Genomic DNA, 89,338 nt, shown 5'->3' on the forward strand with positions numbered 1-89,338 from the left:
AGCATTCCTCCCGCGGGAGGAATGCTTTATTAACCAAAACGCATCGCACTATTATTTTTGTCCGTAAAATTTTCTTATATATTCCGGCTTATAGTCATCTGACAAATGATTATCTCTAAAGTAGAGATAATCATTCTTAACATTCCATTCAAATTTATAATCTTTGACTTCCAGGGAATCTTTCAAAATGGATATCCTGTTGAAAGCATCAATCTCAAAGATCTTATACCTTCTATTGTCGATCTTTTGCGAATATTTTTTCTTCTCTAATTTAACATTTACTTTTAACTCCTCGTTTGCATAGTACAAATCATCCCCCTTCCGGTACAATTTCCCTATGTCACTTTTAGCAATGATATCCTTTGTTGAAGAAGTACTTTTCAGGTTATCATGTTTACCATATTTAATTCCATATATCTCTATTGTAATTCTCTCTTTATGTAAATCGTAATAAATCTCCCAGGGAAAGCTTTTTCCTACATAGATCTCATCCGGTGGAATAAATGGTGATGAAAAAGCCATGATTAATATTAATAAACCGGTCATATTAATTTTGCTTTATTGAGTTAAATATTGTGAAAAATAAATGGGCCTAAAACCAACTGACCTTAAAAACATTTGCGCATGGAGAATAAAAGGATGTATGCCAAGTGCTGGAACTCCAGATATTGTCAATGCCCGTGCTGTGTGATTGACACAACTACTAAAATATAAATTATATCTCACCCCGCCATACCAGGTAAAAAGCGGCAAATGCAATAAACAGCCACGGTGTTACCGGGTAACCCCATACCTTATACGGCCGTTGCCGGTCGGGCATTTTTCTTCTCAATAGGATAATACCAACTGCGCCCAGTAAATACGCTGCCCAGGTAACGAAAGTGAACATATCTGCCAGCATATCGAACGAACCGCTTATAATAAGAAAAGCAGCCCATATGCCGTGCAGCCACAAAGCATTACCCGGTGTATGAAAACGGGTGTGGGTTTTACCGGTCCAGGGAATAAACAATCCATCTTTTCCCATTGCATATGTTACACGTGCCGTAGCCATTGCATTACCATTGATGGCGCCAAAGTGCATATAACGATAAGAGCGGCCACAATGGCGCCGCTGGTTTTTCCGAGGGCTACCGCAATGGCATCTGAAGCCACCAATGGTGATGCAGCCATTTTATCAACCGGCAGCGCGTATAAATAAGCCTGGTTTACCAGCAGGTACACTATTATGCAGGTAAATACACCGGTTACGAGACTGCGAAAAATATTCTTTTGCGGATGGCGTATTTCCCCACCGAGAAACGTGATATTGATCCACCCGTCATACGCCATAAAAGCGCCTGTCAATGCGGCAACCAGCCCACCCGCCAGGGAGAACCCCTGTTTAGGATGTGTGGATGGGTTAATAAAATTAGCCGCTGTTCCATTGCCCGAATAAAATATGCCTGCTATCAACAGAGCCACCACCACCATCTTTATCACCGTTGATACCAGTTGCAGCGAACTGCCAGCCCGCACACTAAGATAATTTACCAACGTAAGGCCCAGCACCAGTACGATCGCCATCAGCTTTACTCCTGCATTGGCTAACGGGTACAGATTCCCTAAAAAAGGAATATGCCACACGACAGACCGTTCAATAGCAGCATCGAACCGCGGCATATGCACAAAAAAATCAGCATACTGAGCGCATACAAATTGAGAATTCAAGTGTATAGGTAGAATAAACGAAGTGAAGTAAGAGGTAAGAAACCAGTTAACAGGTTAACGAGTCAACAGCCCTTTTCCTCAGGCGTTCTTCAACAATTCAGCAATAATTCTATGAAAATGATGCGTGCCCTGTTCTCTCGTCACCGAATACCGGCCGTGGTTATAGAACCGCGACCGTATTCCTTTCTGCACAGTCTCCACCACTTCTTCATCTTCCATCTCTACCTGGTTCAGATCGGAACCGGCGCCGCGGTTAAATAATTCCTCCTTCCATACGTACGTCAGGAACGACACTTTACACTGCTGTTGCGAAACCGGTTTTACTATATTGATGCTTAATCCCCAGGGATAAAAATTGAACATCATGTTGGGAAAAACGAAAAAATAATAAGCAGCCACAGGTTTGCCGTAATCGGGTGAGGTAACTGGCAGTTCAAATACATCTTCCCCGTCTTTGGCAATGCCCAGCTGCAGGTTGCTGTACGGGAACAATTCTGTTACATAATTACCGAAATCGAGCACCGCATTTAAACCGGCATGTATAAACGGAATATGAAAACCTTCGAGGTAGTTTTCACAATACAGGGCCCAATGCGCCTGCACCAGGTAATCTTTCGACAATTCGGGCCTGAAAACAAATTCCTGCAATGGCAACCACCCAACCCGCTCCATCATTTGCTGTAAATAAAGTTGTGGCGATGATGCTCCCTGCAGCGAAATAAATATCAGCGGCCCCCAGCTAAAGAACGGCACCTGCTTAAGGTCATCATCTGCAGTTGGAAAGTTTTTTACCTCTTTAAATTCAGGCATGGAAATAAAGTGGCCGTCGAGGCCAAACTGCCGGCCATGGTAACGGCATCGCAAATGGGCGGCCCTGCAGGGTTCTTTTATAACCAGCGTACCGCGATGCGTACATACATTACTGATACAATGCAGGTTGTGCTGATGATCGCGGGTGAGCAGCAACGGCTCATCGAGATAATTTTCAAGCAGTGTGAAAGGATAACAAAGGCCTGGTTCATTCACCATACCAACATCGCCTATAAACTGCCAACTGCCGGCAAACAGCTTCTCTTTGGCCAGTTCAAAAACCGCAGGGTCTGTATAAAAATCAGTATGTAAAGTTTTAGCCCGGGAAATATCAGCATCTATATGAAAACGCGACATGCAGTTAGATTATCAGGGTGAAGAATGCCATAATAAGTTAGTAATTTAATTGCTGCTAACACCATCATCTAATATAAAATCATGAATAAATTACTGCTCATAACAAGTTTCCTCCTGCTCACCGGCAGCCTGGCGGCTCAAAAGAACAGGTCGCTTTTCAACGGGAAAGACCTTACCGGGTGGACGATCCACGGCACCGAAAAATGGTATGTCGACGGGGGTGAACTGGTTTGTGAAAGCGGGCCCGATAAAGAATACGGTTATTTAAGCACCAACGAAAAATATAAGAACTTCGAACTAACGCTGCGGTTCAAACAGGAAGCCAATGGCAACAGCGGGGTATTCTTCCGCAGCAGTATTGAAGGGGTGAAGATCACCGGCTGGCAGGTAGAAGTGGCTCCCCTGAATGGCCATACCGGCGGCATTTATGAATCGTATGGCCGCGCTTGGCTTATAAAGCCGGCACCTGAAGATGAGCAATGGCTGAAACCGGGCAAATGGAATATATTAAAAATTAAGGCAATCGATGACGAGGTCACTACCTGGTTAAATGGTCATAAGATGATCAACCTGAAAGATGATAAAATAGGCCGGGGCGAGGGTTTTATAGCCTTACAGATCCATTCCGGCGGCGGTATTAAAGTAAGGTGGAAGAAGATCAGAATAAAGTTGAAAAGCTGACAGGTCAACGCCGATGTAGCCGGGGTACCTTACAATTCAGGCTACCTGGTTAATTGCTTACCACGCAAATTCCCGGCAATAGGTAGCTTTAACCAATAAATCTCAACTAAATAACCAACTTATCAACATTCCCGGGCGCCCATACAACGGTGTGGAACAATTCCCCGTCATACCAGTGCTACCCGCTCCCTTTTTAACCCGTTTTAGATCCGCTATGGGTAATCTTCGAGACCACAGGCTCAAAGAATTACTGCATGTAAGGGTGGGCTTTTTGGCCCAGCCTTTTTTATTTACAGGAGTGGAATAAATTGGTTTTCAATCACATTTGATCTTTTTTACCGCTCAATTATCCCCTATTCCGCACCTTTACATTATGAAGCTTTAGGCTTTTTTCAGCCAAAATCTCCTGAAAGTCATTTCCCGAAGGGAATTCGCTTTTCCCTCAGGGAAATTGCTTTTCCTTACAGGAAACCGTAAAATCTTTCGGGAAACCGTAAAAGGCTTCGGGAAATCGCAAAATCCTTAGGGAAAAGGTATAAGCTTTTGGGAAAGCTGAAAAGCCTGCGGGAAATCAGAAAACCCGTAGGGATTCCTTAAAAATGTCAGGGAAAACGTAAAAGCCTCCGGGAAACGACTTTTCCTTGAGTAGTTTGCGCATCAAATCCTGACTTTGACCTGACATATGTCAACAATGCTTCATTACAAATCAACATTAGTCAATTCCAAGCCTACAAGCGTCCATTACAAGTCAACAATCCTCCGTTTCAACTCAACAATATTCCATTACAAAGCAACAATAGACCGTTGCAAGTCAACAATGCTCCATTACAAGTCAACAATGGCCAATTGAAAGCCAACATTAGTCAATCCCAAGCCAACAAACGTCCATTAAAAGACAACAATCCTCCGTTTCAACTCAACAATACTCCATTACAAAACAACAATAGACCGTTGCCAGTCAACATTGCTCCACTACTAACCAACAATAGGCCGTTACAATCCACCATTAGTTAATCCCAAGCCAACAAACGTCCATTACAAGTCAACAATGCTCCGTTATTAGTTAACAATGCTCTATTACAAAACAACAATAGACCGTTGCCAGTCAACATTGCTCCATTACAAGCCAACAATGACCCGTTACGAGCCAATGTTTATTACAAGCCCACAACGGCGCAGGGTGGCCCGGCGATGGGCCAGGTGGAAGTATCAAAAGCAATTTTGAGAGCCTGAGAATCGCGTAAACGAAAGTTTTCTCCATCAGGTACCCCAATAAAAAGAGGGCGTACCTGACTATGATACACCCTCCTTTCTACAAAAGCTGATTTCTCCGTTAAGCGCAACCCACCTTTTGGGATATTATTTTATAATTGTAAAAGCAGCCATCACCGGTAAGTGGTCTGAACCATAACTGTGCGTAGCCAACACGCTGTCTTTTTTTAATAAAAGCCCGTTTGGCTGATAAAAAAAATAATCGATCTTCTTATTTGGCCTTTCTGCCGGGATAGTGAATGCATTCATGCTGCCTGCATTGGTATACTGCTGCATAAGGTATTGAATGCTCTCCTCTTCAGGTACCGCATTAAAATCACCTCCAATTATCAGCCGCTGCTTTTTGAGTGAACTAAACACGTTTACCATTTCCCGCGCCTGCAGCATTTTTACCTCCCTGTTCTTAAAGTCGAAATGCGTGCACGCAAAATAAACCGGGCGTTTATTGATTTCAACTTTTACCACCAGCAACTTTCTCGGTTCTGTTGGGATGCCGGTTATCGACGGCAGCTGATAGCCCGTCGCTTCTTTTATTGGGTACTTAGACAAAATACCAATCCCGTATGAACCTCCTTCGTAAGGAATGGTCCGTTCAAAATGATAATACATTCCCAACTTTTCGGCCAACACTTTCAGTTGATACACGCCGTTACTGCGTTTTGTAACGCTATCCAGTTCCTGAACCGCAACCAATTCAGCATCGACAGCTTTAATAGTAGCCGCTATTGTATCGAGGTCTATAACCGCTTTAGCCTGCAAAGGCGGGTTAGCATGATGAATATTATAACTTAAAACAGTAAGCGTTGTATAAGTTGCAGACAATTTACCGGTTTGGCTGCAACTCATTAACAAAGCACCAAATAAAACAACAATGAAATATTTTTTTGTCATGACCTGTTATGGATAATTAAATAATGATACCGGATTGTACTTTACCCGCTGATCTTCTTCAGGCACTTTAATATCGAGCGTAATGGTGGCGTACTGACCGGTTACCTGGTAGTTTCTTACTATCACTATACCAAACGACTGGTTGTTGATGGGGTCCCACTGGCCCCAGCCAATATAAAAACCCTGTCCCACATTGAATACGTTATTCGTTCTGCGATTGGTAGCGTAAATATTATATCCTTCGCCACCCTGTGCTGTTGGTGCGGCCACTTTAGTGGCAACATGTTCCATCAATTGCGTATCCCACAGCAGCGTATCGAATGAGGTAACATTTACACTGGGCCGGTTAGCGGTAACCAATGTATATGGCGCTTTATCGAACCCCGTCATATAAGGGGCAAGCGCATTTGCATACGCGGTACCGGCAGCAAAAACCGCGGGCGGCATAATGTTGTTGCTCGTAGAAGTATATTTAAAGAACCCGATGTCGATCATTTCATCATTCGGCGCTGCATTATCGATGCTAAAAACATGCGGCGCCTGGTAGGCAGAAAAGAAATTGTTTTTCCCGGAGCCTATTTCCGTTGTCAATACGATATTTTTAAACACCTTCAGTGGTTTGTAAACTTTCGCCACATTATATTCCACTACAGCATTTTTTCCACCGGCATTGGCTCCGGTGATCCTGACTGCCTCAATATCGTTTTCGCCTAAAAAGTTGAATGAAAAGGGAAATTCATCAGCAGGATTACCTACGAGCAACGTTATCTCCGCACCGTATGCGCCGCTCTTTTTGATGGCATAGCTTAAACCGGTTACAGCGGTTCCTGAGAAAACAGTACCGCTTACTGTATTATTCACCGTAGTATACATTTTTTCAATGCCGGTCATGTTATTGTCTAACGAAATAACCACTGCATCATCCTGTACCTGGCCAATGGTAAATGTATCCTTTACTATGGCATTATATATATTCGTAGTGTTGATGACAATACCAGATAAACCGTTTGTTACGTTTATGTCAATGGCAAACGGTGCATTCCGCTTATCGGCAATTGCAATGGAAGTTTCCCCCGACGCTGTTCCATTCACAATAGTCTGGTAACTGATGGCAGCCAGGTCAAATTCCGAAACCACATTACCTTCCACAACCATCTTTTTTCCTTCGAACACAGATGGCCGGTGGCTTATATCATCCTTGAATTGTATTTTCTGTACCGACCTGATATTGTCGGTTGTAATATGTAGTTCACTGTTTTTATGCTGAACGTCAAATGCAATGACCACCAGCGCTAAAAAATTATCAGTTACCGTAAACCCGATCGTATCGGTAAGGCTGGTGGGCGCATCTGTTCGATCGATGGTAACAGGATCGCCGGCGCTTGTGCCGTTGGTTGTTTTCGTGATCAAATACCAGGCAAGCCGTTTAATGCCCGCCGCCGACTGAACCTGAACGGGAATGCGCAATTGATCACCGCTGTTCAATCCCTCAACTTTTGTATATTTTTCATCAATTGTAATAACAGGCTTCGCTCCTGACTGGTCGTTCACCTTTTTACAACCGCCCGCAACAAGTAACAACAACAGGCTCATTGCACAACAGTGGAAAATTGATCTCATATATATGCTTTATCTGTTTATTTTTAATTCACTCACCACCGGTAAATGATCGGAGGCAAATGTTTCCATGATCGTTTTGTGATTGACCACACTGTATCTGGCCGCCGGTTTATAAGCCAGGTAGTCAATAACGGCTGTTGCATTGCTGGCCGGAAAGGTATTGGGGCACGTTGTACATGTTCTGGTAAACGCACCATCCAATATGTTGATGAACTCAGTAGCGGAAGGCCGTTCGTTCAGATCGCCGCCCATCACCATCGGAATGGTAAATGAAGAGGCGACATTCACCAGCTCCTTTATCTGCAACAGCCTCGTTGCATCGTTGTCATGTTGCAGGTGCGTTGCCAGTGCCAGCAGGGAATCTTTGCCGGGGAGGTCAACCTGCGCCAGGCCCAATACACGCTGCTCTTCGGCAGCATTGCCTTTTGGCAAAAGCTGTTTCCTGATCTGGCTCATCGGATACTTACTCAGGATTGCGACCCCATAGAAACCCTTCATATAGTTGATGGCAGAAAAATAAGCCACATTCATTTTTGTAAGCGTGCCCAACTCTGCCGACTGGTCTTTCGTATACCCGTTCCTGCCGGTATTCTTATCTACCTCCTGTAAAAAAACGATATCAGGGTCTTCATCGGTGATCACTTTGGCAATAGCTGCTATGTTCACTGTTCCGGGCGATCCGGGTGGCACCGCGGCGTGAATATTATACGTCATTATTTTAATACTGTTCAAAGCCGGATCATTATCATTATCCTTACCGTAAGTATTCACATTATTTATCAACTCTACATAGGCAGGCGGCGTATCGGGCATATACGGATCTTTATTGCAGCCCCAATGTATCAATAACACTGCTGCCGCTATCAGGGATGTTAAACGTTTACTCATTTCCATTGTAAGTTTAATTACCAGTTAGGGTTTTGTGCCAGGTTCTTATTCAGTTCTCTGTCCTCTATAGGCAAAGGCCATAAATAATCCCTGTCTTCCCGGAATGTTTTGTTGATGTTCCTGTTAGTTAGAATATAGCCGCCGGTCGACAGCGTCAGTTCGCTGCTGGCAATCTGGTAAGGACCGGTTGCCGGTGGTTTGGCGCCGTCATATATTTCAACATCCACCTTTCCATCCCTGTTCAGGTCATAGTTGCCGGCCCCGGGAAAGTACATGCCCAAAAAAGGCCGTGTAAGCAAATGACCTTCTTTCCAACGCATAAGATCGTCCCAACGAAAGTTATTTTCCATAACCAGTTCTATTCTCCGTTCCCTTCTTATTTCAAGGATCACTCCTTTATTGTCGCTTCCGACGTTCTTGTACATATCTGCGAGGTAGGGATCAGGTTGGGCATTGGCTACCGACATATCGAGGTTGGGCATATTTACCCTGTCGCGCAATAATTTTATAGACATATTCAGGTCGGCCTGGGTAAGGGTACCCAGTTCAGCCAATGCTTCCGCATAGTTCAGCAAAACTTCGCCGGCGCGGAACAATACCATATCATGGTACGACTGGCCGTTTCCGTCCATGGCAACGATATTCATCCACTTGATGGGCTGATAACCGGTCATGGTTGCTTCAAAGTCGGGAGCGAGCGACGTTGTTTGTCCTATACGGGTATAACCCGGCGTACGAATTGTTTGCGCCAGCCTCGGATCGCGGTTCTGCACTTCATTATAAAACTCCATAATCTGGTAACCGGGTATATCGGTAAATCGCGAACCGTCGGCCATGAGATAGCTGTTTACCAGGCTTTTTTCCAAACCGGGTTTTCCCTGTGTTCTGGCAGTCATATAAAACTGAAGGCCATGCCGTATAGCCTGTTCATTTGAATAACGCCGGGCAAGAATTACTTCATCGGCTACGCCATCTGCATTGATGGTAGCAAACAGGTCCTGGTACGGTTTGCCGGAAGGGCCCGTTGTTTTATTGTAAATGATATACCCGCTTTCGTTTATAAATTTCAGGGACGCTTCTGCAGCCAGCGCCAACAACCGTTCGGCGCCGGGCAAATTAAATTCTTTATGATGGTACTTTCGCCATGTTCCTTCATACAGTGCAACCCTCGATTTTAAAGCCAGTGCAGTCCATTTGGTTACACGTTCCACACTTTTGGCAGCAGGTAAATTGTCTATTGCAAAGTCAAGATCGGCTAAAACAGAATCGATGATCAATACCCTTGAATCCCTTGGCTTCATCAGGTTCTCCACATCGTTATTCTCCAGTACATTGCTATACCAGGGCACATCGCCAAACCATCTTACTTTTTCGAAATAGAACTGCGCCCTGAAAAAACGCGCCAGTCCAAAATAGCGATCGCGCACAGCGGCATCTTTATAGTTTATGGCGCTGGTATTGTTCAACAGGAAGTTGATACTGCGCAGATCGCTCCATCCCCATTTGGAATCGGTAGTAGGAACGATCCTGGTGCCACTCACTTCGGCATTCACGCTCGATTTAACTACGTTATCTACCGCCTCTCCATAGATATACGCTGCATCGGGGAACTGCGGATAAAAGCCATTGGTATAGGAGATGAATGCTCCCTCGCTGCGGAAAAAGTTTTGCGGCGTTACCTGGTCGGTAGGGTAACGTTCAAGATAATCCTTCGAACAGTTGGTGAAAGAAATAAGGCTTGCAGCTATGATAAGTTTATAACTCAGTTTCATCTTTACTTTTTTTGGTAAAACAAACAGGATTAAAGGGTAATATCCAGTCCAAATGAATATGTTTTACTAAAGGGATACACCCTTCCGTCGATCTGCGCCATTGCCTGCTCCGGATCTATATACTTTGATCTTAGTTTGGTGCTGGTGAAAATATTTTCCCCGCTGGCAAAGAAGCGCAATCCTTTTATGCCGGCCCGCTGGGTAAGTTGCCGCGGGAGCGTATAACCGATCGTGAGATTTTTCAGCCTGATATATGCCAGGTTCTGGATGTACCGGTTATTCGTTGCACGCAGTTCGTTGTTCGCGTTCAGCGCCACATAGGCTAACAAATTGGGGAAATAGGCATTGGGATTGTCAACACTGTACACATCTTTTTCAAAATCCTTTGGAATGAAAGAGAAATACGGGCGCGAATAAGGTCCCCAGAAACGGTCTGCATTATTACCGGGGTACCAGTCCATTTTACCCAGCCCCTGGAACAGGAAACTAAGATCTATATTGTTCCAACTGGCGTTGCCGCCGAACGAATAAGAATAACGTGGCGTATTATTACCTACTACCCGCTGGTCGCCCGGGTCGTAGATAGTATTGGCGCCGGAATTAATAATGCCGTTTCCATCCAGGTCTATCCAGCGAAGATCACCTGCCCGCAGGGGAATATTGTTATCAAGGCGGGTGCGGTTTAAAAACCGTTGATTAACAGGATAGGTTTTCGCTTCTGCATCTGTAAGGAAAAATCCATCCGTTACATAGCCCCAGATCTCCCCCATTCTTTTTCCTTCGTATAAGCTGTTGGTGAGGGCTGTAGGATTGTTGATCTTCTTTACGGTGGAGTAGTTATCGCTTAAAGCAACTGTAATTCCATATTTAAAAGTTTTAGACAGCAACCGGAACTGATCGCGGTAGTTCATTGCCAGCTCAAATCCTTTTGTTTCAATGCTGGCCACATTCTCGGATGGCTGCGTAGCCCCATATACGTTGGGGATCTTGACGCCGGCAGCCAGAATATTATCGGTGATACGAACAAATTTATCAAAGCTGATATTCAGCTTGTTTTTGAAAAAGGCGATATCGATGCCCCCGTTGTACGTGGTAGCCATTTCCCAGGTTAAGCTGGCCGATACAGGGTTGGCAGGACTATAGTAGTTAACTTTCTGGCCATCGAGGATATAGGAAGCTGTTCCCGGGTTCATGCTCGAGATGTAAGGATAGCGGCTATCCACCTGCTGGTTGCCCAATGAGCCGATGGAACCCCTGATCTTCAGATCGCTTACAACAGGTAGCAGGGCATTGAAGAAACGCTCCTGGCTGATGCGCCATGCAGCTGACATGGAAGGGAAAAAGCCCCAGCGATCCTTTGCCGGGAACCGCGATGATCCATCATAACGTCCATTTGTTTCAATGATATATTTCCCTTTATAGTCGTAACTAAGCCGGTAAAAAGCGCCGATCAACGCTACTTCAGAGGAACCGCCAAAAACGCGTTGTTCCCCGGTACCAAGGTTTAAATCGTTCAGGTCTTCCGCGGTCAGATTATTCCTTTCTGCACGCAGGCTCTTATCGGTATGCAATTCCTGGTTATAACCCACCAACACTTTCAGGTGATGATTTTTACTGAACGATGTGGTATAATCGGAATACAGGTTTACTACATGCCGTTGATTAAACTGCTGTGTCTCTTTCAACATATCCACACTATACTTGGGTGCAACTTCCACTACCCCCGGATATAAAGAATACGTTGCAGGCGTTTGCCGGTAAAACCTGGGATCTGTATATAAGTTAAAACTATAGTTACCGGTAATATTCCAGTTTTTAAGCGGGGTTACCACTACTTCATTGATGGTGGTGAGCTCGTATTTTTTATCTACCCCTTTGGTATTGCCATCGATCAGCATGGCAAAGATACCATCGCCGATATCATAGTTATTCAGGCCGGTTCTGTAGGAAGCCGTACCGTCGGGATTTACAGGAGCATAAGCCGGCGATGCATGCACATTTATATGCGTAAAGTTGGCGGTTCCCCCACCTTCGCGTCCCTGGTAGGTATAATTGTTATGGTATAAATTCGTGTTGTTTGAAATGCGCAACCAGGGATTGAGCTTTGCACTTATCTTGGTGCGCAAAGTTTTAGCACTGTATTTATCGGTATTCATACGCATGATACCGTTTTTCGATTTGATATTACCGTTGATCATATAGCTGAACGTTTCACTACCGCCACTGATGGAGATGTTATGGTTTTGCGATGGCTGCCATTTCGTAAACATGATATCCCACCAATCGTAATTACCATAGTAAACGTATTGATCCTTGCCATTCCGGTTTTGGATGGTTACCCATGGCCGGGACGGATCTTCCGTTTTATCATTACGCCTGTCATATAATTCCTGGTAATCCCTTTCGGTATAACCTGAATATCCGCCCACATGCGCCAGGGCGGCGTCGTTCAGGCGCATCCAGTCATAAGCTGTTGTCAGGAAATCGGTACTAACCGTGGGGGTGGAATATCCCAGGTAATTATTGTAACGTATAACTGTTTTTCCCGACTTACCGCTTTTGGTTGTTACCAGTATAACGCCAAATGCGCCGCGCGCGCCATAGATGGCGGCTACCGATGCATCTTTCAGTACGCTGATACTTTCTACTTCTTCCGGATTCAGCCGGTCGAGCGTGCCGGGCACCCCATCGATGATCACCAACGGCTCTTCCGGGCCGCCGGTAGAAGCATTACCCCTGATATTGAATGTGCCCATCTGGCCGGGCGTTCCGCTGGCTACGCGGATATTGAGGTTGGGCACCACGCCCTGTAACAGCGTGGTAATGTTGGAAGCAGGCCGGTCGCGTAGATCATCACCCACAATTTGTTGCACGGCGCCACTTAAATTCATTCTCTTCTGCGTACCATATCCAACGTATACTACTTCATCCATACTGTTCACCGGCGCCAGCGCCATCTTCACCATTATAGAGTTACTCTCCCCCGCTTTGATAAGGAAATTCTTTACATCATACTGCCGATACCCGATAAAAGAAAACCGGAAATGGTATGCGGTACCTGTTTTCAGTTGGTTGAAGCTGAAAATACCGTTGATGTTTGTATTTGTTGTAATTCGGGAGAATGTATCGGATGCGTTTACTGCTATAACCGTTACATTGGCCATCACCGTACCTTTTTCATCCAGTACGGTACCGGTTATAGCGCCTGTTTGGGCTTTTATTCCGGATGACAGTAGAAGCATCAGTAATAAACATGCCCCTGCCCGCCGGAGACAAGTTAGTCCAACTTTCATTGTTGATTGTTTAGTAAAATATATTGTTTATGATTCTATAAGTACTTACTGCCTGGCCAACTTCACGGTATACTCGCCGCGTTTCTTTTTAATTAGCTTTAAACCGTTCATGCGACATATAACGGGAAGCATTTCGATAGATGAATTATCGTTGGGGATGGTACCGGTAAAATACAGGTCCCGTATTTCTTCTTTCTGATATTTAATTATTACGTTGTTCCTTTCTGCCACCTGGTCAAACACCAGCCACAGCGGCACTTTGCGGTAATCTTTGCCGGCCGGCACATCGGCGATGCGCATTCCGTTAGCATCTGACTGAACGGTGTGCAGGTTACTATCGGCCACCGCTGGGGGTATTACTGCCGGTTTCTCAGGCAATGGAAGCAACCCGGGGGTGGTTTCATTAACGGTTTGCTCATGCATTTTTACCGGGGCTGTATTGGTATTTGCGGCTTTGTTAAACAGCAGGAATTTATCGCCCTGTTGTTCAACCTGCAATCCATTCATAACGGCGATGATCTGTAAGATCTGTGATAAAGAATCACTTTTATCGAAGTGCCCGGTAAACAACTCATGACCGGTTTCATTTCCGTTAAAAACAATTTCTTTCCCAAATATTTTTTCAAGCCGGTCGAATGTTGCCGTTAGCGGCACTTTTTTAAAGTCAAGCACCAGTTCGCCGGCACTATTGTCTTTAACCGTTCCTGCTATATAATTACGGTTATCATTGCCGGCCATCACCTCCCCGATCTTTGTAACTTTTACCTGCGCCAGCGCCAGATCTATATTACATTGTTCGCCCGGGAAAAGATAGGTATCGCCAATGGCCAATTGCGCATTCACCGATCTTACAACCACTTTTCCCTCGTATAATTGAACATTGATATTCGTCGCTGTTTTACCCGCATCTACCATGAAAACAGTACCTAACGCTGTAGTGGTAATGCCGCCGCTGTATACTGTAAAGGGGGCGTTTGGGTTTTTGGCTACATTAAAAACAGCTTTACCCGTTAAATAAATGTCTCTTTTATCTTTCGCGGTTGAATAGATCACAGCAGACCCCGGATGTAAACTCAATCGCGAACCGTCGGCCAGTAAGACCTCCTGTACATTATTGTCGCCATTGACAATCCTGTCGAATGCCGGTGCAGCGAATATATTACCTGCAACAACAGCCTTCTCCTTTTTTACCGGCATTAACATATATGCGCCTGTAATAAAGATCATGACGGCTGCAGCCGCCGCCAGTGGTTTCCATAGGGCAGCCAGCTTACCCCTGGTAGTGGCTGCGGAAACATGCCCCCGGATGCTTTCTTCAATGTGCTGTGGTATTTCCGTTGCAGGCATATCCCATTCAGCTTTTGGCGCCAATTCGTCAAGAATGCCCGGGTCCCCGTTAATGAACTGCATAGCCTGCTCCGCTTCTTCTGCAGTGCATTCATTTCTCAAAAACTTTATAACGAGGTCTCTTTTTTCCAAACGGAGATTTATTATAACAGGAAGTACGGGCGAAATCTGATTTTCCCCTACGCTGTAAAAAATAAAATGTAAATAATTATAAAATGGGAGTTGCTCAGTGTTTTTCTCAGGTGGCTTAACGCCTTCAGCAACTGGCTGTCAACCGTTTTTGTGGAAATGCCCAGCAGGCGGGATATTTCTTTATAAGAATAACCGTGAACATGCTTCAATTCGAAGATCTGCTTTCGTTTTGCGGGCAAACTGTTCAATGCCGAATGAATAGCATCGCGAAGTTCATGACGGTCATTAAATGCAGCGGAAGAAATTTCGGCGGGAATATTTTCCGGCGTTTCAACATGCCGGCGATAACTGGCTTCTTTTCTGAGCCAGTCAATATAGATCTGGCGGGCTTTCTGAAAGATCTGTTGATCGAGGCCGATGGTTGCATCCATTTGCTGCCGGTACTTCCATAATTTTATAAAAGTATCCTGCGTAAGCTCTTTTGCAACTTCTTCCTGTTTTGTTTTACGCATGAAGTAGGAATACACCTTGTGCTTCCATTCGTCGAAGACGTCTGTGAAAGTTTTATGATCTCCCTCCTTCAGACTACTAATCATAACAGGGGCCTTTTAAATGAGATGCAAACCTATTACAGATATATCGTTTGAAAGATTATTTTTACTTTAAGAAATTATAAATAATTGACATCTGTACACTTCATTGAAAATCACTAGAAATGCCCTTCACTGCGCAGCCACCAGCTCATTATACTGCTTCACCAAACAGGAAGCAGGAAACATTGAATTAACCCGACTTGCGAGAAGACAATTTACCCAATGCCTCAACATATTTTTTCCAGTATGCCTCATTTCGCCAGATCCATCGCTCTTTTTTGACCCAACCGTGGGGCGGAGGTATTGTATCTAATGGATGAAATTTCCCGTTGGTAAATTTCGATACCATTTCTTTATTTGATCTAATGTCCTGATCAGTCATCTTCTGCAGGTCTGCCATGTAAACTATTTTAATCTCATCATATTTGATCACCTTAAGCCAAAATTCCCCGCCAAACCAGGGAGCAAGATAACTACGTGAAACGTTATTTATATACTGTGCTTTGATGGTGTCTCCGTCGATCTTATAAGCTCCCCAATATGAACCGATGTAAAATTCATCTCCAATACCATTTCTGGCAACGGCCATTAAACAACTATCAACATCAGGTGGAAAAGGCTGACGAAAGAAGAAGCTGTATACAAACGAACCATCTTCATAAAAAAGCATCTGCACAAAAAAGCTATCCAATTTCCCGGTTCTATTATTCTTCAAAAATTCTCCCCGCTCCCAAAATTGGTAATAACCATCAATATTCAAGAGGCTTCTGATGTTTGTGCTTTTCCCTTCGAGCTTATTGGTAAACCGTTCTCTTATATCTTTAGATACTGGTTTGTATGAGCATGCAAATAAAAGGTTCAATACTATTATAACTACTGCAATTTTCATTACTTCAAATAAGTTGGGTATTAGAATAAAGAATACGGATTGTAATATCCTGAATAGCCGTATAGCCCCTGGTTAAACTGACTATAATCTAAGTAATAATTTTGATTGCCAAACGTAAATACTCTTGATTGATGAATGCCATTCTGTTGCACGTCCTGAAATATCCAGTGGCTGTAACCAAATCTCGAAACATTTGAACCATTTCTGTAACCAATCCACAAAGGACTCGAGTAAACCATACCTTTTTCCCAGGCAGAAAATCCTGGTCGTTGATTATAACCATAGGTTGGGCTTGGGTTGTTTGCAACAGGGCTTCCTTCTTTTCGTTCATTTGTGTAAACAGAAGATCCAACTACAAAATTTCCCACTCCAAGCTCCCAGGCATTTGTTCGCCACCTGTCGCCATTACCGGCAAAGAAATCATTTTCCAATCTAAATGAAACATCCCTGAACGATAATTTTACCCCACCTACGATTTGGGAATTTGAAGCTCCATCCGGACCAATGGCATTGCCATAATGGGTACGATAATAGGAGCCGCCATAACCGTTGTATGTTACTCCGCCTCCCGCCGATACAGAGTTATTTGTAGTTCCGATCCCTGCAGAAATATTCCATTTCCCATCATCATAGGCAGCTCCAAAATTTCCGCCGGCAGTAATTCCTCCTCCGCTAAAACCCAACCCAATTGAAGCGCTGAATGTAAAATCACCTATGGGTATGTTAATGGAAGGCATTATTGAATTTAACGCGCTGGCTGCCGCCGTTTTGGCTGCAAAAGATAATCCGACCGTGTTTGCCTGCGCCTGAAAGCCTCCACTGGAGAAAGCATTCGCAATGCTTCCCTGGCTTATTCCGGCCGAACCTCCGGCTGTATAGTATCCCAACAAAAAGGTACCGGCACTCAACAGGCCAGATTGTACAGAACGCCAGCCCCAATTTCCGGTGGTCAAACCAGAGGATACATAACCTACTGCAAAGCCAATGGCGCCAACGATCACATCATCCCATCCTGCCCATTTTCCATCCGGGTCTATAGTACCGGGCCAGTTATTAGCCATCGCATTATAAGGGCTCGCAAACTGCCCGGCCGGGTCCTGTGCGTGCCACCTTCCTAATTGCGGATCATAATACCTGGCTTCAAAATCATACTCCTCCAGCCCGCTGCCGTCATAAAACTCCCCCTGCTGCATTTCCTTTCCCTGGTATCCAAAATTCATTTGCATACTACCGTAAGCACGGCTGGTAAGGGCATACATGGCAAGCCCCTGCGGGTAGTAATGCATCTCATTCAGCAAAGCCCCTTTTGTGTGTACTACCTGCAGGTTGTCAAAATATACATCCCAATTACTTTCATTGCTGCAATACAAATACAAGTACCCGCTTTTTACAACATTAATGTTAAACGAGTGAAGCTTAAATGCATCGGCTGTGGCATTGATAGGGTCAAACCCGCTGCCGGCCTGTACCGGTTTAAATTGTTCATCAAATAGTATCCAGCAGATATTGGCACGCGGGGAAGTGGCAGGAACCGAAGAACTGTTTAATATGGGTGAGAGGTTGCCAGTGGTGGGCACATTAGCATTTAGCAGTGTACCGGTTGCGGCTCCTTTACTACCGCTTACTACCGCATTGGTCCCGGCAAAGGCATTGATAAAGGTGGAAAGTACATTACTTACCAGGTAACCGGTGTTATTAACTGAACCACCCGGGTTATGCCACAGCGAACGGCCATATACCTGGAAGGCATCTCCTGCCATCACTTTCAATGCTATACCCATGCCAAAACGATCACCGGTAGCGCCGTTCAGCTTATACATCTTCGTACTGGCCTGGGTAGGATTGACCGTTGGGTCAGGCGGCGTCGGAAGCCCATTATTACTGTTATTGTTATAGCTATTGCCACTAACGGAGCTATACCAGCCTAATTGGCTCATCGTTACTACATGATTGGCATCATTGGTAATATTGTAAAAGGTTTGTTCTGTTGCCATTCCGCCGGCCTCAAGCGTAGCGGCAGGGTAGTAAACTGTTTGCGATTCGTCTGTAAGGGTCATACGGATATTCCCCAGATGATCCCGTATATAATAGTCAAACACCCAGGTGTAATTGCTACCCGAAGACTTCAGCCGGGCGCGGCCTTCTGCATGCGCCATAAATAACAGGGATTCCGGTTGGTTTAACGATGACAGCGAAGCGTTTGAATAATTTTTCGACTGGTAAATAAATCCACCTATGTAAGTGGTAACGGTAGTAATATTTGAAGTATAGGTATTGATACCCAACTTAACGGAGGCTCCATTCTCCTGTACCGTCTTTTTCAGTTTATTTCCTGCTGCATCGTACTGGTAAGTGATGCTCCCTTTGGAAAAAGTGATAACATTGGGCAGGTTTGAAGCATTATAGGTAATCAGGCTTATATTTTTGTTATCATCCCTGGTAAGGTTGCCATTATAGTCATAACCATAATCTACCGTTGCAGCTGTTTTGGATGTTGTTGCATAGTGAAAGTCGCCCAGTTTAGAACCGGCAACATTGGCATTGTCAATCACATGCTGAAGCCTGTTGCTGTTTTCTATGTTCAGATAGGCGTAGCTCAGGTTATCTATATTTGGAGCCCCGCCCAATACAAATCCATTTTGATTAAGTGTTTTAATATTGCCATTCAAATCATAGCTCATGCTGTTAAGAGAAAAATCCATGTAAGATTTATCCCAGGTAGTACTGCTGGTATTTTGCAAATAAGCTGCATTGGTCAACTGGTTTGCTTTATCGTAACTATAATCGAATTTTCTTGATACACCATCCCCTTTGCTTCTCCATATTTGCCCGCTAAGGCTGCCATTGTAAGCCGGGTTTAAAAAGCTGGTAGTTCCGGTTGTGGCTGATGTTTTATCATATCCCAGTTCCATTCCAAACCAGTTGCCTGAATTACCAGCTATAGTATAGTTCTTATTAATACCTGTCAGCCATCCCCGCACATTATAGTCATAGGTTTGGGTTTCAAGCGAAGTGCCAAGGGTTTTCGTTTTAGCCTGGCCAGTTTCCATATAGGTATAGGCAGCTATTGTTTTATCATTACTATTCGCGGTAGCGCCACCAATAGTACTGCTGATATTTTTCACCACAGAGAGCAACCGGCCTGCATGATCATAATTCCTTTTTGTCAATACGTTATGTGACTGCGCTCCCGTCCCCGGTTTACTATGTTGTTCATAAACTCTTAGTGGCGCACCCGTCCAACTGTATTGTGTGGTAGCCTTATCTATACCGTTGCTTAGGTTCGTTCCCTGTGTTTGTATAACACGGCCATGGTCGTCGTAAAAACTAACGGTATACAGGTATTGGGTGCCATTGCTTTCCAACACTTCAGTTTTACTGCCTGTAACCATTCCCCTAATCATGGGCGATTGCACAATGGGCTGGGGATATGGTGCCGTGTTGTTGCTGGCAGCATAAAAGATTGCGGTATTCGATGTATTGGAAGCATCCAATGAGGAACCAAGTCCTGAACCTGTGCCCGCTACCCAATCATAGTTATCATACCATGTTTGCGAAAGCAGTTCTGTTGTGTAGGATGCCACATTTGGGTAGGTGGTAGACCCTTTGGCAATACCCTGATGATAAATCCTGTTGTTATAATTGGTGTGATCAGTCATTAAACCCGTTGCAATCGGCCGGTCCTGCGTATCATACTGAAAATATTGCCATTTATGTATATTTCTCAGGTTACCATCCTGTGTCATTACAATGCGGCCTCTCTGATCATATACCGTCCACACTTCTCCGGCGCTACCAGTGGGTGTTCCGGCATTTTTCCGGATAATAACCCGGTTATAATCATCATATTCGAATCGGAAACATAATTCATCAGCCCTGCCCTGGTCTATTGTCCATGTGCCATCTGTTAGTGCAACCATTTTTGGGGGGATAATGAAACGTAGATTACTATAATCATCATACACATAGTAAGTGCATTGCCAGCCTGCATGCGGGCTGCCGCTACCGTTATCTGCTGTAGTTGTTGTATACTGCACTTTTTTTAGGATAACCAGGCCATCTTTATCGGTATATTGAATGCTTTGATTCCCGTTTACATCCGTACCGATAGTTTTATATAACCGGCCGGCTGCATAGGCGCCGGAACTGGCAGGAAGGCTCCCGGGCGCCGCCGCAATATTCCAGATGCGCACATTATCCGTTGCCGTATTGGTAACATGGCGAACGGTAGTGCCTCTGTTGCTGCCCACCCAACTGCTGCCCCGGCCATAGCTCTTCAATACCCTGTTCGCCGGGGAATTGTCTACATCTATCTGCGAATAGAAATTCGATTCGCCCGGGAACATGGCCTGGTTAAAAGCGGTTTGCAGCGCCAGGGCGTTGTTCTTAAAGGCCCCGTCACTGCCATTGATGAACGGCATGTATTTCTTTGTTTCCCTTCCCCAGTTGTCATATACGTGCATTGCCACCGCATCCTGCTGCAAAGGGCTGATTTGTTTGCTTACCGTTTGCACCGTTCTGCCAAAACCGTCGATGTACTCGGTACTTTGTATCACATGCGATACAGGTAAGGAAGTGGACACAATATCTATTTCGTTGGCAAACGGCTTTTGGGCCACCCACGACTTCAGCGTATTGTATGTTTGACCATAGCTGGTGAAAGCGTTCAGCAACAGCATTATGGTGGAAAGAATGCGTAATGATCGCAGGTAAGGTTTATTATTGATAGTCATGTTCAATTGACTTTAAAAGTGATGCGGATAGGTAATACAACCGGATCGGTTGAAGGAAGCTGCCCTTCAGACAACTTAATAAAGCACCAGCCATCCTTTTGTACCCTGATGTCGTACACGTCGGTTAACAGCCAGTACCTTGCTTCCACGGCATTGGGCGGCCATAACTTCTTATCCCTGATCCTGCCGAAAGGCCGATACTGGCTCCAGTCGGCATCGCGGCTATGGGAAACGGCGGCCTCCAGCACCACACTATCGCGTCCCCGGGTACTCACATACGAAGCAAACAATGACCAGGCGCCCTGCCGGTTCGGTACAAACCCCGAAGTATCGGCCAGTTCGCTGGCACGCCTGTGCGCCATGCGCAGTGAAAGTGTTGAATCGGGAGCCAGCGACGCGGGCAGATTCCCTATGGCCCTGGCAGCTACGGTCGGCGATGTAACCGGCGCTGGGCGCACACGCAAATAAAAGGTATCCTGCGCCCATGACCGATGCAGGCCAAAGGCAAATAATACGGTAAATATGATAAGGTATCTCATGTTATTTTCTTTAAAGAGTAAACGTAACACCGCTTAAAGGCACGGTATTGTTCGGCGGAACGTCAGTGCCGCTGGTGATCTGGGCATATATCTGCCCGGTAGTATATATAGTAATTTGCCAGGTTCGGCCGGCCGCCGAAACGGTTACATACCTGGTTGTGGAAGGCCGGCAAAGCCCGCTGATGGTTCCAATGAAATAACTGGAGCCAAAATACATCGTGCCCGAAGTGGGATAGAATATCATATAGAAAGTAACCGTTCCTCCCGATGCAGACGCACCGCTGGCAATGGTGCTGTAACCGGTATTCGTCGTTATCGTGCACGATATGGCCGAACAGCTGCCATTGGCGTTTGCATACGCCTGCCCGTTGGTGTTCACATCGTTAATGGCTTTCTGGTTGGCATCGGCCTGGCTGATCGTCGACATGTAGGTGCCCGCAGCTACGGTATAGGTGACCGTACTGCCGGTGCTGCCGGTGCCACAATTATTGCGGGTAAAGCTGCCCGATTGGGCCACATTGTACCAAACCTGGTAGCACGTGGCGTTATTGTTGGCATACGTTTGCCCGTTAGTGACCACATCGTTATACGCCTGCGCATCGGCATCGGCCTGGCTGATGGCCGACGTATATATACCGGCGGGCACTACGTAGGTAGCCTGGTTGCCCAGGTAGCCGGCGGCACAGTTATTTCGCGTAAAGGTTTGTGAACGCGATGCATTCGCATATACCGTTGGTACGGGGCAGGCTACCGGCTGCCCGGCAAAATTGTAACAGTTTTTAGATACGATGTTCCTGTCGTTATCCCGTACAACGTTCAATCTGCCCAAACCGTCGAATTCATAGGTGGTGGTTCTGCCGCTGGGATCTATCTCGCCGGTTTTACCCACCTGAGGATCGTATGTGTAGGTGGTCATCAGGGCGTCGGCCGGGAACACCCTGATATCGTCCACTACGCCGCTGAGCGTAGTTGGATAAGTATAGGGCGCCTCATTGAACACCCATTTGCCGCTTACCCATTTCCACCATTGTATAATATAGTTTTTGCTGTTGGGGGGTGAGAACGGAACCGCATACGAACCCGAACTGCTGTACCTGTTGCCCGTATGCGCGCTACCGGCCGTTCCGGCATTTTCTTCGAACCCCTGATAAAAATACTCCCTGGTCATGGTGGGATAATTCTTTGGGTACGTTCCCGTAATGTAAAAACTGAAACCCGGCGCACTGCTTGCCGTAAGCGTTAAAGTATAGGTTCCGGCCGGAAGTGAGATATTTGCCGAAACGTTGGAGGAGCAGCCTGAACCTGAGGGTCCCATACAATGGCTCCCACTCAAATTGGAGGAGCCCGTGATCGTGTAGCTCCACGTAATATTGCCTGTCAAATTACCCATGGGATAAATATTCCAGATGAGCGAACCTGCATAGTCGGTAGTTATGTTTACCGTGTACGTAGAAGTTACGGAGCTGCCGAAACCGCTCGATCCCTGGTTCACCTGCAAAAAAACGTCGGCATTGGCAACCGCGGCAACCGGATAGGTATTGTTATACCCATATAACACGCTGGTGCTTTTACCGCCGGTTTCTTTGCTGGCCACCATGTTAACGTTGGTGGTTTCGTACTTCAGCGTTTTAGTGGTGAGCAGGGTGCTGCCTTTATAACTGGCCGCGCTGGTGAGGTAAGGCGCCGTACTTCCCTGGTAAGCATAAGTATAGGTATAATGGGTTTGCCTGATGGCGCCGTTCCTGTTCGCGGTTTCATGTACTACGGCATCGAGGTTGTTCATCGATTTCAGGGTGTTCACTACCGTTTGTTCGGCAGTTGTGATCATGGGAATACCCGTATCATGTGCATGATGAACAGTTTTGGTTACGGTATTCCCTTTAGCGTCTGTAGAAGATATGCTTTGTATGGTTCGCTTATTGGCGCAATAGGTAAAACTGGTAGCCGTTTCAATATAATTGGCCGGCGTCAGCTGATCGTATTCGCGGCGCACCACGCCCGACAACCGGTAATTCTCTATATTGGTGTAATAAACGGAACTGAGGTCTCTGAGGCTCCAGTTTCCACCGCACGATGCGTTGGCAATGTACGAGCGATAGGCCCAGCCCGATTTTGCGACCGGGCTGGTAAGGCTTGTATAGGAATTGATCTCCTCTGTAATTTTTTCGTTTGCGGCAGTGTATGCAATGACTGATTTAAGCAAACCCCGTTTGTGTGCGAAACTTACAGAGGATGTAAGCGTTGGCACGTTGGTTTCGCTGCAAAGCATACCGGTGCTGAACACATCGCCAAAATCGCTGAAGTTCTGAAAATTACAAACGGTATATCCACCATTCTGCTGTACGGTTTTCACCGATGAATAACCGATGAATGCGCCATTGAGGTCGTAGATATTTACTGCCGACTCGGAAAGAACCTTTTGCGCGAGGAGCTGGCAGCTGCCATTGATGGAATTCACTACCAGGTACTGGTAGGCTTCCGTTTGTATCTGCCCGGTAGATTTTCCGGTGGCATCATTGTAAACGTATTGTGTTTGAATTATATCGCCGGCTGCGAGGCTCTTTGCAATACTGCTTACCCTGAGCCCGCATACAATGGTATTTGAACCGGGATTTGCCTGGTAGTATGTGTTACCCTCATAGTTGATGGTCCAGGTAGCGCCGCCCAATTCCGCAATTTTAGTAAGAATGTCGGCTTTTGAATTATGCGCATTCGCCGACCTGATGGTAGGGTCGGTCATGGGATCGGTGGTTGCGTATGGGATAAAAGATTTATAATAACCCCAGTAGTCGAAGTTCTGGGAATTGCGTGCCGGTAAATGCTGATCGGCGTTATAAGTAAAGGAACGATAGGTAACCGGCGTGGAGGTGGCAACGGTACCGCCCGCCATTGTGATATTATCCAGCTTCAGCCGAAGCAGGTTCACATTGGTGGTAGGGTCGCCGAAATAACTATAGTTAAAGCCAAATGTTTTCAACACAATAGTGCCCACAGAACCGGTAGCCTTCAGGCTTACCGATGTGAGCCTGGCCGCGGTGGTAATATCGCGCCGGTCATAAGCATAAGTGAATGAAATTTGACCGGTTGCACAGCTGATGGATGACAGGTACTTAGGCTGAACGACCGTCATGGGAATAGGATCGCTGGTATTGGTAACACACCCGTTGTAGTAATAAGTTCGCGTCCATTGATAATGGTTCAATACATCATTATTGGAAGAAGAGGTATAACTGAAGTTTACATTGTCCTTTCCATTAAAGCTGGTAATATTGCTCAGGTACCAGGCAGTGGTAAAAGTGTACGATGTGCCGTAGAGCGTGGTAATGGTCTTTTCCCTCGAATTACCGAAAGTGTATACATTGCCCGCAGGGTCGGTTACGGTAAAGATCGAATTATCGTAACTCCCTGTTGCAAAAAAGCCGGAAGTAGTGATCCTGACGCCTGTTTCATTGTTAAAAACAGGGTTACCGTTCTCATCGAACGTAAACTGAAGGTTAAAGGTGGGCGTTCTTAAATAATAGATATCCGGTTCCCCGTCGGCGGTAACACCCACGTAAGACGTACCGTCCCACCCTGTAATGGCCTTGTAATCGGCCGCAGACAAGGGAACATTGTCAACCATGTTTTGTTTTATCTTCCGGCCATAGCGAAGGGTTCCCAGGTAACCGTTTGTAAATTCATCGGGGAAGCCCCGCACCACGCGTGAAATGCTTCCACCGGCCGATAGTTGCCAGCCAAGGCCCACACTGGTTGCATAGTCCTGTACTTTTATACCCCGCCCGGCGGTGTACTGCAGGGAAACCGGGATATTCAACGCACGCGATGAAAGCTCGCAAAGCGGAATATTAACCTGGGCGGCGCCGGTATACAGGTCTACCCCCACACCGGATGAACCACCTATGGAATTCAAAAAGCTGTTATTGGGTGATGGAAATCCCAGATTGTTCAAATTGCCCTGGGCAAACAGTTCTGCAAGTGGCAGCAAAACGAAGCAGAGGAGTAAGGTTTTGGTTTTGTTCATTATACTTCTATTGAATAAGGTTGTAAACAGGTTAACGCAGGGTATACCCCATTCTGAAAACCAGTGGGCCTGGCCGGGGCGCCTGCCTGTAACTCAAAAAATCCCACAGTAACTGCAGCCTGGCGCCCTTCAATGGTTTTGAGCTGAACGAAACGGTTTTACTTATTCCCAGCAACGCACTTTGCTGCCAGGCCGGCTGGTCCTTCAGGTCGGCAATTTTCCTGATCTCCGAAAGGTAATTTCGTTCATAGCCCCCCGTGATCCACCAGCTTCCCCTGGTCTTTTTAATGCCGAATAGCGTAACAGGGAATTTTATATCTACATAACTTCTTAAGCCAACCCCCTGGTGCGTAAGCTGAATTCGCCGGATGTTCTCGCCAAGCCCCAACTTATAGGAAACGCCGAGGCCGATAGTACCGGCGTTGGAAAGTCGGTATCCTATACCTGCCCCCAGTTCGGAAGATGCGGGAAAATAGCCGTTCGATTTGTGAGACTGCAGGCTGGTGGTAAGCTCGAGCCGTTGCAGAAAAGATTTCGTTCTTTGTGGGTTTGGTTTAAATCCCTCTGGCATAATATCATCGCTGCCCCGGTTGCCCGTTTCGCCTATCTTATTCTTCAGTTGTTGCAATTGCGCCTGGCCTGCCTGTAAATTAGCCTGCATCGCGCCTTGGGCATTCGGGCCGCCGGCCGCCAATTGATTTTGGATCAATTCATTCATAGCCGATCGCGTTTGCAGGCCCGTTAAATCAGCCGCTGCTGACCCGTTTCCCTGGCTGCCTGCTGCAAACAAACCTGCAAGCATGCCGTTTTTTTGTATAAACTCCTCAAATGGTTTCATGCGGCCCAGTATCGACAATATCGTTCGCTCCGCTTTTCGCTGGTTACTGAAAGTTTCTTTTATGCCAATTAACTCTTCCGAGTAATAATACAGTTCCTTGTTGATCTTTGTAAGCTCTTTCGATAATTTGAACCGGTTCAACTGATCTTTTATGTAACTTTTGCTCTCCTGCAAATACTGTTTGATATCCTCTGCGTTCTTCAGTTTGGCAGTAAATGCCGTAACATTTGCAACGGCATTCCGCACTTCGCCGCCCTGCGCCCCTCCCAACTTAGATTGCTGTAAGAACTTAAGTGATGAAGTAATGGTGTCCAGCGCCGGAAAATATCTCGACATGGCACCTGGTGCGGCCAGTTTACGCTGAAGGTCTTTATATCTTTGTTCAGATACGATGTAAAAATTGCGGGCCGCTACAGAATCGGTTTTATATAATTTACGTAAAATAGTTTTTTCATATTTCGCGTACTTACGTAGTGCCTTACTCGTTTTCCGGTCAACTTCATGATTGAGCGTTAGCGACTTGTGAGATATACTTTTACCGAATGTATTGGAGAGGCCTGCAAGCTCAGCAGGTGTGGGATCCTGTGCATAAACGCAGAATGGTTTAAATAGCACAGGCAGGCAGAACAGGAAGATAAGGTTATAGGTTTTCATTCAACTCCTTTTTGGTAGTTGTGATAAGAATGGCCCCTGTAAAAATGAGAATGAATGCAGTCAGTATGTATTGATGGCAGCGCGGTAAAAGGAAAACAGCAGATCTGGGTCACAAGCAGCAATCAACCCAAAACAGACGAAATTCTGTATTAAATTTATGGAAGAATTAAATACTTCCCGTTTTTTAATAAAATTTTTCCTGAAAAAATGCAATACAAAGGTAAAAACTACAAGTATTCGTTAGAGACATATATGAATTGGGTATTATACATGGCACCGCGGTAAGAACGCTGTATTTTATGCTAACCCGGCTCACTGCGCAGCCTCCAGCTCATTATACTTCTTCACCACCGCTACAAAATCTTCGGGGTGTTGCATTTTAAGCTGGTTGGCAGCAATAAACTGCGCGAGCGGTTCCTTCTTATCGGCAAAAATTTCAGGCAGCTCGGTACGGCTGGCGGGTAACAATACCATTTCGCCATTGCGCAGCAGGTAATAAAATTCTACTTCTTCCATGCGGCGGTTAATACGGCCGTTCACCGAAACGAGTTGTTTTTCTTCAATGATATTGCGCGCAATTAACCTTAGTAGTGAAATTTTATCCTGCAAAAGCACGTGAAAATAGGTTTGATCGGTGGTTTTGTTCGTTGAGGGAAATCCGCGGCGGAATAAAAGCGAGTCTTTCTTTTTGGGATACAATACAAATTCCTTCACCTTGCTTTCGGCTGCGAAGGCATTGCCCTCGAACTGCAGCAGTAACATATTCTTTAAACAATCGAACTTCAGTTTGAACTGGGTGAGGGTACGGCCGCTGGTAAAACGCACCACCCCATCGCACCAGTCTTTCATGAGATAAGGGTTGCCGGTGATCGAATTCATTTCATCTTCTCTCGGTGTTTGGCCCAACGCACACTGGCACAGCAACAGCAAACACCAGGCAATATGTTTCATGGCCGCAATTTTGATTGGTTATAAGGTACGAAATAATTTGATAATGTGATAATTCGATAATCCCGACTAAAGCCGGAACAGGTGGTGATAATGAAATGCAGGAATGGCCACATTCACCCAAAAAAAATCCCGTCCGGCATCACCGAACGGGACATTATCGTGAGGTAAGCGCCGGAGGCATTTTCATACTTCCTGCTTCTTACTTCATACTTCAGCTTAATAATCCATACCGCCCATACCAGGAGCGCCACCGCCATGTACATGGGGTTCTTCTTTCTTGGGTTTGTCGGCAATTACGCACTCGGTAGTGAGCACCATACCGGCAATAGAAGCGGCGTTTTCCAATGCAATGCGGGTAACTTTAGTAGGATCGATTACACCGGCGCGCAGCAGGTTTTCGTATTTCTCGGCACGTGCGTTGAAACCGTAATCGTTCTCACCTTCTTTTACTTTCTGAACCACAATGCTGCCTTCGATACCGCAGTTGGCAACGATCTGGCGCAGGGGCTCTTCGATAGCGCGTTTTACGATAGCGATACCGGTGTTCTCATCTTCGTTGATACCTTTCAGTTTATTCAAACCGGCGATAGCACGGATGTAAGCAACACCACCGCCTGGTACGATACCTTCTTCAACAGCAGCGCGGGTAGCGTGCAGGGCATCGTCAACACGGTCTTTCTTTTCTTTCATTTCAACCTCGGTTGCAGCACCTACGTACAGTACAGCTACGCCACCGCTTAATTTAGCCAGGCGTTCCTGTAATTTTTCTTTATCGTAGTCAGAAGTAGTTACTTCAATTTGTGCTTTGATCTGGTTAACGCGGGCATTGATATCGTCTTTTTTACCTTTGCCGCCTACGATAGTAGTGTTGTCTTTATCGATAGTAACGGAAGCTGCCTGACCCAGGTAAGAAAGGTCGGCGCCTTCCAGTTTGTAACCCTGCTCTTCGCTGATTACGATACCTTTTGTAAGAACAGCGATATCCTGCAGCATTTCTTTACGGCGATCGCCAAAGCCCGGCGCTTTAACGGCAGCCACTTTCAGGGTACCACGCAGTTTGTTCACTACGAGGGTAGCCAGTGCTTCGCCTTCCAGTTCTTCTGCAATGATCAGTAAAGGACGGCCGCTTTGTGCTACCTTTTCCAGAATGTGCAGAATATCTTTCATAGCGCTGATCTTCTTGTCGTAGATCAGGATGTATGGGTTATCCAGTTCAGCATGCATTTTTTCGCTGTTGGTAACGAAGTATGCTGAAGTGTAACCGCGGTCGAACTGCATACCTTCTACAACATCAACAGTTGTATCGGTACCTTTTGCTTCTTCTACGGTGATAACACCTTCTTTACCTACTTTAGAGAAAGCTTCGGCAATGAGTTTACCAATAGCTTCGTCGTTGTTGGCAGAGATAGAGGCTACCTGCTGAATTTGTTTGCTGTTGATACCAACGGTTTGTGACTGACCTGCCAGGTTCTCAACAACAGCTTCAACAGCTTTGTCGATACCGCGTTTCAGGTCCATCGGGTTAGCACCGGCAGCTACGTTCTTTAAACCTTCGCCGATGATAGACTGTGCCAGAACGGTAGCTGTGGTAGTTCCGTCACCAGCGATATCTGCTGTTTTAGAAGCTACTTCTTTTACCATTTGAGCACCCATATTTTCGATGGGATCTTCCAGTTCAATTTCTTTAGCTACGGTAACGCCATCTTTAGTAACTGCAGGAGCACCGAATTTTTTCTCCAGAACCACATTACGGCCTTTAGGACCTAAAGTCACTTTTACAGCATTGGCCAGTGTATCAACACCCTTTTTCATTTTGTTACGGGCATCGATATCGAAGAAAAGTTGTTTTGCCATATCTAGTTAATTTGAAAATTTGAAAATGTGAAAATTTGAAAATGCAAATACAAATACCAATGTGAAAATTTGAAAATGTGCAAATGTGCAAATGGAAAACCGCTGCGCATTTCATTTGCTAATTTTCAGATTTGCTAATTTGCACATTAAACAATTGCTAAGATGTCGCTCTCGCGCATGATCAGCAGATCATCGCCTTCGATCTGGATCTCTGTACCTGCGTATTTACCATATAAAACAGTATCGCCAACTTTTACAGTAACCGGCTCATCTTTCTTACCAGGACCGGCAGCTACAACCGTACCACGTTGCGGCTTTTCTTTAGCAGTATCGGGGATGATGATACCACCGGCGGTTTTCTCTTCCGCTTTAGCTGGTTTAACTATTACCCTGTCATGCAGTGGGGTAACGTTTATAGCTTCTACTTTCTTAGCCATAGTGTATTAATTTTTGATTTTAGATGATGTATTGAGGGATATGATTTTCCCGACACAGAATATAGGCGCCCTGCCAAAAAGCCGGGCGGCAAAAGTAAACGAATTTTATACCAATCCTTTCCTAAAGGTCATTTTTTCAGCGTTTTTGCCAAAGTATGGCAGAAAACCCAAATAAACACCAGCCAGGCCAACCTGGCAATGTGCCATTTTAGCAGCATTCAACCGGTTCACATCCAGGTTATTGGCGTTGAGCAATAAATACATAATATGAGCAGGTTCATAAACACGATTTTGGGGGTACCCTTTAAATGGTTTAGCTTTGTGCGCTCAAAAACAAGTTCTTGCAAGATGATCAGTAGAAGAAACATTCGTGTGAAAGTTATGCAAACCATCTATTCTGTAGAAAGCCACCTTGCAGAATCAGGAGGTGAAGTGCCTGCAAAGCCAGTTGATACTGTGAAGATCCTACAAAAACACTTTGATCAAACCCGGCAGCTTTTTATTTATTTGATCCATTTTCTTACCGAAGTGGCCCGATATGCAGAGACAGACGCCCGCAACCGCGCCTCGAAACACCTGCCAACGAAAGAAGACCTTAACGTTAACATCAAACTGGCCGGCAACGAGCTGTTATGGAAGATCCTCGATCATCCTTCGTACAAACAGGCTGTCAAAGAAGACAAACCTGAAATGCTCACCGATGCCGATCTGCTGAAGAAGATCTACCAGGAACTGGTTGATTCGGAAAAATACCAGCAATACATTGCCGCCCAGGGAAGGGATAAAAAAGAAGAAAAAGAGATCATCTCGTATATCTTCGATACCCTGTTATTACCTAACGAAACATTCACCAGCTATATAGAAGAGTACTTCAGCAACTGGGACGATGACGCCGAAATGGTGGTGGTACTGATGCAGAATTTCCTGAACAAACCCGCTGCCTACAACTTTCAGGAACTGTTAAGCAGGGAAAAATGGCAGTTTGCCAAAAACCTGCTGCAAACAACCCTCGAAAAGAAAGAGCTGGCATTACAATATATAAAACCAAAACTCAAGAACTGGGACCCCGACCGTATAGCGTCGCTTGATATGATCCTGATGCGGATGGGCGTTTGCGAATTCCTTTTCTTCGAAACCATTCCCCCGAAAGTTACCATCAACGAGTACATTGACCTGGCCAAGGAATACAGTACGCAGCAAAGCGGCCAGTTTGTAAATGGTATTCTGGATAATATACACAAGGATCTGGTGCGGGATAATCAAATGAATAAAGTGGCTTTTTCCCCCACCCCCGGGCAGCCGCCACAATCGGCGAATAAACCTTCCTGATTTCCATGCAATGATTAGATTTGCAGAAAATTTATTCCTTGATGAAATACTTTTTGGCCTTGATTTCAGCAGCCGTTTTCATTGGCTGTGATTATGCCGATAAAACGGCTTCGGGCTCGGCAAACGTTCCCAACGAAGCATTGGACAGCGCTAAGTATACGACGATACAATGGATCGATTCTTCCAGGAATTATGGCAAGATCACCGAAGGACAAACGCTGGATGTATCTTTCCGTTTTAAGAATACCGGCGACAAGCCGCTGATTATCATGGATGTTAAGCCTGGTTGTGGTTGTACCGCTGCCGAACCGCCCAAGGAGCCGATAGCACCGGGGGCAGAAGGCGTAATAAAAGCATCCTTCAACAGCCATAACCGTCCGGGCCATAACAGCAAGGATATTTATGTTGAAGCAAATACCAAAGGTACACGCAGCCATACCGTACACTTTGAAGTGGATGTGGAGAAGGCTAATTAGCTAATGTGCTAATGTGATAATGCTTTAAGGTCGTACAGTTCTTATAAAAGCTAAGTTCACGCGAAGGCATTAACGAAAGCCTGTATTTCATTATCACCACCTGTCCCGGCTTTAGTCGGGATTATCGAATCATCAAATTATAACATTTTTTAAATTTCAATAACAATGACAAGTTTAGTTTATTTATTACAAGCTCAGGGCGGCAGCGGCGGATACATGCAGTTGGTCCTCTTGGTAGGTATGATCCTCGTGTTCTGGTTATTTATGATCCGTCCGCAGGCTAAAAAGGCAAAGCTGGCCAAATCATTCCAGGAAAATTTACAAAAAGGCGATAAGATCGTAACCATTGCCGGCATCCACGGCAGAGTAAATAAAATGAATGAAGATGGTACCATCGAAATGGAAACCAGCCCCGGCAGCTATATGAAGGTAGAAAAAAGCGCCATTTCTATGGAAATGACCGCTAATGTGAACAAAGCCACTGCTACTCCGGCGAAGTAATACCATACTCCTGCCCCTCATGGGGAGGAAGAATATAACTATAGGCTCCGCCGGTTGGCGGAGCTTTTTTATTGTGATGTAGCCTGCCAACTTGCCCCACATAACCGATATCTACCAACTCCCCCTTCAGGGGGGTTGGGGGGATTTCACTAACTTGCCCCCATGTTAAAGATCGGCCTCACCGGTGGTATCGGCAGTGGCAAAAGCACTGTAGCCAAAGTATTTGAAGTACTGGGCATTCCCATATATTATGCCGACGATGCCGCCCGCCGCCTTATGAACGAAGATGAAGAGCTGCGACAGCAGATCATCGGTCATTTTGGCCCATCCGCTTACAGGAACAACCAGCTCGACCGCGCATATATTGCCAGCCAGGTGTTCGACAACAAAGAAAAACTCGAGTTGATGAATTCGCTCGTGCATCCCGCCACCATTCGCGATTCGGAGAACTGGATGGCCAGGCAAACCACTCCCTATGCCATCAAGGAAGCCGCCATCATCTTTGAAAGCGGCACCCAAAATCAGTACGATTATATCGTTGGCGTTTCGGCGCCCCTGCCCCTGCGAACGCTGCGCGCCATGCGGCGCGACGGTTCAACCCGCGAACAGGTGCTTGCCCGTATGGGTAAACAAATTCAGGAGGTGATCAAAATGCGGTTATGCGATTTTGTTATAACCAATGATGAGCAGCAACCCGTAATACCACAGGTTTTAAAGATGCATAATACATTTATGGAGCTCAGTGCTGATAATGGCAAATAGCGGTTATTGAGTTATTGAGTTATTGAGTTCGCGAATAATAGCGAGTCTAAACTGAACAACTGAATAACTGAACAACTGCGAACAGTGAACTGTGAACTGTGAACTAAGAACTAAGAACTAAGAACTAATAACTTTTCTGTTCTTATAAACCAGCAACGCCGTCAAAGCAAACACCGCAACACCTGCGGCGACAGCTACGCCCGGCGCAATTTTATTCACCGGTTTGGGAACATAGGTAACACCGCCTTCATCGGTGCGGGCGGGCTCATGGGTATACCGGCCATCGGCAGGCACTGCCATCTCATTAAAATTATCTGCAAGATTGTGGAGCATTTTCCGCATTTGTTCTCCCTTCATTGGCTGACCATGCCCTGTAGCCACTGTCTCAGGATCAAGTGCCGCCAGCGCTTTTACCGATTTGGCCGCTTTCTGCCAGTCGCAGGTAAAATAGCGGGGCGGCCCCGTAAGCTTACGGGTTTGCATCATTACCGACCATACCGACTCCTGGCGGGTGGTAACAATTGCATCGCCGGCCAGTAATACGCGGTCTCTTTTCCTGTACAGACTGATGTGGCCCGGTGAATGACCGGGTGTATGAATATATCTCCAGTCGGGCAAAAAAGGCAGACTGCCATCCTGGGGTAAGATCTGAATATGATCGCTTAAATTAATGGGGCCTCTGGGAAACGCAGGAGATACGATCGACATCAAACCTCCACCGGCCCATGGATCGGCAGGCGGATAGGAAGAAACTCCGGTGAGATAGGGCAATTCCATCAAATGGGCGAAAACCGGCACTTCCCATTCCCGCGCCAGTTCGAGGACAGAACCTACATGATCGAAATGGCCATGGGTTAAGATAATGGCCGCCGGTTTTGAATCGGGCCAGAACAGGTTATCGGCCAGCTCCTGTATTTTGGAAGCGGAGCGTTTAAGACCGGCATCTACGAGCACCCATTTTTTCTCAACAGCGTTATGAATAAAATAAACATTAACGAATGCATCGCGCAGTCCCCATATTCCAGGTGCTACGCTAAACCAATTTACATTGATCACCGATTTGATCGTACCGTTTTTCATTTGCGAACTTTTAATTGGAAGAAGAATAGTCTGGCACTTATCTACTTAAAGTAAATTCTGTGCCATAATCAACTGGCAATCGGCAATTGGCAGGGTGTGCCTCACTTACATTATCGCGGCCAGGAAAGTGTGGCACACCTCAATAGGCAACAGGCAATCGAAGATGGGATCATGTTTGGGAAGTTGTTAATTTCGGGCTTATTCACCACAACTATGCAGGAAAAGCTACGAGAACATTTTGAGAAGATCATTTCGCTAACGGATGAAGAGTTCGCATTCGTGCTTTCTCATTTTACGTTTAGAAAATTCAAAAAGCACCAGTATCTTATTCAGCAGGGCGATCCCGTAAATCATACCTTTTTTGTGGTGTCGGGCCTGCTGAGGTTGTCACATACCGATGCCAATGATAAAGAGCATATCCTGCTTTTTGCCATGGAAGACTGGTGGGTAAGCGACGACCATGCGTTCTTAACCGGAACAAACGCCACCATGTCGCTCGACTGTCTCGAGGATACCGGCGTTTTTTGCATAACCAGGGAAGACAACCGGAAACTATTTGCCGCCATGCCTAAAATGGAACATTTCTTTCTGAAAAAATCGCACTTTGGGTACATCGCCCTGCAACGGCGTCTGCTGGCGTTACTCAGTTCAAGCGCAGCGGAACGGTACCAACAGTTATTGATGCAGTACCCTTCTCTTATACAACGGGTAAATAAAACGCTGCTGGCCGCCTACCTTGGCGTTTCCCGCGAAACCCTTAGCCGCCTCACCTCCTAGCGTGATGTACATCACGCCAAACTTGTGATGTACATCGGGGGCTAATTGCGGGCTTCTTCCCAGCTTTGCAGTACATAAAAAAAGTAAAGATTATGGAAAAGAAGATCATCAATCCCTGGAAATGGCAGGATGCGCGCAACTATGTTCAGGCCGTTGAAGTAAAGAACGTAACAGGTACGCTGTATGTGGCCGGACAGGCAGCGGTTCATGCCGATGGCAAATCGAGCAATGCAGATATGAAAACGCAGCTGCAACTGGCCATCCAAAACCTGGAACAGGTTATTACGGAAGCCGGGTATGAGCTCAGCAATATTGTACGATTGAATATCCTCACTACATCATCAGCCGAATTGTGGCCCCACTTCGACCTGCTGCAAAGCTGGCTCACCAGGCATGGCATTAAGCAGGCGACAACGCTGTTTGAAGTGCCGGTGCTTTTTGAAACATTAAAGATAGAACTGGAGGCTACGGCGGTGCGGTAAGAAACAAAACAAAAAAACCCTGGCAGCATTACACTCCAGGGTTCTTATATATTCATTGTTGAGTTTTCCTTGTCAACTCGCCAACTCATTAGTCAACTCGTCAACCAGTCAACCCGTCAACTATTCAACTTACTTCAACTTCGCCAGCGCGGCAGTGATGCGTTTCCAGGCTTCTTCGATCTTCTCCATGCTGTTGGCAAAAGAGATCCGAATAGCGGTAGGTTCGCCAAAGGCGCGGCCGGTAACGGTAGATACATGCGCTTTGTTCAGCAGGTACATACACAGGTCGTCGGCATCCTTGATCGTTTCTTCACCATCGCTTTTTCCGAAGAAAGCGGTAACGGTCGGGAATACGTAGAAAGCGCCATCCGGCTCGGGGAAGGTTAAACCGGGGATAGCCTTCATCAATTCGATCACACGTTTTTTACGACGCTCGAACTCTTTCGTCATTTCGAAAGAAGGTTTCAGATCGGTAGTCAACGCGGTGATGGCAGCGCGCTGGGTAATGCTGTTGGTACCGCTGGTGAACTGGCCCTGTAATTTCTCGCAGGCTTTGATCACATCAGGATGAGCGGCGAGGTAACCTAACCGGTAACCGGTCATGGCAAAACCTTTACTTAAACCGTTCAATACAATAACGCGGTCTTTCAGTTCTTCGAACTGCGCAATGCTCTCGTGTTTGCCTACGAAATTGATGTACTCATAAATTTCGTCAGACAGGATATAACAGTTGGGATATTTTGCAAATACTTTGGCCAGGCCTTCCAGTTCGGCTTTGCTGTACACGCTGCCGCTGGGGTTACAGGGTGAAGAGAAAATGAACAACCTTGTTTTATCGCTGATCGCAGCCTGCAGCTCTTCAGGCGTGATCTTGTACTTGTTCTTGATAGAAGTAGGTACCAGTTTCACTACGCCTTCGCCAAGTTTCACGATCTCGGAATAGGTAACCCAGTAAGGCGTAGGGATGATTACCTCATCGCCTTTGCTTACAGTGGCAAAAACGGCATTGGCAAGGCTGTGCTTGGCGCCGGTTGAGGCTATGATATTTTCAGGCTTATATGACAGGTTGTTATCACGCTTCAACTTTGTACAAACCGCTTCGCGCAATTCGGGATAGCCGGCTACCGGTGTGTAATGGCTGTAGTTTTCATCAATTGCCTTCTTGGCAGCTTCTTTAATATGCTCAGGCGTATCGAAATCAGGTTCGCCCAGGCTCAGGTCGATCACATCGATTCCTTTGGCGCGTAATTCACGGCCCAACTTAGCCATCTTCAAAGTTTCAGGCTCGTTAAATAACTGTAAACGTGATGAAAGTTGCATACTATTTATTGGTTGATAGTTTTTTTGTGCCGCAAAAGTACACCAAAAGCGCTAATGTGCTGGTTTGAAAAAAGCCCCGGGCCAAAAATTTGACATTTGAAAAAACAGGAGGCCCATACAGGTTGCAGGTTACAGGTTGCAGCGGCTAAAAGGCAGAAAACTGTATAAATTGCAAAATTCCGCGACACTTCACCACAATTTTCGCCCAAATACACGTTTTAACGTAAACTTAAAATCCTGAATCTGAACCAGGAAATCCTGATGGGGGTGAAAGGGAGCCGGAAATCCGGAAAACCCCGTAAAATCCCGATAAATCCGGGACAGGCGCTGTAACTTGTAACCTGTTTCTGATCGAAAACACTATCTTTGCCAACTCTAAAAAAATAAACGACACAATCCAATGAGAGCACTGGTTAGCATTTTTGCAGGTCTGTTGATCCTGATCTCTTTATACCAGCTTTCGTTTACCTGGTTTGTTAACCAGCACGAAAAGGAAATGGGTAAAAAAGCAGATGCCTATGTGAAACGGGCCTATCCCCTTACTCCTGCCCAAAAGTACCCCAACAACACCGAAGCCCGGGCCTATTACAAGGATACCGTGGACAATGTACGCGACGCTTATCTCGATAGCTTGCTGACTGCTACAAGAGACAAAAAAATTACCTGGTGGGGTCAAACCTATCAGAAAGCCAAAGAAAGCGAACTGTTGCTGGGGCTCGACCTGCAAGGCGGTATCAACGTAACGATGGATGTAGCCCTCGACGGCCTCATTAAAGGCCTGGCTAACAATCCGAAAGATCCTCAATTGTTAAAAGCGATCGCCGAGGCGCAGGCGAGAAAGATCAATAGCGATCGAAACTTCATCGATCTGTTTGCCGCAGCTTACAGCCAACAGAACCCGGGCGCCAGACTGGCCCCCCTGTTCGCTAATTCAAACAACAAACTGAGTGGAAACGCTTCTGACAGCAAAGTGTTAAGCTACATTCACGAACAGGCCAATGCTGCAATGAAGCAAACCTACCAGGTATTGCAAAAGCGTATTGACAAGTTCGGTGTTGCCCAGCCTAACATCAGCCTCGATGAGAACAAAGGTATCATTACCGTAGAACTGGCAGGCGCCAGCGATCCTGAAAGGGTTCGTAAATACCTGCAATCGACAGCCAACCTGCAGTTCTGGGAAGTATATACACTCGAAGAATTATCTTCTTCAGTGATGAACGCTTCCAAGGCGCTCGACGATTACCTGGCTGTCACTAAAACCGATTCAAACGGTGTAGCTGTAAAAGACACTTCAGCCGCCAGCCGCAATATTCTGGCCAGCAAAATAAGATTCTTCCCGCCGCAACAGGATCCCCAAACCGGCAAAGTAAGCTATTCGCCTTACCTCGGTATGGCCCTGCTGTCCGATACAAGCACCATCAATAAATACCTGAGCATCCCTGTTGTACGCAACAGCTTCCCTGCCAACCTGAAGTTCCTTTGGGGCAAACAGGACCGCGATGCGGAAGGCAAGCTGAGCAATGCTTTGCAACTGTATGCCATCAAAACCGTTCCCGGTAAAGACAAGGCCGAACTCGAAGGCGACGCTATCGAAGATGCCCGCCAGGAGTTTGACCAGGTTACCAACGAAGTGGCTGTGTCGATGGAAATGAATCCCAGCGGCGGCAGAACATGGGCCCGCATGACCGAAAAGAACGTAGGCAAACCAATCGCCATCGTTCTCGACGACATCGTTTACAGCGCCCCCAACGTGATTCAAAAGATCGATGGTGGTAACTCACGTATTACCATGGGTTCTGGCGGAAAGAACCAGCAACTGGTTATCGAAGAAGCCAATGACCTCGCCAACATCCTGAAAGCCGGTAAACTGGAAGCACCAGCCGTTATCGTTCAGGAACAGGTGGTTGGTCCCACCCTCGGTGAGCAGGCCGTAAACGGCGGTATCATGGCCTTCGCCATTTCATTCATCGTCATATTCGCCCTGATGCTGGTTTATTACAATACCGCAGGTATTGTTGCCAACATCGCACTGATATTGAACCTGTTATTTACCATTGGCGTGTTGAGCGCCCTGAATGCCACCTTAACAGCGCCCGGTATTGCCGGTCTGGTGCTGACCATCGGTATGGCGGTAGATACCAACGTAATCATCTTTGAGCGTATTAAAGAGGAGCTTTCGAAAGGCAACACCTACGCTCAGGCAGTTAAAACAGGTTACCTGCGCTCATTGCCTCCGGTACTCGATGCGCACATCACCACCCTGTTAACCGCCGTCATCCTGTTCATTTATGGTTTAGGCCCTGTATTAGGTTTCGCTACCACCCAGATCCTCGGTATCCTGTTATCGTTGTTCTGTGGTATCCTGGTATCACGCCTGATCACTGATTTCTATACCAACAAGAACAGGCACTTCAATTATTTCACAGCTATCTCAAAACGCATATTCAAACACGCTGCCTTTAAATTCATCCAGTACCGTAAAATAGCTTATGGTATTTCAGTAATCGTATTGTTACTGGGCGTGGCTTCGTTCTTCCACGGTTTCAGATACGGGGTAGAATTCAGCGGCGGTAGAAGTTATGTAGTGAACTTTGGTAAAGCGGTAAATGCCGAACAGGTTCGCAATACACTGGAAAAAACATTTGGCAGCACACCCGTTATTAAAACTTACGGCAGCGACGCCAAACTGAACATCACCACCGATTACCGCGTAAATGAAACCGGTTTGGGTGTCGATTCAGCCGTGCAAACCACACTATATAACGGGTTGAAAACCTTTTTGCCTGAAGGAACCACCCAGCAGGATTTCAACAACCGTTTGCTGGAAGGAAGCAATAAGGTAAACCCAACCATTTCCGATGACCTGAAAGCCGGTGCCCAATGGGCCACCTTCTGGTCGATGCTGATCATCGCTATCTATATCTTCATCCGTTTCCGCGACTGGAGATATTCAGTAGGTACCATCATTGCCCTGCTGCACGACGTACTGGTAACGCTGGCCGTGTTCTCGTTCCTGAAAGACGTAGTACCGTTCCCGCTTGAAATTGACCAGCACTTCATTGCCGCGATATTGACCGTTATCGGTTTCTCAATGAACGATACCGTGATCGTGTACGACCGTATCCGCGAGTACAGTCATACCATGCACAATGTTGATAAAACCACCATTCTTAACAAAGCGATCAACGACACCCTGAGCCGTACCGTAATGACGTCACTCACCGTGTTCCTCACCATCCTCATCCTGTTCCTGGTAGGCGGCGAGGTAACCAAAGGTTTCGCCTTCGCAATGTTGATAGGTGTAGTTACCGGTACTTATTCTTCTATCTTTGTAGCAGCGCCGATCCTGGTCGACTTTGCCAAAGACAAACCACTGGGCGAAGCTGCTCCTCCTAAAAAACCGGAAACAGCAGCTGCGAAACCAGCGCTCGCGAAGAAAGCTTAATTGATCTCTTTCTATAAAAAAAGCCTCCCCGCCAGCTGGCGGAGGGGCTTTTTTGTTTTTGGCGTGCTTTCTACAAGTTGAAAAGTTGATAAAGTTGATACAGGTGATAGAGGGCTATCGCTGTTTTAGGCTTTTCGAATTTAATTATGAGTCCCAAAACAGTGACCTTTATCAACTTTATCACCTCCTCCATCAACTCTATCAACTAACCCCCATTAACCGCTCCTTAACCATCCCAGGTTTATCCTTCCACCTGCTTTGCATTCATACAGTAGCCTGAAACCTGCAGCTGTATCTCCCTTCCACTGAAGTAACTTTAGTAACGCATCGCCAAATTTTTCAACTTACTTTAATAACAACACACTATGCACTCGTCAAAAGCAAAATACATCAACCAACTGCTCAGTACAGAGAATGATCACCAGAAAAAATTGAACGAGATCGTTTTACAGTCAATAGAGCAGGAAAAACTGTTGCTGCAAAGCATTACCCAACCAAAGGATGAACCACTTACTGCAGGCCAGCGGCTGGCCGACCGGGTAGCGCGTTTCGGCGGCAGTTGGAAATTCATTTCCTCGTTCGTGATCATCCTATCGGTATGGATTGGCATTAACGTCGTTTTGCAAGGCCCCAACCGGTTCGACCCCTACCCTTTTATTTTGCTGAACCTGCTGCTCTCCTGCCTTGCCGCCATTCAGGCGCCGGTAATTATGATGAGCCAGAACCGCCAGGAAGAAAAGGACCGCAAACGCAATGAGAACGATTATGTGGTTAACCTGAAGGCCGAGATCGAGATCAGGACCCTGCATCAGAAGATAGACCTGCTTATTCATGAACAGTTCAAAGAACTGATAGAATCACAAGCCGAACAGATCAAACTGCTGCATACGATCATTAGGGAAGACAGGAAGAAGGGAATGTGATAATGTGATAATGTGATAATGCCTTATGCGGAAAGCCTGCCCATTGGCGGTCATCACGAATTTAATTAATTATCGAATTATCCAATTATCACATTAACAAAAACGCCGCCCACCCGGAGCGACGTTTAAACCCTAAAGAAACCGACCTATTTTAGTATTTTTTATGATCTGTATGCCATGTTGGATCAGCAGCTTTTTTCGCCATTACATGCCCGGGGTTGAAGCCGGGCTATAATTTTTATGATGCATTTGCGCCCTCATGATAAAACCCATTATCACCGGCCAACCCGGCAGTGATACACTTTCTGTTTATTTAATGATTTGAATGGATTTTTAATGCCTGTTCGCCGAAGCACCGGCGTAGGCGCCCCGGTTGCTTTTGTTAATGTGAAAGTATTCAAATGCACTACCCCGAAGAAATTTTGGGCGCTGCTTAACCGGTGATTAACAAACCCCGCCACCTTGACCATCTGTAGCAGTTGTTGTACCTTTCCTTAACGAGCAGTTAACCAGTTTACACAAAAAGTAAGAATAATGAATGGCAAATTTGCTTACAGGAGTATATCAGATTTTATGCGATCATCAACACTCAGATGGCTGGTTCTGTTGGCAAGTGTTTTAATAACGCTTATCATTATCGTGCAGTTGTTCTGGCTGAACAAGGTGTATTCGTTTGAACAAAAAACATTCAACATGAATGTTGTCAAAAGTATCAGGGGACTGTACGAAGACCTCGATCTTGTTAACTCCCGTACGCATTTACAGGACCTCATAGAACATCCCCGTACCGATTATTTCATGTTCAGGGTCGATAACCCTTATTTTGAGGATTCCATTGCATCGTACCTGCAACATGAACTGAACGATTTCGATGTGCTCACCGACGCGCACATTGCCTTTTATACCGCCGGCCAGCCCGGCTACAGGCATACGACCTACATTACGGCCGCCGCTTCGCGTTATGATGTAGAGAAGATCAACCTCGCCGTATACAACCGCAACTATAATTATATCATGCTGTACTTTCCGCACCGCAATAAATACGTATTGCAACAAATGAACTTCTGGTTCATCAGTAGCGCCGTGTTGTTCGTTGTGCTGGTTGGCCTCGCAGTGATCCTGTTCTTTTTCTACCGGCAACGGTTCCTGGCCGAAATTCAGAAAGATTTCGTGAACAACTTCACGCATGAATTCAAAACACCGCTCGCCGTAATGAAAATATCGGCTGAAGTACTGCTGAATGAAAAAATAACAACCCAACCCGAGCGGTTACGCAAATACGCCACCATTATAGAAAACCAGACCCAGCATTTACAGCACCAGGTAGAACGCCTGCTGCAGATTGCCCGCAGCGACCGGAGAGACCTGCCTATTCAAAAAAAGCTGGTGCCGGTGAAAGACCTAATTGAACAGGCCGTTGCCAAAATGCAACCGATTATCGATGAGAAAAAAGCAGATGTGGATGTACCCATCGATGAAGAACAGAATTTTGAACTGTATGCCGACCGCACACAACTTGAACTGGCCGTTGTGAACCTGTTGGAAAACGCACTTAAGTTTTCGGTTAAACCACATATTATCGTTTCAACCGGGCACGAAGACGGAAACATTTACATTTCCGTAAAAGACAATGGTATTGGAATAGAAAAGAAATACCAGAAACGCCTGTTCAATAAATTTTACCGCGTGCCTACCGGTGACGTACACAATGTAAAAGGGTTTGGACTGGGACTGAATTTCGTAAAAAGAATTATCGATGCCCATCATGGCACCATTAAGATAAACAGCCTGCCCGGTATAGGCACCGAGTTCAGGCTTATTCTTCCAGGAACTGTAAATAGCTGATTATGCTACCAAAAAAAGTTAAAGTACTTCTCGCAGAAGACGACCTGTCGTTAGGATATGTGATCAAAGACAACCTGCAGGATGCAGGTTATGAAGTGGTATTATGTGCCGACGGACAAACCGCTATCGAAAAGTTCGATAAAACGCAGTATGACATTTGTTTGCTCGACGTTATGATGCCCAATAAAGACGGCTTCACCGTTGCGCGCAAGATCCGCCAGCAAAGCGATATGGTGCCTATTTTATTTCTCACCGCCAAATCGATGGAGGAAGATAAAGTAAAAGGGTTTCTCACCGGCGCCGACGATTATATTACCAAACCGTTCAGTATGCAGGAGCTGTTGCTGCGTATGGAGGTGTTTATTCGCCGCACGCGTAAGCTGCATGCCGACAGCATTCAGGAGTATAGCATCGGGCAAATGAAGTTCTCCTATACCGATCTCAAACTGCGTACGCAAACCGATACGTTTACCTTAACGCAAAAAGAGGCCGACCTGCTCAAGTTCCTGTGCGAGCATGCCAATCATATTTTAAAACGCGATGAAGTATTGCGGAACGTGTGGGGCAAGGATGATTATTTCCTCGGCAGAAGCATGGATGTGTTTATGACCAAACTACGGAAGTATTTCAGGGCCGATCCCGATATTGTGCTGGAAACCATTCATGGCGTTGGCTTCCGGTTCAATGCACCGGTGGGTCATTCGTGAAACGTGAAAGGGCTCTTACTGCCGCGCAGGAGCCTTGTCAACTTGTTAACCTCGAATTCATCGTGCAATCGCTGAAAACCTATTAACTTGTCTCTGATGCCGCGTGAGCGCCTTGTCAACCTGTTAACTTATCAACTTCTTTTTGCCTTTATGCCTTGTTGCCTCGTTGCCTTATCCACAGCAACTCCATTATAAGCCGTAGTCAACAAATCAACTAACATTGCTTTTTTAACCTTCTTCAGGTCAACTAAAGTCCAGCCCTGTTTTCCCCATTTGTTATCGACGGGGTAAATGATTGTCTTGTCAAACGCGCAAAAGACCGACTGGTCAATCTCCGACAGCTTAACGCAAATGATATGGCTGTCGGGCGCATGGGTGGCAAAGATCTTTTTCTTCACCCGGTAAGATGACTTTTCAAAATGCGGTTGTTCTTCCGTACCCGGAAAAGAAAGCGCCAGTTGTTTGAAGGTATTTATAGCAACCATAAAAGTGTAAGTGCCTACACGGCAAACGAAGTACCGCAGCCGCAGGTTTTGCTGGCATTGGGATTACTGAACGTGAACCCGCGGGCATTTAAACCCTCGGCCCAGTCAATTTGCATTCCCATCAGGTAAATGCCATGCATTTTATTCATGATAAAGGTTTGTCCTTCGAACTCAAATACCTCATCATCTGCTGTTTTATCGTCGAAACCCAAAATATAAGAAAGGCCCGAACATCCACCCCCTTTCACACCAATTCGTAAGAATTTGGTTGTATCGAACTCCGGGGCGCTCATCAGGCGACGGATCTCAGCCAGGGCGCCGGCAGTAAAACTCACAGGAACAGCCATTGTCATATCCATACTCGAATCGTTTATTATTGCAAAATTACGATAAAATCCGGTTACCGGGTTGCTGGCACCAGTTGCCGGGCATTGGAAAAGAGTAATTTACAAGATAGTGACAAAGAACCGGTTACAAGTGTGTTGCAGGTTCAGATCTCGTGCAAGGTCCTGAAAGCAGGAGGTTCCATCTTTTGTAACAAAAAAACAGCGATCAGCCCGGTAAGCAGCATGTCCGGGTTCCCGGAAGGGCTTCCCGAAAATAAAACCCTGCAACCCCGCAGAGCGGGGCAAGCTCTGTAACCTGTAATCTGACACCCGCCTTCCCGGCAACCGGTGCCTGGTAACCGGTAACTGGAAACAGCCAACCGGTAACTTCCTGTAATTATACTAGTTGTGTAAGTTCTACGTTTAAGCAACCAACTGGTAATATCTGATAACTTAAATTAAAAACTTTCCTCCCCCTTCAGGGGGTTGGGGGGTTAAACTGTATTTTTGTTAACCTAAAACCTATTTAATGTATTTATTGGAACTGACGTCCACCCAAATGACAATATCCATTGTAATTGCCCTTGTCCTCGGCGGCGCCCTCGCTTTTTTGTTTTGGAAACAGCGTAAAGAAGCAAAAGAATTGCTCGAAAAGCACGAACAACAAAAAGCAGCCGCAGCCCCCCAATCTACTCAACCGCTTCAACTACAGGCCTACGAACGCCTGATGTTACTGGTAGACCGCATTGCATTGCCCAACCTTATTGGCCGCACCGCTTCAGCCGGATTAAGCTCCCGCGATATGCAAATGCTGTTAATACAGCAAATACGCCAGGAATTCGAATATAATGTTACCCAGCAGATCTATGTTACCCAGGAATCATGGGAAGCGGTTCGCAACCTGAAAGATCAAAACCTGCTCATCATAAACCAGATCGCTTCTTTCCTTCCGGCCGATGCCACCGGGCAGGACCTCAGCCGCAGCATTCTCGAAATGCTGATGCAAAACCCCAAGGCCTCTTTGCATAATGTGGTGGCTGACGTGCTGAGCTATGAAGCTAAAAAGTTAATGGTGTAAACATTTCGAATAAGGGAGAAGAAGTAAGAAAACAGCTATGCCAGATAAAAAGATATATACCGATAGCGCCATAGAAATAAAGGAACTGTACACCCCTTCCGATGTACCGGCGGGCAGCCGGCAGGAAATGCCCGGACAATTCCCCTTTACCCGGGGCGTACAGGAAGATATGTACCGCGGTAAACTATGGACCATGCGCCAGTACGCAGGGTTCAGTACCGCCGAAGAAAGCAATAAACGATATCACTACCTGTTATCACAGGGGGTAATGGGTTTAAGCGTGGCCTTCGACCTGCCCACACAAATAGGGTACGACAGCGACCATGCCCTTGCCGAAGGTGAGGTGGGTAAGGTAGGCGTGGCCATCGACAGTATAGAAGACATGCAAACGCTGTTCAGCGGCATACAACTGGAAGAGGTTTCCACCTCCATGACCATTAACGCCACCGCCTATATTCTACTCTCCTTTTATGTGGCGCTGGCAAAAAAACAGGGCGCCGATCTGAAAAAGATAACCGGCACCATTCAGAACGATATATTAAAAGAGTACGCGGCCCGGGGTACCTATATCTATCCCCCCCAGCCTTCCATGCGCATCATAACCGATATTTTCGAGTATTGCAGCAAAGACCTGCCGAAATGGAACACCATCTCTATTTCGGGTTATCATATTCGTGAGGCCGGCAGTACCGCCGTTCAGGAGATCGCGTTTACCTTAAGCAACGGAAAGGCATATGTAAAAGCGGCGTTGGAAAAGGGCCTCGACATCAACGTATTTGGCCGCCGGCTTTCGTTCTTTTTTAATTCGCATAATAACCTGTTTGAAGAAATAGCCAAGTTCAGGGCAGCCCGCCGCATGTGGGCCAATATAATGAAAGAACTGGGCGCTACCGACCCAAAGGCCATGATGCTGCGCTTTCATAGCCAAACCGGCGGAAGCACCTTAACGGCCCAACAACCGCAAAACAATATTGCCCGGGTAACCGTACAAACGCTGGCCGCTGTTTTGGGCGGAACCCAGTCATTGCACACCAACGGGTTCGATGAGGCGCTGAGCCTGCCTACGGAAGAAGCGGCTCGCATTGCCTTACGTACCCAGCAGATCGTTGCCTTTGAAAGCGGCGCCGCCGATACCGTCGATCCGCTCGCCGGCTCATATTACGTAGAAGCGCTGACCAGCGAAATAGAACAAAAAGCCTATGAGCTTATTGCCACCATCGACGCTATGGGCGGCGCTGTGTCGGCCATCGAGGAAGGGTTTATTCAGGATGCCATCGCCCGCAGTTCTTACGACTACCAGCGCAAAGTTGAAAGCGGCGAAAAGATCATTGTAGGCGTCAACAAATTCCAATCAAAAGAAAAAGATACTACGCCTGTTTTTAAAATAGACGACTCCATTCGCCAGGTGCAAAGTCAGAAACTGGCGCAGCTGCGCAATAACCGCGACCCCGCCAAATGCGACCAGGTGTTGCAATACCTGAGCGACAAAGCCACTTCGGGCGAGAACATCATGCCCACCGTTATTGAGGCCGTTGAACACAAGTGCACCTTAGGTGAAATTGCCGATACGTTAAGGGAGGTGTTTGGGGAATACAGGTAAACTAATGTGATAATTCGATAATGGGATAATGTGATAATGGAATACAGATAGCGAATGGGGAAATGGGATAATTCGATAATGGGATAATGGAATACAGATGGCCAATGTGCTAATGGGATAATTTGCTACTCCCGCAGAGCGGGACAAGTTGCGCTAATTGAAAACAGCTTAAGTGCGGCCAAAACGTAAATAAACAGCTATAAGCTATACTGTCGGCAGGGTCACCCCTGCTTTTTTTATGCCCTTAAGATTCTGAACCAGATAAGCGCGGGAGGGTTCCTCCCTTGTCTGGCGCGGGTTTCAGGGCATTCACTTCCTGTCTTCCTAGGGAAAAGCAATAGATATCCCGGAGATATCCCCGATATATCCCGGATATAAGACCGATATATTTCGGCTTTAATAAGCACCGGGATATCCCGGGATCATCTCTTTAATATCTATAAAAATTCGGTAACAGGGTATGCCTGTACCCGGTTTTTACATTATACAAACGGGATGTACAACCCGGTTCAATGTTGCCAAATGCGGCTGTGCGCCATTGATCATGTCACCACACAAACTTTTTGCTGCTGGTTAGCTTATTGCCCGCCAGGCGAATTACATAAACCCCATGCCCAAGGGCGTTCAAAGGCAATGTAATAACGTGTGTTCCGGCATCCATTTCAACGGAACGCTGCTGCAGAATGGCCCCGTTAAGGCCAATGATCGACAGCCTGTACGTGCCCTTCTCAGGCGCCTGCAATGCGGTCAGCAGCGATTGGCCCTGAATGGAGGTATAGCCGATCTGCGCCTGCGTGGCGGCCTTGTTACCGATCTTTACTACAGGTGAGAAGAACGTTTGTCCCGATGGCTGTATGCCCTGCACCCGGTAGTACAACGGCTGTGCAACAACCGGCACCTGGTTATCAGTGTAATTATAAGCGTTTGACGTTTTGTATTCCTTTTCAGTGATGTTATTCAGGGTGGTAAAATCAAAACCGTTAACAGAGCGCTGTACATTGAATGAAGTTCCCGCCTCCACATTATTCATTTGCCATTTTACAGCAATGCTTTTTTCGTTATTCCGCACGGCCTGTATACCGGTAAGGTTTACAGGCAACACCGCGCCAATGCCCTGGATGCTGATATCATCAAGAACCACCCGGCTGAGGCCGCCACCGCTCGACACAGTGGCATTAAAACCATATAAACGAAAGGTAACAGGTATATAAACATGCAAAAAGCCGCTGCCAAGTGTAACCGTATAATTGTTGTAGCTGCTGGTTAAACTGCTTGTACCGAGGTCTGCGGCATAACCATCCAGGCTTGAACGCAGGCTCCAGCTATTGGGCCCCGAACCCGATGAGCCGGTGGTACTACGGCGCATGCGCAAAACAATGCTCGTTATATCGAGTTGGTAACCGGCATTCGGGCTTATCGTGAATTGTAAATAATAAGTGGGATCCGGAACGGTGGATGACGGCCAGCCACCTTCGCCAAAATATTCCGAAGCACCATGATACGTTCTGGTGGGAATAGCGGCGCTGAAATCGGCATTGGAAACTGTATTATATGTATTGCCGGTGCCTGTAGTTGAACCGGTGAAGTTCCAGTGGCCTATCGTTTGCGACAGGCAGGGTAGAACGATCATCGAATGCAGCATTACACTGCAAACATACTTACCAATGCGGCACAACCTTGCCGGTCGGCCATTGGCAATGGCGGTTTTCAAAACAGGGACGGTCATTTTGGGGTCGGGTTTTCGGGATTAAACACTTAATAAACGTTAAATATATCTACTTATTACATGTTTTACCTCAAGCGATTGCAATCATGATAAGTGCTATATAAAGTAGATTAAAAATCATATGTTTAGTAAGGGTTCCCACTCGTGATTTTTTTCTACATTCAGCAAAATAATTAAGCATGCAGCCAAAACGATCAACCCGGTGGGTACTGCTACCTGTCTTGCTTATCATGGCCTCAGCCATAGCACAGGGCCAGTCGAACAAAGCGTCGAAATCTGCCGGTACGGCCATCGATCAAAAAGCCGCAGCCATTCTGCCCCGGGTAATTGAATGGCGCCGTTACCTGCACCAGCATCCCGAACTATCGAACCGCGAATACAAGACTGCTGAATACATTGCCGCTCATTTGAAGCAACTGGGGCTCGAGGTGCAAACCGGCATAGCAAAAACCGGTATTGTGGCCATATTGCGGGGCGGGCAACCGGGGCCTGTTGTAGCCCTACGCGCCGACATGGATGCATTGCCGGTCAAGGAACGCGTTGACCTCCCTTTCAAATCAACGGTAAGGGCCGAATACATGGGCGATACCGTTCCTGTTATGCATGCCTGCGGGCACGATAGCCATGTGGCTATGCTGATGGGCGCCGCAGAAGTATTGTCATCCATGAAAAAAGACGTTCCGGGCATTGTAAAGTTCTTTTTTCAGCCGGCAGAAGAAGGTCCGCCCGGAACTGAAGAAGGCGGTGCGCCGCTGATGGTGAAAGAAGGTTGTATGGATAATCCCAAAGTAGATGCGGTATTCGGCATGCATATAGAGGCCGACATTGAAGCCGGGAGCTTCGAATACAAACCCGGCGCATTCATGGCTTCCTCCGACTGGTTTACGATTAACATCAAAGGCAAACAAAGCCATGGGTCGCAACCCTGGAAAGGAATAGATCCTATTGTGACAGGCACGGAGATCGTAAATGCATTGCAAACCATTGTAAGCCGGCAATCGGAGCTTACCAAAGCGCCGGTAGTTGTTACAGTAGGCAAATTCCATAGCGGTGTTCGTGCGAATATTATTCCCGAAGAAGCAGTGCTGCAGGGTACCATTCGAACGCTCGACAGCAAAATGCAAAAAGAAACCCATGACCGCATACGCAAAATAGCCACCACCATTGCCGATGCCATGGGCGCAACAGCCGAAGTGACCATCGATACCAAAACGCTGGTAACATACAATGACCCGGCATTGGTAAAAATGATGCTCCCTACGCTCGAAAGAACTGCCGGGAAGGAAAATGTAAGGGAACGCGAATGGGTAACCGGTGCAGAAGACTTCAGTTATTATGGCGAGAAGGCGCCTTCGTTCTTTATTTACTTTGGCGGCATGCCCAAAGGAACCGACAGATCAAAAGCGCCGCCGCATCATACCCCCGATTTTTATATCGACGACAGCCGCCTCGATGTAGGTGTTAAGGCATTTTGTAACCTGGTGTTTGATTATGCCAGGAACGCAAAACGCTGAACGCTCAATGCTGAACGCGAAAACTCAACATACTGTTATAAACAAAATGCCGGATGCGTGAACATCCGGCATTTTGTTTTATGCGTTTGGCGTTATGCGTTCTGCGTTAAGCCTTCTTCGCTTCCTTCGCCCACGTATCCTTCAACGTAACCGTTCGGTTAAAGACCATTTTCTCTTCAGAAGTATCTTTATCCAAACAGAAATAGCCTTTGCGCAGGAACTGGCAACGATCGGCAAAGCGAATGTTCCTCAATGCGGGTTCGGCATAAGCCGTGGTGATCGTTTGCAAAGAATTGGGATTGATATAATCCTTGAAATCGCCTTCTTCACTGGAAGGGTTTTCAACCTTGAACAACCGGTCGTACAGGCGCACTTCAACGCTGATGGCCTGTGCAACGCTTACCCAATGCAAAGTGCCTTTCACATGTATACCGGAGGTATCGGCATTGCTTTTACTTTCGGGTATATAGGTACAATGTAACTCGGTTATTTTGCCATTACTGTCCTTCACCACTTCATCGCACTTGATGATGTAGGCGCTTTTCAGGCGAACCATTTGTCCCGGCGCCAGGCGGAAGAACTTCTTGGGCGGGTTCTCCATAAAGTCTTCGCGTTCTATATACAATTCGCGGCTGAAAGGAATTTCGCGGTGCGTGGTGTTGGGATCTTCCGGGTTGTCTTCACTCTTCACTATTTCAAACGACCCATCGGCCGGGTAATTGGTGAGCACCACCTTTACCGGATCGAATACCACCATGCGGCGCAGGGCAATTTTGTTCAGGTGTTCGCGTACACAGAATTCCAGCAGCGATACATCGATCATATTGTCGCGTTTGGCAATACCAATACGCGTACAGAACTCCCGGATGCTTTCCGGCGTATAACCTGCCCGGCGTAAACCCGAGATCGTTGGCATACGCGGATCGTCCCAGCCGCTTACGTATTTCTCATTCACCAGTTGCAGCAGTTTTCTTTTGCTGGTAACGGTGTAGCTCAAATTACGGCGGGCAAACTCATATTGATGCGAGGGATAGATCTCCAGTTTTTCTATCAGCCAGTCGTACAGCTCACGATGCGGCACAAACTCCAAAGTACAAATGGAATGGGTAACGTTCTCGATAGAATCGCTTTGTCCATGCGCCATATCGTACATGGGATAAATGCACCATTTGTCGCCGGTACGGTGGTGATGGGCATGTTTAATGCGGTATAATACAGGATCACGCATCAGCATGTTCACATGTGCCATATCTATTTTTGCACGCAGGGTACGGGAGCCATCGGGAAACTCCCCGTTCTTCATGCGGGTAAACAGGTCGAGATTTTCTTCAACAGAGCGGGTACGAAAAGGGCTGTCCTTACCAGGTTCGGTAGGTGAGCCTTTCATGGCAGCTATCTGATCGGAAGTGGAGTCATCGACATACGCCAGTCCTTTTTCTATCAGTTTTACGGCGAATGCGTACATCTGGTCGAAGTAATCGGAAGCATACAATTCATTCTTCCACTCAAAACCCAGCCAGCGAACATCATCTTTGATGCTTTCTACATATTCGGTTTCCTCTGTAGTGGGGTTGGTATCGTCGAAACGAAGGTTGGTATACCCGGGAAACTTTTTGGTAAGACCGAAATTGAGGCAAATGCTCGAAGCATGGCCAATATGCAAATAACCATTGGGTTCGGGGGGGAAACGGGTGATAATGGATTTATACCTGCCCGACTTCAGATCCTCTTCAATGATCTCTTCTATAAAATTCAGACTTTTTTCTTCCGGAGTGTTGATCTCTGCCATAACTCAATAGATTGAATTTGGCAAATTTAACGGAAATTAAGCAACCAGATGCGGCAGAAGCGCCAGTTATCGCAGGGATGGGAATTATATTTTCATGAGGCAGCAGCGTGCTGTTATCGGCTTCGTAGTGCCTGTACCAAACATTTATGCCGGGATCTGTTAGGCGGCGCATTTCAGGGTCCTGTACGCCGGAGCACCGAAAAGGACACCCCTTCCGGCGAGTTTCATTCCGATAAACGGAATGAAACTTATGGGCAGGTATGACAAAACAAATTCGTATTCCAAAAGATCTATAAGCAGCCATACTGCGCAAAAGCGTCAGCTACTACATTCTTTTAACCAGGATCTGCTGAACCATCTTCGATTCGGTAGACAGTTCAAATTTGTGGCTGGTTTTTTCTTTGCTGTCACGGATGATGATAACCAGTTTGCCATTTTCAACCGGGGCTCTGAACACTTTGTTAAAGTTCTTGCCGGTAAAAGTAGCGCGGTACAGGTTGTCACCGGTAACATCATTCACCAGGATGTCGAAACGGCCACCATCGGCGTTGTCAAACTTTACATTGAAGTAAACCTGGCCTTCTTCCATTTTCAGGCATGATACCGTAGCGTTTTCATCATCTTCGTAAGTAGAATCAGAAATTTTAGCAGAGGCAGAAGTAACTGTTACTGTAACCGCCAGCAGGATAAAAGCAGTTTTCTTAACTAAAGAAAAGGCTTTGAGCATGATTGTTTTCATATTCGTTTTGTTTTTAGATACAAAAATTGTTAATATGAAAGCAAATCGTTTAAATCTGGAGGCAAGCTGTTGATTAACAAGAGAAGACAAGCAGCGTCGAGTGGGAGGAGTTTTAAGGAACGTTTAATTCCTTCTGCAAATTTATACAAAAAACGGGAAAAGGTAACCCGCTGGTATAAATATCGCCCGAAATAATATTTTGGTAATACAATGGGGCATGTAAATGAAGCGGTTACCGTAAACGGCTGTTGGTCACGTGAACAGCACAACATTAACCGGTATCACCGCCGCAACAACCGGTTCTGTATAAGTTGCTGCAACACCGCCTCCCTTTCGGTTCTGCTGATAGGAATATGATGCGTGCCGATGGTTATTTCATTTCCTTCTATGCTTTCCACTTTGTTGGCCGCTACAAGGTAGGATTTATGTGTACGGATAAAACGCGCCGGCGGTAAATGGGCTTCAATACTATGAAAGGTTAAATAAGTAATGTACTTCTTCGAGGTCGTATACACGGCTACGTAATTCTGTAAGGCCTCCACAAATAAAATATCGTCGTACAATACTTTCACCAGTTTGTTGTCGGTCTTTATAAAGAAATGATCCGGTTCTCCTATCGGTGCCGGCCGGGCGATAGCTTCCTGCATGCCGCGCGCTTTCGATACCGCCTTCCAGAAACGTTCAAATGAAAATGGCTTCAGTAAATAATCGATCGCATTCCATTCAAAACCCTCTACTGCATATTGCGGGTAGGCTGTGGTAAAGATCACCATCGGCGGATGCGATAACGTTTTCAGGAACTCCATACCGGTCATCTTCGGCATTTGTATATCCAGGAACAACAGGTCGATCTTTTCGCGCACCAGCATATCGGCCGCCTTTAACGGGTTATCGAACTCCCCGGCCAGTTGCAGAAAGGAAGCATCCTGGATGTATTCCTTCAACCCTTTACGGGCTATAGGCTCATCGTCTATGATCACACACCGGAGTATCATGATAAATGTAAATTGAGTTCAACTTTAAATAGATGCGCATCGTTATGGATCTGTAAACTGTGCCTGCCGGGATACAGTAATTCCAGCCTGCGTTTCACATTCGCCAGCCCTATGCCGCCCCTGGGTTCCGTGCTTCGCTGCTGATCGTCTTTCGTATTCTCTACAATAAAAGAAAGGGCCCCGTTTTGCCGTTGCAGCTGTACCCTGATAAAGTTTTTTTCATGGCTATAATGGGAGATGTGTTTGAACGCATTCTCCACAAACGGTATCAGCAGCAATGGCGTTATCCGGAACCCTTTCACCTGCTCCCCTACTTCTATCCCAACTTCGTACTGGTTATCTTTTCGCAGTTCCTGCAGCCTGATGTAATGGCGCAGGTAAAGCACTTCTTTTTCTATTTCAATGGTCGAACTGTTACAATCATATAACTGGTAACGCAACAGGTCGCTCATTTGCAATAAGGTGGTACGGGCTTCCGCGTTCTGCCTATCTATCAAAAAATAGATCGTGTTCAGCGAATTGAACAAAAAATGCGGATTGATCTGTGACTTTAGAAAATTCAGTTCCGTTTCTGCCTTTTCTCTGGCCATTTCACCCAGCCGCCGCTGTGCCCGGGCATGGTCGGCCAGTAATTTCATTGCTGCCCCCGTGCTTACCAGCAAAAAATGCGGGATCACATTATCGTATACGCGCACTTTAAAGCGGTCCCAGATATCGAATGAAATGTTCATTAACCCGGCCTCGATATACATTTTACCAATACTGAACGAAAAAACAAGCACGGCGAACAGCAGCGCAAACAGTACGTACCTTTTCTTATACAACAAACGGGGAATGAGCAGGTAATTGGTAACGTACACCATCAGTGCCAGGTCGGCCACTTTTATAAAAGTGATGTACCAGCCTTTTCCGGCGGGATAATCCTGGTAACGGAAAAAATGCCATCCAAAGAACAGCAGTCCCCAGCCAATTAAATGATGCAGGTAATAACGTTGTATAAAACCGGCAGTGCTCATACCTCAAATTAAATATACAAAATTGGCACGGGATAACTATTTACGCTTACAGTGCCTTTTACTACACGAAATGCAGATTGGGGAATGGAGAACTGCTTTGGGTTCCCTTCCTTCAGGAAGGGCCGGGGAAGGCAAAAAAAAAGAGCTGTAGAAACAGCCCTTTACCATTAATCAATAACCTATGAAAAACACTATTTAATTATGTAAGTCAAAGATAACCAGTAGCGTGCCCGGTTCATAATCGTTTCGATGTTTGCATATAATTTCACGATGAATCAGCGCTAAAAACCGATAAGCAATTATTGGCGGGCGCCAAATAAAAGACTGCCGATGCGTACCATGGTGCTGCCCTCTTCAATGGCCAGTTTAAAATCACCGCTCATTCCCATCGACAAGGTATTAAATTGGGTATTCCACGGCAAATCGGCACAACCATCGAACAGTAATTTCAGGTACTTAAACTCTTTACGCAACTGCTCAACGTCATCAGTGAACGAAGCCATGCCCATTAAGCCAACAACCTCTACGTTCCTGAGCTCGTTTAAGAGTTTATACTTATGAATAGCGTCCATGGCTTCCATCAGTTCTATCTCGTTAAAACCGAACTTGGTTTCTTCCTGCGCAACATGCACCTGCAACAGGCATTGGATAACCCGGTCGAATTTGCGGGCCTGTTTATCTATTTCGAGCAATAATTTGTAGCTGTCGACACCATGGATCAAATGCACAAAGGGGGCAATGTATTTTACCTTGTTCGATTGCAGGTGACCGATAAAATGCCAGCGGATATCGTTGGGGAGCAACAGGTGTTTTTCGGCCAGTTCCTGCACATAGTTCTCACCAAAATCCCGTTGTCCGAGGTCGTAGAGTTCCTGTATATCACCGGCCGGTTTGATTTTTGATACCGCCACCAGGGTAACCTGTTGAGCTTGTAATTGTTCGTTTATTTCAAGGAATGCTTTTGTATTTACCGCCATCAGATATTCTATTTAATCTGTTATACAAACAAAATTTTATGCCGCGGCAAAGGTAATGGGAATAGAAAATTAGTAGTTAAATAATTAACTACTAACCGAAGCCCCAATGTATTCCAATTAGCACAACTTGTCCTGCTCTGCGGGATTAGCAAATTAGCTAATCAGCACATTATTTCAGTATCGATCTGCTGATAACGATCCGCTGCACTTCGCTGGTTCCTTCATAGATCTGGGTGATCTTGGCATCGCGCATAAGGCGTTCAACATGGTATTCCTTAACATAACCATAACCGCCATGCACCTGTACCGCTTCCACGGTAACCCACATGGCCGCTTCGCTGGCAAACACTTTGGCCATTGAAGAACTTAACGTATAATCGAGGTGTTGATCTTTTTCCCAGGCAGCTTTCAAACACAACAACCGGGCGCATTCAATCTTTGTTGCCATATCGGCCAGTTTGAACTGAATGGCCTGGTGATGCATGATCTCTTTGCCAAATGCCTTTCTTTCTTTTGAATACTTCAACGACAGTTCATAGGCGCCGCTGGCAATGCCCAACGCCTGCGAAGCAATGCCTATGCGTCCGCCGGCGAGGGTCTTCATCGCAAATGTAAACCCAAACCCGTCGCCGCCTATGCGGTTCTCTTTTGGCACTTTTACATCGGTAAACGTTATGCTGTGCGTATCGCTGCCGCGAATGCCCAGTTTATTTTCCTTGGCGCCAACGGTTACACCGGGCCAGTTCTTTTCTACAATAAATACATTGATGCCTTTGCTTCCTTTTTCCACATCCGACTGTGCCATCACCAGGTATACACTGGCCGACGATCCGTTGGTGATCCAGTTCTTGGTGCCGTTCAAAATATAATGATCGCCTTTATCTTCTGCAAAAGTGCGTTGTGAGGTGGCATCACTCCCCGCTTCGGGTTCGCTCAACAGGAAGGCGCCGATATGCAGTTCTCCATCTTTACGGCCCTGCGCCAGGTTCACGAGGTATTTTTGTTTTTGTTCTTCCGAACCGAATTTTTCAAGCCCCCAGCAAACAAGGCTGTTGTTCACACTCATGCATACGCTTACACTGGCATCCACCTTACTGATCTCTTCCATGGCCAGCACATAGCTGATGGTGTCCATACCGGCGCCGCCGTAATCCGGACTTACCATCATACCCATAAAACCAAGTTCCGCCAGCTTCAATACCTGCTCACGGGGAAATTTCTGCTGTTCATCACGTTCTATAACCCCCGGGAGGCACTCGTTCTGGGCGAAATCGCGGGCAGCTTTCTGGATCATCAAATGTTCTTCAGTAAGTTGGAATTGCATATCACGAATTTAATAATTGGCCGCAAGATAACAGAATTCATTACAAAACTAACACTCGTTCGTATTATTTTTATGCTTTTCCAACAAAAAAGGCGCGCCCTCCGCCACCCGGTTGCTACCAGACGGCGAACGACCCGCCTCCCTGAGATCCTCTCATATGAGGTTACTGCATCATTTTCACAATGCGGGGAAACAAAAGATTATTCTCCAAATGTATATGGCGGTGCAGGTCTTCCTCAAACGACTTCAGTTCGGCCAGGCTGATGCGGAAAGTAGCACAGGCATCGGCCGGCGGGGTGTAATCATTCGTCAACCGGCGGATCTGCGCCAGCAGTTCACCCGCCTCCTCATGCTCCGTTTCCATCATATGTATAGGGCTGTTTATATAACCTGTATTCAATGCCGGCTGGTTATTTTTCTGCTCCAGCGCTTTTTCTACTTCTTTTATCCGGGGAAACAGCACCATTTCTTCCTTTTGCATGTGCGCGTCCAGTTCCGTTTGCAGGGTACTGAACAAATTAAACACCTGTTGCATATAAGAAAAACGGTCGCCATGTTTGGCAGCCACCCGGTTCAAATGTTCATAAATGACCGGCATGGCATGTTTAACGTATATATGGTGTTTCAAAACGATATAATCGGAAAGCTGAGAAACCGACATGGTTGCCAGTAACTGGTCTTCTACCCCACTACCCGGTTCAAATACCTGTTGCAATTCTTCCAGTATTGGCTCTACGGGAATGTTCTTTTCTGCACATGCATCCTGCAGGGTACGTTTTCCTTTACAGCAAAAATCGAGATGATATTTTTCAAATACAGCCGCCGCCTGGTGTCTGTCGGAAACGATCGCCGCTAACGTATGATTTTTATATTCCAGCATGATATATATTTTTTGTAAAATTCCATCATGCCGGGCCGACGGGTTATGACTTCGATCATAGTTCAATAAAATATCGAATATGCAACGCTAAATGTTGAATGACGAAGTAAACAGCGATAGTATGAGATTTAATCAAAAAATAGTTCGCGAACATTTTCTTTCCTTCAACGTTCAACATTGGAAATTCGACATTCATCATTCCCCGTGCAAAGCCTGTTAAACCGGATTCGTTATATTTGAACCAACATGATTATTAGAAAATAAACCGATAAAAACTTATGTCCCGTAAAGACAAAAAAATAGTTCAGGTAACCTCTGAAGTTGGCCGGTTACGACGATTGTTGGTGCATAGCCCGGATAGTGGTTTGGGTAAGGTGGTTCCTTCGAAAGCGCAGGACTGGTTGTTTGAAGACATTGTGCACCTCGAAACCATGCGGAAGAAAGAATATGATCATTACACAAAAATACTCCTGTACTTTTTAGACCCCGAAAAGATAAGGGGCCGTTTGCACCAGATAGACGCACCGGAAAGCAACCGCGATTTTTACAAACCCGAAAAAAAGGATTTCTATAAATCGGATAAAGTAGTTGAACTGGAATGGCTGCTGGCCGATATACTGGAAGACCAGGAAATAAAACTAAAGCTCATTGCATCGGTTTGCGCGGTGGAGGGTTGTTCCTATGCCACCCAGAACGAGTTACTGGCGCTTTCACCGGTCAAGTTATCAAAGGTCATCATCAGCGGCACTATCGAAGACGACCGGCTGATCTTTCCGCCCATTCCCAATTTTATTTTCACCCGCGATATCGGCATTGTTATCAATGAATATGTATTGCTGAACAAACCAGCCAAAACCGCGCGCCTTCGGGAAGCCCTGCTGGCCAAATACATTTTCTTCAACCATCCCTTATTTGAAGCATACCACGATAACATCCTTGAAATACCCGATACGGCCCATCACTTTCTGTTACCACGCGACGGCGATGAAAAAAAGGTGACGCTCGAGGGCGGCGATGTAATGGTCGTACACAAGGATCACTTACTGATCGGCATAAGCGAACGCACTACTATGGAAGCCGCCCGTCAGGTAGTGAATATGCTGTTTGCAAAGAACATCGTTAAAAAGATAACGGTGATCAAAATTCCCCGCCGGCGCGATTACATGCATATCGATACCATCTTCACACAGGTAAAACGCAACGTATGGGTAATGCTGGGCGCGTTCAGTAAAAAAGTAATGAAACACGAAGGCGCCGATCCGGTTGAACGAATACTGGAAGGCCCGAAAAAAGAAGATAAGATCAAGATCATCCAGTTCAGAAAAAAAGATCCCGAGAACCCGGTGTTCTTCGATAACCTTGAAGAGCTGCTTACAGATATCAGCCAGAACGATCTTGAATGCAATCAGAAAGTAAGGTTCATTTATAGTGGTAATAACAAATTCCCCTTCGATACCCGCGAACAATGGACAGATAGCTGTAACCTGCTGGCATTAAAAGAAGGGGTTGTGCTGGGTTATGACCGCAACGACAAAACGGTGGAAGCATTTCGGGAAGCCGGTTTTAGTGTGGTACATGTAAAAGATCTGCTCGATCAGTTTGAAAAGGAAGAAACGACGCCCGATGAATTGGAAAACACGCTTATCCTGATCCCTTCTGCGGAATTGTCGCGCGCCCGCGGCGGTTTTCATTGTATGAGCATGCCGTTATTACGGGAGGATATCGATTAAACGTATTTAAGTTATGCAAACAACATCGCACATCTTGATGATAAGGCCGGTTAATTTTGGCTTCAATGCCCAAACGGCCGTGAACAATGCATTCCAGGTGGCCGGCGCCGACGCGGATGCCCAGGAAAAAGCACAGGCAGAGTTTGATGATTTCGTAACACTGCTGCGTTCGAACGATATCGGGGTAACAGTGATCGACGATACGCCTGAGCCGCATACACCCGATTCCATTTTTCCCAATAACTGGATCTCGTTCCATGACCCCGGCACTATTTGCCTGTATCCCATGTTTGCCGGCAACCGGCGGCAGGAGCGCAAACCATCAGTGATCGGGCAACTGAAAAAAACATTCACCATCGACAACACGTATGATCTTACTTCATACGAAAACGACCAGTTGTTTCTGGAAGGTACGGGCAGCATGGTGCTCGACCGTGATCATAAAATTGCCTACGCCTGCCTTTCGCCCCGCACACATCAAACAGTACTTGATGATTTCTGCCGGCAGATGGGTTACCGGCCGGTATTGTTTACCGCAACAGATGGCGCAGGTAAAGCCATATATCATACCAATGTGATGATGTGTGTGGCCGACAGGTATGTGGTTGTTTGCCTTGAATCACTGCCCAATCATGCAGAATATCAGATGATACAGGAAATGATCGGTAAAACCGGTAAGGAAATGGTGACCATCAGCTTTGAACAAATGAACCATTTTGCCGGCAACATGTTGCAGGTGCAAAATAAGCAGGGTGAAAAACTGCTTGTTATGTCAACCCGGGCATATCGATCGTTACAACCAGATCAGGTAAAGAAGCTGGAAGGTTATAACCGTATACTGCATGCGCCGCTTACAACCATTGAAACAAACGGCGGCGGCAGCGCGAGGTGTATGATGGCGGAAGTTTTTTTGAATGTGCAAATGTGAAAATTCGAAAATGTGAAAGTGAAATACAGCTCACGTGAGTGCTTCGCGTGAGCTTTTTTATTACAGATGCTGCCTGTTCTGTATTTCATTTGCACATTTGCATATTTGCTAATTTTCACATTAATTCCAGTCCTTCATCAAAACTCATTGGCTCAAACCCCAACTCCTTTCTTGCTTTCTCAATAATGAACCCCGTCTTCAACGGGCGGCGGCCGGGTTGTTTAAATGTAGCGGCATCAACCTTTACAATTTTACCGGCATCCAGGTTGAACTTAGCGGCGGTTTTAAGCGCTATGTCGTAGGGGGTAAGCCAATCTTTTCCCGAGATATGATATATACCGGTAGCTTTCTTTTCAATGATCAGTAAGATCCCTTTTGCCAGGTCTTCAACATATGTTGGTGTGCGCAGCTGATCACTCACTACCTTAATGGTTTTACCCTGTTCGAGGTTTTCCCTCACCCAGCTAACGATATTACTACGGGTGCCCTGTAATAAATTTCCATACACCAAACAGGTGCGAACGATAGCGAATGGTATGGTGCTGGTTTGCACCATACTTTCAGCCTGTAGTTTGGTAAACCCATATAAACTGATTGGTTTTGTATCATCTTCTTCGGCATAATTTCCCTGCTCGCCATCAAACACAAAATCAGTTGAAATATAAATGAAATGACTGCTAAAAGTTTCAGCATCTGTAAGTACCTGTGATGTGCCCTGTACATTGATGCGTTCACAATGCTGCGGGCGCAATTCGCAATCATCAACCTGCGTCATGGCCGCAGCGTGAACCACTATATCGGGTTTTTCATTACTCATAACCGCGAACGTTTCCAAAGAATTTGTAATATCCATTTCGCGATAAGTATAATTAGCCGATGGTTGAAACGGCAATCGTGATTCGCCGCGGCTGGTGGCTACTACTTCATAATTCCTGTCGAGTAACAATTTGATCATATGCTGCCCCAACAATCCATTTGCACCGGTTATAAGTACTTTCATCTGAAAATTTTTTATTGTTTTGCATACGCCGGATATAACCTTCCCACACAAAATTTTCATAAGCCATCGGCATCATAATGGAAATTTTGCACAGGCAAGTTTCATATTCCTTTACATTATTTCGTTTGGTTTCAAGCTGAAAATATCTGCTTATCAGTTGATTGCTTAAAAACTTAAGCACTTTTGTTTCTATCACATTTACTATCTTAACGCCCGGTTTTGACGCCTAAACGTACAACTGTTCAGCTAAACCCTTTTCCTAAATAAAAAAGCAATAATGGTTAAAAAAAATAGTGTTTCGCAAAAAAAACATCATTTTATAAAACAATTTTAGTGTTTTTTCGAGCCAGCGTGTACTTAATACGTGTATCAAAACAAAACCTTATTTTTGGGCCGCCTTTCAAAAGACAGCCTTTAACGATTTCCTTTGCAGATTCGAAGATTTTTAAATAAAACAGATTTTATTCATGGCAAAAAAGGTGACTAAAATCGGTGTTCTTACCTCGGGTGGTGATTCACCAGGTATGAATGCCGCCATACGGGCCGTTGTGAGAACCGGGAACTATTATGGATTGGATGTATTTGGTATTATGCGTGGTTATAGCGGTATTATTGAAAATGATATAGTACCCATGCATTCGCGTAGTGTGGCCAATATTATTCAAAGGGGTGGAACGATCCTGAAAACAGCCCGCTGCAAGGAATTCTTTCAGCCCGAAGGACGTAAGAAAGCTTATGAGAACCTCAAAAAACTGGGCATCGATGGCCTGGTGATCATTGGCGGCGACGGTTCATTCAGAGGCGCCGACATCTTCAGCCGCGAATTCGACATTCCCTGTATAGGCTTACCCGGCACTATCGATAAAGACATTGCCGGTACCGATTTTACCATTGGTTTCGACACTGCCGTAAACACTGCGGTAGAAGCGATAGATAAAATTCGCGATACAGCCGATGCGCACGACCGTTTGTTCATTATTGAAGTAATGGGTCGCGATGCCGGTTATATTGCCCTGCACAGTGGTATTGCCACCGGTGCGGAACATATTTTGATACCGGAACGTAAAACAGATATTGAAGAGCTGGTTGCGTCGTTACAGGAAAAAGAACGCCGCAAAAAACTCGTGAACATGGTAGTGGTTGCCGAAGGCGATGAGTTCGGCGGCGCCAATGAAGTAGCCAAGGTAGTAAAAGAACGCCTTCCGTTCACCGACACCCGGGTTTGTATCCTCGGCCATATTCAACGCGGTGGCTCACCTACCTGTTTAGACAGGCTGATAGCCAGCCGCATGGGTTATGCCGCCGTAGAATCGTTACTCGAAGGCCGTCATAATGTAATGGTGGGTATCTTAAACAACCGCATGCATTACACCCTGCTTGAAAGAGCGGTAAAATCGAAACAAAAGATCAGCGACGAATGGATCAAGATCGTAAAGATCCTGGCCAGCTAATTATACTGACGAATACCAGAAACCTGTATCGGATAAACCTGAAAATTTAGAATCAAGAAATTAATACAATGGCAAGAGATTTAACCAAGTACCTGCATAATGAAATGGATAAGGAAGCAGGCATACAGCATACTATACATAGAACTAAGATCGTAGCTACTGTGGGCCCTGCCTGCGACACTTACGAAAAACTGTTGGAACTGGTGAAAGCAGGGGTTAATATTTTCCGCCTCAATTTCTCTCACGGCACCCATGAGAACAAAGCCCAGATCATAGAGCACATCCGTGCCATCAATTCAAAAGAACCTTACAACATCTCGATCCTGGCCGACCTGCAGGGTCCCAAATTACGCGTTGGTGAAATAGAGAACGGCGCCCTGCTCATCGAGCCCGGCGATATCCTCACTTTTACTTCTAAAGAAAAAGTAGTAGGCACCAAAGAAAAGATCTATGTTTCGTACCCCAACCTGCACGAAGATGTGGAAGTAGGCAACAAGATCATGATCGACGATGGTAAACTGGAAGTGGTTGTTACCGAAATCACCAAAGCAGGCGATGTGAAAGTAAAGGTTACCTATGGCGGTCTGCTGTTACCCAAAAAAGGCGTTAACCTGCCCGATACGAAAATCTCCCTTCCGGCTTTAACCGAAAAAGATTTGATCGACCTCGATTTTATCATTGGCCAGAAAGTTGACTGGGTAGCCCTTTCGTTCGTTCGTAAAGCAGACGATATCGTGGACCTGAAAAGAAGACTGCATGAAGCGAAAAGCAAATCGAAAGTTATTGCTAAAATAGAAATGCCTTCGGCCCTGGTCGACCTGCGCAATATCATCCTTGAATCGGATGGCGTAATGGTGGCCCGTGGCGACCTCGGTGTTGAGCTGCCCGTTGAAAAAGTACCGATGGCACAACGCGACATCATTCGTAAATGTATCCACCGCGCCAAACCGGTTATCGTGGCTACACAAATGATGGAAAGTATGATCGACCGCGTAAAACCCAACCGCAGTGAGATCACCGACGTGGCCAATGCCGTTCTGGAAGGCGCCGATGCGGTGATGCTGAGTGGGGAAACCGCTACCGGCAAACACCCGGCCCTGGTGGTTGAAACCATGCGCAAGATCATTCTCGAAGTAGAACGTACCGAATACCGTTATAACCGCGAAGAGGACCTGAAGCCCTTACCGCACTCTCCTTCGTTCCTGAGCGACGCCATTTGCTACAATGGTTGTAAACTGGCCAAGGATACCAAGGCAGATGCACTGATAGGGATGACGCAAAGCGGTTACACCGCCTTTGTGCTCAGCAGCTATCGCCCCTACTCGCCGCTGTACATCTTTACCAAGGAAAAAACGCTGGTAAACCAGTTGAGCTTAAGCTGGGGTGTGCGCGCCTTCTTCTATGACGAGGAAGAAAGCCTCGACGATATCATGTTCGACCAGATCAAGATCCTGAAAGAAAGAGGTTTCCTTAAAGCCGGCGATGTGGTGGTAAACACCGGTAGTACGCCCATACACCTGCACATACCTACCAACGTAGTGAAGATCACGAAAGTAGACTAGAATGGTTTGTGGTATATGGTTTGTTGTTTGTGGTTCTTTTATTTCAGACTAATAAGCAATTGCAGACCTCGCTAATATTCAGCCGAAACATAGTATTAAAATAGGTGAAACGGCGCGTTTAAAAAACGCGCCGTTTTTTTATCTTATACACGCCTTCCGTAAAACAAAATGGCGCCCGTATAAAGGCGCCATTCAGAAAAATATTTCAAACCAATTCTTACTGGTACTGAATGTAGATCGGTTGTGGTTTTAACTTCAGCACTTCCGCCGGCTGCAGCACATGGCTGTTGGCCTCCCGCAGATCGTTCTTGTAGAATATTTTAAAACCGGTGAACTGTACAGGCTCCTTATAAACGAACTGTTTGTAGGTATTGAACTTACGCGCCTGGTGCCCCCAGCCATCCATATCCATAACTATCTGAACTTCAGGCTGTAATTTAATCTGCTGGTAATTAGTGACCATGGCCTTTGTAAAACGGTGCACTACCAGGATCTTGGGTGGCAGGTTATAGGTTTTAACCAGTTTTGCAAGGTAGTTTGTAGTCCAGTTGATATCTGCCGCATCAAATGTGCCGATCACCGAACCAGGCTTTTTGCCGGTTTTCATGGAGAACTCGGGGTCGATGCCAAAATGCACGTTGGGCAGCTTCAACCATTTTTCAAGCCTTGGCACCTCTTCCTGCAGCGTACTTAAAGCAACCTGAATATCAAGGAATACCAACGCGTTCATTTTACCGGCCATATTAATAGCCCTTTCAATATGTGCAGCAGGCATCCGCAAACGGTATTTGCCATCTTCGCCCGGACTGCCCTGCGCCGTAAGCGCTATATAATGAATGGCAGGAACAACTTCCACAGCCGTATCGGCCGCATGCCATTTCTTTACTTCATTTTTTAATTTTTCAATCACCACATCCTCCGGATATTCACCCAGTACGCCCATTCTTTTTGAATAGAAATTACCATAATACGATACCACGCGTTTGAAAGGGAGAATAGCGCCTGGCAAAGGATAAGCGCCTTTTACCGGCCATTTACCGCTTGAATCGCCATTGGCATTCCTTTGAAGCATGGCATTGAATAAGGCCGTATCAAGCGGTGGCAATGAAGGTTTTACAACCTCCGTGTCACTTTTTAATGCGGTCTTTTCATTGGCTTCGGCCAGAACCGCTTCCCCCTTTGCATTACCGGGTTTGCACATGCTGAAAGACAATGAGGAAACGGAGAGTACAAATAGTGCGCCTGTCCATATAAGGGCAGATTTCTTCATGGTAATTGATTTTTTAACGGAAGGCCACCAGGCCTTAATTTGATGATTCATAAGTTGCTCTACGGAAGGGGAATAAAGATCGGGTAATTTGCTAACAACGCATTATATGTGAATATATTTTAGCAGCCGATTGATTTAGCAGGGTTTTTACATTTTATATTTTAATGTGCCGCGCCACCCGTTGTAAATAAACCAGTGTAACTTTATAAGCACTTAATATGTTAGCGGGTAACTCCCGGCATCATCACGTTGAAAGGGTTTACCCATTAGCATTTTTACAAATCTTTAAATGTCATGCCATGGGTACGCTTCAACAAATTCACCGGTGGAGCCTCGCGCATCACCCCCGCTGGCTGGTTGTTTTGCGGGTAGCTTTAGGCATCTGTCTCTTCTTTAAAGGCATATTTTTCCTTGCAAATACATCAACGCTTGAAGAACTGGTAAGGGGCAGCCTGGTGGCCAACCGGGCCGACTGGATGGCGATCTTTATAACCTGGTCGCACCTGCTGGGCGGCTTTTTGATAATCATCGGGTTGCTTACGCGGTGGGCTGTTTTGTTGCAGATACCCATACTGATGGGCGCCATCGTATTTGTCAATACCCAACGGGATGCATTTGGCCCCTTTGAACTGCCATTTGCGTTCATCATCCTGTTGTTACTGATCCTGTTCCTGATAGAAGGAGGCGGGCCGGTGTCGCTCGATAATTTTTTCAGTAAACACCAGGCGTGAGAATTCGGGATTTTGGGATTTTGAGATTTATGAGAATATTCAAACCGGATCCAATCACTAAATTTTTAAATCTCAAAACCAGCAATCATTACTCCCCCTCATAAATTACTCCAGAGGTAGGCGTTTCATGCAGTTCGATCCGGTGCATGGCGGGCAGGGCTGGTTTTAACTGATCCCAGATCCATACCGCTATCAACTCGCAGGTGGGATTCTCCAGCCCCGGCAGGTCGTTCATCAGCTTATGGTCGAGCTGGGTCACAACCGGTTTGATGATCTTTTTCAGTTCAGCGAAATCAATGATCCAGCCGAATTTGGGATCGGGTTTGCCTTTCAGCCATACCCGCAAACGATAGGTATGGCCGTGAATGTTCTTACATTTATGCCCTTCCGGCACGTTGGGTAAAAAATGGGCTGAATCGAATGTAAATTCTTTGTAGAGCAGCATAACTTAATTGAAGGCGCAAAGGTATGTTTTATTTCGAACCCATAAGTATTTGCCAACCCCCTGAGATGGTTTGTGGTTATGGTTTGTTGTTTGTGGTTCTTTAGTGGCAGTTTATGGTTTTTGGTTTATTGTTTATGGTTCTTTTGTTCGGGATCAATAAGTAATTGCAGGATTCGCGACGATTTGTTTGTTGTTTGTAGTTTCTTTCATTCGAAACTCATAACTATTTGCCGGCCTCGCCCTGGGCTTTCTGTTTTCGCCTTTCAGCTGTATTCGTATTCTGTATTTGCTTGCGGCTTGCAGCTTGCAGCGTGCAGCTGTATTTGTATTGCTTTAGGCTCTCAGCTTATAGCTTGCAATTTACAGCTGTATTCACCAACCCCGGCAAACCAAATTGCCAGGGCTGTTATGGGTTTTTCTGATGTTCTATTTATGAAGCGTGATGGTTCCCAAATCGGTTTCCTTTCCAACAGTTACCGATACATTGTTGATGGTGGTATCCTGGTAACCATTGCCGGCGTTTACAAATACCGAGTAAATTCCTGAATCGAGCCCGCGCACTTTGAAGCGGCCATCGCGCCAGGGGAAGGCATACGCCTGTATTTGGGGCATAAAAAAAGCTCCCTGGCGGGGAGCATCTATGAACAGGCAATCGTTATAATTTTAATCGTTAACCAAAGTTTCTTTTTTCTGCTGAAATTAACAAACGTTAGCAGGCAAATGGCTGCCAACCGGGGCCTGCAGAACACACATTAAATAATATCACATATTTAATATCTGAATAACTTTCTCTTAATTTCTCCTGCTGTTACCGCATGCACCTGCAATTTATTTCATCACATTTTCACTTTAAAGCGCATTCAACGTTAAAAAGTACAGTTCTGGCTATAATTGCTAAATCCCAGAAAAGGCTAAAAAAAAAATTAAATTTTTTTTAAAATACCCGCTTTCAGGAGCTGTTTTCAGGTAAAACTTCAGGCTTCTACCCTTAAAAGCACAAAAAAGGGTATTGTAAAAACAACACCCTGATATACTATTGGTTTTTCCTATTTCAACTCCTTCCTGTTATGCCCGTTTCCGTTTTGCATCTGTACACGCCAGGTCGATGGCTTTTGAAATTTCAGGCTGACTAAGCCTTCCATCATACACCTGGCCATTGATATACAAGGTAGGCACGGTACGGATGCCTTTTGCCAGCGCTTCCAGCAGATCGGTGCGAACCGTCCACCCGTATTTGCTCTCCACAAGGTCGGGTAGGAAATTCTTGCTGGTCACTCCAGCCTCCCGGGCGTATTCCCGTAAGCTGATGGTGCCCAGCCGGCGATTATGCGCATACAACAGGTTGTGCATTTCCCAGAATTTGCCTTCCTGGGCAGCGGCAATAGCCGCTTCTGCCGCCTTATGCGCATGCTGATGAATCTGAGTTAAAGGGAAATGCCGGTAATTAAGCTTTACCTTTTTGCCATGCGACTCCATCAACTTTACGATCACCCGGTGTACTTTGGCACATTCCTCACTCTCGTAATCGCCATAAAAGACAATGCTTACCGGCGCATCGGGGTCGCCGGCCCATAGTCCTTTGGTTGAAATGATCTCCTTGTTCTTATCATTCTTAATTGGCATATTTACTCCTCTTTCATTTGTTTTTGTTATGACTTAATTAAAAAGGCCACTCTACCTGTAGCAGAGTGGCCTGGTTCAAATTCATACATCCTCAGCATCTATTACCTATCAAACAAAACCTGTCAGGTCTTCCCCAAAATCCTGTACCCCGTATCAGACCTGACAGGCTTTTCACATATTCTCTCTCACTCACTTCTTTAATAACATCGGTTCTATCATTTAGTTGGTAGCCCGCCTCACTTTCCTGTCTTTTAACGATTCGTTGGCACCCTCCCGGCATCACCCGGCAGGGGGAGGATATTATCAACTTTTCAACTTACCATTTATTTTACCCGCTCGGGCGTTTCGTTCCTGAACACCACTACTCCATCAAATACGTCAACCATCACCGGTTTAGATTTATCGATGTCTGCTGCAAGGATCTTTCTACTAAGCGGATTAACGATCTCCTTCTGGATCAACCGTTTCAACGGCCGGGCGCCAAACTGTATATCGAATCCCTGCTCGGCCAGGTATTCCAGGGCATAATTGCTGAACCGCAGATCGATGCCATTTTCCGCCACCTGTTTTTTCAGACCGTTCAACTGGATCTGTACAATACCCATGATCTCTTTCTTCAACAGTGGCTGGAACATGATCACTTCATCGACCCGGTTCAGGAACTCGGGCCTGATGGTTTGCCGCAGCAGGTTCATTACTTCCACTTTAGCCCGCTCCGCAGCCTTGTCCACATCCTGTTCCTTTACATCTTCAAACGCTTCCTGGATCAAATGGCTACCAATATTGCTGGTCATAATGATGATGGTGTTTTTGAAATTCACCATCCTGCCCTTGGCATCGGTCAACCGGCCATCGTCAAGCACCTGCAACAATACATTCCATACATCGGGATGGGCCTTTTCAATTTCATCGAGCAGTACCACACTGTATGGTTTACGGCGAACCGCTTCGGTCAATTGCCCTCCTTCTTCATACCCCACATAACCCGGAGGCGCGCCCACCAGGCGGCTTACCGTATGTTTTTCCTGGTATTCGCTCATGTCAATACGGGTCATCATGCTCTCATCATCGAACAGGTAATCGGCCAGGGCTTTTGCCAGCTCTGTTTTACCCACACCGGTGGTTCCCAGAAATATAAATGAACCGATCGGCTTTTTGGGATCATGCAGTCCCGCCCTGCTTCTGCGAATTGCATCGGCCACGGCTGTTATCGCCTCATCCTGTCCTACCACCCGCTCGTGCAGCTTTTCTTCCAGGTGCAGCAATTTCTCTTTATCGCTCTGCAGCATGCGGCTTACCGGAATACCGGTCGACTTTGCAATTGTCTCCGCAATATCTTCTGCATCCACTTCTTCCTTCATCAACCGTTTGTTCTCGCTTATGGCATTCAGCTGCGCTGAATACTCATTGATCACTCGTTCCTGTTCTTTTATCTTGCCATACCTGATCTCAGCCACGGTACCGTAATCGCCGTTCCGTTCGGCTTTTTCAGCCTGCAATTTCAACTGCTCCACTTCGGCCTTTGCATTCTGCACTTTATCAACCAGTTCTTTTTCTTCCTGCCATTTCGCTTTCAACGTATCGCGCTCTACGCTCAGGTTGGCGATCTCCGTATTCAGGGCTTTCAGCTTATCCTCGTCGTTCTCCCGTTTTATCGCTTCACGTTCGATCTCCAGCTGGCGGATCTGCCGTACCAGTTGATCCAGCTCTTCGGGCATGGAGTTCATCTCCAGCCGCAGCTTCGCCGCTGCTTCATCTATCAGGTCAATTGCCTTATCGGGCAGGAACCGGTCGGTAATATACCGGCTCGACAGTTCCACCGCCGAAATAATGGCTTCGTCTTTTATACGAACATGATGGTGCGTTTCATAACGGTCTTTCAACCCGCGCAGAATGGAGATGGCATCCTCAACCGATGGTTCATCTATCATTACTTTCTGGAACCGGCGTTCAAGGGCTTTGTCTTTTTCAAAGAATTTCTGGTATTCATTCAGCGTGGTGGCGCCAATGGCACGCAATTCACCACGAGCCAGTGCAGGCTTCAGGATGTTCGCCGCATCCATGGCCCCTTCACCACCACCGGCCCCTACCAGGGTATGAATTTCATCGATGAATAAAATGATCTCGCCATTGCTGTCGGTCACTTCTTTTACAACCCCTTTCAGCCTTTCTTCAAACTCACCCTTATATTTGGCGCCGGCGATCAGCTGGCCCATATCGAGTGCATAGATCACTTTTGTTTTCAGGTTCTCGGGTACATCACCATTTACTATACGATGGGCAATGCCTTCGGCAATGGCGGTTTTACCCACCCCCGGTTCACCCACCAGAATGGGGTTGTTCTTTGTTCGGCGCGAAAGGATATGGAGTGTTCTTCGTATTTCTTCATCACGGCCGATAACCGGGTCGAGCTTGCCGGCACGCGCGAGGTCGTTCAGGTTGCGGGCATACTTATTAAGCGCATTGAACTGCGTTTCCTGGGTTTGCGATTGTACGGTTCCCCCTTTACGTAATTCCTTAATAGCGGCCACCAGGCCTTTCTCGCTTAATCCCGCTTCTTTCAGCAAACGGGCCGTAGAATCGTTGCCCTGCACAATGGCCAGCAACAGGTGTTCGGCCGTAATAAATTCATCGCCAAACTCCTTCAGCGTAGCACCGGCCCGCAAAATCACGTTGTTCGTTTCCCGGCTAACCATCTGCGCCGCATCGCCGCTTGTTTTAGGCAGTTTACCGATCGACTCCTGTAATTTGTTTTCGAGGAGATTCACGGTAACATTGTTCTTTTTTAAAAGATATTCAACCGGAGAATCTTCCTGTTCAAGCAAAGCTTTCAACACATGTTCCGTTTCAATATTCGGACTTTGTGAATTAAACGCTAATTGTTGCGCCTGTTGAAACGCTTCTGCTGCCTTTATGGTAAAATTTCCTAAGTTCATATAATGCTAATTTGCTAATGTGATAATATGCTAATGTGATAATTAAAACCTCAATTCCGGGCCTCGCTACTTTATCAAAACCTAAAGAAATTCGAAAGCCTGGGAAGTCACTAATTAAATAGCGCCCTAATATTCGGTAACAGCCAAAGGGTTTCACCAACCATTTTAATATGTTCAACGTAAAAAAGAACATTCCGGTTTAACCCTGTGTCACCATTATTCAATTAATCTGTACATTACCTGCAAATCATAATCCAGGCCAAAATTTATGCATTTATGTCATTAAAAACGAACCCTACCTGCCTCAGTTGCAGTCTTTTATCCGTGTTCCTGTTATTCTTTCAGTTTTGCTTCGCCCAACCCGACTTCAGCCAGGCCGATGCCCTGCTGCAAAAGAACCAGAAATTACTTGGCAATGGTGTAGTTGCCTTAATATATAAGGACGGGAAGGTGATCCACAGCAAAGAACTGGGTGAGTTCAATGCCAAAACAGCGGCGCCCATTGCCAGTTGCAGCAAATGGTTAACGGCCGCCCTCGTAATGATCTTTGTTGATGAAGGCAAAATAAAACTCGACGACCCGGTTAGTAAATACATTCCCATATTCGATAAGTACATGAAAAGTTATGTTACTATTCGCCAGTGCCTGGCGCATACTACCGGTATTGAAAATGATAAAGGCAACCTGCTCAAAATGATGCAACGCGGCAAGTACATGAACCTTGAAGAAGTAGTGAACGCGATTGCCGCCAAAGAGATCTCGAACAACGCAGGCACAGAGTTTCATTATGGCGCTATCGGCCCTAACATTGCCGGTCGCGTGATGGAAGTGGTGAGTAAAAAACCGTTCGACCGGCTTATTCAGGAGAAATTATTGCGGCCCCTGAAAATGAAGCAAACCAGTTTCGTGAACGAGAACGGGTTCGCGCCCAATCCCGCCGGCGGCGCGCGCAGCTCGGCAAATGATTATATCAACTTCCTTTCCATGATCCTGAACAAAGGCGTGTTTGAAGGAAAACAGATCCTCAGCGCCCAGGCCATAGCGGAAATGCAAAAACCGCAGTTCACCAGCCTGCCGGTAAAGTTCACCCCCAAAATTGCTGAAGGCTGGCATTACGGGTTGGGCGAATGGATCCAGGAAGAAGATGCCAATGGCAACAGCATTGTGGTGAGTAGTCCGGGTTTGTTTGGCACCTGGCCATATGTTGATAAATGCCGCAATTACGCCGCCATCGTGTTAACGAAGTCGTTACTCGGTGAACAAAAGAAAGATATTATGATGGAGTTCAAAGCTGCGGTGGATGAAGCAGTAGGTCAATGTGCCAATTAGTTAATTTGCTAATGTGCTAATTGAATACAGGTTGAGTGAGTGCCGCGCGTGGGCAAAGATGTCTAAAGCGAGGAAACGGAAAACAGGACTGCAGAACTGGAAGAATTAGCACATGAGCTAATTAGCACATTATCACATTAAAAAAGGGCATCCCGGTTACCCGGAACACCCGTGTTCATCATCAGTCCTTATTCGTTAAAATGATATCAAAAAAGGGCTATGGTCTCAGCAGCATAGTACCCGATAATTTTTCTTTTCCATAGCGGAGCGTATAATGATACACGCCGGCCGGCAGCGAAGCGCCGTCAAATGAAACCGTGTAGTTGCCGGCCTCCAGCTGTTTATTCACCAACGTGCTTACTTCAACCCCCATATTGTTGAACACTTTCAGCATGGCCATACTGCCAACAGGCAACCGGAAGGCGATGCTCGTGTGGCCGCTGAACGGGTTGGGATAGTTCTGAAGTGCCGCATTGCTACCGCTGTTATTAATTACGGTCAATTGCTTTGAGTAAATAAAGCCGCCGTCTGCATCTGTCATCTTCAACCGGTAATACATGTACCCGCTAAGTGGTGTGTTATCGGTATAGTTATATTGCGTGGTGGCCGATACGTTGTTTGATTTACCTGCTATGAACGCCATTTTATTCCAGCTGCTGCCATCGGCAGAACGTTCGGGCTCAAAACCGGCAAAACTTTCCTCCCCGGTAGTTGTCCATTGTAACATCACCCCATCGGCATTCGACCGCGCCGTGAACGATAACATGTGTACCGGCAATGGCACTGATGCGGCAGATAGACCGGCATTGGAAATAGCGGTAGCTATTGAAGAACCCGACGATAAAGTAAAAGCTGCCGCATTCGCAATACTGGCGGCTACGCTACCGGTGGCGCCGGCGCTTACATCGGCCGTAATAAAATAATAAGTACCGTTTATATCTATGTTCGAAGAAAACCCATTGAACGTTACCGATGAGGCAAAATGTTTTGAGCTCAACTGCACATCAACGGCACTGCTGAATGTAGCATCGGCCGACCGCCATAATTTAACGGCTGTTATGCCGGAAGGCGTTCCGCCTAACTGCACCGTAGCCGCGGTAATGGCGCTTTCGGCGCCGGGGTCGAGGAAGAACCGGCCAATTGCATTATTATTTGTGCCCGGTACCGGCGCAGGAGCATTATAACCGCTGCCATTGGAAAAAGCAACCTGGTTGGTAACAGTGGGGGCAGCGACTGAGCCCATATCTGTATACCACCCACTAATTGCGGGAGTAGCAGAAGAACTCGTATTACCATAATACGCCCAGTCAATATCTGAGGTATTCCAGATCATCCAGATATTCATGCTCATATTCCACAAATCATTACGATATTCAATGCGATAAGATCCTTTGGTATAATATGGCCTGCTATTCGACATTCCTGCATAAGTATAGGTACCATTAACGGCAGCGGTGCCTGCGCCGCTCACCGCAATGGTGTTCTGGCCATGGGCCAGGCCGGCGGTCAGCAGGCTCAAAAGAATACATATACATACATTAACAGTGTAACGGTTTTTCATACAGCAGGTTTGGATTTGATAGTGATTCGAAAAGTAAATACAATAAATAACCAACTGGAATAACTGACATTACAATTATTTCAAATACGCAAAACCACCTAAAGCGGGTAGTAAGTTTTTTAAAAAGGCATAGAGGCATAGAGGCAACGAGGCATAAGGGCAACGGGGCAACGAGGAATACAGAATACAGCTGCATGCGGTAGTTGACAAGTTAACAAGTTGACGGGTTGACAAGGGAAATACAGAATACAGCTGCACGCCGCAAGCTATAAGCCAAATACAAATACAGGCTCCAGGCTGCAAGCTTCCAGCCTCACGCTGCAAGCGAATACAGAATACAGCCTAAAGCCTAAAGAGAAGCCAGCAAATAGTTATGAGCCTCGAACAGAAGAACCATAAACTATAAACCAAAAACCATAAACATTTCTCGCGAGCTCCGAATGAAAGAACCACAAACGACAAACAACAAACCACAAACTAAGAACTAGCGAGGTTCGCAATTACTTTCGAGTTTCGAACTAAAGAACCAAAAACCATAAACCATAAACCATAAACTATAAACAACAAAAGTCCCGGCCCGGTTCTTGCTACTATTTTATTACCTAACTTCTTTACTTATGAAAGCGCTCTCCATCCTGTGCATTTTATGCATACCGCTGCTACCCTCCTGTACTACGCTTAGCCCTGAACATATTAAGGACCACCAATGGTTGTATGGCGAAGGCTACCGCATTGGCGATCAACTGCAGTTCGATAATAAAAACTTTAGTTTCAACGGCGATACCATCCTGAAACGCAATGTGCCCGTTGCCGTGGTAGTGATGACTTCGGGCGATCTGATAGGCAGTAATAACATCATTACGATTCAATCACTTGCTACGGGCGAAGAAGGGATGTATCATGAGAAATGAATACAGCTGCAAGCTGCAAGCTATAAGCCGCAAGCGAATACAAAATACAGCCTAAGCTGAAAGGCGAAAGCCTAAAGCAAATACAGAATACAGCTGCACGCTGCAAGCAAATACAGCTTAAAGTCAAGGCGTAGAGGCATAAAGGCAACGAGGAAATACATACAGTCTAAAGCTGAAAGCCAAAAGAGAGGCCAGCAAATAGTTACGAGCCTGGAATAAAAGAACCACAAACAACAAACAACAAACCACAAACCAATAACAGCGACGTCAGCCATTAGTTTTGACTATAAACTATTATTAACAATTCACCTGTTGCAAAAGCAAACAGTTATTCTTATATTTAAGATAACAGCTATATTTCGTAACCTGACCGTACTCTTATGAAAGTGATATCTTATATGGTACCAGTGGTGATGCTATTATTGTCGTTCCTGTATAACAACAATCCCTTTATAGTTAAAGAGGAAGCGCAACAGGCGTTTCAACTGATCAATACGATCAGAAGCAGCCCCGAAAAATATTATAAGGAACTACAGCTCAGTTCGAAACTACGCATCACCAGAACGCCCCTGCGCTGGAACGATACCCTTGCCCGCGTAGCCGAAGCCAAAGCCCTCGATATGGCCAAACGTAATTACTTCAACCACGTTAATCCCGATGGCTATGGCATCAACTTCTTCATAAACCAAAGCGGTTATAAGCTCAATACCGACTGGTTGAAAGATAAAAAGGAGAATTTCTTTGAATCCATCGCCTCCGGTCACGATTCGGGCATAGCTGCAGTAAAATCGCTGATCATCGATGAAGGCGACGCCACCAAAGGCCACCGCAATCATTTGCTCGGTGTTACCGACTGGGACGCCTCGCTGTATGATATCGGTATCGGTTTTGTCAAAAGCGATGGCGGCGACTATCAATCCTATATCTGTATCATAATAGCCAAACACAACTGGTAGCAATAAAAAAAGCCTGAAAAAAGAACATGCTCTTTTCAGACTTTTCCCATTCAGGATAGTGTACTTCCACTAACCTCTGAAATATAAATAGGCGGTCAAAATAAGCGCAATTACCAGCAGCGACATCACCACATCTCCCTTTGTCCAACTGGCCCGGGTAGCTTTTTTATCTTCCTCTGTTCTGGTAGCCATTGTCAACCCGCTGATCCGGGCATAATCGGGCTGCTTACCGGCATAGCTAACGGCGATCATTACGATGATACATACGATCGTTATCAACAGGCTGTAATACTGGAAGAATATATTGTTTACAACCCACAGAAAGGAGCCTTCGGTATAGGAGAAACCGCTGAATAATTTTACGGGTGTGTCTACGGCAAGCCGGAACAGTCCCATGGCAAACCCGGTTATGAGGGTGGCGAGGCAACCGGCAGAATTCAACCGTTTCATGAAGATGCCGAAGAAGAACACGACAAATATGGGCGGCGCCAGGTAGGCCTGAATGCCCTGCAGATAATCATACAATCCTTTCCCGCCCCTGATCACGGGGATCCACAGTAAACCGATGACCACCATAATGGCGGTTGCCACCCGCCCGATCCAAACCAATTGATTTTGGGTGGCATTCGGCCTGAAACGCGAATAAAAATCCATGGTAAATAAAGTAGAAGACGCATTGAATACGCCTGCCAGGGAACTCATGAGGGCGGCAAGCAGGCCGGCCACCACGATGCCACGCACGCCTACAGGCAATACGTTCACCACTAACAGCGGAAACGCCTGTTGGGCATTATCGCGGATCACGTTACCCTGCGCATCGATCAGCGCATTTTGCAGGGCGGCGTTCCCCCCCGTTTTTGCCAGTGCAAAACATATGATACCGGGAACGATAAAAATGAAAACCGGCAACAGCTTCAGCAGCGCCGCAAAAATAGTTCCCCTTCTTGCCTGGCGTTCATTAAGGGCGCCCAGCGTTCGTTGTACAATATACTGGTCGGTACACCAGTACCACAACCCAATGATGGGGGCGCAAAGCAGCATGCCCAGCCAGGGATAGTTGTCGTTGAAATACCAGGCAAGGCGCCCCGATTCCCTTACCGGCGCCCAGGTACTTTCCATATTGGCGGGCACCATCGGCTTCCACAGGTTGAACATTTCAGTTCCTGCTATTTCCTTCAGCCTGTCCCAGCCGCCCAGCGCTTCCAGACCGAACCAGGTCACCATTAATGAACCGATTATTAAAACAACGGTTTGTATCGCTTCGGTGTAAGCAACGGCCCGTAACCCGCCGATGATCGTGTACACGCCGGTGAGCAGGATCACCAGGATGGACCCTATCCAGAAACTGTCGAGCCCAAATACGTTTATATCGGGCAGCAGCACACTGAACACGATACCACCGGCAAATATCCCCACCGCAATTTTTGTCAATACATAAGCTATCAGCGAGATAACCGAAAGCACCGTACGCGCCGCAGGTGAAAACCGCCTTTCGAGGAATTCCGGCATCGTATATACCATCGATCGCATATAAAAGGGCACCATTACCCAACCGAGCACCAGTAAACACCAGGCATGCAGTTCATAATGGGCCAGGGCCACCCCATCGGTTGCGCCCGAACCGGCCAGCCCTACCAGGTGCTCCGATCCGATATTGGAGGCGAAAATAGATGCACCAATGATGAACCAGCCCAAATGCCGGCCGGCCAAAAAATAATCTTCCGCAGAATCTTTCTTCTGTTTCATCGCCCACCACGATATACCTGCAATAACGGCGAAATAAATAAATACAACAATCCAGTCGATCCCTGTAATAAAATTCATATGGCAAGCGGTTTAGTTTAAGTTTTACAATCGTTTTGTTTATGTTGATCCTGTAGATATGGATTTTTTGGAGACATGTAAAAACGAAAACAGGAAGTAAGAGATCTGAAGTACGAAGTTTTCGATTTTTGAAACTAATAACTAATTCCAAGCTCTTTCTTCTTACCGCTTATCTCCTGCTTCCTGTTTATATATTACTCCTGATGAAAAGCCAGTTACCCCGTCAACACGTCAACTTGTTAACTCGTCAACTGTTACCCTAAATATACTGGTTGATAATATTCTCCAGCCACTCCTGTTTGCCGCTGATCATTTTAGGCTCGCCATTGGCTAATGCAAATTCGCGCAGGTCTTCGAGTTTCAGTAAACCGCCTTCAAAATCTTTTCCTTTACCGCTGTCGAACGAAGCATAGCGGTCTTTACGGAATTTCAGGTAAGGCGACTTCTGCATTACTTTATCTGCGATCACCAGCGCACGGGCAAATGTATCCATACCGCCGATATGTGCAATAAAGATATCTTCCAGGTCGGTTGAGTTACGACGCGTTTTGGCATCGAAGTTCACTCCACCGCCGGCAAAACCACCGGCTTCCAGGATAATGAGCATGCTTTCAACCAGTTCGTTCAGATCGATCGGGAACTGGTCGGTATCCCAGCCGTTCTGGTCATCACCGCGGTTGGCATCGATGCTGCCCAGCATGCCTGCATCGGCAGCCACCTGTAATTCGTGCTGGAAGGTATGTCCGGCCAATGTAGCATGGTTCACTTCTATATTCAGTTTAAAGTCTTTATCGAGACCGTAATGCCGCAGGAAACCGATAACGGTGGCGCTGTCGTAATCGTATTGGTGTTTGGTAGGCTCGCAGGGTTTGGGTTCAATAAAGAACACACCCTTGAAACCCTGTTTGCGCGCATAGTCGCGGGCCATGGTAAGGAAGCGGGCAAGGTGATCGAGCTCACGTTTCATATTGGTGTTCAGCAGGCTCATATAACCCTCGCGGCCACCCCAGAACACGTAGTTCTCACCACCAAGCGCAATGGTAGCATCCAGTGCATTTTTTACCTGCGTGCCCGCATACGCTACGGCGGCAAAATCGGGGTTGGTAGAAGCGCCGTTCATATATCGGGGGTTGCTGAACACATTGGCGGTTCCCCATAACAGTTTTACGCCGCTGGCATTTTGTTTTTGTTTTGCATAGTCAACGATGGTTTGCAAACGGCTTTCATATTCTTTTATGTTGGCGCCTTCGTCAACCAGGTCAACATCGTGAAAACAATAGTAAGGAACACCCAGTTTGGTAATGAACTCAAACGCGGCATCCATTTTATCTTTTGCGCGGCCTACGGCATCGGCGTTGGTATCCCAGGGAAAATGTTTTGTACCCGGACCAAAAGGATCGGCGCCGGTGTTGCAGAAGGTGTGCCAGTAGCATACCGCAAACCGTAAATGCTCCTGCATGGTTTTGCCGGCTACTACCTTGTTAGCATCATACCATTTAAAGGCCAGTGGATTGTCGCTCTCCACGCCTTCGTATTTGATGGAACCGATTCCCTTAAAGAATTCTTTTTCTCCAGTAACGATTTTCATATGCGTTGTTTGTTATTTTCTAAAGATTAATTAATTGCAGGCTGAACGATTAATGCTGAACGCTTAAGGCTTAACGCTAAATACACCTATTAAGCTGCTTTGCGTTTTGCGTTCCGCGTTCTGCGTTTCGCTGTATTCCACTAGCACAACTTGTCCCGCTCTGTGGGATTATCGAATTATCACATTATCAAATTATCCAACAACCCCTTCCACTCCTCATACACCACCTTATACTCTTTCTTCTTCTTTGGTTCAATAACGGTGAGTGGTTTGGCCTGGGTGAATGCTTCTTTTGGTGTTTTGTACACTCCGGCGCCAATGCCTGCGCCAAGTGCGGCGCCCACACTGCCGTCGCAGTTGTATAATTCAACCGGCACGTGCGTGGTATTTACAAATGCTTCCACAAACAGTTCGCTGAGGAAGAGATTGGCCTTCCCGGCGCGTATCACCTGCGGGTTCATCCCGTTCTCGCGCATAATATCTAACCCATAGCGGAACGCACAGGCAATACCTTCCTGCGCTGCGCGGAACAAATGCGCCTGCGAATGGAGGTTCAGATCGATATGATGAAAATGAACGCCGATGATCTTATTGTTCAGCATGCGTTCGGCGCCATTACCAAATGGCAGCACGCGCAATCCATCGGCGCCGATTGGCACTTTGGCTGCTTCGGCATTCATTTGCTGATAACTGATGGCCGGCGTGAAAATATTTTTAACCCAGCGGTTCAGGATACCCGTACCATTGATACACAACAGTACGCCCAACCGCTTTTCTTCTGTAGTATAGTTTACGTGCGCAAAGGTGTTTACGCGCGATTCGGGGTCATAGGTAAGTTCATCGCTAACGCCATAGATCACACCCGAAGTACCGGCCGTAGCAGCCACTTCGCCGGGTTCCAGCACGTTTAACGATAAGGCATTGTTTGGCTGGTCGCCGGCTTTATAAGCAACCGGTATGCCTGCGGGCAATGACAGCAATGCCGCAATGTCTTCCTTCAGGCGGCCATGGTCTGAAAAAACATCCTGTATGGTGGGGATCAGTTTATCATCGAAACCGTAATGCTCCATCACATCTTTGCTGATGCGGTCTTTTTTGAAGTCCCAGAAGATCCCTTCCGATAAGGCGGAGATGCTGGTAGTGATCTCGCCTGTCATTTTCATGGCAATGAAATCGCCGGGCAGCATGATCTTGACGGCCTTTTTATAGGTAGCCGGTTCTTCTTCCTTTACCCATGCCAGTTTGGAGGCGGTAAAGTTGCCGGGCGAATTCAATAAATGCGAAAGGGATTTCTTTTTACCGATGGCCTCAAACGCTTTATCGCCAATTTCAACGGCGCGGCTGTCGCACCAGATAATAGAATTGCGCAAAGCCTGCTGGTGCTCATCGACCATTACCAGTCCATGCATCTGGTACGAGATCCCAATGGCGCCAATATCGGCGGGATTATACGCATTAAGTGCATGCGCCTTTTTAATGGCCTGCTGAACATGTTCCCACCACATTTCGGGCGATTGCTCGGCCCAACCGGGCTGGGGCGATATAATGGGCGATTCTGTTTCGGGATATTGTGCCGATGCTTTGCACTGTTGCGTTTGAGCATCTACGACGGAAACTTTAATAGAGGACGTGCCTACATCAATTCCAAGGAGTAGCATATGGCAGCTTAATTGTTTATAGTTCTCAGTTCACAGTTCACAGTTCTTAGTTCTCAGTTCTTAGTTCTTAGTTCTCAGTTGTTCAGTTAATGAGTTATTCAGTTAATGAGTTATTCAGTTATTCAGTTGTCTTCAGCTGTATTCTGTATTCGCTTACAGCTTATAGCTTGCAGCTTGAAGCTGTATTCTGTATTTGCTTATAGCTTGCAGCTTGAAGCTGTATTCTGTATTCGCTTACAGCTTATAGCTTGCAGCTTGAAGCTGTATTCTGTATTCGCTTACAGCTTATAGCTTGCAGCCTGAAGCAGTATTTTGTATTCGCTTGAAGCTGTATTAAAAAAGGCAGCAAGCTCGAGATAAGTTCTGATTCTGCACCCTACACCTGCTGCCCTTGTTAACCAAAAACCTTTATCGAAGTATCGAAATTATTTGATATTAATAAAATGGCCTTCCACTTTATTTTCGAAAACATAAACTATTTTAATATAATTGATAAGCCATATGTTTATTTTTGCTTAATATAGTGCTCCTTTATACCGTTTGGCATGAAACCACTTGTTGAAAAACTACCGCTTTCGCAAAACACCTCCTTTGTGGCGCGCACCTACCGCACGCCGCATTTCGAAGTGCCCTGGCACCAGCACATTGAATATGAGCTGATCCTGTTCCTCGAAGGCGAAGGTTCGGCCTTTATCGGCAATTATATCGGCGAATTCAAAGCCGACGATGTGTTTTTCCTTGGCAGCAACCTGCCCCATACCTTTCAGAAAGCGCATAAAGACCTCATCACCTCGGCCATAGTGGTGCAGTTCACCGATGATTTCTGGGGACCGGGTTTTATGCAACTGCCTGAAAGTAAAAGCATTCTGAAACTGTTTTCCGTAGCCCTGCAGGGGTTGAAAATACAGGGCGCCACCCGGCAGCAGTTAAAACCCATGCTAACCGAACTGGAACATTTACAGGGCTTTGCCCGCATCATCAGGCTGTGCGAGTGTTTGCAGGCCATAGCTACCGCCCATGAATATGAAACGGTATCCACCCAGGAGGTAAGTACCTTCCAGGCGAAGAACAAAGACCGCATCGACCGTATTTTCCAGTTCACCATCGATAATTTCCAGGAGTCTATAGCCCTTAGCGATGTGGCGGCCACCGCCGGCATGAGCGTGCCGGCCTTTTGCAGTTATTTTAAAAAATGTACGAAGAAGACCTATGTCGATTTCCTGAATGAAGTACGTATCGGCCATGCCTGTAAACTACTGATCGACACGCAGAAATCGGTGCTGGAGATCAGTTATGAAAGCGGGTTCAATACCCTGGCCAATTTCAATAAACAGTTCCTTAAATTAAAACAGCTTACCCCATCGGGATTCAGGAAGCAGTTTCGAATACAGGAGCAGGAGGAATACCGGCCGGATGAATTTAGAACGCTGAATGAAATGAAGAATGAGAAATGAAGTAAATACAATGTCGAATATTGAATGTAGAATTTCGAATGTAGAAGTTGAAAGCGAATACAGAATACAGCTGCAAGCCGTAAGCTATAAGCAAATACAGAATACAACTGAAAGGCAACGAGGCAGAGAGGCCGGCAAATAGTTATGGCCCGGAATGAAAGAACCACAAACCAATAAAAGCGAGGCTTGAAAATAGTTGCGAGTTTCGAAGTAAACAACCATAAACTAAAAACCATAAACAATAAACTGTAAACTATAAACCACAAACAACACCATACTCAACAAATAAGATCCTTCATTCGTGAACTTGGTTTCAACTTCTGCGGTATCGCCCGTGCGCAGCAACTCGATGATGATGCGCGGCGGCTGGAGCAATGGCTGAACAAAGGGCTCCATGGCAACATGCAATACATGGAGAATTATTTCGATCTGCGCATCGACCCTACCAAACTGGTGCCGGGCGCTAAATCGGTGATCACCGTATTGCTGAACTATTTTCCGCAACAGGCGCAACGGGCCGGCACTCCCCATATTTCAAAATATGCCTGGGGCAACGACTATCACGAAGTGATTAAAAAAAAGCTGCACACCCTGCTGGCGCTGATCAATGAACATATCGGCGAAGTACAAGGCCGCGGTTTCGTCGATTCGGCCCCGGTACTGGAACGCAGCTGGGCCCACCGGAGCGGACTGGGATGGATAGGTAAGAACGGAAACCTCATCACTAAACAACAGGGCTCTTTCTTTTTTATCGCCACCCTTATCGTTGATCTCGAACTGGAATACGACGATCCTATTGCCAAAGACTACTGCGGCAGTTGCCGCCGGTGCATCGATGCGTGTCCTACCGGCGCCATCACCGAAGGAAAAGTGATCAATGGCAGCCAGTGCATTTCATATTATACCATTGAACTGAAAGACCTGCTGCTGCCCGATGATAAGAAAGGACAATTTGCCGACTGGATGTTCGGCTGTGATGTTTGCCAGGATGTATGCCCCTGGAACCGCTTTGCCAAACCCACACAGGAAACAGGCTTCACGCCCATTCCCGAAATACTTAATTTCACCACCAAAGAATGGGAATCTTTAACGGAAGAAGCGTTCAAAAAAATATTTCGGAATTCACCACTAAAACGAGCAAAGTTCCAGGGTATACAACGTAATGTGAAATTTCTTAAAGGTTGATTTTATACCTCGTTGAATAAATTAAGGAGTTTATGGTTTATAGTTTTTAGTTTATGGTTCTTTTATTCCCAACTAATAAGCATTTGCAAGCCTCGCAATTAATCAGCCTTCCCTCATATAGGAAACAATAAACTATAAACCATAAACGCTACAACAAACCACAAACTATAACTGTATTCCCAGTTTCATGGCATACCTGTGCAGATAATTCTTATACGTATAATATAGTTCGTTACAACGTGAAGTTGGGCATTCCCAAATATTCACATTCAGGCGCTTCACATATTTATAACTATAACCGGCGCTGATCACCCACCGGTCTTTTCCGTGAAACCCAAATTTATATCCCAGTCCCGCCTCTGAATAAAAGCCATTGTGGTACCGGTCTTCAAACCAGCTGTTGGTTACGTCTTTTTTATCACTCACAAAATGAACGCCGATATCGCCATATACAAAAGGGGTAGTGCTTTTTTTCAGGATATATTTGCGAACGTCGAGAAAAACGGGAACACCGCCACGGTAATAATTATCTACGCCCACCCCTACCCCGGCAAACCAGGTTTTGTATCTAATACCATTAATGGCTTGCATTTGAAAGTTAACGCCTTTGGAACCATTCAATACGCCGGCCTGAACAATGGAAGAAAAAGAACAGGAACAACCTTTTTTGGCCGGCCGTTCCTGTTTTGCTTCCTGTGCACTGGTTATCAGAACAGACCCGCTAAGAAAAAACCAAAGAAGAAGCAGTCTTTTTTGCATAACCTGAATTATTTGCCTGAGGCAAGGCCTATTTTACTCAGTAAACGAATGTTATTGACGTTGCTATAATCGAACTGGTACAAACCGTCTTTCGCCACCACCAATGCCCTGCTGTTCGACGCAATTACGTCGTACGTGTCCATACCATCTATTTTCTTTATCAGCTTCAGGTTATTGGCATCAGCGGCGTCATATACTTTTACGCCGTCTTTACCATCACAGATAAACAGGGTATTCCCTTCCTTACCCAGTCCGAACGGATTGGTCATGCTGTACTGCTTTATCAGGAAAGGTTTGGTAACGTCGGTAATATCCACTACTTCCAACTGGTTCGTATTACCGCCGCAGGCAGTACCCGAACGCAGGGTAACCCAGGCCTTTGTATCGTCGGCCACCACGGGATCGCAGCTGCGAACATGTGTGAACGAGCCCTGTTTAACGGGGTTGCCAGGCGTTGATACATCATAGATGAACATGCCCTGGGTAGATCCGATAAATAATTTGTCCTTGAACGGATAGATCGTTTCTATAAACTGATTACCGATCACCGAAGTATTTACGAACTGCGGATCTTTCGGGTTCGAAATATTCCAGGTCGACAGCGAAGAGGTTGACACCGTGTACATGTAATTGTTCATTAGTGTGAACCGCGCCATGGAACCACCCTGTCCGCTCTTGCCGGGCGTAGCGCTCGCGGCGCTGGAGTACAGCATGGCATCCATATAAATACCAATAGGCCGGGGATTATAAGCCATGGTGGTATCGTGGCGCGTGAAGCTAACTACCACCTGTATGCTATCGGTGTTTACCGGCCGCGTACCGCCGCTATTGTTATATTGGTAGTACATGTTGCGATGCGGGAATGCATTGTTCATGAACTTGAGCGGCTTTACCGCTTTGGGGTCGGTGATATCGAAGGTCACCAGGTCGCTGTATGAATCGGCATATAATACATTACCAGTTACAGCCAGGTCAACATTACCGGGAATGGGAATAAAGGCGAGGTTCTTCGGCGATGAAGGCTGTGTGTTATCGAAGATGTGAATGCCTTCATCAAGCTCATTCAGGAAAATATAATTTCCAAAAATGTAAATTTTACCGGGGCGTTTCAAACCCTGTGCCGGACCGCTTTTCATATCGGCGCGCACTTCGGTTAGCGTTTTGAAATTAGGTTCATACCAGGTATAGGTTTGGAGTGCTTTTTCTTTATCGCAACCAGACAAAGAAGCAACAAGCATTACAGTAATGGTTAACTGTAAAACCGACAAAAGATGCCGTTTCATAAGTTTAGCGTTTTCTTAACTGACAAACAGTAAGGAGTAACCGTTGCCTGGCGTTTGTTATTTTTACAGCAATTCTTTTTATAATCTTCCCAGCAACATTTTAAAGCTAATGCCGGTCGACCACAGGTATTGTCCTGTAGAAACTTCTTTCTTAACCAATCCATTGAGGGAGTAACGCAGGTCGGGACCGATCCACAGCGGGTGTTTGCTTTTCTGCAACAGTCCTACGCTTAAACCGGTAACGAAGTTGAACTGTGTTCTGTTGAACAAACTATTATCCTCGTAGTAAACGCCTTTTACCCCTTCATAATGCAACGCATCAACCGCAAACAGGCGGCCGACAGACACGCCGCCTTCAAATGCAATCGGCGGTAATCTTCTGCCTTTATTTATCTGCCAGTTCAGCATGATGGGTATTTCTATATAGTGGAACCGGTAGCGTTGTTTCTGGCTATAATACTCCCAGCCCTGGTTCTGGCCAGGCGCCTGCCCCTGCCATTGCACGCTGGGGAACCTGCCGCTGGCAGTATCGATGTAACCGGGGCTATCATAAAATTCAGGTATTACCTTCAGGGAATTGGCGCCAACGTTCACAGCAATCGATGAATCGTACCTTTTACCCACCTGGGTATTAACGCTCATATAAGAATATTCCAACCCAACCGATACTTTCAATCGCGGCGATAAAGTACGTTGAATAAATACCCCTACAGATGCGGCAAAATCGGGCTGAATGGGTGAAGCCACTTTTTTTACAGGTACGGCATTAGCAGATACATTCAGGAACTGGTTATTTGCGCCCACACTGTTAGGGCTGGAATAACTGCGCGCAGCCAGGTCTTCGGCATACGATTTATCGGTGCCTAACAACCCACGCAACTGGAATAATTTACTTACCGAAATGCGCGAATAACCGGCATCGGCCTTAACGCCCCAATGCCACAAAGAAGGCGTTTTACGCTGAATAGGCATGGCTGCAACGGCGTTGCCCGCACTTGCCGAATCAGGCATCAGTAAATGCGCCTTTATATTGAACCCATCAGTGGCCGCCTTACTGGTAACTATAGGTTCGGTTTCATGTACCAATGCAGGTATGGTTATTTTCAATGGTGCTGAAGATGCATCCGGTTTTAAGTTGGTAACGATTGCCGCTTCCCCCGGTTCTGCATCAACCGCTTCTTCTGTAATAACCGGCGCCGTTCTCTTTTTATCAACCTGTTTATGGTTACGAGCTACCAAAGGCGTTGCCGCCCCGCTTTTCACGGGCTTATTATTATTGGTACCGATTGTTTCCTTAGTGAGGGTTGCTGATCCTGCTGCCACAGCTTCCCTACGGATCGGAAGGGAAGATATATCAGGTTGACCTTGTGTAATTACCGGTGCGGCCGGTGGAACTGATCCCGGCTCACCCGGCACAGTTGCCGGTGCAGGTTCGGTTACATCAACTGGTTCATTTGCCGGCACAGATGCCGCATTGCCGAAACCGGGTTGAACCGGTGAAACCTGTGTTGTATGATCGTTTGTATTGGTAGTGGCAGAGTTAGGCGATACGGTTTTGTTGGTTTGGTTTGAAGAAGATGATGAAGAAGACGACGATGCCCCGGTTGTTGTACCGGTGGCCATTTCAAGCGTTTTCCTGTTATTGCTGGTATAATTATATAACACTACCCCACTGGTAGTAAGTGCAACTAAAAGGGCAGCAGACCACAGCCACAAAAAGCGGCGGCGGCGTTTGTGCTGACGGATGTTTTTTTCCACCTCCATCCATACAGTATCAGAAGGACGCAGCTTTAGCTCCTGCAGCTTCTGGTGTACCTGTTTCTCAAATTCATGGTCGGACATACGATTCCTTTTTTGTTTCTACGGTCGTTTTTTTTAACCAGCTTATCAATAATGCGCGTGCACGGGCATATTGTGACCGGGAAGTACCCTCGTTAATACCAAGCATTTTTCCGATTTCAACATGGGAGAACCCCTCAACGGCATGCAGATTGAACACAGTCTGGTAACCGGCCGGTAACTGGCGAATGATCTCGGCCAGGTCTTTGGCCTGCAATGCCACTTCGGGGTTATCATCTGACACCGGGTGCAGGCTCGTTTCTGTAAAGGATAGATCGGTTTGATACCGGCTGTTCTTTTTGAGATAGTTTAATGCCGTATTCACCATAATGCGGCGGATCCAGCCTCCCAGCTCGCCTTCGAATTTAAACTGGTGCAGGTTGCGGAAGATCTTTATAAACCCTTCCTGCAGCACATCTTCTGCATCGGCAACAGACTTGGTATAGCGATAGCACACCCCCAACATACTCTCAGCAAAATGCTCGTAGAGCTGTCGTTGGGCCTCCGGCAGCCCCCTTAAACAATCTTTTACCAGCCTGTTATAATCCATTTCTTGTACTGTACCTGACAATCAACGCTTCTATTACGTTGCACCGAAGGTAATAAATGACAGGAACCGGGTTAAATGTTATATATATTTACTATGTAAGTTGATCGGTAAGAATGTGATAATGGAATACTGAATACAGCTGAAAGCTGCAAGCTATAAGCCGAAAGCAAATACAAAATACAGGTGAAAGCCGAAAGCCTAAAGTAAATACAAATACAGCTGCAAGCTGCAAGCAAATACAGAATACAGCTGCACGCTGCAAGCCGCAAGCTGCAAGCAAATACAGAATACAGCTGCACGCTGCAAGCCGCAAGCTGCAAGCTGCAAGTAAATACAGAATACAGCTGAAAGGCGAAAAAAGAAAGCCCAGGGCGAGGCCGGCAAATA

General features: G+C 46.3%; 70 protein-coding genes and 1 pseudogene. 24 read left to right on the forward strand and 47 right to left on the reverse strand.

What is annotated here, in order from left to right; genetic code table 11:
• Window positions 1-51 precede the first annotated feature (51 nt).
• From A4R26_RS23175 to A4R26_RS23190, 3 genes and pseudogenes are all read right to left on the reverse strand, one after another.
• Entirely contained in the window at window positions 52-546 is a 495-nt protein-coding gene (locus A4R26_RS23175) for a hypothetical protein (protein WP_081168917.1), read from the reverse strand.
• A 169-nt stretch (window positions 547-715) separates the two neighbouring features.
• Window positions 716-1,668 (reverse strand): annotated as a pseudogene (locus A4R26_RS35700) (APC family permease).
• Window positions 1,669-1,788: 120 nt separating this feature from the next.
• Window positions 1,789-2,877: an aromatic ring-hydroxylating oxygenase subunit alpha gene (locus tag A4R26_RS23190; RefSeq protein WP_081168920.1), complete on the reverse strand. Its 1,089-nt coding sequence runs from the start codon at window positions 2,875-2,877 to the stop codon at window positions 1,789-1,791.
• Between the two features lie 81 nt (window positions 2,878-2,958).
• Here A4R26_RS23190 and A4R26_RS23195 point away from each other — a divergent pair, with 81 nt between their 5' ends.
• The gene (locus A4R26_RS23195) at window positions 2,959-3,558 is read left to right on the forward strand and encodes a 3-keto-disaccharide hydrolase (protein WP_081168921.1); all 600 of its coding nucleotides are present in this window, start codon (window positions 2,959-2,961) and stop codon (window positions 3,556-3,558) included.
• A 1,359-nt stretch (window positions 3,559-4,917) separates the two neighbouring features.
• Here the strand turns inward: A4R26_RS23195 and A4R26_RS23200 are convergent.
• The 16 genes from A4R26_RS23200 to A4R26_RS35125 form a co-directional block, all read right to left on the reverse strand.
• Window positions 4,918-5,652 (reverse strand): endonuclease/exonuclease/phosphatase family protein, encoded by a 735-nt coding sequence (locus A4R26_RS23200; protein ID WP_165760388.1) that lies wholly within the window; start codon window positions 5,650-5,652, stop codon window positions 4,918-4,920.
• Between the two features lie 75 nt (window positions 5,653-5,727).
• Window positions 5,728-7,341 (reverse strand): hypothetical protein, encoded by a 1,614-nt coding sequence (locus A4R26_RS23205; protein WP_133054760.1) that lies wholly within the window; start codon window positions 7,339-7,341, stop codon window positions 5,728-5,730.
• Between the two features lie 9 nt (window positions 7,342-7,350).
• Complete coding sequence (locus A4R26_RS23210; protein WP_165760389.1) at window positions 7,351-8,229, reverse strand: endonuclease/exonuclease/phosphatase family protein; 879 nt, start codon at window positions 8,227-8,229, stop codon at window positions 7,351-7,353.
• Window positions 8,230-8,246: 17 nt separating this feature from the next.
• Window positions 8,247-10,001 (reverse strand): RagB/SusD family nutrient uptake outer membrane protein, encoded by a 1,755-nt coding sequence (locus A4R26_RS23215; protein WP_081168925.1) that lies wholly within the window; start codon window positions 9,999-10,001, stop codon window positions 8,247-8,249.
• A 29-nt stretch (window positions 10,002-10,030) separates the two neighbouring features.
• Window positions 10,031-13,294, reverse strand: a complete 3,264-nt coding sequence (locus A4R26_RS23220) for a SusC/RagA family TonB-linked outer membrane protein (protein ID WP_081168926.1) — start codon at window positions 13,292-13,294, stop codon at window positions 10,031-10,033.
• A 45-nt stretch (window positions 13,295-13,339) separates the two neighbouring features.
• A complete protein-coding gene (locus tag A4R26_RS23225) occupies window positions 13,340-14,773 on the reverse strand; it encodes a FecR family protein (protein ID WP_081168927.1) in 1,434 nt (477 codons plus the stop codon).
• A gap of 47 nt (window positions 14,774-14,820) precedes the next feature.
• Window positions 14,821-15,369: an RNA polymerase sigma factor gene (locus A4R26_RS23230; RefSeq protein ID WP_081168928.1), complete on the reverse strand. Its 549-nt coding sequence runs from the start codon at window positions 15,367-15,369 to the stop codon at window positions 14,821-14,823.
• A 187-nt stretch (window positions 15,370-15,556) separates the two neighbouring features.
• A complete protein-coding gene (locus tag A4R26_RS23235; RefSeq protein WP_081168929.1) occupies window positions 15,557-16,255 on the reverse strand; it encodes a hypothetical protein in 699 nt (232 codons plus the stop codon).
• Between the two features lie 20 nt (window positions 16,256-16,275).
• The gene (locus A4R26_RS23240) at window positions 16,276-20,988 is read right to left on the reverse strand and encodes a DUF6443 domain-containing protein (RefSeq protein ID WP_081168930.1); all 4,713 of its coding nucleotides are present in this window, start codon (window positions 20,986-20,988) and stop codon (window positions 16,276-16,278) included.
• Between the two features lie 2 nt (window positions 20,989-20,990).
• Entirely contained in the window at window positions 20,991-21,527 is a 537-nt protein-coding gene (locus A4R26_RS23245) for a hypothetical protein (protein ID WP_081168931.1), read from the reverse strand.
• Between the two features lie 10 nt (window positions 21,528-21,537).
• Window positions 21,538-25,548, reverse strand: a complete 4,011-nt coding sequence (locus A4R26_RS23250; protein WP_081168932.1) for a DUF5977 domain-containing protein — start codon at window positions 25,546-25,548, stop codon at window positions 21,538-21,540.
• A gap of 31 nt (window positions 25,549-25,579) precedes the next feature.
• A complete protein-coding gene (locus A4R26_RS23255) occupies window positions 25,580-27,040 on the reverse strand; it encodes a hypothetical protein (protein WP_081168933.1) in 1,461 nt (486 codons plus the stop codon).
• A 312-nt stretch (window positions 27,041-27,352) separates the two neighbouring features.
• Entirely contained in the window at window positions 27,353-27,991 is a 639-nt protein-coding gene (locus A4R26_RS23260) for a hypothetical protein (protein ID WP_081168934.1), read from the reverse strand.
• Window positions 27,992-28,207: 216 nt separating this feature from the next.
• Complete coding sequence (gene groL, locus A4R26_RS23265; RefSeq protein WP_081168935.1) at window positions 28,208-29,845, reverse strand: chaperonin GroEL; 1,638 nt, start codon at window positions 29,843-29,845, stop codon at window positions 28,208-28,210.
• A gap of 146 nt (window positions 29,846-29,991) precedes the next feature.
• A complete protein-coding gene (locus tag A4R26_RS23270) occupies window positions 29,992-30,282 on the reverse strand; it encodes a co-chaperone GroES (RefSeq protein WP_081168936.1) in 291 nt (96 codons plus the stop codon).
• 105 nt (window positions 30,283-30,387) lie between these two features.
• A complete protein-coding gene (locus A4R26_RS35125) occupies window positions 30,388-30,546 on the reverse strand; it encodes a hypothetical protein (RefSeq protein WP_165760390.1) in 159 nt (52 codons plus the stop codon).
• Between the two features lie 84 nt (window positions 30,547-30,630).
• Here A4R26_RS35125 and nusB point away from each other — a divergent pair, with 84 nt between their 5' ends.
• The 4 genes from nusB to coaE all read left to right on the forward strand — a co-directional run bounded on the left by nusB (window position 30,631) and on the right by coaE (window position 33,350).
• The gene (nusB, locus tag A4R26_RS23275; RefSeq protein ID WP_081168937.1) at window positions 30,631-31,611 is read left to right on the forward strand and encodes a transcription antitermination factor NusB; all 981 of its coding nucleotides are present in this window, start codon (window positions 30,631-30,633) and stop codon (window positions 31,609-31,611) included.
• 41 nt (window positions 31,612-31,652) lie between these two features.
• Window positions 31,653-32,087, forward strand: coding sequence for a DUF1573 domain-containing protein (locus tag A4R26_RS23280; RefSeq protein ID WP_081168938.1), 435 nt, complete (start codon window positions 31,653-31,655; stop codon window positions 32,085-32,087).
• Window positions 32,088-32,252: 165 nt separating this feature from the next.
• The gene (gene yajC, locus A4R26_RS23285; RefSeq protein ID WP_081168939.1) at window positions 32,253-32,588 is read left to right on the forward strand and encodes a preprotein translocase subunit YajC; all 336 of its coding nucleotides are present in this window, start codon (window positions 32,253-32,255) and stop codon (window positions 32,586-32,588) included.
• A gap of 162 nt (window positions 32,589-32,750) precedes the next feature.
• Complete coding sequence (coaE, locus tag A4R26_RS23290) at window positions 32,751-33,350, forward strand: dephospho-CoA kinase (protein ID WP_081168940.1); 600 nt, start codon at window positions 32,751-32,753, stop codon at window positions 33,348-33,350.
• Window positions 33,351-33,467: 117 nt separating this feature from the next.
• Here coaE and A4R26_RS23295 read toward each other — a convergent pair whose 3' ends face one another.
• Window positions 33,468-34,430, reverse strand: a complete 963-nt coding sequence (locus A4R26_RS23295; protein ID WP_081168941.1) for an MBL fold metallo-hydrolase — start codon at window positions 34,428-34,430, stop codon at window positions 33,468-33,470.
• Between the two features lie 96 nt (window positions 34,431-34,526).
• Here A4R26_RS23295 and A4R26_RS23300 point away from each other — a divergent pair, with 96 nt between their 5' ends.
• Both A4R26_RS23300 and A4R26_RS23305 read left to right on the forward strand, forming a co-directional pair.
• On the forward strand, window positions 34,527-35,207 hold the full coding sequence (locus A4R26_RS23300; RefSeq protein ID WP_242674996.1) for a Crp/Fnr family transcriptional regulator: 681 nt from the start codon (window positions 34,527-34,529) through the stop codon (window positions 35,205-35,207).
• Window positions 35,208-35,299: 92 nt separating this feature from the next.
• Entirely contained in the window at window positions 35,300-35,689 is a 390-nt protein-coding gene (locus A4R26_RS23305; RefSeq protein ID WP_081168942.1) for a RidA family protein, read from the forward strand.
• 129 nt (window positions 35,690-35,818) lie between these two features.
• Here A4R26_RS23305 and A4R26_RS23310 read toward each other — a convergent pair whose 3' ends face one another.
• Entirely contained in the window at window positions 35,819-37,009 is a 1,191-nt protein-coding gene (locus A4R26_RS23310) for a pyridoxal phosphate-dependent aminotransferase (RefSeq protein ID WP_081168943.1), read from the reverse strand.
• A 400-nt stretch (window positions 37,010-37,409) separates the two neighbouring features.
• On the opposite strand from A4R26_RS23310, the gene secDF reads away from it, so the two are divergent.
• The 4 genes from secDF (at window position 37,410) to A4R26_RS23340 (ending at window position 43,929) form a co-directional block, all read left to right on the forward strand.
• On the forward strand, window positions 37,410-40,454 hold the full coding sequence (gene secDF, locus A4R26_RS23320) for a protein translocase subunit SecDF (protein ID WP_081168945.1): 3,045 nt from the start codon (window positions 37,410-37,412) through the stop codon (window positions 40,452-40,454).
• A gap of 365 nt (window positions 40,455-40,819) precedes the next feature.
• On the forward strand, window positions 40,820-41,377 hold the full coding sequence (locus A4R26_RS23325; RefSeq protein WP_081168946.1) for a DUF1003 domain-containing protein: 558 nt from the start codon (window positions 40,820-40,822) through the stop codon (window positions 41,375-41,377).
• A 573-nt stretch (window positions 41,378-41,950) separates the two neighbouring features.
• The gene (locus tag A4R26_RS23335) at window positions 41,951-43,222 is read left to right on the forward strand and encodes a sensor histidine kinase (protein ID WP_165760391.1); all 1,272 of its coding nucleotides are present in this window, start codon (window positions 41,951-41,953) and stop codon (window positions 43,220-43,222) included.
• Between the two features lie 2 nt (window positions 43,223-43,224).
• Complete coding sequence (locus A4R26_RS23340) at window positions 43,225-43,929, forward strand: response regulator transcription factor (RefSeq protein ID WP_081168949.1); 705 nt, start codon at window positions 43,225-43,227, stop codon at window positions 43,927-43,929.
• A 131-nt stretch (window positions 43,930-44,060) separates the two neighbouring features.
• Here the strand turns inward: A4R26_RS23340 and A4R26_RS23345 are convergent, their stop codons facing one another.
• Both A4R26_RS23345 and A4R26_RS23350 read right to left on the reverse strand, forming a co-directional pair.
• On the reverse strand, window positions 44,061-44,414 hold the full coding sequence (locus tag A4R26_RS23345; RefSeq protein ID WP_081168950.1) for an MmcQ/YjbR family DNA-binding protein: 354 nt from the start codon (window positions 44,412-44,414) through the stop codon (window positions 44,061-44,063).
• Between the two features lie 14 nt (window positions 44,415-44,428).
• Entirely contained in the window at window positions 44,429-44,773 is a 345-nt protein-coding gene (locus tag A4R26_RS23350) for a HesB/IscA family protein (RefSeq protein WP_081168951.1), read from the reverse strand.
• A 496-nt stretch (window positions 44,774-45,269) separates the two neighbouring features.
• Between A4R26_RS23350 and A4R26_RS23355 the strand changes: the two genes are divergently transcribed.
• Window positions 45,270-45,818: a DUF7935 family protein gene (locus A4R26_RS23355; RefSeq protein ID WP_081168952.1), complete on the forward strand. Its 549-nt coding sequence runs from the start codon at window positions 45,270-45,272 to the stop codon at window positions 45,816-45,818.
• A gap of 37 nt (window positions 45,819-45,855) precedes the next feature.
• Window positions 45,856-47,418, forward strand: coding sequence for an acyl-CoA mutase large subunit family protein (locus A4R26_RS23360; RefSeq protein WP_081168953.1), 1,563 nt, complete (start codon window positions 45,856-45,858; stop codon window positions 47,416-47,418).
• Between the two features lie 547 nt (window positions 47,419-47,965).
• Here the strand turns inward: A4R26_RS23360 and A4R26_RS23365 are convergent.
• A complete protein-coding gene (locus A4R26_RS23365; protein WP_081168954.1) occupies window positions 47,966-49,144 on the reverse strand; it encodes a T9SS type A sorting domain-containing protein in 1,179 nt (392 codons plus the stop codon).
• 179 nt (window positions 49,145-49,323) lie between these two features.
• On the opposite strand from A4R26_RS23365, the gene A4R26_RS23370 reads away from it, so the two are divergent.
• Window positions 49,324-50,658 (forward strand): amidohydrolase, encoded by a 1,335-nt coding sequence (locus A4R26_RS23370; RefSeq protein WP_081168955.1) that lies wholly within the window; start codon window positions 49,324-49,326, stop codon window positions 50,656-50,658.
• 106 nt (window positions 50,659-50,764) lie between these two features.
• On the opposite strand, the gene A4R26_RS23375 is transcribed toward A4R26_RS23370, so the two are convergent.
• From A4R26_RS23375 to ric, 7 genes are all read right to left on the reverse strand, one after another.
• Window positions 50,765-52,447 carry a glutamine--tRNA ligase/YqeY domain fusion protein gene (locus A4R26_RS23375; RefSeq protein WP_081168956.1) on the reverse strand — a complete coding sequence of 561 codons (1,683 nt, stop codon included), beginning with the start codon at window positions 52,445-52,447 and terminating at the stop codon, window positions 50,765-50,767.
• 325 nt (window positions 52,448-52,772) lie between these two features.
• Window positions 52,773-53,186: a hypothetical protein gene (locus tag A4R26_RS23385; RefSeq protein ID WP_081168958.1), complete on the reverse strand. Its 414-nt coding sequence runs from the start codon at window positions 53,184-53,186 to the stop codon at window positions 52,773-52,775.
• Window positions 53,187-53,467: 281 nt separating this feature from the next.
• Window positions 53,468-54,181 carry a LytR/AlgR family response regulator transcription factor gene (locus tag A4R26_RS23390; protein ID WP_081168959.1) on the reverse strand — a complete coding sequence of 238 codons (714 nt, stop codon included), beginning with the start codon at window positions 54,179-54,181 and terminating at the stop codon, window positions 53,468-53,470.
• A complete protein-coding gene (locus tag A4R26_RS23395; RefSeq protein ID WP_081168960.1) occupies window positions 54,178-55,197 on the reverse strand; it encodes a sensor histidine kinase in 1,020 nt (339 codons plus the stop codon). The genes A4R26_RS23390 and A4R26_RS23395 overlap by 4 nt, the downstream gene beginning before the upstream one ends.
• 299 nt (window positions 55,198-55,496) lie before the next feature.
• A complete protein-coding gene (locus tag A4R26_RS23400; RefSeq protein ID WP_081168961.1) occupies window positions 55,497-56,174 on the reverse strand; it encodes a YggS family pyridoxal phosphate-dependent enzyme in 678 nt (225 codons plus the stop codon).
• A gap of 169 nt (window positions 56,175-56,343) precedes the next feature.
• The gene (locus A4R26_RS23405) at window positions 56,344-57,498 is read right to left on the reverse strand and encodes an acyl-CoA dehydrogenase family protein (protein WP_081168962.1); all 1,155 of its coding nucleotides are present in this window, start codon (window positions 57,496-57,498) and stop codon (window positions 56,344-56,346) included.
• A 163-nt stretch (window positions 57,499-57,661) separates the two neighbouring features.
• Complete coding sequence (gene ric, locus A4R26_RS23410) at window positions 57,662-58,378, reverse strand: iron-sulfur cluster repair di-iron protein (protein WP_081168963.1); 717 nt, start codon at window positions 58,376-58,378, stop codon at window positions 57,662-57,664.
• 278 nt (window positions 58,379-58,656) lie between these two features.
• On the opposite strand from ric, the gene A4R26_RS23415 reads away from it, so the two are divergent.
• Window positions 58,657-60,108: an arginine deiminase family protein gene (locus A4R26_RS23415; RefSeq protein WP_081168964.1), complete on the forward strand. Its 1,452-nt coding sequence runs from the start codon at window positions 58,657-58,659 to the stop codon at window positions 60,106-60,108.
• A 13-nt stretch (window positions 60,109-60,121) separates the two neighbouring features.
• Window positions 60,122-61,036 carry a citrulline utilization hydrolase CtlX gene (gene ctlX / locus A4R26_RS23420; protein WP_081168965.1) on the forward strand — a complete coding sequence of 305 codons (915 nt, stop codon included), beginning with the start codon at window positions 60,122-60,124 and terminating at the stop codon, window positions 61,034-61,036.
• A gap of 115 nt (window positions 61,037-61,151) precedes the next feature.
• Here the strand turns inward: ctlX and A4R26_RS23425 are convergent, their stop codons facing one another.
• Window positions 61,152-62,036 (reverse strand): SDR family oxidoreductase, encoded by an 885-nt coding sequence (locus tag A4R26_RS23425; protein WP_081168988.1) that lies wholly within the window; start codon window positions 62,034-62,036, stop codon window positions 61,152-61,154.
• Window positions 62,037-62,503: 467 nt separating this feature from the next.
• Here A4R26_RS23425 and pfkA point away from each other — a divergent pair, with 467 nt between their 5' ends.
• Together pfkA and pyk are read left to right on the forward strand one after the other, a co-directional pair.
• Window positions 62,504-63,487 (forward strand): 6-phosphofructokinase, encoded by a 984-nt coding sequence (gene pfkA, locus A4R26_RS23430; protein WP_081168966.1) that lies wholly within the window; start codon window positions 62,504-62,506, stop codon window positions 63,485-63,487.
• Between the two features lie 68 nt (window positions 63,488-63,555).
• A complete protein-coding gene (gene pyk / locus A4R26_RS23435; protein WP_081168967.1) occupies window positions 63,556-65,049 on the forward strand; it encodes a pyruvate kinase in 1,494 nt (497 codons plus the stop codon).
• Window positions 65,050-65,266: 217 nt separating this feature from the next.
• Here pyk and A4R26_RS23440 read toward each other — a convergent pair whose 3' ends face one another.
• On the reverse strand, window positions 65,267-66,319 hold the full coding sequence (locus tag A4R26_RS23440) for a hypothetical protein (protein ID WP_081168968.1): 1,053 nt from the start codon (window positions 66,317-66,319) through the stop codon (window positions 65,267-65,269).
• Window positions 66,320-66,618: 299 nt separating this feature from the next.
• On the opposite strand from A4R26_RS23440, the gene A4R26_RS23445 reads away from it, so the two are divergent.
• Complete coding sequence (locus A4R26_RS23445) at window positions 66,619-67,050, forward strand: DoxX family protein (RefSeq protein WP_165760392.1); 432 nt, start codon at window positions 66,619-66,621, stop codon at window positions 67,048-67,050.
• Window positions 67,051-67,138: 88 nt separating this feature from the next.
• Here the strand turns inward: A4R26_RS23445 and queD are convergent, their stop codons facing one another.
• The 4 genes from queD to clpB form a co-directional block, all read right to left on the reverse strand.
• Window positions 67,139-67,495: a 6-carboxytetrahydropterin synthase QueD gene (gene queD / locus A4R26_RS23450; RefSeq protein ID WP_081168970.1), complete on the reverse strand. Its 357-nt coding sequence runs from the start codon at window positions 67,493-67,495 to the stop codon at window positions 67,139-67,141.
• 426 nt (window positions 67,496-67,921) lie between these two features.
• Entirely contained in the window at window positions 67,922-68,107 is a 186-nt protein-coding gene (locus tag A4R26_RS23455; protein WP_081168971.1) for a carboxypeptidase-like regulatory domain-containing protein, read from the reverse strand.
• Window positions 68,108-68,560: 453 nt separating this feature from the next.
• The gene (locus tag A4R26_RS23460; RefSeq protein ID WP_081168972.1) at window positions 68,561-69,118 is read right to left on the reverse strand and encodes a DsbA family protein; all 558 of its coding nucleotides are present in this window, start codon (window positions 69,116-69,118) and stop codon (window positions 68,561-68,563) included.
• A 323-nt stretch (window positions 69,119-69,441) separates the two neighbouring features.
• The gene (gene clpB / locus A4R26_RS23465) at window positions 69,442-72,054 is read right to left on the reverse strand and encodes an ATP-dependent chaperone ClpB (protein WP_081168973.1); all 2,613 of its coding nucleotides are present in this window, start codon (window positions 72,052-72,054) and stop codon (window positions 69,442-69,444) included.
• Between the two features lie 276 nt (window positions 72,055-72,330).
• On the opposite strand from clpB, the gene A4R26_RS23470 reads away from it, so the two are divergent.
• Entirely contained in the window at window positions 72,331-73,383 is a 1,053-nt protein-coding gene (locus A4R26_RS23470) for a serine hydrolase domain-containing protein (RefSeq protein WP_081168974.1), read from the forward strand.
• A 217-nt stretch (window positions 73,384-73,600) separates the two neighbouring features.
• On the opposite strand, the gene A4R26_RS23475 is transcribed toward A4R26_RS23470, so the two are convergent.
• Window positions 73,601-74,944 carry a T9SS type A sorting domain-containing protein gene (locus tag A4R26_RS23475; RefSeq protein ID WP_081168975.1) on the reverse strand — a complete coding sequence of 448 codons (1,344 nt, stop codon included), beginning with the start codon at window positions 74,942-74,944 and terminating at the stop codon, window positions 73,601-73,603.
• 617 nt (window positions 74,945-75,561) lie between these two features.
• Between A4R26_RS23475 and A4R26_RS23480 the strand changes: the two genes are divergently transcribed.
• Window positions 75,562-75,855, forward strand: coding sequence for a hypothetical protein (locus tag A4R26_RS23480; protein ID WP_133054761.1), 294 nt, complete (start codon window positions 75,562-75,564; stop codon window positions 75,853-75,855).
• Between the two features lie 380 nt (window positions 75,856-76,235).
• Window positions 76,236-76,811 (forward strand): CAP domain-containing protein, encoded by a 576-nt coding sequence (locus A4R26_RS23485; protein WP_081168977.1) that lies wholly within the window; start codon window positions 76,236-76,238, stop codon window positions 76,809-76,811.
• A gap of 69 nt (window positions 76,812-76,880) precedes the next feature.
• On the opposite strand, the gene A4R26_RS23490 is transcribed toward A4R26_RS23485, so the two are convergent.
• From A4R26_RS23490 to A4R26_RS23500, 3 genes are all read right to left on the reverse strand, one after another.
• Entirely contained in the window at window positions 76,881-78,635 is a 1,755-nt protein-coding gene (locus A4R26_RS23490) for a sodium:solute symporter (protein ID WP_081168978.1), read from the reverse strand.
• A gap of 259 nt (window positions 78,636-78,894) precedes the next feature.
• Window positions 78,895-80,223, reverse strand: coding sequence for a xylose isomerase (gene xylA, locus A4R26_RS23495; RefSeq protein WP_081168979.1), 1,329 nt, complete (start codon window positions 80,221-80,223; stop codon window positions 78,895-78,897).
• Between the two features lie 179 nt (window positions 80,224-80,402).
• Window positions 80,403-81,881 (reverse strand): xylulokinase, encoded by a 1,479-nt coding sequence (locus A4R26_RS23500; protein ID WP_081168980.1) that lies wholly within the window; start codon window positions 81,879-81,881, stop codon window positions 80,403-80,405.
• A 545-nt stretch (window positions 81,882-82,426) separates the two neighbouring features.
• On the opposite strand from A4R26_RS23500, the gene A4R26_RS23505 reads away from it, so the two are divergent.
• Entirely contained in the window at window positions 82,427-83,335 is a 909-nt protein-coding gene (locus A4R26_RS23505) for an AraC family transcriptional regulator (protein ID WP_081168981.1), read from the forward strand.
• 225 nt (window positions 83,336-83,560) lie between these two features.
• Here the strand turns inward: A4R26_RS23505 and A4R26_RS35705 are convergent, their stop codons facing one another.
• Entirely contained in the window at window positions 83,561-83,731 is a 171-nt protein-coding gene (locus A4R26_RS35705; protein ID WP_242674997.1) for a hypothetical protein, read from the reverse strand.
• Between A4R26_RS35705 and queG the strand changes: the two genes are divergently transcribed.
• A complete protein-coding gene (queG, locus tag A4R26_RS23510) occupies window positions 83,663-84,520 on the forward strand; it encodes a tRNA epoxyqueuosine(34) reductase QueG (RefSeq protein ID WP_242674998.1) in 858 nt (285 codons plus the stop codon). The two genes, A4R26_RS35705 and queG, sit on opposite strands and share 69 nt — an antisense overlap.
• A gap of 165 nt (window positions 84,521-84,685) precedes the next feature.
• Here the strand turns inward: queG and A4R26_RS23515 are convergent, their stop codons facing one another.
• From A4R26_RS23515 to A4R26_RS35485, 5 genes are all read right to left on the reverse strand, one after another.
• Entirely contained in the window at window positions 84,686-85,279 is a 594-nt protein-coding gene (locus A4R26_RS23515) for a hypothetical protein (protein WP_081168983.1), read from the reverse strand.
• A gap of 8 nt (window positions 85,280-85,287) precedes the next feature.
• Entirely contained in the window at window positions 85,288-86,562 is a 1,275-nt protein-coding gene (locus tag A4R26_RS23520; RefSeq protein WP_081168984.1) for an LVIVD repeat-containing protein, read from the reverse strand.
• 78 nt (window positions 86,563-86,640) lie between these two features.
• Window positions 86,641-88,404, reverse strand: a complete 1,764-nt coding sequence (locus A4R26_RS23525; protein WP_081168985.1) for an outer membrane beta-barrel protein — start codon at window positions 88,402-88,404, stop codon at window positions 86,641-86,643.
• Window positions 88,391-88,951 (reverse strand): RNA polymerase sigma factor, encoded by a 561-nt coding sequence (locus A4R26_RS23530; protein WP_081168986.1) that lies wholly within the window; start codon window positions 88,949-88,951, stop codon window positions 88,391-88,393. The genes A4R26_RS23525 and A4R26_RS23530 overlap by 14 nt, the downstream gene beginning before the upstream one ends.
• Window positions 88,952-89,149: 198 nt before the next feature.
• On the reverse strand, window positions 89,150-89,338 hold a 189-nt coding region (locus A4R26_RS35485; RefSeq protein WP_207625804.1), incomplete at its 5' end, for a hypothetical protein.

The sequence above is a fragment of the Niastella populi genome, assembly GCF_002078015.1.
Taxonomy (GTDB): Bacteria; Bacteroidota; Bacteroidia; order Chitinophagales; family Chitinophagaceae; genus Niastella; species Niastella populi.

Coding starts and splice junctions, on each gene's coding strand:
- A4R26_RS23175 (WP_081168917.1), bottom strand. CDS start 546: ATGACCGGTTTATTAATATTAATCATGGCTTTTTCATCACCATTTATT.
- A4R26_RS23190 (WP_081168920.1), bottom strand. CDS start 2,877: ATGTCGCGTTTTCATATAGATGCTGATATTTCCCGGGCTAAAACTTTA.
- A4R26_RS23195 (WP_081168921.1), top strand. CDS start 2,959: ATGAATAAATTACTGCTCATAACAAGTTTCCTCCTGCTCACCGGCAGC.
- A4R26_RS23205 (WP_133054760.1), bottom strand. CDS start 7,341: ATGAGATCAATTTTCCACTGTTGTGCAATGAGCCTGTTGTTGTTACTT.
- A4R26_RS23210 (WP_165760389.1), bottom strand. CDS start 8,229: ATGAGTAAACGTTTAACATCCCTGATAGCGGCAGCAGTGTTATTGATA.
- A4R26_RS23215 (WP_081168925.1), bottom strand. CDS start 10,001: ATGAAACTGAGTTATAAACTTATCATAGCTGCAAGCCTTATTTCTTTC.
- A4R26_RS23220 (WP_081168926.1), bottom strand. CDS start 13,294: ATGAAAGTTGGACTAACTTGTCTCCGGCGGGCAGGGGCATGTTTATTA.
- A4R26_RS23230 (WP_081168928.1), bottom strand. CDS start 15,369: ATGATTAGTAGTCTGAAGGAGGGAGATCATAAAACTTTCACAGACGTC.
- A4R26_RS23235 (WP_081168929.1), bottom strand. CDS start 16,255: ATGAAAATTGCAGTAGTTATAATAGTATTGAACCTTTTATTTGCATGC.
- A4R26_RS23240 (WP_081168930.1), bottom strand. CDS start 20,988: ATGACTATCAATAATAAACCTTACCTGCGATCATTACGCATTCTTTCC.
- A4R26_RS23245 (WP_081168931.1), bottom strand. CDS start 21,527: ATGAGATACCTTATCATATTTACCGTATTATTTGCCTTTGGCCTGCAT.
- A4R26_RS23250 (WP_081168932.1), bottom strand. CDS start 25,548: ATGAACAAAACCAAAACCTTACTCCTCTGCTTCGTTTTGCTGCCACTT.
- A4R26_RS23255 (WP_081168933.1), bottom strand. CDS start 27,040: ATGAAAACCTATAACCTTATCTTCCTGTTCTGCCTGCCTGTGCTATTT.
- A4R26_RS23260 (WP_081168934.1), bottom strand. CDS start 27,991: ATGAAACATATTGCCTGGTGTTTGCTGTTGCTGTGCCAGTGTGCGTTG.
- groL (WP_081168935.1), bottom strand. CDS start 29,845: ATGGCAAAACAACTTTTCTTCGATATCGATGCCCGTAACAAAATGAAA.
- A4R26_RS23270 (WP_081168936.1), bottom strand. CDS start 30,282: ATGGCTAAGAAAGTAGAAGCTATAAACGTTACCCCACTGCATGACAGG.
- A4R26_RS35125 (WP_165760390.1), bottom strand. CDS start 30,546: ATGTATTTATTGCTCAACGCCAATAACCTGGATGTGAACCGGTTGAAT.
- nusB (WP_081168937.1), top strand. CDS start 30,631: ATGATCAGTAGAAGAAACATTCGTGTGAAAGTTATGCAAACCATCTAT.
- A4R26_RS23280 (WP_081168938.1), top strand. CDS start 31,653: ATGAAATACTTTTTGGCCTTGATTTCAGCAGCCGTTTTCATTGGCTGT.
- yajC (WP_081168939.1), top strand. CDS start 32,253: ATGACAAGTTTAGTTTATTTATTACAAGCTCAGGGCGGCAGCGGCGGA.
- coaE (WP_081168940.1), top strand. CDS start 32,751: ATGTTAAAGATCGGCCTCACCGGTGGTATCGGCAGTGGCAAAAGCACT.
- A4R26_RS23295 (WP_081168941.1), bottom strand. CDS start 34,430: ATGAAAAACGGTACGATCAAATCGGTGATCAATGTAAATTGGTTTAGC.
- A4R26_RS23305 (WP_081168942.1), top strand. CDS start 35,300: ATGGAAAAGAAGATCATCAATCCCTGGAAATGGCAGGATGCGCGCAAC.
- A4R26_RS23310 (WP_081168943.1), bottom strand. CDS start 37,009: ATGCAACTTTCATCACGTTTACAGTTATTTAACGAGCCTGAAACTTTG.
- secDF (WP_081168945.1), top strand. CDS start 37,410: ATGAGAGCACTGGTTAGCATTTTTGCAGGTCTGTTGATCCTGATCTCT.
- A4R26_RS23325 (WP_081168946.1), top strand. CDS start 40,820: ATGCACTCGTCAAAAGCAAAATACATCAACCAACTGCTCAGTACAGAG.
- A4R26_RS23335 (WP_165760391.1), top strand. CDS start 41,951: ATGCGATCATCAACACTCAGATGGCTGGTTCTGTTGGCAAGTGTTTTA.
- A4R26_RS23340 (WP_081168949.1), top strand. CDS start 43,225: ATGCTACCAAAAAAAGTTAAAGTACTTCTCGCAGAAGACGACCTGTCG.
- A4R26_RS23345 (WP_081168950.1), bottom strand. CDS start 44,414: ATGGTTGCTATAAATACCTTCAAACAACTGGCGCTTTCTTTTCCGGGT.
- A4R26_RS23350 (WP_081168951.1), bottom strand. CDS start 44,773: ATGGATATGACAATGGCTGTTCCTGTGAGTTTTACTGCCGGCGCCCTG.
- A4R26_RS23355 (WP_081168952.1), top strand. CDS start 45,270: ATGTATTTATTGGAACTGACGTCCACCCAAATGACAATATCCATTGTA.
- A4R26_RS23360 (WP_081168953.1), top strand. CDS start 45,856: ATGCCAGATAAAAAGATATATACCGATAGCGCCATAGAAATAAAGGAA.
- A4R26_RS23365 (WP_081168954.1), bottom strand. CDS start 49,144: ATGACCGTCCCTGTTTTGAAAACCGCCATTGCCAATGGCCGACCGGCA.
- A4R26_RS23370 (WP_081168955.1), top strand. CDS start 49,324: ATGCAGCCAAAACGATCAACCCGGTGGGTACTGCTACCTGTCTTGCTT.
- A4R26_RS23375 (WP_081168956.1), bottom strand. CDS start 52,447: ATGGCAGAGATCAACACTCCGGAAGAAAAAAGTCTGAATTTTATAGAA.
- A4R26_RS23385 (WP_081168958.1), bottom strand. CDS start 53,186: ATGAAAACAATCATGCTCAAAGCCTTTTCTTTAGTTAAGAAAACTGCT.
- A4R26_RS23390 (WP_081168959.1), bottom strand. CDS start 54,181: ATGATACTCCGGTGTGTGATCATAGACGATGAGCCTATAGCCCGTAAA.
- A4R26_RS23395 (WP_081168960.1), bottom strand. CDS start 55,197: ATGAGCACTGCCGGTTTTATACAACGTTATTACCTGCATCATTTAATT.
- A4R26_RS23400 (WP_081168961.1), bottom strand. CDS start 56,174: ATGGCGGTAAATACAAAAGCATTCCTTGAAATAAACGAACAATTACAA.
- A4R26_RS23405 (WP_081168962.1), bottom strand. CDS start 57,498: ATGCAATTCCAACTTACTGAAGAACATTTGATGATCCAGAAAGCTGCC.
- ric (WP_081168963.1), bottom strand. CDS start 58,378: ATGCTGGAATATAAAAATCATACGTTAGCGGCGATCGTTTCCGACAGA.
- A4R26_RS23415 (WP_081168964.1), top strand. CDS start 58,657: ATGTCCCGTAAAGACAAAAAAATAGTTCAGGTAACCTCTGAAGTTGGC.
- ctlX (WP_081168965.1), top strand. CDS start 60,122: ATGCAAACAACATCGCACATCTTGATGATAAGGCCGGTTAATTTTGGC.
- A4R26_RS23425 (WP_081168988.1), bottom strand. CDS start 62,036: ATGAAAGTACTTATAACCGGTGCAAATGGATTGTTGGGGCAGCATATG.
- pfkA (WP_081168966.1), top strand. CDS start 62,504: ATGGCAAAAAAGGTGACTAAAATCGGTGTTCTTACCTCGGGTGGTGAT.
- pyk (WP_081168967.1), top strand. CDS start 63,556: ATGGCAAGAGATTTAACCAAGTACCTGCATAATGAAATGGATAAGGAA.
- A4R26_RS23440 (WP_081168968.1), bottom strand. CDS start 66,319: ATGAAGAAATCTGCCCTTATATGGACAGGCGCACTATTTGTACTCTCC.
- A4R26_RS23445 (WP_165760392.1), top strand. CDS start 66,619: ATGGGTACGCTTCAACAAATTCACCGGTGGAGCCTCGCGCATCACCCC.
- queD (WP_081168970.1), bottom strand. CDS start 67,495: ATGCTGCTCTACAAAGAATTTACATTCGATTCAGCCCATTTTTTACCC.
- A4R26_RS23455 (WP_081168971.1), bottom strand. CDS start 68,107: ATGCCCCAAATACAGGCGTATGCCTTCCCCTGGCGCGATGGCCGCTTC.
- A4R26_RS23460 (WP_081168972.1), bottom strand. CDS start 69,118: ATGCCAATTAAGAATGATAAGAACAAGGAGATCATTTCAACCAAAGGA.
- clpB (WP_081168973.1), bottom strand. CDS start 72,054: ATGAACTTAGGAAATTTTACCATAAAGGCAGCAGAAGCGTTTCAACAG.
- A4R26_RS23470 (WP_081168974.1), top strand. CDS start 72,331: ATGTCATTAAAAACGAACCCTACCTGCCTCAGTTGCAGTCTTTTATCC.
- A4R26_RS23475 (WP_081168975.1), bottom strand. CDS start 74,944: ATGAAAAACCGTTACACTGTTAATGTATGTATATGTATTCTTTTGAGC.
- A4R26_RS23480 (WP_133054761.1), top strand. CDS start 75,562: ATGAAAGCGCTCTCCATCCTGTGCATTTTATGCATACCGCTGCTACCC.
- A4R26_RS23485 (WP_081168977.1), top strand. CDS start 76,236: ATGAAAGTGATATCTTATATGGTACCAGTGGTGATGCTATTATTGTCG.
- A4R26_RS23490 (WP_081168978.1), bottom strand. CDS start 78,635: ATGAATTTTATTACAGGGATCGACTGGATTGTTGTATTTATTTATTTC.
- xylA (WP_081168979.1), bottom strand. CDS start 80,223: ATGAAAATCGTTACTGGAGAAAAAGAATTCTTTAAGGGAATCGGTTCC.
- A4R26_RS23500 (WP_081168980.1), bottom strand. CDS start 81,881: ATGCTACTCCTTGGAATTGATGTAGGCACGTCCTCTATTAAAGTTTCC.
- A4R26_RS23505 (WP_081168981.1), top strand. CDS start 82,427: ATGAAACCACTTGTTGAAAAACTACCGCTTTCGCAAAACACCTCCTTT.
- A4R26_RS35705 (WP_242674997.1), bottom strand. CDS start 83,731: ATGGAGCCCTTTGTTCAGCCATTGCTCCAGCCGCCGCGCATCATCATC.
- A4R26_RS23515 (WP_081168983.1), bottom strand. CDS start 85,279: ATGCAAAAAAGACTGCTTCTTCTTTGGTTTTTTCTTAGCGGGTCTGTT.
- A4R26_RS23520 (WP_081168984.1), bottom strand. CDS start 86,562: ATGAAACGGCATCTTTTGTCGGTTTTACAGTTAACCATTACTGTAATG.
- A4R26_RS23525 (WP_081168985.1), bottom strand. CDS start 88,404: ATGTCCGACCATGAATTTGAGAAACAGGTACACCAGAAGCTGCAGGAG.
- A4R26_RS23530 (WP_081168986.1), bottom strand. CDS start 88,951: ATGGATTATAACAGGCTGGTAAAAGATTGTTTAAGGGGGCTGCCGGAG.